The organism is Neorhizobium sp. AL 9.2.2 (assembly GCF_013317225.1).
GTDB lineage: Bacteria > Pseudomonadota > Alphaproteobacteria > Rhizobiales > Rhizobiaceae > Neorhizobium > Neorhizobium soli.
The window spans coordinates 449,948-565,290 of record NZ_JAALXU010000001.1; the positions used below are offsets into that span (position 1 = coordinate 449,948).

The following is a 115,343-nucleotide window of genomic DNA, read 5'->3' on the forward strand; positions in this document are numbered from 1 at the left end:
TGCGGCAAATGCACGTGCCTTACTGATGTGCATTTTTAGTTCAGTGCTGATCATTTCATACCCTTTACGCAATCTGCAAGAAAGCGTTATTGCTTCACGGTAATATCTATGAAGCGCCAAGCTACTCGTCAACGGGCACATAGCGTGAACAATAAACGCTTTTAAATTAATTGCGGGTCGTCTATGCTGATCTTTCAGCCTTAGCGAAAGTGAGTGACAGTGGAAACTAACGGAGAGACTAGAGCGATAGCCGGGCTCGAGATGGAAATCGTGCTGACCAACCTCACACCCGCTCAGCTAGAAAAAGTGAGCGGATTGAGCACCACTTTGCAACGAGTTTGGCGGCGGAGGGGAGAAATACCAGCTCGGACGAGCAGCCAAGCTTCGTTTTCAGCGCGTGACGCAGCGGCGATCTCTGTAGGAGTAGCCTTGAACAGGTATGGGATTAGCCCAGCAGAGGCGATGGATATCGGCAAAAGACATGCCGCCATTGCACTTCGATGCGCTTTAGAGCGCGGTGGGGCATGCGAGGTCACTGGACCCCGAGAAATCGTCAAACAATTCGTCGCACTTTTTAACGGCGACGAGCTGTCATTCCTCGCAGAATTAGCCGGTCAGCAAGACACCGACCTGAGACGGCTTCTATATTCCCTCGACGGTGAAGCTCCACGACTGGAAGACTTTGTCTTCACAGAAATCGAAGAGCTCCCGAGCGTTTCGGGCTACTTTGTGAATCTTCAAGCTATCGGGCTTCGCTTGCTAACTGTAGCAGGTGGACCGCTGTTTAAAATTCGCTTGGTGCCACAGGACGTTAACAAGCTCGATTTCATCAAAAACGTGGTTTGACCGCGTCATGGCTTAGCGAGAGCCGCACCACGACGCGAGAACAGCGAGAAGCTAGTTATATCGCAACAACGGGATCAAGGTCTCGTGCATTGGACGGATGATATTCTTGAGCTCCGTAATTTTGCCTTCAAGAAAATTATTCTCGCTCGGGATGAGGGAAGTATCGAGGCGTGACTGAAGCTGAGCAAGCTCAAATCGCGCAGTTGCAAGCATAGTGCTGTAGACTTCGGCGCAAGCTTTCATCCCCGTAGACGCATTTCTTAGCTTCTCTTCGTCTAGTACCGGAGTAAAACGTAACAACTGTTCAGTAGTCGGATTCATGGTTGCACGGGTATGTGCCATCGAACTATCCTTTTCGATTTTGTGGGGGAGCGCCGACCCCGTCAGCACTCACAAAGAATACAAACAATGGCCGTTCAGGTCAATAAAATCGCTTTAGCGGCTCAAATGGATTAGTCGTGGTACCTCGATCTTCAAGCCGAAATCGCTGCGGGCGCGGATCGACAGGCGGTCAACATGCAGACGTTTGGCGACGTTCCCAAATACGTCGACGGGGTGATCGGGAGAAGCCCGTAGATCGGCTCGTCCTCGAACATCCCACAGTGTTCGTGCATGAACGAAATCATCATTTGCAGAGGCGGTTCTTCCGCTTAAGAGCCTTTATCTTCGCGACGACACCGCCCGGGAGGCCTGTTCGCTTCCCGTTGTCTCCTTACCTATCCGTGCGGGGGGGGGCTGGTGAGCACGATAGATTGAACCGCGGCCCAGCGTGAAATTTCTCACTTTGTGGCCCAGGCAAGATGGATGACATGGCCTCGCACTTAAGGTGAAGAGTTGCTCGTTGGGTTACTTTGAACCACGTTCTTTTGGAAGCATACGTACGTTCTCAGCACAGGAAAAATTCCGGCATTTAATTATGATTGCCTGCGCAATTTTGTTGCATCAGAATTGGGGAAAACTGAAAATTGATTGTCGCCACATCGCGAACTTCCGCAGGATCGCTCGACAAGCTGGGAGCTTCTGATGCAGCCGCAGGACTACGCCAAAATCGAAACTAATCTCTTTCCCAAAATTAGGAAGCGGTTTGAAAGCGAAGGGATGATCGATCCAATCGACCTTTACGCAATTTTGGCTTGGAAGGCGAACCGTGCAAGCGGAAAGCATGTGAAACGGCTGGACGGAGTTAAGTGTTTTCGATTGCTGTCCGTGGAACTTGGCAAGGCGCTATCCGAGGCACGCGACAATGAGAGCCGCTTGTCAGTCGTAATGTCCAAACCTTTCATGTTTCGCCTGCCAACTGCTACGTCCATTTTGATGGTACTCTTCCCAGAGGAATTTACTGTATATGACGTCCGAGTTTGCGACAGCATTGGCGGCTTTCACGAGCTAACAGGACGCCGTTTCACAGAGCGACTGTTTCCGGACTATCAACGGTTCAAAGCAGAAGTCATTGCCAAAGCGCCATTTGGGCTCTCATTGAGAGAGGCTGACCAATACCACTGGGGGCGAAACTGGCTTGAGGGAGCTCGCAAAGTTGTCGGCGCTGACGATGACTGCATTAGTTCTTGTTCGGCGATCTAGTCAAATCAGTCCTGAGAACCGTTTCCGTCGACAGATCGCGTAAATCACGCCATGGCTGCCTTGAGCGCTGGACGACTAGAAAAGAGGTGTCTGCACACCCATTCCCATCGTAAGCGGCAAGCTGACCCCATCTGGCATGGTTAGAGCGTGTGCCTGTATTGCGGATATGTGCGGTCTCCTCGAGCGTTTACATGCTATTCACCCACTGCCGCTAGTTTGTCGCGATCAGCAAACAGCGGCGGTGCGTGGACAGATGTTTCTAATGAATGACGCTGGCGATACACTGAACTCGAAGATCGACATCAACTCGCGGGACATAGTTCTGCATAGTCGCAGCGGTACGACGAGAAACCGCGACTATCGAAGCGCCTTAGAATTAATTCTGACCCGTCTGGATGGGGCCCACATCACGTACGAAATTTATCTGGATAGCGAACCCGTCCAAGCAGCCCCTCTGTTCGAACGAGAACTTTCGTTCGATCGCGCAGCTCAAGTAGAACAGCGTTTTGATGAACTGGTGCGAGCAATGAATGCCGGCACCCAAAGTCATGGTGCGTGGCGCAGGCTTCTAATAACAACAGACCTTCATGACAGTAATAAGTTAGTCGCCATCCTTCGCGCGGTTAACGAGGAAGGAACTATTGCGCGCTTACCCGCGAGCGAGCTTCGTAAGGTAACGACAGAACACATTCATCGGGCGGTTGAGAAGCTTTTAAATGGCGAAGATGCTGCGAACTTTTCAGCCTCACGCGACTACGACGTCTTAACTGACGACGGCGTCCGTCTGGCACCAAAGAAGGTTTTCGGAAAAGCCATGGAGGAGGCACTTGGTATCGAAGCTCTTCCCGTCCATTTCAGTGCAGGCTGGGGGACTATCTGTTTCAATCTTCTTGAGGAAGCAGGTCTCTGGATTGTAACAAAGGTAGTGTCTGCCGACCGTAGACCGAGGTCCAAACCGCGCGAGGTCGTAGAAGGCATCGCCCAGATTATTGCCACAGAGGAAGAGAAGGCTTGGATTGAGGGCAACCCGAAGATCGTTCAGCACCTTGTGCGAGAGCGACAGCATGGATTAGCGAAGCTAAAACGCGAAGAGTTCATTGCCGAACACGGGCGGCTCTTTTGTGAAGACTGTAGGCTTGATCCAGTGGAGCAATATGGGGACGCGGGTACTGCTTGTATCGAGGTCCACCATCATCGCACGCACGTTTCGAAGATGCATCAGGGGCATCGCTCATTCACAGATGACTTGAAATGCCTTTGCGCCAACTGCCACCGCGTTCTACATCGAAAGCTCACGCTTGGACTAGGAAGCTTATAGCTGCGACGAAACGAAGTGAGAGCTAACCAATGGTCCATGGACGAAGCGTGAGACTTTACCTCGTTGATGGTACACCAACGGGCATCATCACGGCCGAGATAATGAACTGGACTGGGCACGTTGTTGTCACTCCTCGCTCACGTCTCGCTGAAGCGCTTCTACGATCCGAAGCTTCACGAACCGGAGTCTATTTTCTTGTAGGAGATGACCCAGACCAGTCGAGCAAATCGCGTGTTTATATCGGTGAAGGCGACAGTGTCATAGACCGTCTAAAATCGCACTCTAAAGACCCTTCGAAGGATTTTTGGACGCGAGCATGCCTTGTAACCTCAAAGGACTTAAACCTTACAAAAGCGCACGTCCGCTACCTCGAAAGTCGCTTCGTGGAAATCACAAAATTGGCAGACCGTGCAAACGTAGCTAATGGTAACGAGCCAGCCCGTAAGAGCCTGCCTGAGAGCGATATTGCTGATATGGAGTTCTTCATAGCTCAGGTACAGGTGGTGCTGCCGGTTGTCGGCTTCGACTTCCTCCGCCCGAAGGTCAATGCGCTGAAGCCTCGCCAGCCCGAAAAAGTGGTGCTTTCCGAGAACTCCGGGCTTCAGCTGATCCTAACGAGCGGAAAGTATGGCTATGAGGCAAAAGCCATTGAGCTGGACGGTGAAGTCACCGTAATCGCCGGTTCCCGAGGAACGACAGAAAGCTTCACCACCAACATCTACAGTTCTTTACGACAGCAACTGATCCAGGACGGACGTCTCGTTCAATCTAATGATCCGAACTATGTCGAGTTCGTTGAAGACGTCACGTTTGCTAGCCCCAGCGCGGCTGCTGCTGTTGTACGAAACAGAAATACTAACGGGCGTACATCTTGGCGCATTGCAACGAGTGGTCAGACTCTCAAAGAGTGGCAGGACCGACAACTGAACATCTTAGAAAGCCGAGATGACATGGAGCGGGCGGAGAAGGGTCCCTTGGGGTCCTAGATCAGTCCTAGTTGACCCGCGACGAATGCAGTACGGCAAGCGCCAATCTTAAGCACCAAAGTGGAGTGAGTTTACCGTTGAGGGTTTGTTTTACGACAGAATATACCATAGTTTCGCTGTAACGTGCGCTATAACTACTACTTTCGGTGCCACTTGACCTGAGACATACATGTTTAGAATCACAGTATCAGACGACGTCCTCGAAAGCATGGCTATGGCTGCTATTGAAGCTTACAGCTTGGGAGACGGCCGGCGTTCAGTCCTGAATGGGCTTGAGACATTTGGCTACCTATGGGGTTCGAAACGGGTTTCTCAGGAAGAGACTGTATTTCATCTGGAAAAACTAAGCGTCAGTATATCAGCCGAACGGACGAGTGAATCGGTAAAGCCGCACGTTAAAGCGGCGCGCTTAAAAAATGATGTCATGAGTAGGTGGGCGCCTCATAGGACAATGCTAGGGAGCTTCCATACGCATCCATACACCTCTCTCGACGAGGTAAAGAAAATCTACGGCTACGAGTTCAGCGAGCCAGACTTCGATCTGTTTCACCATGACGATTTTCTTTGGGAGCAGTCCGGCAACAATCCAGTCAACTTCGCTATGACCATTTGTAAGCTCTCTCGCGTTCGAGAAAGTATTGGGGGAGACTGGTTGCGGCCGAATATTTGGCAATTCGATGTAGGCGAATTTAGACTATGGCTGAATGTTTGCGTGGGCTCTTTAGACGATTATGGGAATCGCTGCCTTACTGGCAACAAAAGGTCTGCCGCTCATCTCGAACTCAATACACGTTTTTTCAATCAGGCTGGCGATCGATTCAGTTTGGCAGATCGCTAGTGCAGTGGCTCATCCCGCCGCACTCTCGTTCAATACCCTGATCACCTCGACCAGCTTTTTCGTCTTCTCGAAGTCGAACACCTGCTGCGGCCCTTCCGGTGCCATGTCGATGAAGGGGCTTTCATAGAGCAGGCCGGGATCCATCACACCCTTCTCGGTCAGGTGCTCGATCACCATGTCGAGGAATTCGATCTGGTCGGCGGTCACGCTGGCATCCGAGAGAAAGCTGCTAAAGGCTTCGGCGACGGCGGCACGGTCGAGTCCGACCAGCGAGCGGATGAACGGGCCGAAGCCATGGGCGAGTTCACTGGCCTTTTCGATATGGGCGGGCTCGCCGATGCCGGCGGCAAGCAGCATCTGCCGCAGTTCCTCGATGTCGGTTTCCGTCAGCGGCTTGCCGTGGCGCAGCTTGGCGATGGCGATGTGGTCCTCGTGCTGGCGCAGGAAATGCCGGGCCTTCTTCTTGAAGCGGGCAAAATCCACGGCGCCCACTTCCGGCAGGTCGTGTTCGATGCCGTGACCCAGCTCGTCGATGAAGTTGGTGTAGACGATCGCCTTGCGGCCCTTTTCGATGTGATGAACAAGACCGCGCAATCGCAGACGCACCAGTTCCAGCAGCGGCACGGTGATGCCCTCCCACCAGGGGTCGGAGAGAATGTCGAGGATCAGCGCGTGCTGCGCGGCGATCGGCGGGATGGCAGTCTGCTCGTCCAGCGCCGCGGCGATCTCGATCAGCTGTTTCTTCAACCGGTCGAAGCTTTTCGACCCCTTCAGCAGCGCCAGCTCCAGGTTGAACATCAGCAGGTCGAAGCGCTTGGCCTCCTCCGGCTCGCTCTTCATCTGGTTGGGCAGCGGCGCCACCTCGTCCAGCAGTTCGTCGCGCATGGTGTCGGACAGGCTGTTCCAGGCCTCCGGCGCCTGGTATTTTTCCACCAGCTTGCGTCTCGTGCGCACGAGGAAGTTGTCGAGGTTCATGGTGCCGACATAGGTCATCAGGAAATCGAGAGCCCCGGCCCTGATTTTTGGCTCGGTCGGTGCCGCGTCCGGTCCGGCATCGTAGGCGACGCCCTCTTCGGCGACACCTGGCGGCCGCTCCCGCGCGTGTTTTTCGTCTAGCCCCCGCACCAGATCGAAGCGGGCGGCAAACAGGCGCTCGCTGAGCGAGCGGGCATTTCTGACCTCGTCGGGCTTGGGGTTCTGCTGGAAGAATTCGAGGTTCTGGCAATAGTCGAAGACGCGGAAGAACTCCTTGTCCTCGCCGGGGCCGAACAGGTCGTGGCAGAGACGCGTGCCGCGGCCGATGATCTGCCAGAATTTCGTCTTGGAGCGGATCAGCTTGAACAGCACGAGATTGACCACCTCGGGCACGTCGATGCCGGTGTCGAGCATGTCGACGGATATGGCGATATGAGGGCCTGCGTCCTTCTTCGAAAAATCATCGATCAGGCTCTGGGCGTATTCGGTCTTGAAGGTGATGACCCGGGCAAAATGCCCGGCCAGATGCGGATAGGCCTTGTTGAAACGCAGCTCGATGAACTCCGCATGGGCCTGGTTCTTGGCGAAGATGATGGTCTTGCCCAGCCGGTCGCCGCCCGCCACCTTCACGCCCTCGGTCATCACATGGGCCAGCACCTTGTCGACGGTGTCAGCGTTGAACAGCCATTTGTTGACCGCCTCGGCATTGACGCTGTCGGGTGGGTCGCCGTCCTCCTCGTCCCATTCCAGCATGTCCCACTGCTCTCTTTCCGTCTCGGAGAGGTCGTCGTAGCGGATGCCCTCGCGGACGAACTTGAGCGGCACGGAGACCGAGAGCGGCGGAACGAGATATTCGTCCTCCACCGCCTTGTCGAGGGAATAGGCGTCGGTCGGCACGCCGTCTTCCAGGTCGAACAGACCATAGGTGTTGTGGTCGATCTCGTCCTTGGGTGTCGCGGTCAGTCCCACCAGCAGGCTGTCGAAATAATCAAAGATTGCGCCATAGCGCTGATAGACCGAGCGGTGCGCCTCGTCGATGATGACGAGGTCAAAATGGCCTGGGCCGAAGCGGGCGGTGCCCGCCAGCTTTCCACCCGTCTGGCAGCCCACCTGGCCGCCTTGGCGCTCGTCAATCAGGTTCATCATGGTCGGATAGGTGGAGAGGAAGACGCGGCCTTCCGCAGTCTTCTCCGTCACCAGGTTGACTGGCGAGGCATCCGGCAGATGCGCCTTGAAGGCGCGCACCGCCTGGTTCACCAGCGCCACGCGGTCGGCCAGGAACAGCACGCGCTTGACCCAGCCGGCCCGCATCAGCTGGTCCACCAGCGCAATCACCGTGCGCGTCTTGCCGGAGCCGGTCGCCATCACCAGCAGTGCCTTGCGGGCCTTCAGCGTCTCGAAATTTTCGGCCACGCGGGCGATGGCGCGTGTCTGGTAGTAGCGGCCGGCGATCTTGGTGTTGATCGGAATGTTGGCGATCGCTCGCCGGCTTTGCCGACGCTGGATCAGCAGCTGCAGCTCGTCCTTCTTGTAGAAGCCGGAGACGTTTCTTGGCGGATAGGCCAGATCGTCCCACAGCCAGTGGTCATAGCCATTGGTGTAAAAAATCACCGGCCGCTGGCCGAATTGCCGCTCCAGCCCGTCGGCATAGAGCTTGGCCTGCTGCTGGCCGGCGGTGGCATCACGCTTGGTGCGCTTGGCCTCGATCACCGCCAGCGGCTTGCCGTCGTCGCCCCACAGCACGTAATCGGCAAAACCCTCGCCCTTCTGGTTGGGCATGCCGGCAATGGGAAATTCCCGGTCTCGGGCCTCGGTCAACGGCCAGCCGGCTTCCCGCAGCAACAGATCGATATAGAGATCGCGGGTCTCGGCCTCCGAATAGTCATGGGCGTCCGGCCGCGCCTCGTTTTGCCGTCGCACGCGGGCAATCTCGTCGCGAAGGGCTTGCAGTTCCGCATCGCGCTCGGCCTTGTCGCGCAAGAGATCCGCAAACGCCTTGTCGCGCGCCTCGGTCTCCGCCTTCATCCGGGTCAGCTCGACAAAGGCCTTCTTCACCATGTCTGTCTTACGGGTGAGAAACGCCGGGTCGAAACTCAGGCCGTCGGCGGGCGGGTTTCGGCCATAGGTGCGCGCCAGCCAGAAACACAGGTGGAACAGCTCGCGCACCGCATCGCTGGCGTCCTTCGCCTGCGTCTGTCGGTTTTCATGCACCGCCTGGTTGCCGATGCGGATGATCAGCTTGGCCTTGGTGAAGACAGCCTGCCCGGCGCGTCTGACAAAACTCGGCTCGTGGATCAGCGCGGAAATTTTGTCGTCATAGGGAAAATGCAGGCTGGCATCGTGCTTGTAAGCCCATTGCACCGCCAGCTCCACTGTGCGCCTTTGCATAGAAAGCAGAGGCCCGCGAATCGCCCGCCGCATAGCTCTCCGCCTGCTTCGCGCTGTCGAAGATCTCGGGAAATTCCGGGCCAAGGAAGGCGAAATTGGACATGAAGCCTCAGAGCTGATCGGAGAAGGCGCGGTGTTGGAGGGAGGCGAAAACTAGTTCGATCTGTTTCTGGGAACGCGATACTTGCCCCCCATACTCTGTAGCTGCAAGTAGTTTCGACTCAAATGCCGACTGTTGATCTCCGCTGGGAACAAGAATCTCTACGGGATATATACGGCTTCCTGATATGAGCGGCTGGGCGGCGCGGCCAGCATATTGGTTTAGATTTGCAATTCGCAGTGCCTCGGCGAGATACGTCACGTTCAAATGGGCGAAGTTTTTTGAAACATACATTGCATTATCTGTGATCCACGCTTTTGGCCTTGTGACGTGAATTGCTCCGCAATAGACGCCAACTCGGCCAATGGCAATTTGCGGCGCTTCAAACATAAATTCCGAGTGGAACCCGTTGATGCCGTTTCCGCCGTAGACTGGATATCCTCCCGTTGGGTCCATCTGTGCTGAAGTTAGTCCGTTTCCACTTGTGACCTTAATAAGCTCGCCCAACGGTCTCTTCGCGACGCACTTCGGATTGCTTGCCGGATCCCCGAACATCTCTAGAAAGATCGACTGGGTGAGGCTGTCGAGCAGGGCAATGGCCTGGCAGCGCTTCTGCCGGAGCTGATCGGCATTATCTAGGATCGCCGCAATCCGCTTCTGCTCATCGAGCGGCGGGAGGGGAATCTTGAGATCAAGGCAGCGAGCGTGATCAAGATTTGAGATGTTTGTGGTTTGCTTACCAAAGCTCCTAGCCAACTGTTGGACTTTTGACGAAGAGAACCAATGATATAGGTAGCGCCTATAAATAGCGGAACGGTCGCCTCTTAGAACGGAAGTAAATCCTCCGAAAGTTGCGTTATAACTGAGCGACGGTATCCAACTGCATTTTCCGACCAAGTTCCAGCTGTTGGCGCTGGAAACGAGAATATCGCCTTCAGCAACGAGTTTGGAGGCTTTAACTTTGCGCCTCGGAATGAATATGAGATCCTCGTCCTCGAGGAGCTCCTGAATATTCTTCGTGCGCAGGCATGGGATTGCCTCTGGGTCATCCGCTGTCGTAACGTCAACTGGCTTATAAGTGACACCGCGAATAAATTCCGCGACTTCGCCAAGCCTCACAATAGGTGCGAGGCTCACAGCATTGCCTCCAATTCCCTCAACCCCGTGGCAATCTCCTCCTCCAGCGCCAGCAGCTCCGCAATAACCTCCTGCGGCGGGCGGTGGTCCGCGGCTTCGTGGGTCACTTCGCGGTAGCGGTTGAGGGACAGGTCGTAATCGGCCGCCGAAATATCCTCGCGGGAAACGCAAAAGCTCTGGCCGGTGCGCGGGTTGTCGCGCTCTGGGCCGGTGCGTTGCTGCCAGCGCGCCAGCACATCGGGCAGGTTGTTTTTAGCATGGTCGCCGGCGCTCAAGGGCGCCTTTGGCACCGGGCCGAATTTATTCTCCGGGAGCAGCATCTGCCGCTTGTCGTCGAGGCTCATGCCGTCGGCCTGCACATCGTAGAACCAGACATGATCTGTGCCGCCAGAATTGGTCTTGGTGAAGAAGACGATGGCGGTCGAGACGCCGGCATAGGGCTTGAACACGCCGGATGGCAGTTTCACGATCGCATCGAGCCTGTGATCGTCCACCAGCATCTTGCGGATCGACTTATGCGCCGTCGACGAGCCGAACAGCACGCCATCAGGCACAATCACCGCCGCCCGGCCGCCGGGTTTCAGCAGCTTGAGGAACAGCGCCATGAACAGGAGCTCGGTCTTCTTGGTCTTGACGATCGACAGCAAGTCTGCGGCCGTTGTCTCGTAGTCCAGCGAGCCGGCAAAGGGCGGATTGGCGAGAACAAGCGAATATTTGTCGGCATCGTCGGCATGGCCGGTGCTCAGCGAGTCGCGGTAGCGAATATCAGCACCTTCGACACCATGCAGCTGCATATTCATCGAGCCGATGCGCAGCATGGTATTGTCGAAATCATAGCCGTGGAACATGGCCTGGTGGAAATGCCGGTTCAGTTCGGCATCGCGGAACAGGCTCTTGTGGTGCTCGCGCAGATATTCGCCGGCCGCTACCAAGAAACCGCAGGTGCCGCTGGCCGGATCGCAGATCACGTCCTTTGGAGCCGGCGCCATCAGTTCGACCATCAGCTTGATGATGTGGCGCGGCGTGCGGAACTGGCCGTTCTGGCCGGCAGAGGCGATCTTGCCCAGCATGTATTCGTAGAGATCGCCCTTGGTATCGCGATCATCGAGCGGAATTTCCGCTAGCATGTCGACCACCTTGGCCAGGAGGCCCGGTGTCGGGATGGTGAAGCGGGCGCCCTTCATATGCTCGGCATGCGAGGAGCCGGCCTCGCCCATCTCGCGCAGGAAGGGAAAGACGTGCTGATCGAGGATGGTATACATCGTCGCCGGGTCTTCATGGCGAAAGCGCGACCAGCGCAGCCTATCATAGGCCATGCCGCGGGCATCGGACCCTTCCGGAAACACCCGCCGCTCGATCGGCTGGCCGAGCATGGTCGCCTTGCTCTCCTCGCGCGTCTGGATGTCATCGAGCCCGCGGATGAACAGGAGGTAGGTGATCTGCTCGATCACCTCCAGCGGATTGGCAATCCCGCCCGCCCAGAAGGCATTCCAGACCTGATCGACTTTCGAGCGGATTTCACCCGTGAGCATGCTGTATTCCATCTAATTTCGAATCACATTCGTAGAATACGCGGAGCCACGACACTGGCAAACCAATAGATGGCCGCGCCGCGGGGATGCGCCCGTAGCGCTTGGGGATTAGTTCTAAGACCTCTGTTCTGCTGCAACGCGCATCATCGCATTCATTATTGCAGTGTATTTGTCATGAGTTCGCAAAGTTTTAGGCAAGCCAAAGACCTCGCAATCGTCGGCAGCTCGTGTCATTGCCTCCGTTGGATCTCTCATTGCTTCAATCGCCGCTTTTGCAAATTCTAAAGCATCAAGCGAGAAGGCGATCTCGTCGTTGATGTAATAGTCTATCTGGGTGCCCTCAACTTTTGAAAAACTTGTCTTGGGTGCCGCTTTGATGATTGCCAGCGCGACTTTTTCGATCATATCCACTATTAGCCCCTTTGGTTATCAAAGACTCTTTACGGCGTGCCTCAAGAGCACGTCTCGGGCACAATGCCGGTGCCTGAGCAAATTGCCAGCCTGAGTTTTCGCCACTATGAGACAGCTGCGCATCAAATGCGCCGACCAGCAAATCTGAAAGCGGAGAGGGGGCTGAGTGGTCGAAAGCACCGCACTCGAAATGCGGCATACGGGCAACCGTATCGTGGGTTCGAATCCCACCCTGCGCACCACGTCTTTACCGTGGCATGAGCCGTCCAGCCCTTAGCACCGCCTGAACGAATTCCGTTGCGGCAAGACATGAATGTACATGTGCGCTTGTGCCCGTCAAGAGTCTCAGGAAAAATGGTGGAAATTGCAAGAGCGACCAAATTATAGTTGTAATGCTGAAGAACTAGAGCGAAGTGATTCGCGGACACTCCACTTGTGAGCTGACTGTTGCGCGTTTGGAATTGGTTGCTTGATCGCCGTTGGATAAGCCCGGTACTCACGGCGATAGTCGTGTTGTCGAGTTTCTTTGCAGCTTATGATTTTGAGGCTGCTCAAAGGCGTTTTCCGGAATGGGCCGGTGGATTAGGTATCCTAGGCTCGTCCCTTATGTGGATCCTGGTAGGAAGCGCGCTGTTCGAACTAGCGCTTTCTATCGGTCGAGCTTCCAGAGAGCGAACCATGAGCGCGTTAGCGGCATCCCTTGATGAGGCAAATAGTCAGATTGATGAGATTGGCAGCGCCATCCGCCAGTTTTTCGATGGGATGCTTTTCTCGTTTTCGAAGCGTTTGAACCTCACGCAGGACGATCAGGTTCGCATCTCGATATATATCCACGATACTGAGAACAAGCGTTTCATCCCCTGCGGACGATATTCGCCCAACCCAAATTTTACCAAACCGGGCCGAACACACTATCGCGATGACGAAGGTTGCATTGGAAAAGGTTGGGATCACGGGTGGCATTTCGACAACGATTTTCCTGCGGACAAGCCTGCTCGTCGTAAATACGAGAAGGAAAGCTACGGCGTGCAGAGGGCGATTGCAGATAACATAAAGATGCAGTCACGATTGTACGCTGTGAAGCGCATTAGCCATGGTGAGGAAGCGCTGGCAGTCGTTGTTGTTGAGGCTCTAGACAGCGTTCGATTTGAGCAGATATTTCTGCAAGCGGCCATGGACGAACATAACGACAACTTTGCGAGTATGGTCCGAAGCCTTCGCAACTATATTCCTAACCCCTCACATGCGGAGGAAAGTGGACTGTGACCGAACTCCGAGACGTCATGGCGTATTTGATCAAGCATTACCCTGATCGGATGAGTGATGAGCTCTCCAATGCGCGCCTAACTAAGATGGTGTATTTGGCGGATTGGCGCCATGTCCTTGAGACAGGAAAACAGATAACCAACATCGATTGGTATTTTGACAATTATGGTCCCTACGTGAACGATATATCGACGACGGCGGCGAGCAATTCGAATATCTTTGCTGTCGAAAATACGCTTAACATGTATGGCCAAAACAAGAAAAAATTTGCTTTGCGACGCGCGGACTACGTGCCTCCAATTAGCGGCTCGGAGCGAGACGCGCTGGACCACATTATTGATGTTACACAGAAGCTATACTGGAACGATTTCATTAAGCTTGTGTATTCAACGCATCCTATAGCAAGCTCTGAGCGCTACTCTCACCTCAATCTCCCAGAAAAAGCGCGCGAATATCAAACTGTGCAGAAAGAAGCTGCGCAACTCTCAGCAGCTTCCCTCTGATTTCAACACGTTATTTCGCGAAATTATGGCCGCGTGAATTCTACTGCGGAGCCCCGTTAAAAACGGGGGATTACCGGGGAGGCCTGTTAAGGTCGGATTCAAGCCGCTCGATGCGCGCGGGAAGAACGTAAAGAAAGGTTACTAAATAGCTCAGGAGTTCAACGATCTGACGAGCAACCCTTTCATCGGGCTCGTGCTCCATATCGAAATGAGCACCTAGATTCCCGCCCGTTCGGATTGCATGGGAAAGGGCTGAAAGTGGAGCTGATAAATCGTTCTTCTCTCTGACAAGGTCAATTAGCCTCGCAAGAGGAAGGTTGCGGTTCTCTTCCGGTACCAGGTACTTGAAAATACCCTCCAAGGTCCGTCGCCCAGAAACTGCTGCGGCCGTGTAGATACCCGCGTTATATGCCTCTATGGCCGAGCTTAACGCCCGACGAAGTGGCTCAGGCAGTGTATGAGCCTGATCCGGCATCGAAGCAAAGTTTGCCGGCGCAGGGTGAACAAAAATCTCCGCTTGGCTGAAGCTTGAGACACCTGCTGGATTGATGCACCAGAAAGCACTCTCTTTTCTGCAAGCAGGGCATTGCGCAGTCGCAGCAATCGAATTAGCCGGTCCGGGTGGGTGAAAGTTCAGGAGGGTAAAGATAACTTTCGCACCGCAGTGGCCACATACCGTACCAATCGCCCGTGGCTTCAGGATCTTACCACTTATCTCTCCACCCAATACCGATGCACCGTCTACTCTCTGCATTCTCCCCACCCCCCCCCCATAGAGTTTTTGTCAGCTGAGCTATCAGTATACGTTTCCGCGGTTATAATTACCTTCTTTACGGTTTACCATTGGCCCGCCCCCAATCGAGTTGGTGCAGTGTCCCACTTGAGGCTGGCAAGATAATCGTCGTCTACGGGTAGCGGAATTCTGCTCGGCGGTGAAAGTGCTGCATGCTAGTAGTGGGACGAACTGATAAAGAATATGAAACGGTATCGATCATGACCGTAAGGTCTACTACCCAAAAGCTCATATGGGGCATCTTTGCAGCTCGATGCGCAATGTGCCGCAGCAAGGTCGTGTGGGAATCAGATGCGGGAGGACGATCACTAACTGGAGAAATTGCGCACATCGTTGGAGCGCAGAGGGCAGCTGCCCGCGGTAAGGTGCCATTCTTTGGAGACCGGGACGGCCCCGACAACTTGATGCTTTTATGTCGGACCGATCACAAGATAATAGACGACAATGAGGATGCGTATCCGGTCGAACGTCTTCACGAATTTCGGGAAGAATATCTTGCATGGCTTGAGAGCCAGCTTACCCCGACAGAGCGCTGGTCAGCCGGGATCATAAGCCAATACACCTACCTGAACGTTCCACGTCTAGGTGAATTTGCCGCGACATTGGGCTTCCATATTCGTCATCAACCGTTATCTGGTGCTACCCACCTGTCCGAGTTGAACTACGAGCTAAACCACTTGATGCAACAGTATCGCCTGGTTCTTGAGAACCTGCCCGTGGAGTCCGTTCCTGTTGATAAGATCGGTTTCGCTCACGAAGGATATGTGGGCCAGATAGTTTCCTTTAAGCGTTTGCGGTTCAGAAATCGGAACGTACCTATACATCGCCCGGAAGGTCATATGACCTCCTTTACCGGGACACTCGAACATGATCCGCACATCTATCACGCATTTCCTGACTGGCGGTTTGTGATAAACATCGACCTTCGGTGGATTACTACCAACACGGCTTATGGACTAGTCCGTTCGGGTGGAGCAGGTAGCCTATTCTCAGGCTTTAGTCGCATCAATGCTGTCGATTTTGAATCGAAGACGATGTTCGGAACAGGCTTGGCGATCGGTATCCCGCCCAGCATTTTCGATTTGAGGCGCAAGAGCAAAATTTCTCTCGCCGAACCGGTCGACATGTCGACTTTAGAAGATGACATCACCAAATCGAGGAATGAACAATGGACTGGCACAGTCGCATCATGCGATGGCTGCGGTAAAATGTTCGTTCATGGCGACTACATGGTTGATGGCCCACTACGTAGAGATGGACCGTGGGGAAACATTTGCGAAAGCTGCTTCCTCAAAGGTGATCGTCTGCTAGGTGTTGGTTTCGGGCAGCTTTATAGGAAAACGTTAGTCGGGTGGCCTTTGGTTGGGGGGTATCCACGGGCACTTAGCGATGACGAGGACTTGTAGGCTCACCGCGCTCGAAGCACTCCTGGTCCACCCAAGATCTCAATGACCAGTTTTCGCTATCAAAAATAAGCCTGCTCATTAAACCAAGTGGCGTCCGAGTCGGTGGCCGGCTGGGGAAACCGCCGCCGAACTTCGCATCAGAGGGCTGAACTGAATAGCCCCGCCCGAAGACCAATCACGCTGCACGTGACCTGAGACCCAAGGCGTCACGAGAACTTCGACGGAATTGTACCAAGGGTTCGACTCGCCGTTCTCCAGCGTCTCCGTGCCGATTTTGATGAGAGGCATATCTGCCTCGCTCTGAAGGTGGTCGGCGGAAGTACGCGCCCTCCACTTTGCCATGGTCACGCCGACGCCAATCAACTCGGTGACTGAAGGCTTTCGTCCGCTATTGGCGACCTACCACCGAAAGCCACTACGACCCGTCTTTCAATAACCTGGGTATGCCGCCACAAATCGTTACAACTAACACGAGACTCGATTGACGAATCTCACAGTAAGGCGTGATTTTAGACCATCTGATTCATGGAGAATTTTATGGCATCTCATCCCTACATCTCGGGTAGCGGAAACATCACGCAGATGATCAGCTATCTGCGCAAGAACTTCCCCGCAACGGTGTCTTCGGAAACGGTGAAAAAGTACCAGCTGGCGTCCAACAACGAGAGTTACGTCATAAATGCCCTTCAATTCCTCGGCATTATCGACGAGGAAGGAAAGCGGACTGAGAAGGGCCATGACGTGCTACTTCTTCAGGCAGGCGAGTTTGAAAAGGCATTCGCAACACTTGTTCGCGATGCTTACACGGACCTGTTCGACTTGAGGGGAGACGATGCATGGACATTGTCGAAGCAAGAGCTGACAGCGTATTTTCGGACAACTGACAAGACCAGCGATGCAATCGGGGCCAGACAGGCTGGCGTATTCCTCGCCTTCAGTGCTCTCGCCGGCTACGAGCAGCAGTCCGCAGCAGCAAAGCCCCGCATCAACGCATCAAATGGAGGCGCGAAGACAACCAACGTAAAGGCCGCAAAAACGAAGCCCCAAGAGAGCGTGACCGAACCTGTCATCACCCCTGGGTCCCATACCGCAGCCGGGAAGAGAGACATGGCCCTGACAGTACGGATTGAGATCAATTTGCCTGCCGACGGGTCTCAGGAAACCTACGACAACATATTCAAAAGCATTAAGGCCAACCTGATCGATGTTTGAGAACTTGATGCGGTTCGAAAAAATCACCAGGGCAGCCCGCAACATTGGAGCCGTTGCAGAAACGACCTATCGGCCATCCCACCCATTTGACGAACGAAACATCCATCCCAGCATAACCCGGGTTTCTTTTGCCCTTTTCGAGGATGGTCATTATTCGCAAGCGACCTTTGAGGCCTTCAAGTTTCTGGACTCGCTCGTGAAGTCGATATCCGGCGTCAACGATAGCGGGCACGGCCTTATGATGAATGCGTTCGGCGACAAGAACACCAAAATCAAGCTGACAGAAATGGTTACGCAAAGCCAACAGGACGAGCAGAGCGGCTTCAAGTTCATCTTTGCCGGAACGATGGCGGCGATCCGAAACCCTCGAGGTCATGAAATAATCCATGACTCCATAGATCAATGCCTAGACCACCTGTCGATTGCCTCAACACTTGTGAGAAGGCTTGAAGGTAGGAAAGCACCGTAGCGCTCACGGTAGTTTAACGAACAACGCAAGGACCCAGTCTGTCCGTGTTGCAGTCAGTCCGATGTGTCTTTGCGTTACTTGGGGATTACTGATGAGTGCGACCGCGCCGCGAAGGTGGGGTTCCATTGTCTTGGTCAAGAAGCCGATATCGCGTGATTTCGCGCTTAGAGACATATCTGTAAGATTGACAGGGACAAACCAAGCCCCGCAGAGACAATCCTTCGAGTCTCTGACACGAAAATTACTGGCAGACTAATTATAATGGATGGAAGGAAAAATGGTGCTGCTAGAGAGATTTGAACTCTCGGCCTCTCCCTTACCAAGGGAGTGCTCTACCCCTGAGCTATAGCAGCAACTGCGGACGTTCGGGTTCGTGTCGTCAGCGAGGGGGCTATTGCCATAGGTTCGGGGCAAGTGCAAGCAGCAAAATCGAACTTCTTGGAGAACCATCCGGGAAAACGCCCGGGGCGCTTTCGTGTGTCGGGCTTTTTCTTTAAGGAGAAGCCATGTCGAAAAAACCAGAAACCTTGGATAGCCAGGCGCCGACCGCACCCATGAGCGAAGCCGAGCGGCGTGAGCTGGATCGCAAGCAGCGTGCCGCTGCGAAATTGCGGGAAAACCTGATGCGGCGGAAAGGTCAGTCGCGCGCGCGGCGCGCCGGCGAGGCGGACGAGACGCAAGGTTTGCCGGCGTCTTCGCCCTCTGCCGCAAAAACGGACGAATCATCATAGTCTTTGCAGTGCATAAACGGGTTGTGGCACGATTTGCTCTCATCCGCAGTTTTCATCACGGATTGAAGCGGGACAAGGTTTGGTCTAGAGACGCAAACCCGGCCGCTTGAGAGAAAGAGTTACCACACCATGGATCGCATCAGAATTTCCGGCGGCAACGAGCTTCACGGCACGATCCCGATCTCGGGCGCCAAGAACGCCGCGCTGCCGCTGATGATTGCGTCGCTTCTGACCAGCGATACGCTGACGCTCGAAAACGTGCCGCATCTGGCCGATGTCGAACAGCTGTTGCGCATCCTCGGCAATCATGGCGTTGATGTCTCCGTCAACGGCCGCCGCGAAAGCCAGGCCGAGAGCTATTCGCGCACGATCAATTTCACCTGCCGCACCATCGTCGATACGACCGCTCCTTACGAGCTGGTCTCCAAGATGCGCGCCTCGTTCTGGGTGATCGGCCCGCTGCTGGCGCGTGAAGGCAAGGCCCGCGTGTCGCTTCCGGGCGGTTGCGCCATCGGCACGCGTCCGGTCGATCTGTTCCTTGACGGCCTGCAGGCGCTCGGCGCCATCCTCGAGGTCGATGCCGGCTATATCAACGCGTCGGCCCCCAAGGGCGGCCTTATCGGCGCACATTACACCTTCCCCAAGGTTTCGGTCGGCGCCACGCATGTCATGCTGATGGCGGCAACCCTTGCCCGCGGCACCACCGTCATCGACAATGCCGCCCGCGAACCTGAAGTCGTCGATCTCGCAAAATGCCTGACGGCCATGGGCGCCAAGATCAGTGGCGCCGGCACGCGCACCATCACCATCGAAGGCGTGGCCTCACTGTCGGGCGCCCGTCACCGCGTCCTGCCGGACCGGATCGAGACCGGCACCTATGCGATGGCGGTTGCCATGACCGGCGGCGATGTGGTGCTCGAAGGCACGCAGGCCTCGCTGCTTGAAAATGCGCTCGATACGCTGCGCCTTGCCGGTGCCGAGATCACCGAAACCGAAAGCGGTCTGCGTGTCGTCAGGAACGGCAACCGGATCCAGCCGGTCGATATCGTCACCGAACCCTTCCCGGGCTTCCCGACGGACCTGCAGGCACAGTTCATGGCGCTGATGACCATGTCGTCGGGCGTTTCACACGTCACCGAAACCATCTTCGAAAACCGCTTCATGCACGTGCAGGAACTCGCCCGTCTCGGTGCGCGCATTTCGCTGTCGGGGCAGATGGCGCGTATCGAAGGCGTTTCGCAGCTGAAGGGTGCGCCAGTGATGGCAACAGACCTTCGCGCATCGGTGTCGCTCGTCATTGCCGGCCTTGCGGCCGAAGGCGAAACGATCGTCAGCCGCGTCTACCATCTCGATCGTGGTTTCGAGCGTCTTGAAGAAAAGCTGACACGCTGCGGCGCCATCGTCGAACGCGTCAGCGACTGAGCAATATGGCCTGAAGAGGCCGCATGCTTCGATGGATGAGGGGCGGCCAGGGGGATACCTTGCCGTCCCTTTTTTCATGCCTATGTCAGGTATTGTCATCCAACACGCCCCGCCTCATTTTCATGATCCGGCTTTTCCATCGGAGATATTTTTATGACTGATGCATCTTCCAATGTCTGGTTCATCACCGGCTGCTCCTCCGGCTTCGGCTTGGAACTCGCCAAGCTGACAATTGCAAAGGGCTTTCCGACCGTCGTCACGGCCCGCGACAAGGCGAGGCTTGCTGATCTCGTTGCAGGCCACGACAATGCGCTCGCCGTTGATCTCGACGTGACCGACGAAGGCCAGATCGCAGCTGCTGTCAGCGCTGCCGAGGAAAAATTCGGGCGCATCGACGTCCTCGTCAACAATGCCGGTTACGGCTACCAGGCCTCGATCGAGGAAGGCGAGGAAGACGAGATCCGCGGCATGTTCGATGCCAATGTCTTCGGCCTTTTCGCCATGACGCGGGCGGTGCTGCCCGGCATGCGCGCCCGTCGCAAGGGCCACATTCTCAACATCACCTCCCAGGCCGGCTTTATCGGCTTCCCGGGCTCCGGTTATTATGCGGCAAGCAAGCACGCCGTTGAAGGCTTTTCTGATGCGCTGTCCGCCGAAGTTGCAGCGCTTGGCATCAAGGTCACTTGCGTCGCACCGGGTCCGTTCCGGACGGATTGGGCCGGCCGTTCGCTGAAACAGACGCCTGTCAAGATCGACGAGTATCAGGATACCGCAGGCGCCCGTCTGTCGCAGACGGCAGGCTATAGCGGCCAGCAGCCGGGCGATCCTGTCCGTGCCGGCGAAGCCATGATCAAGGTCGTCGAGGCGTCCAACCCTCCGCGGCATCTCGTGCTCGGCGAAATTGCCTATACCGGCATCACCGCCAAGCTTTCGGAACGCCGCGACGAGATCGTTGCCTGGAAGGACACGACGCTCTCTGCCGACTTCCCGAAATAGTTGCTTCTTGCCATGCGCCATCCTATCTCCAGACCATCAAACAACGGGGCCCACATCGCGGCCCAGGAACGGAATGGACGCGCATGACCGAGCTCAAGCTTCTGGCTCTCGATACCGACGATCTGGGGATCGTGTCTGCCCATATGCAGGATGCGGTGTTCAAGCTGTCCGACGTGCAGTGGTCGGCGTCGGAAAAGATATTCTCGCTGGCTGCCAACAGGTTTGATTGGGAAAAGGCCGGCGAGAAGAAAAAGGGGTTCGAGCGGCACCGTGCAGCGCTCGTCCTCAAGCGCGTGGAAGCAGTCCGTTCGACCGGTATCGACCGCAACCGCAAGGATGATGTCCTGTCGCTTCTCGCCGTGCGCTTCATGGCCAAGGGCGAGGGGCCTGATGGCACCGTGGAACTGATGCTTTCCGGCGGCGGCACCATTGCTCTCGATGTCGAATGCATCGAAGTTGCTCTTGCAGATATCGGCGGCGCATGGGAAACCGCAACGAGGCCGCGCCATCCTTGACCGGCCTTGTGATCATGGCATGGAACGGGAAGGAATATCCGCTTGGCACTCTGGCTTGAGCAGACAGCACCGGACTTCGAGACACGCTTTTCCGCTTTTCTTTCGACCAAGCGGGAAGTCTCCGAGGATGTGAACGCCGTCGTGCACGCCATCATCGATGACGTGCGCGCCCGCGGCGACGCGGCACTTGTCGACTATTCAAAACGCTTCGACGGCATCGATCTTGCCGCGACCGGCATCCGCGTGACCGATGAGGAGGTCGACAAGGCCTTCGCCGAAACGGACCGCAAGGTGATCGACGCGCTGAAGTTCGCAGCCGAGCGGATCGAAAAGCATCATGCCCGCCAGATGCCGAAGGACGATATCTACGAAGACGCGATCGGCGTCGGCCTCGGCTCCCGCTGGACAGCGATCGAAGCCGTCGGCCTCTACGTGCCGGGCGGCACGGCATCCTATCCAAGCTCCGTGCTGATGAATGCGCTGCCGGCAAAGGTTGCCGGCGTGCCGCGCGTCGTCATGGTCGTGCCGGCCGGTGGCGGCAGCATCAACCCGGCCGTCCTTGCCGCGGCGCGCATTTCGGGCGTTACGGAAATCTACCGCGTCGGCGGTGCGCAGGCCGTAGCAGCGCTTGCCTATGGTACCGATACGATTGCGCCGGTCGCCAAGATCGTCGGTCCCGGCAACGCCTATGTGGCGGCCGCCAAGCGCCAGGTCTTCGGCATCGTCGGCATCGACATGATCGCCGGCCCATCTGAAGTGCTGATCCTGGCCGACAAGGACAACGACCCCGACTGGATCGCCGCCGACCTTCTGGCCCAGGCTGAACACGATGCCGGTGCCCAGTCGATCCTGATCACCGACGATGCCGCATTCGGAAAATCGGTCGAGGCAGCCGTCGAGCGACAATTGAAGACACTGTCGCGCGCAGAAACGGCCGCCGCGAGCTGGCGCGATTTCGGCGCTGTGATCCTGGTCGAGAATTTCGAAGCCGCGTTGCCGCTGGCAAACCGCATTGCCGCCGAACATCTGGAATTGGCCGTTGCCGATCCGGATGCGCTCATGGCCGGCATCCGCAATGCCGGCGCCATCTTCATCGGTCGCCACACGCCTGAAGTCATCGGCGATTATGTCGGCGGCTCCAACCACGTTCTGCCGACGGCACGCTCGGCACGCTTTTCGTCCGGCCTCGGTGTGCTCGATTTCGTCAAGCGCACCTCGATCCTCAGGCTCGGACCCGATCAGCTGCGGCAACTGGCGCCGGCCGCCATCACGCTCGCCCATTCGGAAGGGCTCGATGCACACGCCCGTTCGGTCGCCATCCGCATGAACGCCCATCCTCCGCAAGACGAGGGCTAGGGATGGGACAAGGGCACTTCCGGCTCTCGGATGTCGTCCTCGACGACTCGATCGGGCGCTCGACGCCCGATGTCGAACATGAGCGGGCAGTTGCCATCTTCGACCTTGTCGAGGAAAACGCCTTCGAGCCGGTCGGCCATGCAGGCGGCCCCTACACGTTGAAGCTTTCGCTGGTCGAGGCAAAGCTGATGCTCACCATCACGGGCGAAGCGGGCGAGGGGGTTGCGGTCCACATCCTGTCGCTGACGCCGTTCCGGCGGATCATCAAGGATTACTTCATGATCTGCGAAAGCTATTACGAGGCGATCAAGACCTCCACGCCATCGCGCATCGAGGCGATCGACATGGGCCGCCGCGGCATTCACAACGAGGGCTCGCAAACCCTGATGGATCGTCTCGACGGCAAGATCCGCATCGACTTCGATACCGCAAGACGGCTGTTCACGCTCGTCTGCGTGCTCTACTGGCGCGGCTGAAGACCATGGCGGCCGATGACGAACCGACAAGGAAGCAGACGATCGGCATTCCGACCGCGATTCTCTTCATGTGCGGTTTCAACTCCATCCGTTCGCCGATGGCGGAGGCCATTGCAAAAAGCCTGCTGCAGCCCGATATCTACATCCAGTCGGCGGGTGTCCGTTCCGGCGAGCACGATCCCTTCGTCGATGTCGTTCTGGAAGAGGTGGGCCTTTCGCTCAACCGCAACCGGCAGCACAAGCCGCGAACGATGGATGACCTTGAGGATGATTTCTTCGATTTGATCGTGACGCTGACGCCGGAGGCCCATCACGCGGCCCTGGAACTCACCCGTTCGAACGCCGTCGATGTGGTCTATTGGCCGACCATGGATCCGACGGCTGCGACCGGCACGCGCGAGCAGGTTCTCGACGCTTATCGCGAGGTGCGAGAGCATCTGTGGAAGCTGATTGACCGACGGATGAGGCCCATTCGCAGGCCACCTCCGGCAGGCGATTGACGGTCTTCAAGAATCGCTGTCAAGCGAGGTTCACAAACCGGACGCGATTGTGTAGTTTCCGCGCAAATTTCGAGGCGGCTGATCAGATTTCGGCCTGCCCGACCTTCAACACAGAAAGAAAACCAATACATGGCTAAAGAAGAAGTTCTTGAATTCCCGGGCATTGTCGTCGAACTGTTGCCGAACGCGACCTTTCGCGTGAAGCTCGAGAACGAACACGAAATCATCGCCCACACCGCGGGCCGCATGCGCAAGAACCGTATCCGCGTTCTGGCAGGCGACAAGGTTCTTGTCGAAATGACCCCTTACGACCTGACCAAGGGTCGCATCACCTACCGCTTCAAGTAAGAATTTCTCGCGGCAAAGACGGGTCCCCATGGCGATCGAACAAAAGCTCATCCTGGCCTCAGGCTCGCCGCGTCGTCTCGATCTTCTCAATCAGGTCGGCATCGAACCGGCCCGGCTGATGCCGATGGATATTGACGAGACACCCAAGCGGGTGGAGCATCCGCGTTCGCTTGCGCGTCGTCTTTCGACGGAAAAGGCGGAAGCCGCCTTCGCCGCCGTGAACAACGATCCCGCCTGGCGCCACAGCTATATCCTGTCTGCCGATACGGTCGTGGCGGTCGGACGCCGCATCCTGGAAAAGACGGAGTATACGCAGGACGCCAGTGCCGCCCTGCATCTTCTGTCGGGCCGCGGCCACTGGGTCTATACCGGCATCTGTCTTGTCACGCCGGGCGGCCAGTTCCGCCAGAAGGTGGTTGAGACCAAGGTGCGCTTCAAGCGACTGTCGACCCGCGAGATCGAGAACTATATCGCATCGGGCCAGTGGCGGGGAAAAGCCGGGGCTTACGCGATCCAGGGCATCGCCGGCGCCTTCGTGCAGAAACTCGTCGGTTCCTATTCCAACGTCGTCGGCCTGCCGCTTCATGAAGTGACGGGTCTGCTGGCTGGCGAAGGTTTTGACGTCGCCGGCGCATGGCCGCAAGGCTGAAGACCTAAGAAGGAGGCCTGATATGGCTGAAACTTCAAACAAGGACATCACGACAGGCGGCAAGGTGGAGCCTTTGCGCAAGGCAAGGCCCTGTCCCGAATGCAGCCGCCCTTCCGCGCGCGAACACTATCCCTTCTGCTCGGACCGCTGCCGCAATCTGGATCTCTCCCGCTGGCTGCAGGGCAGCTACGCCATCCCCGTGGCCGACGATGAAAGCAAAGCCGACAACTACGAGGACTAGATCCTCGTCCGGTTCGGCCTTTGATTTCGCTCATGAAATCAGGTTTTTCACAAACCTTTCAAAAAAGTCGTCCGGGGTGCTGGACATGGCCGAACAAGATGTTATAACCCCGCTCGCTTCCCGGGGATACAAACCCCGGCCGGTCAACCAAGGACCGGAACGGCTTGCATAAAGCCCGGATGCCCGGATAGCTCAGTTGGTAGAGCAGCGGATTGAAAATCCGCGTGTCGGTGGTTCAAATCCGCCTCCGGGCACCATTTCTTATCGAGAAAATGCCTCTGTTGATCGAGTCCAGTTGAAGTCGATTTTTCTCGTCTTTGCAGATCCGGGCATCTCTACCACTCACCTGTTGTTCGTCAAAAACGCTACTCCACAAGGGTCGGCCGACTTCTTTGGTAAGCGGCCTCCCGTTCCCCACCACTGGCCACAAGACCAGGCGCCGCAAAAACACGTTTCGTTAACAATTTCAATTAGCTACTTTAGTAACAAACATTTGAAACGGTGGGAGCTGATCGAATGCTCTGATCGAACTGCAGCATGATGCCGCTATAAAAAACTAAAAGGCAGATTGCGGTTTATGCTTGCAAAATTGAGGTCTATTTTTTCCTGCACCCGGGGCAATTTCGGCGTGCTCACCGGCCTTATCATGGTTCCTTTGATCGGTAGTGTCGGATTGGCAATCGATTTCGGACGTGCCCTGGAGGCAAAATCCTATCTCGATGCAGCCGCGGATGCTGCGGTACTTGCTGCTGTCTCCGAAAAATCCGCAGCGGTCGCAAAAGCCATGAAAATGGCCGAGGACGGTACTGTCGCCATCGCGGACACCGAAGCCAAGAAAATCTTCAAATCTCAGTTGTCGGCCAGATATGGGGACAACATGGAAGGTTTGTCGAGCCTGCTGATCGACGTCAAGCTGGAGCTGGTAAAGTCCGACGGCGTCGTCACATCGAGACTGAAATACGCCGCCACTCTACCCACGACCTTTACGCGGATCCTCGGCAATGACGAGATGGCGATTTCGGGGCAAGCGACCGCAGCCTACCTGATACCGAGTTTTCTGGATTTCTACATGCTGCTGGACAACACGCCATCGATGGGGGTCGGCGCGACTGCCGACGACGTGGCGAAACTGGAAGCTGCAACGAAGAATGGATCGGATGGGAAAGGCAAGGACGCCAACTGCGCTTTTGCATGCCACATCGTTTCGACGAGCGGTGTCGCCGACAAAAACAGCTATTACTATCTCGCCAAAGAAGTTGGCGCGACCATCCGCATCGACGTTGTCGCGGAGGCGGTCTCCGCGCTCATGACAACGGCGCAGGAGACTCAGACCGTTTCCGGCCAATTTAAGATCGGTGCCTATACGTTCGGACAAACCTCTGCCGATGCCCAGTTATATACCGTTTCCGAGCCGACGAGCAATTTCACCTCCGTGGCAAAGGCGACGAAGATGATTGAGCTGATGAGCGTTCCGAGCCATTCGTCGCCGAACGGGCAGACCGACTACAATGAAATACTGTCCAAGATCGGCCAAAAGATCAAAACCGTCGGTGACGGGAGCAGTTCGGCGGATAGACAGCCAATCGTTTTCCTTGTCGCGGACGGCGTTGGAGACGCATACCGTTCCGATTGTACAAAGAAGCTTTCATCATCCAACGGCGATCGCTGCATGGAGCCGTTGAATGCCAGTCATTGCAACGCCCTGAAGGCGCGCGGAATAAAGGTCGCAGTCCTGTACACAACCTATTTGCCTCTGCCCAAAGACGGTTTCTACAAGAAGTGGATCGCACCCTTTCAGAAGGAAATTCCGACGCAGATGCAATCTTGCGCCACGGAAGGCTACTATTTCGAGGTCAGTCCGACCGACGGCATAAGCGAGGCAATGGATGTCTTGTTTCGCAAGATCGTGGGCCGTGTACGGCTGACAAGCTGACGGGCCTGATCATTCCGATCTCGGTCCGGTTCACTCCTGGCCTAACCTGCCCTCACTCCACGAACACCCGCACGGTTGCAGCCCGGCCGGCGGAATCGATCACCGTCAGTGTCGAGAAGCCCGCGCCTTCGGGTAACCAGTTGTTGGTGCGGCGGCGGGAAAGATCGGTGAGGGGTTTTCCGTTGGCCAGCCAGCGGAACGGCGGGCGGCCGCCCTGCAGTTTCAGCACCAGCGGCGAGATCTCGCCGGTTTGGGCGCCGAGATCCACCTTGGCACCCTCGGGGGGATAGACGATCTGCGGGGCGGCTTCGCGGGTCGAGGCGCTGATCAGGCCGCTTGCCGTCATCGAGAAGCGCCGCTGGCCGATCGGCAGGTCGGATTGCGCCAGCCGTGCCGTGGCTGATGGTGGCGAGGGATGCGGCGTGATCGCGACGCCGGAGCGGGCAAATGCCTCGAACAGGATAGGCGCCGCTGTCTGGTAGCCGGCGATGCCGGGAACCGCACCATTGTCCGGCCGCCCGACCCAGACACCCAGGACATGGCGTCCGTCATAACCCACCGACCAGGCGTCGCGGTATCCGTAACTCGTGCCGGTCTTGTAGGCGATGCCGAGGCGGCGGCTTCCGGTTGGCGGCAGCACATCCGAGAGGATGTCCGTGACGTTCCAGATCGCCTGTGGCTCCAGCAAGGGCTCGCTGTCCAGACGTGCCGCGACAGTGTCGATGCCGTTGCCGAGCCGAACGGGCTGGCCGCCGTTGGCCAGAGCGGCATAGGCCTGAACCAGATCCTTTAGCGTGATGCCGACCCCGCCAAGCCCGATCGCAAGGCCCGGCGCCTCGTTCGGCGGAAGCACCGGATGCACCGCTGCCCGTCTGAAGCGGATCATCAGGCGCGACGGGCCGACGGCATCGAGCAGACGAATTGCCGGAACATTGAGCGACAGCTGCAGCGCCTGGCGCACCGTGACATCGCCCTGATAGCTCATGTCGAAATTCTTCGGCCGATAGCCGAAGAAATCGGCGGGGCGATCCTCGATCATCGTCTCTTGCGCCACCAGCCCCTGTTCAAATGCAAGTCCGTAGATGAAGGGCTTCAGGGTCGAACCCGGAGACCGCAGCACCCGTGTCATGTCGATCCAGCCGGCGCGGCTTGCATCGAAATAGTCGGCCGAACCGACCTGGGCGACAATTTCGCCCGTCACCGCATCCGCCATCACCATGGCGAGAGATGCCTTCGGTTCGAGCTTCGCCGAAGCTTCCCGCGCGACCTCTTCCAGCTTCTGCTGAATGCCGCGTTTCAGCGTGCTCTGGTATCGCGGCACTCCGGGCTGTTTACGGATCGCGGCTTCCGCCATATGCGCCGCAAGCGCCGGCAATTGCAGTCTGCGCCGGGGGAGGCCGTCTTGGGACGCCCGTTCCGCTTCTCCTTCACCCGTCAGGGACGCGACGGCCGGCCGGGAGAGAACGCCTTGACGGGCCCGCATGGCCGATTGCGGATGCCGGTCCGGCCGACGCGTTTCCGGCGATTGCGGCAGGGCCACGAGCAGAGCTGCTTCCGCCACCGTCAGCCGCGCCGGCTCCTTGCCGAAATAGGCAAGGCTTGCAGCCCTCACCCCTTCGAGATTTCCCCCATAGGGCGCGTAGGTGAGATAGAGCTCAAGGATCTCCTGCTTGTCGAGGCGGCGTTCGATCTGGATGGCGCGGGCGATCTGCAGGAGCTTTGCCGAAAATGACCGGGCTTCCCTGGGCTCGATCAGACGCGCGACCTGCATGGATAGCGTCGAGGCGCCGGAAACGATCCGCCCGTTGACGAGAAGCTGGAACGCCGCGCGGCCCATCGCCTTCAGGTCAATGCCGCCATGCTGGTAAAACCGCTGGTCCTCATAGGCGACAAGCATTTTCAGGAACCGCGGATCGACATCTGCGATCGAGGTTTTGAGACGCCAGCGGCTTTCGGGTGTGGCAAATGCACGGAGCAGAAGCCCGTCGGCATCGAGCACCTCTGCCGATACGGTTTGCGCCTTATCGAGCGGTGGCGGATAGGCACGGTCTGCAGCGTCAAGCCCGATCGCCAGCCCCGCCGCGAGAGCTGTGCAAAGACCAAGGCCCAACGAATACGTCCATCTGCGTCTCATGGCATTCTTCTCGTCGTCCTGCCGCTGACTGCCTCGACTTCGCTTTGCAAGGCGATCGTCATTCGAGGCTTCCTGGTCGCAATCTCATGCTGCAAGCTGCCGCCCGTTGAGGCGGACGGCAGCCACCTGCCTGTCGTCTCTCACGGCGCCGCCACAACCTCCATCTTGCCCATCGCCGTCCTTGCGGAAAGCTGCGGACGGTACATGTCATCCACCTGTGCCGCCGGATGATCGTAGGTGCCGGGTGTCACGGCGCGCACCACATAGGCGAGCGTGATCTTGCGGTTGTCACCCTCGGCGCGGTTGAAGGCTGCCACGAAACGGTCGTTGCGGAACTCCGTATGGGCAGCCTGCACCTCTTCGATCCAGTCGAAATTGGCAAGGCTGGCGCTGTTGACGATGCTCGGATTGTCGATCTCGAAACCCGCCGGCAGGAGATCCGTCACGACGATGCGCGAAGGCCAGTCGTTTGTCTCCGTGACGTTGAGAACGACGACATAACGCGTGTTCTGCTGCGCCGTGCTGACATTCGCCTCCTCGCCATCCATCGTGTAGTAGGTGCGGGTGATCTCGAAACCATCGCCGCCGGCAGCTAACGGCTGCGCCGGGGCGGCAACCGTGGTGATGGCCGCAGACAGCTTATCCTTGCTGTCGTTGCGCACCGTCAGCGGATGATCGAGCAGCACGTCGCCTGGCATCTGCGACATCAGCGTCCCGATGTGGGCCGCGCCGTTGACGCTGAGACGCAGGTCTTCGTCGCCGTTCTGCAAGGCCCGGGCCGCCAGCAGCATCCAGGTCTGTTCCTGCGTGCTGGTATGTTTCTTCGCCACCCATTCCTTGGCAACGACATTGGCAAGTGCAGGCACGATCGGCGGCACCGGCCGACTTTCGGCGGCTAGCGCCAGAACCGCTGCACCATCTCGCAGCGAGGAGCCGTAATCCGAACGGCTGAGGCTGACTTTCTTGATCTGCGCTCCTTCCGACATCTGCAGCGCGTCGTTGAAGATGGTGCGTGAGCGCTGGGCATCGCCGTAGAGCGAAAGTGCTGCAGCGATATGCGCCTTGGCAAGCGGTGTCGGGAAGTCGCCGAGCATCGTATCGGCGTAATAGCGCAGGTCGCTGATCGCAGCCTTGCGGTTGCGCGCAAGCACGTAGAGCGCATAGGCAATCTGATTGCCCTGGTCGGCGACATTGGTCGTGTAGGCCAGCGTGTTCTGCAGATTTTCGAGCGCCTGGACGAGAGGCTTTTCAGGCACGTCGAAACCCTGTTCGCGGGCCCGCGACAGGAAGTCGGTGATATAGGCGTCCAGCCAGAGATCGGTGCCGGCACCATCAGGTCCCCAAAGCCCGAAACTGCCAGCCGATGCCTGGAAGGAGAGCACGCGGAAGATCGCATCCTGGACGCGCTTCTTGACCTCGGCATCATCGGCAAGCCCGTTCTGAACCGCCATCTGGCTCAGATAGAGAAGCGGAAGTGCCCGGCTGGTCGTCTGCTCGGCGCAGCCATAGGGATAGCGGTCGAGGCTCATCAGCAGCGCCGGAATATCGAACGCGTTGGAGCGGCTGACATTGACGCTAACCGAGGCGCCCTGAAGCACGCTGTCGGCAAGAAGGTTGGAATCCACCGTTACGCTTGCGCCGGGCTTCAGATCCACCAGCCGGCGCTCCGTCACCGGCATGGCCGCCGGGCGAACCGGGATGTTGAGAACCTGATCGACCGACAGGCCGGAAGCATTCGAGACCCGGATCGAAACAGTGCCGTCGCCGGGACCGATTCCCACCAGCGGCAGCGTCACACTCGTTTTTCCGCCGGCCGCCAGTTCGACCGGCTTGATCGCGCTCTGGCCGACCGCAACCGGGTCGTTTGTCGTAATGCCGAGATCATAGGTGCCGGCGGGTCCATCGGTGTTGACGATGTCCAGTCTGAGGTTGCTGTCGTCTCCCGGCGCAAGAAAGCGCGGCAGGCTGGCGGTCACGACGATCGGATCGCGGATGATGACGTCTTTGACCCCATGACCGACCCCGGATTTCGACCAGGCGACGGCCATCACGCGCGCCGTGCCATTGAACTGCGGAATGTCGAAGGAGACGTTCGCCTTGCCGTCGGCATCCAGCTTCACCGGCCCCGAGAAGAAAGCGACCAGCTTTTCCTTTGGCGGGCTTGCCTGCAGCGCGATGCTGCCGCCATCACCGCCGGTTCGAAGGCGACCGGTAGCACCAAGCGAGCCATCGATCAGCCGGCCGTAGATGTCACGGATTTCGAGCCCGAGACGGCGCTGGCCGAAATACCAGTCGTCCGGCGCCGGTGGCTCGTAGCGGGTGAGATTGAGGATGCCGACATCGACGGCTGCCACCGTCACATAAGCGTCTTCGTTGGCGCCGGCACCGGTTACGGCGACTGAGATATCCAATGGCTGGCGCGGCAGGGTTTTATCCGGTGCCGTGATCGCGACCGCGAGATCGCGCGCTTCCGGATCGACCTTCAGCCAGGTCACGCCGATCGCCCGCATCGGCATACGGTTTTCACGCGCAGCACCCGGGCGGTAGAGCGTTGCGGTCACATAGGAACCTGCTCCCCATTCGGCCGTGACGGGGATCTCGATCTCTCCGCCGGTCTCCGCAAGGCTTGCCGTCTTGACCGCGGTCAGCTGCTCGGAGCCTGCAATGATCATCAGTTCGCCGGCATAATGCGAGGAAACCTTGAGCTTGGCAGTATCGCCGACCTTGTAGCTCGGCTTGTCGAGGGCGATTTCCAGCGCGTCAGGCGTTTCGGTCGACGTGGCGGTCACGAACCAGCCGGCATCGAACTCGGTGCTTGAGGCCGGGCCGGCGGCATCGACCGTCTCGACTTCTAGGCGGTAACGGCCCCATGCGACCGGAACCGAAATCCGGCCGCCGTCGGCAGTTACGTCAACGCTGCCATTGGATACCTGCTTGGTGCGGGTGATCGGCTCGTAGCGCCAGGAACTGCCCTCACGATACCACTGATAGTCCTGCTCGACCTTGACCAGCTTCCACGGCAGGCCTTTTGCGGCCTGCTTTGCTCCGGTCTCGTCCACGAGAATGACGTTGAAACTGCCAACCGCGCCCTCGGGCAGGTCGCCGGAGAACTCGGGCTTGATGCCGATCCGCGGCCCGTCCGCCTTGACCGGCAGCGACAGGGTCCGCTCGATCGCGCGGCCGCCCGATTCTTTCATGCGCACGACGATATCCGCATTGATCAGCTTGGTGGTCGAGGGAAGCTCCGCGACATCTGCTGGAAACGATGCCTTGCCGTCTTCATCGGTATCGTCGAGTGCCTCGAGCGGAATGCGGACGGTTTCCGCCTGTTCCTCATCTGCAAGGCCGAACTGGTAGCCGGGAAAGGCAGCATTTTCGCGGGTCGGCTTGAGGGCGATCTCGCCTTCCAGGCCAAGTCCCGCTGCCGGTGCGCCATAGAGGAAACGTCCGTCGATCTCGACCGTAGCCGGTTCGCCGACCACGATTTCCTTCGCCGCGCTGGTCATGTCGAACTCGATACGATCAGGCACGAAATCATCGACCAGAAACGTCTTTTCGCCGATCGCCGAGCCCTTGGGATCGGTAAACACCTGCATCGTCCAGGTGCCGCGCATGGACGTGTCCTGCAGGGCGAGATCGAGCGTGTAGCCACCGAGCGCGCCTGACTTCACCATGCGGCGATCCTCGACGCCATCAGGGCGCAGGAAGACGAAGGTGAGCGGCAGGTTGTCGATTGCGGTCGCATCCACATTGCGGGCAAGGGCGCTCGCATGCACCGTCTCGCCTGGCCGGTATATGCCGCGTTCGGTCCAGGGCAGAAGATCGATCGCGCCGGGTGCCGGCCGGCCGGTCACGCCGCGATCGGAGAGATCGAAGCCGGCGCGGCTCATGTCGAGAAAGACGTAGTCCTGGCCGCTGTTTTGCGCTGTCAGCACCGCCGGCACCATGGCCGCCGTCCCGCGCATCAGGCCGGCCGTAAACGTGGCACGGCCATCGTCATCGGTCTTTGCGGTGCCCAGCACCTCGTTATTCTTGGCAAGAAGCTGGAGATCGACGCCGGCGATCGGCTTGGCGGAACCGAGCGATCGGGCAAACACACTGAGGCCGTCCGTGCCGGCGTAGGTGGTCAGCCCGATATCGGAAACGACGAACCACTGCGTCGCCTTGTTATCCCATTCCTGCGAAATGGCGTTGGCGGCCGATGCGGTCAGCACATAGACGCCGGGCTTGCGGTTCGGCAGCGCCTCGTCAACCGGGAAACTGGTCGCGACATCCTTGTTGAGCTCGCGGTTGGAACCCGGGCCGAGATCGATCTTGCCCTGCCAGACGAGTTCGCCGTTTTCCTGCTCGATGCGGTCGGCGGTGTAGCCGCTCATCTGGGTCAGAAACTCCGAGTCCGTCAGAAGCGGCGCAATATTGCGGTCACCGATCCGGTAAAGCTTGAGATCGGCCGTTTCGGTATTAACCGAAACGATCGGAATGCCGCGCCGGGCCGTGGATGGCAGCACGAAACTGTCGCCGGTAAACCGCACTGTCGGAGAGCGATCCTTGACGTAGAGGTCGAGATCGACCTGTGCTGGCAGCGGTTCATCGACGGAGGAGGGAAGGCCACGCCGCAGCGACAGCTTGTAACGCTGGCCGTGGGTCAGACCCTCGACGCAGATCTGGCTGTCCTTCGCCTCCATCGCTTTCGGCGCCTTGCCGTCCAGCGTCACGAAGGGTGCATAGTCGACGCCGGCCTTTACCAGAGGATCGGAAAACTGAACGCAGGCGCGCGGATTGGCGCTGTCTGCATCGACCGTGTTGCCGGTCACGCGAAAACCGTGGCGCTCGCGAAGGTCGTTATAGGATGCCTGCACCGTGCGGGCGCTGACCAGCGCAAGGCTCTGCTTGTAGGCGGAAAGCGCCTGGCGGTAATTCTGCTGCTTGGCAAGCGCTGCGCCAAGAACGGCAAGCGCATCGGCTCTTGCCTGCGTCGTGCGGGTCATAAGATAGCCGTTGATGGCGCCAAGCGTTGCATCGCCGTCTGCAGAGCTGTTGCCGTTGGCAGTGGAGGCGGCGCGGGCAAATTCGATCCAGAGTGCGCCATCATCCGGCGTCAGCGACAGGGCACCCTTGTAGTTGTAGATCGCGTTGTCGAAGCGGCCTGCAAGAAGTTCGGCCTGCGCGTCGGTCTTCAGTCTTTCGACATCCCGGCCCTGCTGGTTGTCACCAAGCGTCAGGCCATCCTTCTGCTCGCGGGCCTGCTGAAGCAGTTCCTCCGTCAGAAAGGAGAGCCGTGGCGCCGCTCCGATATCCGGCTCTGCCGCCACTTCGACGATCTTGCCGGCAACCGCGCCTATAAACGGATTGAGCTGAGCGTGGTCGGACTTGAGGAAGCACCACTTGGCTTTGACATTATAGGTAAAGGCGCGGCACTGGTTGTCGCCGATACAGGCGGTTTCGCACTGACCCTGGCTGACATTCTTCACAGTCCGCAGATCGAAACCCAGATAGTCGCCATCCACCGTGGTCTCTATCCGCCGCTCGGCAGCAGCTAGAGGCAGCGCCAGAACGAGAGACGAAAACAACAATGCGGAAAGTCCGAAGATCGCGCGCCTAGACATCAAAAGTCCCCCCGGTGGCTGTCGTCCAAGTTATGTTGTCGGATCTGAGTAAGCACTTGTCAACGGAAGTAAAGCCAACCAGCAGATGCAGTTTTGACTAATTCTACGCTGATCGATTCGACAACGTTTGATCCGAGGTTGAGGCTATCGAGATGACAGCACACGGTTTTCCTCGTCGCGACAATCTACGCCTCGGTATCCGGCCGCATAGCCCTGAGCGGGGGAGGCATTTCCACCAGATTGACATCCGCTTTCGGAGCCCACTCCCGCACGAGATGCACCCCCAACACAAAAAGACTTGTTCGCCACCGAAAAATCCGTGACATCTACCCTATCGAACAGGAGGCTTTCATGGATCACGCGAGCAAGACAAACGCGCTCAATCTTGACAATTTCTGGATGCCGTTTACGGCAAACCGCCAGTTCAAGGCGACGCCGCGTCTGCTCGCGCAGGCGGATGGCATGTATTACACCGATGTCGACGGCAACAAGGTTCTCGACGGCACGGCGGGGCTGTGGTGCTGCAATGCCGGCCATGGTCGCAAGAAGATCGCACAGGCCGTCGAACGCCAGCTCACCACCATGGATTTTGCCCCGACCTTCCAGATGGGTCATCCCATCGCGTTCGATTTCGCCACGAAACTGGCGGAGCATGCGCCGGGTGGTGCCGCCGCCAAGCTGGATCGTGTCTTCTTTACCGGTTCCGGTTCCGAATCTGTCGATACCGCACTCAAGATCGCCATTGCCTATCAGCGGTCGATCGGGCAGGGGACCCGCACCCGTTTCATCGGTCGCGAGAAGGGCTATCACGGCGTCGGCTTCGGCGGCATTTCGGTCGGCGGTCTCGTCAACAATCGCCGTGTCTTTCCGCAGATCCCGGCAGACCATATGCGTCACACGCTCGATATCGAGCGCAACGCCTTCTCGAAGGGATTGCCGGCGCATGGCATTGAGCTTGCCGACGATCTCGAACGTCTCGTCGGACTGCACGGGGCGGAAACCATCGCAGCCGTGATCGTGGAGCCGATGTCAGGCTCCGCCGGCGTCATCCTGCCGCCCAAGGGCTATCTCGAAAAGCTGCGCGCAACGGCCACGAAACACGGCATTCTTCTGATTTTCGACGAAGTCATCACCGGCTTTGGCCGTCTCGGCATGCCGTTTGGCACGGATTACTTCGGTGTCGTGCCGGATCTCGTCACCACCGCCAAGGGCATTACCAACGGGACGATCCCGATGGGCGCGGTGTTTGCCAGCCGCACGATCTATGACGGACTGATGGCAGGGCCTGAGAACGCGATCGAGCTGTTCCACGGCTATACCTATTCCGGCCACCCGGTCGCTTGCGCCGCCGGTCTAGCGACCATGGAAATCTACGAGGAAGAGGGCTTGTTGACCCGCGCTGCTGGTCTTGCCGGCGAATGGGAAGAGGCGCTGCACTCGCTGAAAGGCCTGCCGCACGTCATCGACATCAGAAACCTTGGCCTCGTCGGCGCCGTCGAGCTGGCATCGCGCGAAGGCGCTGTGGGAGCACGTGCCTATGATGTCTTCGTCGATTGCTTCCAGAAGGGGCTGCTGGTCCGAGTCACGGGCGACACGATCGCGCTGTCGCCGCCGCTGATCATCGAAAAGGAGCAGATCGGCACCATCGTCTCGATGCTCGGTGATGCGCTCAAGCGCGCGGCATGACGGCGACCTTAAAAAGAAAGTGCAGCCGGTAGGCGTTACCGGCTGCACATGAGTTCGTCTGTCTAGCGTCGATAAGCGCGAGACCGTTTCCGGATTAAGGCCTTGCTGCTGGCGCAATGTCGGTTTGCGACGGCTGCAGCGTATCGCTTTTACCGGACACTGGGGCCTGACCGGTCAGCCGCTCTTCTGCAGGGGCGGTTGGTGCGGCGAGTGCCGGTTCCGTGGAGCCGGTCGTCCCGTTGGCCGGAGGACTCACTGCTGCAACGGGTGCCCGATCCGTCTTGTCGGTGGTCGCGGCCTGCTGTGCGGTTGCCGCGGTCTGGTCGGTGCCGATCGGCTGCGGAATGACCGTGCCGTCGGCATTGGCGACCCGCCAGACCGTGTTGCCGGAATCGTCGGCAACCAGAAGCGCCCCCGTTCCATCGATCCCGACACCGACAGGTCTGCCGCGCGCCTGATCGTTCTCGATAAAGCCTGTCACGACGTCCTGTGCCTTGCCAACAGGCTTGCCGTTTTCGAAGGGCACATAGACGACCTTGTAGCCGTTGAAGTGATCCCGGTTCCAGCTGCCATGTTCGCCGATGAAGGCACCGCTTGCGAAGGCGGACGGCATGGCGGAATTGGCCGAAAACGTCAGGCCGAGTGCTGCGACATGGCTGGACAGCGCGTAGTCCGGCGCGATCGCCCTTTCGACCATGTCCGGCCGTGGCGGGTGAACGCGAACGTCGACATGGTTGCCGTAGTAGCTCCACGGCCAGCCGTAGAAGCCATCTTCCTTCACCGACGTCATGTAGTCCGGCACCAGGTTCGGACCGAGTTCATCACGCTCGTTGACGACGGTGTAGAGAACGCCCGTATCCGGGTTGAAGGCAAGACCATTCGGGTTGCGTAGGCCGGATGCGAAGACGCGTGCCGCCCCCGTCTGACGATCGACTTGCCAGATCGCGGCGCGGCCCTTTTCAGCCTCGAGCCCGTTCTCCACGATATTGGAGTTCGAGCCGACCGAGACGTAGAGCATCTTGCCATCGGGGCTGAGCGCCAGATCCTTAGTCCAATGGTGGTTGATTGGCCCGCCAGGAAGCGGGGTCAGCACCTTTGGCGGCGCGGTAATCTCGTTCTGGCCGAGTTCATAAGGGTAGGCGATCACGGCGCTGGCCGAGGCCACGTAGAGCGTATTGTCCACCCAAGCCAGGCCAAACGGGGAATCGAGCTTGGTCAGAAGGTCGTGCCGTTCATCGACCGTGCCATCGCGATTGGTATCGCGCAGCAGAGTGATGATATTGGTTTCCTTCTCAGCGCCAATATCGCCGTGGGCGATCGACATGATCCAGCCGCGGATGAAATCCTTCGGCCTCGAGGTCGGCTCGCCTGCCGGCGCCTTGGATTGCACGACAAGCACATCGCCGTTCGGAAGCGTGTGGACGGTGCGCGGGCTCGAAAGATCCTTGGCGTAAACGGTAACCTTTAGGCCTTCAGGAACCTTCGGCGTTTCGCCATCCTTCCAGCCGATCACTTCCGCGACTTTCAGGTCGGGGATGAGCGGGTGCGATGGTTCCGGCAGGACAGGATCGGGGCCAATCTGCGAGTTGACGTCGAAGTCATTGCTTTGGGAAAAGGCCGGCAAGGCGGTGCCGAGCGACAGCGAAAGCGCGGAGGCAAAGAGAATGCGGGACGGCTTCATGGATCAGATCCTCCAGGCCAGGCGGGAATACTTGCGGGCGGAAATCGCGGCGGCGAAAACCGAGAGAACGAATGTGACGACAGAAATCGCCAGTCCGTAAGGCACAACGGCCGTCCAGCCGTCGCCGGCGTGAACAAGGCTGTTGAGGAAAGCCAGCGCCAGAATGACGATATAGATGACGATGGTGAGAAATGCCGGGCGCAGCGGCCGCGTTCTTGGACGAAGCATATCCAGCAGGCCAGCGACGATTGCAACGCCGCCGAAGACAAGGCCGGCAAACAGAAGCCAGGAGGAAAAGTTCTGCCACATCAGGTGACCATCGCTTAGCCAGAAGGCCAGGTCGGTCCCGAGTGTCAGGGTGAAGCAGACGAAAGGAAAGGGAACGAAGAGGGACTGCAGCGGATAGGCCGCAGAGTCTCTGTTATCGGAAGAAAAAACAGTCATGAAAACGCTCCGGGAGGCAAAGAGCCAGGGAATGGACGCCAACCCGTGACGACGCCCTTTGTTCCCTTGGCGCTATCGAGTGGTTAGGTTGGATCATGAACCGCAGAAATGGTGAGGCACGACATGGCACTGGCAGCCGGATTTTTCACGCGGTCCGCGGTGGATGTGGCGCGCGACCTGATCGGCGCTGAATTCGAGCTTTCGGGCGTCGGCGGCGTCATCGTCGAGACCGAGGCCTACCAGCCGGATGATCCGGCATCCCACAGCTTTCGCGGGCCGACGCCCCGCAACCTTGCCATGTTCGGGCCGGCCGGTCATGCTTATGTTTACCGTTCCTACGGCATCCACTGGTGCGTGAATTTCGTCTGCACGCCGGGCAGCGCGGTGCTGATCCGGGCCTTGCAGCCCGTGAACGGCATTGCCGAGATGGAACACCGGCGGGGCAGGGCGGAGCCCCTGCTGTTATGCTCCGGCCCCGGACGCGTCTGCCAGGCGCTGGGAATTGGTATCGAGCATGACGGCCTGTCGCTCATGGAAGCGCCTTTCCGGCTTGCTCCGCCGGTAACGCCGCCCTTGGTGGTCGCGGGACGGCGGATCGGAATATCGCGTGGTATCGACCAGCCGTGGCGGTTCGGCCTTCAGGGATCGCTGCATGTCAGCCGACGCTTTACCGGCAAGGGAGGGCTGCCGGAGGACCCGACAGCCGCACGGGATTGACCTGCCGTGCCTATTTCCGACCGAGCCGGGTCAGCAGTCCACCGGTTGCCAGCCCCACGAGAATTGCACTCGCGACGAGAAGCACTCCGTAGGACATGATGTTGTCCGACAGCCAGTTCGTTGCGATCAACCGTACATTCGAGAGTGAAAAGTTTGCAGTCGGCGTGAAGTGGAACCAGTTGACCGGAACAATCACCGGATCTGCTTCGGAAACATCGTGCACGGACACGCGTCCGTCGAGTTGGTTCCACGCTTCGCGTGCCGAAAAGGCCTCCATCCCGGCAGAAAGCTCATCGCCCGTCGCGCCGATCACCGCCGTCCAGGTGCCGGTTTGGGTCGGATCGTTTTCCTGTGCGATGATCATTCCGGCGGTTTTCGGCGGCACATAGATCGCGTCACCTGCCGGCGCAAACCGCAGCATCGGTGCGGAGAGGTCAAAGTTCCGCTTGGCCCAATCCGCCACGGAAGAAAGCTGTCGGCCGAAGAAGTTGTTGCCGTTGCGATCCTGCCAGTCCTGGAGCGTCAACGACGCCCGGTCGGCCGGGACGTGATCGCTGTTCTCACCCCAGCTACCGCGGCTTTTCTGCTCGATGCCGAGATCCGTCAGGATATTGGCTGGAAATTCGGAGATCGCGCCGACAAACAGCGCATTGCGCCCGGCGATACGCGCCGTTGAAATCGTCACCGAGACCGGTATTGCTCGATGTGACGCGGTCGCGATCTTGCCAAGGAAAGTCGCCGCGGATCCGAGGGTTTTTTCATCGATTCGGCCGAGGAACAAAGGAACGGACTCGGTGCCGGTCGAATAGGGAAAGCCGGTGCCCGACGTAGCGCCGAGATTGGGGACGCGGGCGATGCGGGCGAAATCCGGCATCTCGAACTGTGAAGTACCGAAGAGAGCAAACCGCGTGCCTTCATTCGCAGTGGCGCCCGGCGCGCAGGCCTTGTCCGACGCCGTCAGCAGCGCAGCTTCGAGCGTGATCGTGTTGACCCCAGGCTTGAAGTGACGCAGCGTCAGCTTGATCGGCAGGTGGCGCAGAATGGCGCCTCCGTCCGAGGTGATCGGAACGGTTGAGGCAATATTCCCATTGACGAAGACGTCGATGTGACTGCCAGGCAGAACCTCCGACACATAGGCGGCATCCAGCAGGATGCGCGCTTCGCCATAGGCGTTCGCGTAGAAATCCGCCGGAACGCCGATTGTGAACTCGGTACGGTAAAGCCGCCCGGAAAACTCCTCGCTGCTGACCCCGAGAGAATTGAAATCAATCGATTTCTCGGCAAACAGGAATGGCGTATCGATGCCGCGCCAGCTCGAGGTCGCCAGTGTATCGCGGCGCTGGATGCTGCCGCCATCGGTGGAGGCAACGAAACTGTCGATAAGGCCCTGAAGCGCCGGCCAGCTGGGTCCCGACAGGACCAGAGCGGAGGATCCGTGCCCAGGGTAATCGGTAAAGCTTGCAACGGCTGCACTGGAAGCGGCTGCCGCCAGGTTCGGAAGGATCGGTCGAAGTTCGTCCGGTGTCCCCACGAAGACCGCAAGTTCGCCGGGCCTCAGATCGGGTGTAATGGTTTTCTGGAATGAAAACGACTGGTTCGGCATGCCGCCCACCAGCGATAGTCCCTGCGCAAGCCGCATCAGAACATCCGTCGCGCCCAGCTGGTCGAGCGCCGGCACAATCAAGCGGAATCGCGTCTTTCCGCTGCCGTCGACGCCGACTGCCCTGACATCGTCCAGTCGGTTGAACCGGTCGCTACGCTCGTCGTCGAACGCCAGGAACGTCCGCTTCGGGTCGATGTCGGTCCAGAGTTCGAACGTGGATTCGACCGTGCAGTCGGTGCGGTGACGCTGATTGGCCGCGAACCGTACCATATTGCCGCCCGCCTTCAGAACGCCCGGCGGTATGTCGAGCACCCGTTCGAACGGCTGGTCGGGCGATGCAATCTTGTCGCCATAGATCTCGACGTCGTTGATCGTCACGGAAAGGCGCGAGGCCTCCGGCGCAACGACGATCGAGTTCTGGTATGTGAGGTGCAGCTTTGCACCCGTCGCCGCCTGCTCCTCGGTCAGGTAGACGGACCAGGAACGCTGCTGGACCTCGCCGTTCAGGCGCAGCGACGGGGCAGGGATGAGGTAGCGCCGCGCCGTTTCGGTCGAAGCCTTGGCTGCCGCCTGAGGAGCAGGGGCCGTTACCGGAGAGGGAGAAGCGGTGGCCGCCGGTGCCGGTGCCGCGGGCGTTTTCGGAGCGGCTGGAATGGGCCGTTGAACCTGTGGCACAGGTGCCGGAGCCGGGGTTTGCGGTGAAGGCGGCGCGGTCGGGGTTACACCTTGGCGGGACCGCTCCGGACCCATGTCGAATGGCGATGATGCGGTGGCCGGCGATTGACCGGGTTGCTGCGCAAGCGACGAGACCGACAGGGCGCCGGTCGATGCCAGCATGGCCGCGACGAATAGAAGGCGGGGGAAGCGTGTATTGATGATCATGTCGCTCAACCTTCCTTCGTCGTCTGGCTCTTGCCCAGATCCTTCAACAGGTAGCCGAGGCCGCGGGTCGTCTGATAGGCGGCAAGACCCAGGAACCAGATCGTGCCGCGCAAGAGGCCTGGGTTGTAACGTCGCGAGGTCTGGAATTGTGTCCACTGGCTCGAATTGGCGAATATGAGATCGGCGATCAAACGGTGATCGGTGGATTTCTGGGGCATGTAGCGGCACCCCGCCGTTGTCACGTCGCCGACCGTATCGAAGTTGCGGATTTCGATCGGCAAATCGCTGATCGGCAGGTCGCTGAACGGCTGGAACCGGAGCACACCCATGGCACCGTTCGCGATGTCCCTGGCGCCTTCCGTATAGATCTGCAGTGCTGCACCATTGACCGAAACATCCTCGATCGTCGCCGTGAACCAGCGGTCGCCGATCCCGAATTCGCAACGCCGGCTGACGCGGATACGGCGGGACGACTGCTTCTCCCCACGTTCGGAAACGACGCCGAGCGCGCAGCCCGCAATGATGATGTTGAGAAGATTCCAGCCGCCCACGACCAGCGTCACGTCCGCCTTGAACGGCTCGGTATAGACCCGGTAGATGCTGATGAAGAAGGCAATGACGAGAACACAGAAGATCACGAAGAACGGCCGGCTGATCTCCGAAAGTCGGCTGACGGACACGGACTCGTCTTTCGCCGTCACCTTGAAGGTCGGCTTGCGCGGATTGAGCATGACCGAAACGACAGCCGGCAGCAGGTGCACGGTCTGGACGTATTCGTAGAGCTCCGAAATCCACGGCCAGCGGAACGACCCATAGAGGTAGTTCTGCATCAGCATGTTCACGATCATGTAGGTCAGCGAGTAGACCAGGAACTCGCCGCCGGACGAGGTGAAGATCTGCAGATCGAAGAACAGATAAAACAGCGGCGCAAACAGGAAGATCGTCCGCGGGAAGGGAAACAGCCAGAATAGCGTCGAAGACATGTAGCAGAGGCGCTGCGGGAAGGAGAGCCCGCGCTTGAGCGGCGGGAAGCGGAACCGAAGGATCTGCATCATCCCTTGCGCCCAGCGCGAGCGCTGGCCGATAAAGCTCGCGAAGGTCGCCGGCTGCAGGCCGGCGATTAGTGGGCGGTCGACATAGATGCTGTGCCAGCCGAGACCGTGCAGATCGAGCGCGGTTTCACAGTCTTCCGTGATGCTGACGCCGCTGAAACCGTTGGAGACTTCGAGCGCCTTGCGGTTGAGAACGGCCGCGGAGCCGCAGAAAAAGGCGGCATTCCACTTGTCGAGACCACGCTGGATGATGCCGTAGAACATCTCGTTCTCGCTCGGCATCTTCTCGAATGTGCGCAGGTTGCGCTCGACGGGATCAGGATTGAGGAAGAAGTGCGGCGTCTGCACGAGGAAGAGTTTCGGCTCCTTCTCGAAATAGTGGACGGTTTCCAAGAGGAAGTCGCGCGTCGGGGCGTGATCGGCGTCGAACACGGCAATCAGATCGCCGCTCGAATGGGCAAGCCCGTTGTTGAGGTTGCCGGCCTTGGCGTGTTCGTTGCGCTCGCGGGTCAGGTATTTGACGCCGAGGTCTTCGCAAAGCTGGTTGAGGGCCTTGTAGCGCGCATCCGCAGCCCTTGCATCCGCCACGTTGTCGGCGCGGCGCTTCTGCAGCGTGCTGCCGTCATCCAGCAGCCAGACGGTCAACTTGTCGGCCGGGTAATCCATGTTGCGGCAGGCTGCAAGCGTGTTGGCAAGCAGCGTCTCGTCCTCGTTGTAGGACGGCACAAAGACGTCGACGCTCGGAAGCGGTCCTTCAGTGCGGCCGTGCGGCTTTCGCGCCGGCAGCGGCATGGCAACGACGAAGAGGCTGAGCGCCAGCATCATCACGCTGTACATCTCGGCCAGGTAGACGAGCATGCCGGGAATGAAATTCTCCAGCTGGTTCACCGGCGGCAGCGTGCTCGTCGTGCGCCAGTAGACGTAGCGCATCACCATCGCGGTGCCGAAGGCGAGAGCCACGAGACGCCATTTGCCGTCGGCGTTGAGCATCTTGATGATGATCATCACCGTGACGATCAGGACGCTCGCGATCAACTGGGTGCGCGTGTTGATCGGCAGGGTGACCAGGGTCACGATCATGATCGTGGCGAGAACCCACACGATGGCAGAAATAAAAGTACGCATCGCCGGATTACCTTTGCGGTTCGATCGACCGGATTACGGTTGGCAGGATCACGACGGGATTGCCGGCCTGACGCTCAGCGACATACGACATTGGCACCCTCCGCCTGTGTCGAGCAGGAAGGCGAAGGAACCGTGACGCGCGGAGCGGCTGCGGGTGTCAGTGACCTCGGGGACGCAGCAGCGTCCGAGGGCGCTGACGGACTGAGGCCTGCGGGAGAAAGTGCGGAAACGCTGGGGATCCTTGGCCCCACCGGCTGCATGACAGGCTCCATCATGCTGCTGGCAACCGGTGCTACGGCTGGCCGGACCGGCGCGGCAGGGGCTGCGCGGCGGATCATCGGTGCAGCTTGTCGTTGCGGCAGGACCGGAACGATAGCTTCCGTCGAGGCAGGACGCGGGTAGGTCGGAGCGCCGGTTCGTCCGATTTCAGGCGAAAGCGGGCTCGCATCGCCATAGGGATTCCAGCCGAGCGAGTCGACGGAGGCGTTGATGGTGAAATTGTACATGAAGGCGAGAAGTGCCTGCTCCGTCGCGCCGGCCTCGCAGATCCGCACGCGGATCTGGATCGAGCCGTAGTTATCGACCGGCGACATCTTCTGCGCCTGCGAGCGGATCTGCTGCCATCCGTAGAGGCAAAGATCGCTGCCCCTGCCGCGCCCGAACGCATAGCCGAACGGGCCATAGCTGTTCTGGACGTAAAATTGCGACCGCACCATCCGTACACCCGGAAACCCGGATGCCATTTCGCGGGCTGTGCCGCTTTGCGAGACCATTTTCGACGTCAGCCGGTTCGAGCTATAGCTGAACGCGCTCTTCGTGCCGAAGAACTGCGCCTTGATGAAGTTCTGGCCGGGCGTGAGTGCGGATGTGAAGAGCGGAATTTCCTGCTCGATGGCGTTGTCGTAGCGCCGCTCGATGACGCCGACGATACCAGGGCCGGATGGCGGCGGCATGACCATGGCTTCTTCCGCCTGGACGGTCTTCACCAGGGCGCCCGGCTGGATCGGAGCTCCGCCGCAACTTGCCAGGACGAGAGGCAGCAATCCTGCGATGGCAATTGCGAAGCTTCGGCAGTCGCTGCGTACGAACCGGCGAACTTCGGCAAATGATCTTTTCGTCATGGGCACTCGCATATAATGGCGCATCTATTGGACAGTCATCGTCCGATCGCTTCCGTCTCGATTTCCGCTTCCACAAAAGTCTACGCAACGAAGCGAATCGCGAGTCTTGCTTACAATTTGCTAAACAAATCTAAATTGTTCGTTAACCATATCAGCTCATTCTTACACATCATGGCGTTCATGCCATTGATACGCCTCGTTGCGGGGCAACAGGTCGGGGTTAGGATCGGGATCGGAAGTCCATGAAGGTTATGATGATCTCATTGACGGTGGTAGGTATAGCCGCTGTTGGATTCTGGAGCCTCGATAGACAATCCTCCAATGTCGACATGACGCAGCTGACCGGCGCCATCAGTCCCGAAGCGCCCGCATGGGCAGACGGTATGCAGCCGCGTCCCAAGACCGAGCGGCTTACGGCTCAACTGCTCTCCTCAGACGAACCTTCCGCGCAGTCTCCGGGTGCAGCGGCGCTTGTGATCACGCAAACGCTGCCGAACGGATCCGCCGCCGAACCGACCGATACGCCTTCCCCGGCGCGTTCGGGCATGCCCTTGATCGCACAGTCCCCGGCCGCATCGTCACCACCACCCTTGCAGCGACCCGAAAACTTGACGGCGCAGCGCGGCAACACGCCGCCTCCGGTGGTCGTGGATGAAAGCGCCTTGCGATATTTTGCCGCCCGTGGCGACACGGCACGGCTTCAGGCCGAGATCTCGCGCCTGCGCGCGCTCTATCCGACCTGGTCGCCGCCCGCTGATCCGCTGGCTGTGCGCGCAAGCAGTGATCCACAGCTCGAAAACATGTGGCAACTCTATGCGCAGTCGCGCTTTGCCGACGTGCGTAAGGCAATCGCTGACCGTCAGACTGCCGAGAGCGGCTGGCAGGCACCGGACGATCTCCTCGACCGGCTAAAGCTTGCCGAGGCACGTGTCAGCCTGACCGGCGCCTCCGACAGCAAGGATTACGACGTCGTCATCCGCATGGCGGCCGAAAACCCGAGCCTTCTCACCTGCAGCGAAATCGACGTCTTGTGGCGGGTGGCGGAAGCCTTTGCCGAGACCGAGCGACAGGGTCGCGCCCGGGATGCCTATCTCTACGTCCTGGACAATTGCGAGGACACCGCCGCGCGTGTCGCCACGGTGCAGAAGGCGAGTGAACTTCTTCCCTCCACCATGCTGGAAGATCTCCTCGCCAAGGAAAAAACTCCCGCCGGTGGTCAGCCGGAATTCGAGGGTCTGAGAAACGATCTCGCGCGCCGCTTTGTCAACGAAGCCGGCGACGATGCGAAACTGGTCGTCGGCCAGCAGTATGTCACGCGTCTCGAACAACTCGCGGAACGCGAGGGGCTCGCCTCGGACGCGCTGCTGCTGGGCTGGTATGCCTATCGCAGAGACAATCTCGGCGGTGCCGAGCGCTGGTTCCGGCGCGCCTATGGCAAGGAAGAGACGGCCTCCGCTGCTGAGGGGCTGGCGCTCACCCTGGTCCGCCAGAAGTCGCCGCTCGAAGCGGAAAACGTTCTCTATCGTTTCCGGGAAAGTTCCGAAGGCACCAAGGCGGCCTATCTTTCCGCCGTCGCCAATCTTCTTGCACTCGATCCTCCGCCCATGCTGCAGGAAGATGTTCTGGCCCGCATGGCGCCTGTCGTGATCGCCGCCCGCGATGCCGACGCGGCACAACAGTTCGGCTGGTATGCAAGAGCAATGCGGCAGCTTCGCACGGCCGCCGAGTGGTTCGGGGCAGCACTCGCCTGGAAGCCGGATGACGAGCCCTCCGCCTATGGTCTGGCGCTGACCCGCAACGACCTGGGCGACCGGGCCGGTGTCGCTTCTCTCCAGCGTGCCTGGGGCGGTCGTTCAGAGCGCATTGCAAATCTCGGCAGACCATCGCTAGCGGGCGTCGATGATCGGACAGGTTACCGTCGCCAACCGCCGCTGCCGAGCGTCAGGCCCGAGGATCGCACTGCGGAAGCCTATTCGCAGCAGGACGGACAACCCTATCAGCAATCAGCGCAACGCAGCGTTCAGCAACCCAACCCGCAGCGTGCCGCCGCAACCCGGCAGCCTGTTGCCGTGCAGCCGTCGGTCCGCCAGGCAACCAGATCCGCTCAGGCAAGCTCCGGGCCGCCGTCGCGCGGCTGTGCTTTGACGGAACTCCGCCAGACCAATCCGGACCAGGCGCTATCGCGCGGCTGGTGCCTGATGGATCTGAACAGGCCGCTCGAAGCCGTCAAGGCTTTCGAGGTCGCGCAAAACAGTGCTTCCGACGTGGTCCGCTCCGATGCGTCCTATGGTCGAAGCCTTGCCTATCTGCGGGCAGGCCTGACGGATCAGGCGTCTGTTGCCGCGGCCGCCGCCAAGCAGACCAACTCCCGCGCCGTGGAGCTTCAGAGCGCCATTCTTGCCAATCGCGCCCAAAGCTCCTTCAACCTCGGTCGCTATCGGGAGGCGCTCATCGCGCTCGATCAGCGCGCCCAGATCACGCCGGAACAGACCGATCTTATGATCCTTCGCGGCTACGCCTACCTCAATGTCGGTCGCAAGCCCGATGCGCGAAGAATTTTTCAGGCCCTTGCATCGACCGGAAGCAAGGACGGCCAACGAGCGCTGGCCGAACTGATCTGGCCGCCGGACAATTGAAACACTGCCACAAGCTGAACTTCCAGATTAGATCCATTTGATTTTACTGAAAGTTTTAAAGCTTTTGGTTGAGCTTTTCTGCGCCTCTGTTTGTTGTCACCTTTGCGGACAGTCCGAGCTATGGCCGGTTTCTGACTTTGCTTGAAAGAGCATTTCACACCGCCCGTGTTAACCTTCGGGCAAGGAATTAACCATACATATTAGATAGACGGCGAATGGGATGTCCCGAGGGCTCCCAACAGGCATGAAGCCGCCAAGCCGTACCGGTCTGAATCCGGTATTTCTCATCGACAGATTACGAAATGCTTCGCGGTATAAGCGTCGCCACCGCAGACAGGTCATGGCCTGTCCCGGCACGCTCCCGCCCGTTTCGGATTTGCCTCGCTGGGCGGCAATACACCAACTCGTCGGGTTGGTCTGACTTTCATGCGGGGACGGTTTTGGTGCAGGACACGCCGACAGAACAGGGGCGACGGAGCCAGGCGGGCAGCCTGAGCGAACGCTTGGCCTTTGCTGGCCTCGACGGGGACCTGCGCGACTTGCTGCGCCGGTGCCGGCCGCAGCTCGAACCTCATCTCAAAGCCGGATTGCGCGACTATTTTCATCGGCTGCAGTCCGTTCCCGAGGCTGCCGGTATCTTCGAAAGCGAACAGCAGATCGAACGCCTGCATGACCTCCAGGCGTCTCACTGGAGCGTGCTCAGCGACGCGCGCTTCGATGCACTGTATGCCGAACGGGTCAAACTCCTCTCCGATACCGAAAGCCGCATGGGTCTTGATCCGCGCTGGCACCTCGCCGGTCATTCGGTGATGCTCGAGCATCTGATCACCGGTGCGGTCGCCGGCATGTCATCCCGCTCCATTCTTCCGGCAAGTCGCAAGCGCGAACAGGAACTCAACGATCTCGTCAGCGCAATCGTGCGTCTCGTCATGGTCGACGCGGAGATCGCGGTGTCGTTGCGCTTTAACGAATTGCGCCTCAAGCACCAGCGTGCCCTGACCGAGCAGCGCCAGGCCGATCAGGCGCAGGCCGTTGAGACGTTCCTCTCCGTGGTTTCAGCGCTGGCCGATCGCGATCTGACCGCCAAGGTTCCGGACGACATGCCGGACGCCTATCGCGAACTCGGCGACATCCTCAACAGCGCCATCGGCGACCTCCGCACGACATTCGAGACCGTCGGAGAGACCGGAATCCAGGCGGACATGCTGACCGACGCTCTTTCCGAGAGCGCACGCACGTTCGCCAGAACTTCCGAGAATCAGTCCGCCCGCTTGCAAAAGTCCGGCGAAACGCTTTCGTCGATCGCTGCCGGTGTCCGCCAGAGTGCCGCCGGCACGGCTGCCGCCGAAAAGGCAACGGCCGCCACACGCCGGTCAGCGGAAGACAGCGGCAAGGTCGTAGGTCAGGCGATCAGCGCGATGGCGGATATCGAAGCGTCAGCCGAAAAGATCGGCCAGATCATCGGCACGATCGACGAGATCGCATTCCAGACCAATCTCCTCGCCCTCAATGCCGGCATCGAAGCCGCCCGCGCCGGCGACAGTGGCCGCGGCTTTGCGGTCGTCGCGCAGGAGGTGAGGGCGCTCGCCCAGCGTTCCGCCGAAGCCGCCCGCGAGATCAAGACGCTCGTCAACGGCACCAAGACGCAGGTCGATGCGGGTGTCGAAATGGTTCACCGCACGCAGGGCGCCATCGATGGCATCGTCCAGCAGGTGTCGGCCATCAACGACACGATTGCGGGCATAGCTCGCGATACCGGGGTCCAGGCGGAAGGCCTCGACGTCGTCACGGCACATGTCAGTGATCTCAGCCAGGAAGTCGCATCCAATGCCGTTCTTGCGCGTCGCTCGGGCGAAGGCGCGGACGAATTGCAGACGGTGATCCTGGAGCTTGGACGCACGGTTCGCGAATTCCGGATTGCGCGACAGGGCCGTTACGATGACGACCGCTCAAGACCGGCTGCACGCCGGCCGGAAATTGCCACCGACATCTCCCCGCGGGCCGCGGCGGAACGCATCGGTTCCTCAGAGACATTTTACTCCAAACGACAAGGAATAAGCTGATGGCGGCCAAGAAAGCCGGTCCGGGAAGTTTGAAACTGTCTTCCGTGCTGGACCTCAACGAGGCGTCCGCGCTGCACGCCAAACTGCTGTCCATGCGCGGTAGCGACATCGTCATCGATGCGTCCGGTGTCGAGCGTCTCGGCGTCCAGTGCGTCCAGGTCCTCGTCGCCGGCGCAAACGCCTGGGATGACGACAAGAAGTCCTTTGCCGTCCAAAAGCCTTCCGATGCCTTCGTCAAGACGATGCAGCTCATCGGCCTCGATACACAGAATTTGGTTGCTAAGGAGATTTAGCGATGAAGAAAAAAGTCCTGACCGTGGACGATTCACGGACGATCCGGAACATGCTTCTGGTCACTCTCAACAACGCCGGTTTCGAAACCATCCAGGCTGAAGACGGCATCGAAGGTCTCGAAGTCCTCGAAGGCTGCAACCCCGATGTGATCGTCACCGACATCAACATGCCGCGCCTCGACGGCTTCGGTTTCATCGAAGGCGTTCGCCGCAACGACAAGTACCGCGCCATCCCGATCCTGGTCCTGACCACGGAAAGCGACGCGGAGAAGAAGAACCGCGCCCGCCAGGCCGGTGCCACGGGTTGGATCGTCAAGCCGTTCGATCCCGCCAAACTGATCGATGCCATCGAGCGTGTAACCGCCTGAGCCAGGAAATCCTCCCATGGATATGAACGAAATCAAAGAGATCTTCTTTCAGGAATGCGAAGAACAGCTCGCTGAACTGGAATCTGGTCTGCTGAAGCTGAACGACGGGGACCGCGACCCCGAAACGGTCAACGCCGTCTTCCGCGCCGTTCATTCCATCAAGGGTGGAGCAGGCGCCTTCGGCCTCGATGACCTCGTGGGCTTTGCCCACGTCTTCGAGACGACGCTCGACTGCGTCCGGTCCAACAAGCTCGAGCCGAACCAGGACGTTCTGAAGGTGATGCTGAAATCGGCCGACGTGCTCGCCGATCTCGTCACTGCGTCCCGTGACGGCGGTGGTGTGGACGAGGCGCGATCACGCGGCCTCGTCAAGGAACTGGAAGCCCTTGCCCACGGCGAAATGCCTTCGGCCCATGCCGAAATCGCAAAGCCTGCAAAGGCCGAGGCACCGAAGCCGAGCGATGATAGCGGTTTCCAGCCGATCCCTTTCACCTTCGATGGTTTCGACGACGACGTCCCGGCAGCAAAAGGGTCGGTCTACGAGATCGGCTTCAAGCCGCGCCACGATCTCTATGCCAAGGGCAACGAAGCAGCCCTCCTGCTGCGCGACCTGTCCAAGCTCGGCGAGATGAGCGTCGGCTGCGACATGGAGCAGCTGCCGACCCTCGACAAGCTGGATCCGGAAGCCTCCTATTTCAGCTGGAAAATCTCCCTGACGACCGAAAAGACCGAAGCCGATATTCGCTCGGTGTTCGAATTCGCCGAGTGGGACTGTGATCTCGACGTCAAGCTGGCCGCAGCAAAGCCAAGCGACGAAGAACTGCCGATGGTTCCGGTACCATTCGATCTCTCGTCGCTCGACGATGAGCTCGGCTCCGACACGAAGGCTGCCGACGAGGCAGCCGCCGTCGTGGCGACTGAAGCTGCCGCCAACGTCAGCAAGATGGCTGCCGCCGCGGCACGCGTCGAAAAGAAGGAAGCCGCAGCACCCGCGCCGGCTCCGGCCCAGGCCGCTGCCACAGCGGCCGCCGGCCAGACGATCCGCGTCGATCTCGATCGCGTCGATCGCCTGATCAACCTGGTCGGCGAGCTTGTCATCAACCAGGCGATGCTCTCGCAGAGCGTCATCGAAAACGATGCCAGCGGCACCTCCGCCGTCAATATGGGTCTCGAAGAGCTGCAGCAGCTGACGCGCGAGATCCAGGACTCGGTCATGGCGATCCGCGCGCAGCCGGTCAAGCCGGTCTTCCAGCGCATGTCGCGTATCGTCCGCGAAGTCGCAGACATGGTCGGCAAGCAGATCCGTCTGGTCACCGAAGGCGAGAACACCGAAGTCGACAAGACGGTTATCGACAAGATCGCCGAGCCGTTGACCCACATGATCCGAAACGCTGTCGACCACGGCATCGAAAGCCCTGAAAAGCGCGAAGCCGCCGGCAAGGATCCGGAAGGCACGATCAAGCTTTCGGCCAAGCATCGTTCGGGCCGCATCCTGATCGAACTGATCGACGACGGTGGCGGCATCAACCGTGAGCGCGTCAAGCAGAAGGCAATCGACAACGACCTGATTTCGCCGGATGCCAATCTGTCGGACGAGGAAATCGACAACCTCATCTTCGCGCCGGGCTTCTCGACGGCAGACACGATCTCCGACATTTCCGGCCGCGGCGTCGGCATGGATGTGGTCAAGCGTTCGATCCAGGCACTTGGCGGCCGTATCTCGATCTCCTCGCGCCCGGGTCTGGGCTCGACCTTCACCATGAGCCTTCCGCTCACGCTCGCCGTCCTTGACGGGATGGTGGTAACGGTTGCCGGCCAGACGCTTGTCGTGCCGTTGACGGCGATCGTGGAGACATTGCAGCCGGAAGCGTCTGCCATCCACTCGTTTGGCGCAACGCAGCGGCTCATCTCGATCCGCAACTCGTTCTGCCCGCTGGTCGATGTCGGCCGCATCCTCAACTTCCGCGCCACACAGGCAAATCCGGTCGAGGGCGTGGCACTGCTGGTCGAATCCGAAGGCGGCGGTCAGCGCGCGCTGATGGTCGATGCCATCCAGGGTCAGCGTCAGGTCGTCATCAAGTCGCTGGAAGCCAACTACACCCATGTTCCGGGCATTGCCGCCGCCACCATTCTCGGTGATGGCCGCGTCGCTCTCATCCTGGATGTGGACGCGGTGGTTGCGGCATCCCGCGGTCAGTCGCTCAGTCCGGAGATGTCGCTCGCTGCGACAGGTTGAACACAATGTCCTACGCTGTGAAAAATCTGACGCAGGCAAGCCGGGAGCTGATCGCTTTCCGGATCGGCGATCAGGAATTCAGCGTCAACATCATGTCTGTCCGCGAAATCCGCGGATGGACGCCGGCAATGCAGCTGCCGCACGCTCCCGCCGATGTGCGCGGCGTGATCAATCTGCGCGGCGCCGTGCTGCCGATCGTCGATCTGTCGGCGCGGCTTGGAATGAAGGATGCCGAACCGACGGCGCGTCACGTCATCATCGTTGCGCAGGTCGGGAAACGGATTGTCGGCCTGCTGGTCGAGGCCGTTTCCGATATCCTTACGATTACAGAAGAGAATATCCAGCCTGTGCCGGAGATTTCCTCCGACCTGGCGAAACAATACGCGAAGGGCATTCTGGCGTTCGATAAGCGGATGATCTGCATGATCGAGCTGGATCATCTCTTCCCCGAGACGTACCTCGAAAAGGAAAGCGAAGCCGCATGATGCCCCTGGGCGCCATAGAAGCCAGACAGTCGCCGGACGAAGTCCTCGCCAGCGGGGAATACCCGTTGACGCGCCGCGACCTGTCGGAGATTGCGGCGATGATCTACGCCGATGCCGGGATCTACCTCAACGATTCCAAGGCGTCGCTCGTCTATTCCCGCTTGTCCAAGCATATCCGCAACCTCGGACTGCGGGGCTTTCGGGAATACTGTACCCTGGTCGCCTCCGTTGAGGGCGCTCCGGCACGCCGGGAGATGCTGTCGCATCTGACGACGAACTTCACCCGTTTCTTTCGAGAGAACCACCACTTCGAGCACCTTCGGGACGAGGTCCTGCCCGGGCTGATCCAGCGTGCCCGCAATGGCGGACGTGTGCGCATATGGTCGGCGGCCTGTTCCGACGGGCAGGAGCCCTATTCGATCGCGCTGACGGTGCTGGGCCTTCTTCCCAACGCTGCCGACTATGATTTCCGCATCCTGGCAACCGATATCGACCCTAAGATCCTGGCTGCCGCGCGGGCAGGAGCCTATGACGAAGGTGCCCTCGAAACCGTCTCCCCGGCCATGCGCAAGCAGTGGTTCCGCGAGGTCGACGTCGGTGGCCGCCGCAAGTTCCAGGTCGATGATCGCGTCAAGAAGCTCATCACCTTCAACGAACTGAATCTGATGGCGCAATGGCCCTTCAAGGGCGGTTTCGACATCATCTTCTGCCGCAACGTCGTGATCTATTTCGACGAACCGACCCAGGTGAAAATCTGGTCGCGCTTCTCCCAGCTTCTGCCGGAAGGCGGCCATCTCTATATCGGCCATTCGGAGCGGGTATCGGGCGAAGCGAAGAACACGTTCGATAATATCGGCATCACGACCTACAAATATATGGGTAAGAATGCCGGGAGGAAGGCATGATCGCACCGGCCAGAGTTCTCGTCGTCGACGATAGCCCGACCATGCGAGGCCTGATCACGGCCGTCCTCAATTCCGATCCCGATGTCAGCGTCGTCGGGCAGGCCAGCGATGCGATGGAAGCGCGTAGCGCCATCAAGCAGCTCAATCCTGATGTCGTGACGCTGGACATCGAGATGCCGAACATGAACGGCCTCGACTTCCTCGAAAAGATCATGCGTCTGCGTCCGATGCCGGTCATCATGGTCTCGACCATGACCCAGCGCGGCGCCGACGCAACGCTTGCCGCGCTCGAAATCGGTGCGTTCGACTGCGTCGGAAAGCCGGTGCCGGGAGACGTTCGCCCGTTCATGGATCTCGCTGAAAAGGTAAAGGCTGCGGCACGCTCTGCACGCCGACAGGTCAGTGCTCCGGTCTCAATGGTCCCGACGCCGGCATCAGATTACCGCAACGGTCGCAAGGTTGTGGCGATCGGATCTTCTACCGGTGGCGTTGAAGCGTTGATCGCAGTGCTGCAAAAGTTTCCGCTGAACTGCCCACCGACTGTAATCACTCAACATATGCCGTCCACGTTTACGAAAAGTTTTGCTGAACGGCTTAATCGTATCTGCGCTCCTGTAGTGCAGGAAGCGACCGATGGTGCGCGTCTCGAGATCGGCAAGATCTATCTCGCGCCTGGTGGCGACCGGCACCTTCAGGTGGTCAATCCGTCGGCGCCATGCTGCCGGCTGGTCGAACGCGATCCGGTGAACGGCCACAGGCCCTCCGTCGATGTCCTGTTTGATTCGGTCGCGGAGTTGGCGGGTCGCAATGCGGTCGGGGCTATCCTGACGGGCATGGGTCGCGACGGGGCTTCGGGACTGTTGAGGATGCGCAGCGCAGGCGCTCGCACGATCGGCCAGAACGAAAAGACATGTGTGGTCTACGGCATGCCGAGGGTCGCCTACGAAATTGGTGCAGTCGAGCAGCAGCTGCCGCTCGGCTCCATCGGAGACGAAATACTGAAACTAACTGCCGCCCGAAAAGAAGGTACCGAATAATGTCCCTCGCTGAAAAAATCAAAGTTCTGATCGTCGACGATCAGGTCACCAGCCGACTGCTGCTCAGCGACGCTCTGACACAGCTCGGTTTCAAGCAGATCACTGCCGCCGGCGATGGTGTGCAGGGCATGAAGATCATGGCCGAGCAGCCGCATCACCTGGTGATCTCGGACTTCAACATGCCGAACATGGACGGTCTGGGCCTGCTGCAGGCAGTGCGCACCAACCCGAATACCAAGAAGGCAGCGTTTATCATTCTGACGGCGCAGGGCGATCGCGCTCTGGTTCAGAAGGCTGCTCAGCTCGGCGCCAACAACGTGCTCGCCAAGCCATTCACAATCGAAAAGATGAAAGCTGCTATCGAGGCGGTGTTCGGAGCCCTTAAATGAACGACCCGGCAGGTGCCAAACGCGTCCATATTATCCAGGGCGAATTCAAGGTCGAAAGCGATCCCAATGTGGTTTTGTCGACGATTCTTGGCTCGTGCGTGGCTGCCTGCCTTCGTGATCCTGTCGCCGGTGTCGGCGGCATGAACCACTTCCTGCTTCCGGGCTCGGGCGGGGCAGCGTCGTCGGGGGGCGACGCGACCCGCTACGGCGTGCACCTGATGGAGTTGTTGATCAACGGTCTCCTGAAAAAGGGTGCCCGTCGTGACCGGCTCGAGGCAAAGATCTTCGGCGGCGCAAAGACGATTGCCAGTTTCTCCAATGTCGGCGAACAGAATGCGGCCTTCGCCGTGGAGTTCCTGCGTGACGAAGGCATTCCGGTGGTGGGGTCCTCGACCGGAGGCGATCACGGCCGCAAGCTGGAATTCTGGCCGGTCAGCGGCCGTGCCCGGCAATATCCTCTCACAGGCGCCGAAACGCAAAAGACGGTTGCGCTGGAGCAGCGTCCTGTCCGTACGCCACCAAAGCCCGTCGAAAGCTCGATCGAATTCTTTTAATTCTTACGCCTGGGTAAAGACGAGGAAATTCATGACTGAAATCACCGCCCCGATACGCGATTCCCTTGAGGAATCTCTGCCCGAGGTACTGATGCGCCTCGTCTCGGAGCTGCACGATGTCGCCTATCTGATCGAGCGTATCGAACCGCAGGTGTTGGAACTGGGCGGCCCGGGCCTGCTTCATTCGCCCGACAGCGTAAAAGTGCTGCAGGGCATCGATCTCGCGGTGCAGAAAACGCGGGGTCTCGCAGAGTTCATCGATACCGTCACCGCGAGCATTCCGAGCGACTGGATGGTGGATCTGTCGACGGCTCTCAGCCTCGTCAAACTTGCCGACATGCAGAAGGCGCTGGCCAACGGGATGCGCCACGGCCACTCCCAGCCGCTCAACAAGGCCGCTGGAGACTTCGATTTCTTCTGACGTCAGAGACTGTCTCTGACCCTGCTGCCAGGCCGCGTTGCAATCATCATGCGGCAACCAGACACGACGTTTCGAAACGCTCGCGCAAGCTTCGCTCCCTAGGGTGATGCTGGGCATAGGCTCGAGATGTTATCTGGCGGCGTGGGACAGAATGAATCTGTTATCTCAATTTCCAACAATATTCAAAAATCTGGCCAGTCTTGGCCAGACACGATTGATCGCGCTGGGCGCCGTCGGCGTCGTTTCGATAGCGATCGTTCTGGCCGCTGCCCTTTATGTGAACAAGCCCTCCTATGAGGGACTGTATGTCGGTCTGGAAACAGCCGATCTCAATCAGATCAGCATCGCCCTTGCGGAAGCCAACATGCCCTTTGAGGTTGGCTCTGATGGCGCAAGCATCCAGGTGCCTGTCGGTATGACCGGCAAGGCGCGTCTGATGCTTGCCGAACGCGGCCTGCCCAACAGCGCCAATGCTGGCTACGAGCTGTTTGACAATGTCGGTTCGCTCGGTCTGACCTCCTTCATGCAGGAAGTCACGCGGGTGAGGGCGCTCGAAGGCGAAATCGGCCGTTCGATCCAGCAGATCTCCGGCGTGTCGGCCGCACGCGTCCACATCGTCATGCCTGATGCCGGCAACTTCCGTCGCGGCGAGCAGAAGCCGACGGCGTCCGTGATGATCCGTGCGAACGCATCCGCCGGTCGCAAAGCCGCTGCGTCTATCCGCCATCTCGTCGCCTCGGCCGTCCCGGGCCTCGAAGTCGACGACGTCACGATCCTCGATTCAACCGGCCAGCTTCTCGCCTCGGGTGACGATGGCAGCAACAGCCAGATCAGCCGTTCGCTCGGTGTGGTCCAGTCGGTCCAGCAGGAAATCGAAAACAACATCGACAAGGCGTTGGCACCCTTTCTCGGAATGGATAACTTCCGCTCCAGCGTGACTGCCGCCCTCAACACCGACAGCCAGCAGATCCAGGAAACCGTTTTCGACCCGAACTCCCGCGTTGAACGGTCGGTGCGCTCCACCAAGGAAGCTTCCAAGTCGCAGCAGGCCCAGAACGACAGCGCGACCACGGTCGAGCAGAACGTTCCCCAGGCCGCTCCTCAGGCCGGCGGCGACGGCGCTCCTAAATCCTCCGACCAGTCGGACAAGAAGGAAGAGCAGACCAACTACGAAATCAATCAGAAGACCACGGCGACAGTTCGCAACGGCTATCAGATTGAAAAGATTTCGATCGCCGTCGTCGTCAACAAGGGCCGTATTGCCAAGATGGTGGGCGAGCCCGCGGATCAGGCAAAGGTCGACGCCTATCTTGCCGAGATGCAGAAGATCGTGTCTTCGGCTGCCGGCATCAGCAGCGACCGCGGCGATGTCGTCACACTCACGGCCATGGATTTCGTCGAAACCCAGCTTCTCGACGAGGCCGCTTCGTCTGGTCCGGGTATGATGGAAGTGCTCAACCGTAATATCGGCGGCATCATCAACTCGCTTGCGTTCGTTCTTGTCGCCTTCCTCGTGGTCTGGCTTGGCCTTCGTCCTCTGGTGCGCACCGTCGGTGGCAACACCAGCGTCCCGGCCGGAGAGCTTACCGCCGATGCGGCCGGCCTCGAACTTCCCGACTTCTCACCGGGTGGCGCAAGCCCGGCGCTCATGGATGGCTTCGGCGCCGACTTCGGTTTCGACAGCTCGGACGATCTTATGGGCGGTGCCGACGACGGCGGCTTCAACCGCCGGGTCAAGGAAGGTCCGGAAAAACGTCTCTCCCGCATGGTCGAGATCTCCGAAGAGCGGGCCGCGAAAATCCTGCGCAAGTGGGCGATCGACAAAGCAGCCTAAACTGCCTTCACAAACATATGATCACAACAGGCCGGGCTCGTCCCGGCCTTGTCGCGTGGGCATTGCCATACAGTTGGCGCATTTTAGCCTCATTGATGAAGCCTTTATGGATGGAAGTGGGCAAAATCGGCGCTCGCGGCATAGCATTTCCAAAAGCGATTCCTACAATGGCCCTGATTCGTACGGCAACGTCTAGGCTTTGCACATGTGAAGTCTGATTCGGAATGGACCGGTCACGCCAGGGTATCGGCACCCGGAACTGCCTTAATTCTGGAAGCGGATGCCATGCGTCGTTTGAACATACCGGTGTCGCCCTTCGGGGAGAGGAGCCGGTGGGGAGCAGATAACGGTGGAGTTGCCTGAAGCAGAGATGACGATCGACCAGCGCGCGTATCACGATGGACCTGGGTCGAAAATTATCTCCCGTGAACAACTGGTAAGACGGCTTTCGATCTTGTCGAGATCGAACAACGTTCAGGCTATCATGCGGCTGCTCGCAGACTACGTTGGCGCTTCGCATTTTCTTCTCGCCCGCTACGACCTCGTCCAGGAACACGGTCTCGATTTCATCGTAACCTCCAACTGGCCATTCGATCTCGTCCGACGGCTCGGGGCGGATCTGGCGAGTGGTTATGCGCGTTCGACGGAACTCGAAAAGTGTCTGTCGCTGCTGACCCCGAGCTTCGCGCTCCTGCCCGATGACATCACGCCGCCGGACGACATCAGCCGCCAATACTGTTCGCTGACATTCTGCGTCGGCAAAACCCGTTTCTCTCTGATGCTGCTTTTCCTGGAAGGCATCATCCTGTCACAGGAAAGACTTCGCGAAGTCGGACTGTTTGCATCCTATGGCGCAAGCTTTGCCGAGGCGCGCGATGCCAAGGCTGAACGCGACTTCGAACTGACGGAACGCGAGCTGGAATGCCTGTTCTGGATCGCCGAGGGCAAGACCAGCGATGAGATAGCGGTGATCCTCGGGATCTCCCGCAATACGATCAACAACTACATCACCAGCGTGATGCGTAAGACGGCAACCAAAACGCGGTCGGAAGCGATCGCTTATGCCGTACGCAACAATCTGGTTTAGGAAGGCTTGGGGCAACGATGGGCTTTTCCCGCGGTGGAACGTCAGATGGACCGGGCAGCATCCAGTATCTGCGTCTTCAGCGTGCCTCCAGTCGTTCTGACATATTTCCCAAACTCGTCGCAATGCAGAGGAACCTCAAGGCGCGGCACTTTGCTGTGTTTCGCGTTACCGGCGCCGGGCTTCCCAACAAGCGCAAGCTGGTCTGCGAGCTGGACAACTGGGGCGCCGGAAGCGGGGAGCATCAGGGCGTACTCGTGAGCTCCTACGGCGATATGTTTCTCGATCATATCGAAATGTCGATCCTGCCGATCGTGTGGACCGGCACGGAAAAAGGGGCCTATAGCGAGGCCGGCGATTTTTCCTCGCTCGTGCGCAAGATCGACGACCGGATCATGCCATCGTCAGGAATTGCATTCCCGGTGCGGTTGGGTGCTCTCGGGAATGGCTACGTCACGTTTTTGTCGGGCTCGCTGGAGCTGGGCAGCAATCTGATCATCGACCAGCACGTTAGAAGTTGTCAGGTCATGATGGACCTTCTAGCACTCGATGAGCGTCGAAGCGTGCCGGCCGAATCCTTGAGCGAACGGGAAGTGGCGTGTCTTCAACTGGCCGGCGACGGTCGTATCAGCGAAGAGATCGCCGAGAAGCTTGGCCTCTCCGTTCACACTGTCAACGCCTATCTCGGCTCCGCGACGATCAAGCTCAATTCCGTGAACCGCATCCAGGCGATCGCCAAGGCGATCCGCCTCGGCTACATCCACTGAAGTCTCTATTTCGATGAAAGCTGGGCGACGGCAAGCAGCGTATCGGAGCTGATGCGTGTCGTGCCGGTGGTTGTGAGCAGCGTCAGCGCCGGCGATGTCGTCGAACTGTTCTCGGAATCGTAGAGCGCCGTGTATTGCTTGATCAACTTGGTCACGTAGTCCGGATCCTGAAGCTTCGAGATGTCGACGTATTTCTCGATCATGCTCGCCTGCTGATCCGTATCCATGTTGGATATGTAGTCGGACATGCTGAACGTCGTCTTGAAGAACTCGAAAAGCGCCGTGTCACCAAGGATCGTATAAGCGCTCGTAACGTCCGCCGCCTTGCGCTCGAAATACAGCGCCAGCCGCACGCCCTCGTTGGATTCCCCCTCCTGCTCTTCAAGCGTCTGTTGCTTGTAGTTATTGACGGTCGCCAGCACGTCGCCGCGCTGCTGGATCGTGCCCACGGGCTGCGCAGAAAGGTTGCCTTCGCTATCGAAGTTGAACGATGCGACGATCTCAGCAAACACGCCGTTGGCAAGACTGTTCACATAGCTTTTGGGATTGTCGAGATCGGACGAGAACATGTTCTTCAGCTCGTCCTTGGTGACCGATTTGGGATCGATCCCCTTCGATTCGAGCACGAAGGACACCAGGCGGTCGTCGGCAATTAGCTCGGCGGCCGTGGTGATCGTCTGCATCTGGGTATTGTAGTAGTCGATTTCCTTGTCGGCAGCTTCCTCAGCCTTCTCGCGAGCGCTGCCCTTGAGAAGTTTGAGCTGTTCCGTCTTGTAGTCTGTCGCGAAATTGCTGATGACGCTGGCTGACTGGACGAGGAGAGGCGTGTCGATATCGCCTTCCGCGTCGAAGTTGAACGCCTTGACCAGATTGACGTACCGGTCGTCTTTCAGCTGGTTGACATAGCTCTTCGGGTCGTTCGGATCACTTGCCAGAATATCCTTGAGCCGGCTCTTGCTGACATCGGCCGGATCGATCCCATAGGCGCGCAGCGCGACGTCCCAGATCTCCGTCACATCGTCATTGGTATCGTCGTCGTCGTCTTTATTCGAACTTAGAAAGTCATCGACGCTTTTCACCTCGGAGATGCGCGTCTGATAGTTGGTGACCGCATTGGTGACCGCATCTTCCTGGTTGGCCTTGAAGGCTGTCTGGTAGGAGGTGCTGGTAGACGCCAGCTGGGTCTGGTTCTGAGCGGTCTCGCCAGTGGCGATCGAACCGTCGCTCTGGAAATTGAACATCGCCTTGACGCCCGTATAGCCGAGCGTCGCTGCAGCCGAATCGCTGGTCAGCAGCGACCGGATCGTGGAGGTGAACTGCACTTTGACGCTGAAGGCCGTGGTCAAATACTCGACCATCCGCGGGTCGTTGACCAACTCGTCGACACTGGTCATCGAGGAAATATTGGTTTCCCAATAGGTCTGGTTGGCGGCCGCGAGCGTATCGGATGGGAACGTCGATTTGTTGTAGACGTAATCGAGCCTCAGCGATTCGATCTGGCCGCTCGTCTGGGCGCTGTCGCCGTCTGTGACCGTGCCGTCAGCCTGGAAGTTGAACGCTTCGGCAAGCGCCACGAACTTGTCGCTGCCGGTCTGGTTGGCAAAGCTGTTCGGGTCTTCGAGATCGCTGGTCAACACCTGCTTCAGATAGCTGGTGGACGTGTACTTGGCATCGAGCCCGAATGAGTCGAGCACATATGTCTTCAGCCGGCTGTTCGACAGGAGGTCGTCGACATCGGTAATATTAGCGATGGCCTTGCTGTAATAGTCGACCTCGGACTGGATATCCTTTTCTTCCTGATCGAAGGAATCCTGATACGCCTTGACGAGATTATCTTCCTGAACCGAAGTCTGCGCCTCGGCGGTCTTTGTGCCGAAGTTGAAAGCCGCCGCCATGGTCGCATAGCGCTTGTCGGTCAGCGAATTGGCAAAGCTTGCGGTATCGCTGAGATCGCTCTCCAGGACCTTCTTCATGAAGGCCTTTCCGTAGGTCATTTCCTCAAGGCCATAGGCCTTCATCGCATAGGAATACAGTCGATAGTCATCGACGAATTCGTCGGCTGTCGTCACCTTGTCGATATTGGCTTCGTAATATTCGGTATCGCGAGCGACCGTGCCCTGGTTGGCGACGCGGTCAAGCGACGACTTCATGTCGCGGTTGACGATCAGATAGCTCGTATAGGTCGACAGCGTCGTCGAAGTCATGGTCTTCACCCTTAAAGATCGGGCTTCATTCCCGGGCATCGCCGCTTGATTCGGCAGTCAAATGCCGAATCAAGCATATGTACCAGAGACCCGGTTAAGCGGAGCTTTACGATCCGCGGTACGACGCCTTTTAGTTCGCCGTGGCGGCCATGCCGGCCAAACCGCGCATGGACGGTACGAAGGCTGCGTCCTGAAGACTGCGCTCGAGAAACCGGGTGTTCTCGTCAGGATTGGCCGAGGGCGAAAGGAAGCTGATGTAGTTGATTTCGACGCTCGCCTTTTCGGCCTGAAGCGTCAGCTGAGCATGGATCGTCACGCCACGCGGCTTGATCTCCAGGTCCAGCGTGACTGATGGGTGCGTATCCCAGTCGAGATGATAGTCGCCACCGACGCCGAAATTCACGGTGCCGGGATGGAAATACAGCTCGGCCGCCGAAGAGACGAGGTCCGAGATATTGGCATGATACTCAAGCCGCAAAAGCGAAATGAGATCGGCCGCATCGATGAGCCGTAATTCGGATGCAAGCGGGCCGATGGCCTTTGCGAGAATTTCTTCACGTACGGCGGAATAGGAGCATTTTTTCATTCTGTCAGCGCATCCGTTTGTTCTGACGACGTCCCGCATAGATCCGATGGATCAATTCAGCGACCGCCTTATAAAAAACCGATGGGATGACGCTATCAACCGAGACTTGCGCAAACATGGAACGGGCGAGGGGTGGGTCTTCAAAAATCGGTATTCCGTGCTCCTGAGCAATTTCGCGGATTCGCATAGCAATCAGGTCCTGGCCCTTGGCAACCACGACCGGAGCTTCCGATTCCTGCGCGACATACCGCAATGCGATCGCATAATGGGTCGGGTTGGTGATGATCAGTGTGGCGCGCGGAACGCTGTTGATCATGCGCCGCCGGGCGCGATCACGGGCAATCGAACGCTGCCGCGCCTTGACGAAAGGGTCGCCCTGCGACTGCTTCATCTCGTCCTTGATTTCCTGCTTGGTCATCCGAAGCTCGGTAAACCAGTGGAACCGCGTCCAGGCGATATCCAGTGCTGCAACCAAAAACGTGCAGGCCAGGACGACGATGATCATCTTCTTGATGATTCGCGCCAGAATCGGAAAAAGCGTCTGCGGGTCGGAAAAGATCGAATCGAGCAGTTTGAAATACTCGTTGCGCAGCGACAGGTACATGATGATGCCGGCGGCGACGATCTTGATCAGCGATTTGCCGAAATGGACCATGCCCTGCATCGAGAAAAGCCGCTTGAACCCGGACATCGGCGAGATCCGGTTCCACTGCGGCCTGATTCGTTCGAGAATGAACGACGGCATGTGCTGACCTGCCGACGCCAGCAACCCGAAGCCCATGAACAGGACGGCTGCCGGAAGCATGAAATAAGCGCTCTGAAGCAGCACATAGGCGCAGAGCGACACCAGGTCCGCGCTCGAATCGATGCGCCACTGTTCGGGGCGTTCGACCAGATCTTTAAGAACCTCAGCCAGATGCGCGGTATTTTGCGGCAGGAAGAAGATCAGGTAGATGTAGAAGGCAAGCGTCGAGGCGAAGATCGCCACCTCGGACGAGATCGCGATGTTGCCCTTGTCCATCGCGTCCTGGATTTTTTTACCAGTCGGGTCTTCGGTTTTGCTGTCTTTATCCTGATCGTCGGACAAGAGCCAACTCCTGCTTCATCGGCAGCAAGCTTAGCAGAAGCACGGCGCGGTGGCATCTGTCCGCCCGTGCCGCGCCGCAAGGTTTACCGGTTTCTCACAGATGCTTTGAACCCAACGGCCGTCGAGCGGTTCACCGCGACGCGGTGAACCTTACTTATGCGACATAGCGGGCAATCACGGCGGAGATCTGGTCCGGGCTCAACGATCCCATCTGCGTATCGATCAACGCCGCAAGCTGGTCGCTCGTCAGATGCGAGATGTCTGCCGTCGATATGCCGGAGATCCCCGAGGCACTGATGAGCGAGATGTCTTCGGCCGAGAATGTCGCAAGGCCCGCATCCGTCAGTGCGGAAATCTGTGCCGACGTCATCGCGTTGACCTGCAGCGGTGTGAGGGCCTCTGCCTGTGCCGTGGTGAGCGACGCGATGACCAGCGTGCTCAAGCTTGAGATCGCACCGGTGCTGAAGGCGGCAATCTCCTCGGTGGTGAAGCCGAGAATGTCGTCGGCGCCGATGCCCGATGCCTGAAGCGCGCCCAGCGCCCCGACCTGATCGACCGACAATGCGGCGAGCTGATCGGTGTTCATGGCGACGATCTGGTTGTAGCCGAGGCCGGCCACCTGGCTGGTCGTCAGCGCGCCGATCTGGATCGTGGAAAGACCTGCGATGATGCTGACCGGCAGTCCCTTGATCGAAGTCGGGTTGAGAACGGCCAGCTCTTCGAGTGTGAACGTGCCGAAATCGTCTGCCGAAATCCCCCCAAGTCCGTTGGCGCTGAGGCCCGCAAGCTGTTCGGTCGAAAGCGCGTCGATCTGCTGCGAACTCATGGCGTCGATCTGCAGGCTTGTCAGGCCGCCGACGCTTCCGGCACTCAGAGAAGCAATCTGATCGTTAGAAAGCGCGGCAATAAAGCCGGTCGAAAGGCCCTTGATTGCGGATGAGCTGATCGCTGCCAGATCCGCCGTCGAGAAGGTTTCGAAATCTTCCGACGAGAGCCCCATCAGCGCGCCGGAACTCAACGCCGCGATCTGGCTTGTCGTGAACGCGTCGATCTGCTCGGTATTGAGAGCCGCGATCTGAACACTGCCGAGACCGGAAATGCCGCCGGCACCGATCGCTGCGATCTGTTCGACCGAAAGTGCTGCGATATAGTCTGTGCCGAGCGAGGCCATCTGCTTGGAGGTCAGGGCGCCGACCTGGTCGGTCGTCAGCGCTTCCAGGTGATCGACGCTGATGGCGTTGATCTGGCTGGTGGAGAGACCCGAGATCGCAGCCGGGCTCAAGGCCGCGATCTGCTCCGTCGTGAAGGCGCCGATCGTTGCCGTCGAAAGTCCGCCGACGCTGGTCGAGCTGATGGCCGCAAGCTGCTGGCTCGAGAGAACGGCGAGATCGCCGGTGTCGAGCGCTGCAATCTGCTTGGACGTGAAAACCGCGATCTGCGTGGTCGTCAAAGCTTCGATCTGCATCGAACTCAGGACGGCGATCTGCGCCGTCGAAAGTCCTGCAATGCCGCCGGTACCGAGCACGGAGATCTGCTCGACCGAAAACGCCGACAGCATTGCTGTGGAAAGGCCAGGCATCGCCTTCGAACTGATCGCGGCAATGTCACTGGTCGAGAACGCTTCGATATCGTCCTGGCCAAGCGCGGCAAGCTGTGTGGATGTGAGCATGCCCACCTGATCGGAGGTGAATGCCTCCACCTGATCGACCGTCAAGGCGGCAATCTGGGTCGCCGACAGGCCTGATATCGCGCCTGTGTTGAGCGCCGCGATATCGTTCGGAGACAGCATCGCCAGATCGTCCGTGCCGAGCACCGCAAGTTGGCGGGACGTCATCACCGAGAACTGTGCAGTCGTCAGGGCTTCAACCTGCAGCACGCTCAGGGCATTGATCTGGGCGGTCGACAGGCCTGCAATGCCGTCGGCGCTGAGAGCCGCGATCCGGTCGGTCGAAAGTGCCGCGATCATCGACGTCGACAGGCCGGGCACGGCTTTGGACGTGATGGCGGCGATGTCTGCAGTCGAGAATGTCTCGATGTCGTCAAGGCCGAAGGCTGCGATCTGGCCTGAGCTCAAGGTCGCGATCTGGCTGGATGTCAGGGCCTCCGACTGGCTCGTGCTGAGCGCTGCGATCTGGACCGTCGAGAAAGCGGCGATCACCGACGGGTTGAGCGCCGAAATGTGATCGGCCGAGATGGCAAGAATGTCGTCGGTGCCGAGCGCTGCCACCTGCCTCGATGTCAGGGCCGAAAGCTGGCCGGTGGTGAGTGCGCCGACTTGATCGGTGCTGAGGACATTGATCTGGGCCGTTGTCAGCCCGGCAATGCCGCCGGTACCGAGTGCAGAGATCTGATCGGCGGAGAAGCTGGCAATCGTCGCTGTCGAGATCCCCTGCATGGCCGACGAACTGATCGCCGAAAGATCGCCGGTGCTGAATGTCGCCAGATCGTCCGTGCCAAGCGATGCGATCTGCGTCGAACTCAGCATGGCAACCTGAACGGACGTCAGAGCTTCGATCTGATCGCTGCTCATGCTGCTCATCTGGGCCGTTGTCAGCCCCGCGATGGCGGCCGTGTTGAGCGCTTCGATCTGATCGTGGGAGAAGGCAGCGATCCCGGATGTGCCGAGCGCCGAAATCTGCCGCGAGGTCAGGTTCTTGATTTGGCTCGTGGTCAGCGCAGACAGCTGATCCGTGCTCATCGCCCCGACCTGAGCCGTCGTCAGGCCGGCGATATTGGCGGTGCCTAGCGCTTCGATCTGGTCTGCCGAAAAGCCCGCGATGGTCGCGGTCGACAGACCCTGCATCGCAGCCGAGCTGATCGCGGCGATATCGGCTTCCGAGAAGGTCGAAAGATCGTCGGCGCCAAGCGCTGCAATCTGCGATGAACTGAAGGCGCCAACCTGGGTCGCCGTAAAGGCCTCGACCTGAGCGGTGCTAAGGACGCTGATCTGCGCGCTCGAAAGCCCCGTAACGCCGCCCGAACTCAGAGCGGCGATCTGGCCGGCCGAAAGGGCCGCGACATCTTCCGTATCCAGCGCTGCGATCTGCTTGGAGTTGAGAACCGCAATCTGGGACGATGAGAGCGATCCGATCTGGTCGCTTGTCAGAGACTGGATCTGCTTCGTCGACAGCCCGGACAGTCCGGCTGCACTCAGCGCTGCGACCTGATCGGTGGTCAGTGCTGCGATCACGGCGGTCGAAAGCCCGACGATGAGGTCGGAGCCGATCGCTGCAATATCCTGCGTCGAGAATTTGCCGATATCGGCAGTGTCGAGCGCCGTCGCCTGCCGGGAATTGAGGGCCGCGACCTGCTTGCTTGTCAGCGCCTCGATCTGCGCCGAGTCCATGGCGTCGATCTGCCTGGTGCTGAGACCGGCTATGCCGGCTGTGCTGAGCGAATCGACCTGGTCGACCGACAGTGCCGCGATCATGTCGGTGGAGAGGCCGGCAATGGCGTCCGAGCCGATCGCGGCGATATCTGCGGTGGAGAATGTGGCGATATCGTCGGTGCCGAGCGCTCCAAGCTGCTTGGAGCTGAGCGCGCCGACCTGCGAGGCCGTCATGGCTTCGACCTGCGCCGTGCTCAACGCACTCAGCTGGCCGGTCGAAAGCCCGGCGACACCCGCCGCGCTAAGCGCCGCGATCTGGGAGGTCGTCAGCACGGTCACGTCGCTGGCGCCGAGAGCACCGACCTGCGCCGAGGTCAGTGTCGCGAGCTGCTTCGTGGTGAGGACCGAAACCTGGTCGGATGTCAGCGCATCCACCTGTTTCGTCGTCAGTCCGGAAATGCCGTTCGTGCTGAGCGCCGCGATGGCTGCGGTCGAAAGAGCAGCGATCACCGATGTTGAAAGCCCGGCAACCGCGCTGGAGCTGATCACGCCGAGGTTCTTGGCGGAAAACGCCTCGATATTGTTGGAGATGATCGCCACGATCTGCGACGAGCTCAGAACCGCAGCCTGGCGGGTGGACAGCGCTGCGATCTGATCCGAGGAGAGCGCGGCAATCTGGCTCGTGGTCAGGCCGACAACACCGGTGGAACTGAGTGCGTTCACCTGGCTCGAGGAAAGAGCGGCAATATCTGTAGTCTCAAGAACAGAGACCTGCAGCGAGGTCAGCGCCGACACCTGCTTCGTGGAAAGGATCGCGATCTGACCAGCGCTCAGGGCATCGACCTGCCGTGTCGTCATGCCGGAGATACCGGCTGTGCTGATCGCCACGATCTTCTCGCTCGACAGGCTGGCGATCGTGGACGTGGACAGACCCGAAATTGCGCCCGAACCGATCGCCGAAATCTCCTTGGTCGAGAATGTCGCGATGTCGTCGGTCCCGAGTGCAGCAAGCTGCGAGGATGTGAGTGCACCGATCTGATTGGAATTCAGCGCTTCGGCCTGATCGACCGACAGAACGGCGAGCTGTCTGGTGCTGAGACCCCCAACGCCGGAGGCGCTTAGGGCTGCGACCTGCATGGAAGATAGCCGTGCGATGTCGGCGGTATCAAGCGCTGCGACCTGCGTCGATGTCAGGGCCGCCATCTGCTTGGAGCCGAGCACCGTGATCTGTGCGGATGTGAGAGCCTCGACCTGATCGACGCCAAGCGCTGCCACTGCGGAGGCGCTCAGTGCGGCGACCTGCGCCGTGGAGAGAACCGCAATGTCGCTCGCGCCGAGCGCTGCGATCTGTGTCGGTTTCAGGGCGGCGATCTGCTGGGTGCTCAACGCTCCGATCTGGGATGTCGCAAAAGCTGCGATCTGGCCTGTACCAAGTGCCGCCAGCGCACCTGTCCCAAGCGCTGCGATCTGGCTTGCGGAGAGCGACGAGATCGCATCCTCCGACAGCCCGCCAACCGCGCTCGATCCGATTGCTGCAATATCGAGCGTTGAGAAGGTGGCGATGTGATCATCGTCGAACGCCGAGAGCTGTTTCGACGACAGGGCGCCGACCTGTGCCGACGTCAGGCTTTCGGCCTGCCGGGTCGACATTGCACCGATCTGGTCCGCGACCAAGCCCTTGATGGCACCTGTTGACAGTGCTGCCACCTGGTTCGTCGACAGTGTCGCGATACCGTCTTCCGTCAGCGCAGAAACCTGCTTGGAAGACAGGACCTTCACCTGAGCCGCCGAAAGCGTAGCCACCTGATCCGTCGACAGTGCCGCAATCTGCTGCGTGCCGAGGTTGGCAATCGCGCTCGTCCCGAGAGCGGCGATCTGCGCTGTCGTGAGTGCCGCAATGATATCGGTGCTGAGGCCGCCGATGCTTTTGTTGGTGAGCGTCGCGATTTCTGCGGCCGTAAACGTCGCGATTGCCTCGGGGGAAAGCGCTGAAAGCTGTTTCGAGGTCAGTGCCGCGATCTGCAGGGTGGATAGGATATCCGCCTGCTCGGCCGAAAGGCTGGCGATCTGGGTTGTCGAAAGCTTGGCGATCGCACCCGTGCCGAGAGCCGCGACCTGGCTGATGGAAAGTCCTGCGATCGCATCCGAACTCAGGCCGCCGATACCCTTGCTGCTGATCGCGGCGATTTCGGCGGTGGTAAAGGTTGCGACTGCCTCCGGCGACAGTGCGGCAAGCTGCTTCGAGCTCAGCGCCTTGATCTGGACCGAAGACAAGGCCTCGGCCTGTTCGACCGAAAGGGCGGCAATCTGGTCCGTGCCGAGGTTGGAAATGGCGGACGTGCTGAGCGAAGCGATCTGTCCGGTTGTCAGCGCGGCAATGTTCTCGACGGTCAGCCCCGCAATGCCACGATTGCTGATGGCAGCGATATCGTCGGTCGAGAAGGTGGCGATTGCCGAATCGCTGAAGGCTGCGATCTGCGACGAGGTCAGGGCCTTTACCTGGACCGAGGAGAGCGCTTCCGCTTGATCTTCGGAAAGTGCTGCAATCTGCACCGTCGAAAGCTTGGCAACGGTCGCGGTTCCGAGTGCTGCAATCTGCTGCGTGGAAAATTCGGCTATGGTCCCCGTGCTGATTGCGGTGATCTGCGTTGCGCTGAGCGCTGCGATCTGCGCTGTTGCCATGGCAGTGAACTGATCGACCGAGAGCGCTGCCACCTGCGTTGCCGAAAGCTTCGCAACCGTCCCCACGGTCAGGGCGGCAATCTGCTGTTCGGACAGGGCTGAGATCACGTCGGTTGTCAGACCGGAGACCGCCTTGCTGCTGATCGATGCGATGTCCGCCGTCGAAAACGTTTCGATCGCCTCTGCGCTCAGAACCGCGAGCTGGATCGAGGTCAGCGCTTTTACCTGGACCGAGGATAGCGCTTCGGCCTGGTCGATGGACAGAGCAGCAATCTGATCGGTGTTGAGACCGACGATCGCCCTTGTGTTGAGCGCCGCAACCTGATCCGTCGACAGCGCCGCGATATCGTTGCTGGTCAATGCGCCCATTTGCGACCCGCCGAGAGCGGCAATCTGGATTGTCTTCAGCGCTGCAAGGTGATCGGCGGAAAAGGCATCGATCTGGCTCGTGGCCAGATTGGAAATCGCCGCTGTGTTGAGCGCTGCAACCTGTTCTTCCGACAGTGCGGCGATCAGCGTCGATGTCAGGCCGCGCACACCTTTCGCGCTGATCGCAGCCATGTCGGCGGTCGAAAATGTTGCGATCTCGTCGGGTGTAAGGGCCGCGATTTGTTCCGAGGTGAGGGCGCCGACCTGGACGGAGGTCAGAGCCTCGGCCTGATCGTCCGAAAGGCTGCTGATCTGTGCGGTCGACAGTGAGGAAACCTGTCTCGTGCTCAGGCTGGCGATTTCGTTCCCGTTGAGAATGGACAACTGGTCCAGCGTCAGGCCGATGATCGCATTTTGCGAAATGGCATTGAGCTGCACCGTGTTCATCACGTCGACGTCTTCGACATCAAGGGCCGCAATCTGCGAGGACGACATCGCAGCGATCTGCTTGGTCGAAAGCGATGCGACATCTTCCGTGGTCCACGCAGCGACGCTTGCCGTTGAGAGGGACCTGACCTGAGAGGCACTCAGGGAGGAAATGGTCGAGGTCATACGCTATGATCCTTGATGCGGCATTTGATTTTAAAAATGGATTTTGAGCCTTTGAGACTGCCGAAAACCCGGACGCTCTCGATCGAGAACAGCCGGGTCAGGACAGTTCAGCCCTTGTTTTGTTTCCAGAAACGGTCGTCGTAGGGAATCGGCGCATATTCGTTCTGATATGCCAGCTTCGATGTGTAGCGCTTCCGGTAGGCATCGGCAGTTTCGAACTCGATCCCCTCGAGAACGAGCTCCGCGCCGACTTCGTAATAGATGTCGAGATTGCGAAGATCAGGCACCGGCGTCTCCCCACGCTCGGCCTCGCCCTGCATCTGCCAGTAGAGTTCTTCCAGCCGACGCGCGAGGCCGGGCATGTCCCGAAGCGCGCTTGTGTCGCGCTTGTCCCAGAGCGACGTTCTGATCGCGCGCAGGCTCTCGCGGTCATGCGCAAAGCCGATGGCGCGCGCGACATACTCCTCCGGTGTGGCGCAGATCATCTCCGGAATGCCGGCGGCGGCAACAATGCTGCCGCAGAACCGCGAGGCAAAGCCGTTGCCCGACACAGTGAGGATCGGAAGACCCATGGTGATGGCGTCCGACGCCGTCGAATGCGCGCCGTAGGGGAATGTATCGAGGAAGAGATCGGCACAGGCGATGCGGGCAAGGTGATTGGCGTTCGGCGCTTTCGGCGCGAAGATCAGCCGTTCTGCCGCGATCCCCTGCTTCTCGGCCAGCTGGCGCAGCCGCACATTGGCATCCTCGTCCCCCGCGAGCAGCCAGAGGACGCTGCCGGGCGTTGCCGACAGGATCTTCATCCAGCGATTGAAGCAGTTCGACGTGATCTTCTGCATGCCATTGAAGCAGGCATAGACGAAGGCGCCGTCCGGCAGTCCGGCATCGATGCGGCTCGGCGTCGGGGCGATTACGCGCTTGCGGTCGATCGGCTGGTTGCAGGCGATCCGCAGCACCTTCTCGGTGTAGAAGATCTCGTTTTCCGGTGGCACGATGTGACCGTCGGCAATCATGTACTGGTGGAACGGGCTGCCGATCGATCCCGGATAGCCGCAGAAATTGACGATGACCGGTGCCGGACGGTAGGCGAAGATTTTCGCACGGGCCATTTTCGTATAGCCGTTGACGTCGATCAGGATATCGATCTCGTCGGCGCGGATCGTCTTCGCCGCTTCCGCATCGCCAAGTGCCGCAATATCGCGCCACTGGTCGGCGACCGCCTTGATGCGGTCCTGCGTCGCGTCATTGGTGCGGGCCTCGCCGCAATAGTAGGCGTAGATCTCGACGCTATCCTTGTCATGCAACTCGAGCACTTCACGCAATGCGAAACCGACGGCATGGTCGCGAAGGTCTGATGAGAGATAACCGATGCGCAGACGCTGCCCGGTTCCGGTCTTTTTCTTGGCCGCCTTGCGGGGGAAGGCGCTGAGGTCGAACGGCCCGCCGATAAGCTGCTTGCTGTAGCGATAGGCCTTGGCCAGCTGGAACATCGGATCGTCCGAATAGCACGACAGCGTCAGCGGCGACATCGCATCGAGAAGCTGGCGCGGCGTCACATGCGGCGATGTCGTAGTCAGAACCGGCCATTTGCACTGGCGCTGGCGAATCGAACTCCAGTGCTGGCCGGCCTCCGTCTTGTTTGGCTGCAGTTCGATCGCCTGCCACAGGATGGATTCCGCATCATCCAGCCGACCTGCGTTTTCGAGCACGCGGCCGGTATGCTGCATGGCCATCAGGCGGTTGTTGATGCGGTCAGGAATGACTTCGTCGGTCAGATCGATATAGGTGCGCCATTTCTGGAGTGCCTGATTGATGAGGCCGGAATCTTCGAGCGTACGTCCCAGATTGATATGGGCCGGGCCGAAAAGCGGATCGAGCCTGTTGGCCGCCTGCAAGGCGAGAATGGCGCCGGCATTGTCGCCCTGCTGTCGCAGCGTCACGGAGTAGTTGAAATAGGCGACATGCAAAAGCGGGTGGGTTTCGTTGAAGGCGGTCCACACCTTGTAGACCTCGACGGCGCGCGCCTGCTGGCCGCTGGAATTGAGCGCTTCTGCAACCTGGAACAGATCGCCGAGCGAGAGTTGCTGGTTCTGCGCCTTCTCCAGAATACTGGCGAAGGGCGAAGCCTGGGCAGTTGCAGGTGCGATATTGGCGTTCATGACCATCCCGTTCCAAGGCAGCGATGCTGACGATTGACGCACTCCACGCGTCTTATCCTTGTAATTATCGGGGTTAGCTTGCGTCGGGCTTGTTGTTGCGGTCGCGAAGCAGGGTGAGGGCAATCCAGACTTGCAGTGGCGCGCGCGACGATGTCGCGTACTACGTGATAAGATTATCCAGGACCTTTGCTCCAGAGGACGGTCGTCTTATGCAGCATGTCCATGTATGTCACATCGCTTAATTCTCCGACGAAATAGCAGAAGAATAAACGTGGTTGGTGCAGTAGCCGTTAGTATTGGAGAAAGCGCCTGAGTTTTTTCGCAGCAGCGCCTGATATCTGTTCTCCAACCTTAAGAGCTGCGATCTCTCGATACATATGGGTAACCGTATTTGTAGTGGATGCATTTTTAATAAAAATAAGCTGTGGCCAAGTGACTTTGGTAATTCATGAATTTCGAATCTATCATGCCTACCAACTGTTCTTGTTCGCAGCAGCGGAAAGCTCCAGGCATCGCTGGATTAACCCAACAATGTGTCGGACGGAGCGCCAACACTTTATGCCTGTGCCCTTGTTAAGCCTCATTTAAGAATTCTCGGCTAAATATTTTAGGGCGCGAAAACAGCGTTCAAGTTTTCGCACAAGTGAGCGTGGGAAATCCGAGCTATGTTCTGGCTCGAATTGCATGATGCCTTTCCGACGCCGAGGTTCACGTGAGCCATGTCCCCTTTTGTTTCGCTGTATTTGCGCAAGGTCGGATTGCCGCCAGGTGTGTGGGTGTCTGACGGCAGATAGGCGTGACCTCTCGTTAACGACATCAAGGACACGTCCATGACCACGATCATCTCTTCCCTATCCAATACGCAGATTTCCAAACTATCGACGACCACGATCGCGGGATTGACCTCGGAAGATGTCGATGCTTTGAGCAGTGCTCAAATCAAATCCCTCACCTCATCGCAGATTGCCGCCCTAACGACCGACGGCCTAGCTCGCTTCGATTCAGCGGATATGAGCGCCATTTCGGTAAAGTCACTTGCGGGCTTGAGCCTCGATCAGATCCAAATTCTCAGCTCTGCACAGCTCGATGGATTCTCCACCGCTCAGGTGGCAGGTCTGTACAGCAGCCAGGTTGCTGAGCTCTCAACTGCGCAAATCGGGTCTCTTGATAGCACGCAGATCGTCGCAATCAGCAAGAGTGCGATCGCTGGCCTGGATGTTGCCAAGCTCAGCACCGACAATGTCGCAGTTCTTAGCTCCACGCAGGTTGCAGCGCTTTCAGCGACGCAATTCGGCGGTTTGTCTTCTGATCAGGTGACGGCGCTGACCAGCACGCAAGTCGCCGGTCTGAGCTCCGCTCAGGTAGGGACCCTGGACTCTGCAGAAATAGCATTGTTCTCCACCGACGAAATTGCGGCCATCAGTATCAAGGCTCTCGGTGGCCTCTCCGCTGACGCAATCGCCGGCCTCACCACCGGCAGCACCGAAGCCCTGACCACGACACAGGTCGCAGGACTTTCTTCGACCCAGCTTGCCGCCCTGTCTTCGGGCCAGCTCGCGACCTTCTCGTCTGACGATATGGCTGCGATCAGCAAAAAGGCTCTTGCCGGGCTGGATGTTACCAAGCTCAGCACGGACAATATCGCAGCTCTCAGCTCGACTCAGATTGCTGCGCTGTCGGCCACGCAATTCGGCAGTCTGTCTTCCGATCAGTTGACGGTGCTGAGCACCACGCAGATCGCTGGTCTGAGCTCCGCCCAGGTAGGGACCTTGGACTCCACAGAAATTGCATTGTTCTCGACCGACGAAATTGCTGCCATCAGTGCCAAAGCTCTCGGTGGCCTCTCCGCTGACGCAATCGCCGGTCTCGGCACAGGCGGTGCGGAAGCCCTGACCACGACACAGGTTGCAGGACTTTCTTCGACCCAGCTTGCCGCCTTGTCCTCGAGCCAGCTCGCGACCTTCTCGTCCGACGATATGGCTGCGATCAGCAAGAAGGCAATCGGTGGCTTGGATCTTACTAAGCTCAGCACGGCAAATGTCGCGGCTCTGAGCTCGACGCAGGTTGCAGCTCTGTCAGCCACGCAGTTCGGCACTATGTCTTCCGATCAGGTGACAGCGCTGACCAGCACGCAGATCGCCGGTCTGAGCTCCGCTCAGGTAGGGACCTTGGACTCTGCAGAAATTGCATTGTTCTCCACCGACGAAATTGCTGCCATCAGCGCGAAGGCTCTTGCTGGCCTCGCCGCTGACGCAGTCGCCGGTCTCGGCACAGGCAGCGCGGAAGCCCTGACCACGACGCAGGTTGCAGGACTTTCTTCGACCCAGCTTGCCGCCCTGTCTTCGGGCCAGCTCGCGACCTTCTCGTCCGACGATATGGCTGCGATCAGCAAAAAGGCGATCGGTGGCTTGGATGTTACCAAGCTCAGCACGGACAATATTGCGGCTCTGAGCTCGACGCAGATTGCAGCACTGACATCCACCCAGTTCGGCGCTATGTCTTCCGATCAGGTGACAGCGCTGACCAGCACGCAGATCGCCGGTCTGAGCTCCGCTCAGATTGGAACTCTGGATTCGACTGAGATTGCACTGTTCTCGACTGACGAAATTGCTGCCATCAGCGCCAAGGCTCTTGCTGGCCTCTCCGCTGACGCAATCGCCGGTCTTGGCACAGGCGGCGCGGAAGCCCTCACCACGACACAGGTCGCAGGACTTTCGTCGACCCAGCTTGCCGCCTTGTCCTCGAGCCAGCTCGCTGCCTTCTCGTCCGACGATATGGCTGCGATCAGCAAGAAGGCGATCGGTGGCTTGGATCTTACCAAGCTCAGCACGGCAAATGTCGCGGCTCTGAGCTCGACGCAGGTTGCAGCTCTGACAGCCACGCAGTTCAGCGCTATGTCTTCCGATCAGGTGACAGCGCTGACCAGCACGCAGATCGCTGGTCTGAGCTCCGCCCAGGTAGGAACTCTGGACTCGACAGAAATTGCGCTGTTCTCCACCGACGAAATTGCGGCCATCAGCGCCAAGGCTCTTGCCGGCCTTTCCTCTGACGCAATCGCCGGTCTCACGACAGCCAATGCGGAAGCTCTGACCTCGACACAGGTTGCGGGACTTTCGTCGACCCAGCTTGCCGCCTTGTCCTCGGGCCAGCTCGCGACCTTCTCGACCACCGATATTGCTGCGATCAGCAAAAAGGCGATCGGTGGCTTGGATGTTACCAAGCTGAGCACGGACAATATTGCGGCTCTGAGCTCGACACAGGTTGCAGCACTGACATCCACCCAGTTCAGCGCTATGTCTTCCGATCAGGTGACAGCGCTGACCAGCACGCAGATCGCTGGTCTGAGCTCCGCCCAGGTAGGTACGCTGGACGCCACAGAGCTCGGATTGTTCTCCACCGACGAGATCTCTGCTATTGGCCTGAAGGCGGTCGCCGGCTTCTCCACGGACGCACTCGCCGGTCTCGACAGCACCCACATGGCTGCATTGTCGTCATCGCAGCTTCAGGCACTGAACACTGCACAGGTTGAGGCCGTTATTGCAGCGTACAAAACCTACTGATTGCGACTAACGGGGAGACCACAGACTCTCTGGTCTTCCCGGCACTCTCTAAACGAAGTTGGGGCGCGGTTTATAACCGCGCCCCAACTGTTAGACACATGGTTGTCTCTGACGATCTCTCTACGGATTAACGAAAAACGCTCCGAGCGCGCCTTTCCCCTGCAGGGCGTTGATATAGGCGTCCCCCGTGTCCAGGGCCTCGCGGATCGTCACGTCCATGTCGAGGTAACGATAGGTGCCGAGCCTGCCGACGAATGTCACGTTCTGCTGCGTCCGGGCCAGCTCGACATAGCGCTCGAGCAAGGCCTTTTCGTCGGCCATGCGGATCGGATAGTAGGGGATGTCGCTTGGTCCGCAGGCGCGTGAATATTCCCGGTAGCAGATGCTCTTCTCATGGGTTTCCCAAGGCGAGAAATGCTTGTGCTCGGTAATCCGGGTATAGGGAATGTCGAGATCGCCGTAGTTCATCACGGCGCAGCCCTGGTAGTCGCCGTTGTAGCTGAAGCGATCGAAATCCAGCGTCCGATAGCCTAGCCGACCCAGTTCGAAGTCGAAGTAACCGTCAAGCGGTCCCGAATAGAAGACATGGTCGAATGAAGCGGCATCTGGCCGGGTGAAACGGGTCCCGAGCCTGACCTCGATGCGCTCGTGATTGAGAATGCGTTCGACCATTTCCGTATAGCCGTTCTCAGGCATGCCCTGAAAACGATGGAAAAAGTAGTTGTCGTCATAGTTGAAACGGACGGGCAGACGCTTCAAAATGCTGGCCGGCAGCTGGCTCGGCTCGCAGCCCCATTGCTTGACCGTGTAGCCCTTCAGGAACGCCTCATAGAGATCACGGCCGACGAATTTCAAAGCCTGCTCTTCGAACGTCTTCGGCTCACCGATGGACGTATCGGCCAGCGACGCGATAAACTGTCTTGCCTCGTCGGGTCGCAGCGTCTTGCCGAAGAACTGGTTGATCGTGTGCAGGTTGATCGGCAGCAGGAACACGCGCCCGCCACTGGTCGTCTTCACGCGGTTGACATAGGGCATGAAGGTCTGGAACTGGTTGACATAATCCCAGACCGGCTCATCGTCCGTATGAAAGATGTGCGGTCCGTAGACATGCACCATCACGCCCGTATCGCTGTCACGCTCGGTAAAACAGTTGCCGGCGATGTGGGCGCGCTCGTCGAGAACGACAGCGGAATGACCGGCCTCCGCAAGTTTCCTGGCGATGACGGCGCCCGACAATCCGGCTCCGACCAGCAATATGCGCTTATTCGACATCGATCTCTCCCAGTGGCATTCAGCATGTCGGCCCACGAAAGCGCGACATCTCCCCATACTCGTCCAGCTCGGCGAGCGCGAAAGCCTTAACCGATTCGCGGCGCTGCGAGCATAGTTTCCATCGTGTCTCGGCTATGCTTGACCGCATCCGAGATGGCGAAGGATAACAAAATGCCCGCACGAGGCGGGCATTTCGGTGTTGGATGCGTCCGGCAGCGGAGGCAATCAGGCCGCTTCGCTTGCCGGTGCTTCTTTTTCCTTGAGTTCGATCTGGCCGGAATTGGCAAGCCGGATCGCTTCCTGCGAGATCGCGCGGCGGGCAAGCGCCACTTCGCGCGGGTTGATCGTACCGCCGGCGGCAAGATCCGATTCGACCATGCGGCGCTGGCGTGGGCTGAGGCAGACGAGCACGGATTCGCGCATCGGTGCCGACGAACCTTTCAGCGCCATCGTCAGGATGTCGCCCGCGATATCGTTGAGCAGGATGACACGGCTGCGCTGCGGCATGACCATGAGATCTTCGAACAGGAAGATCTTCGGGCGAACCTTCTGGGCTGCTTCCTGACTGACCTGTTCCAGTGATTCGAGCAGGGAATCGACCTGCGGCTTTTCGAGCTGATTCATCAGGTCCGCGACCTTGACCGGGCCGGTCGAGTTCCGCTCGGCATCGATTTCGTTGACGAGATCGGCGATCCGCTTTTCGATGATCTGCACCGCCTGCGGATTGACGTTCTTCAGGTTCACCGCACGCTTCATGATGTCGGCACGCAGGCTTTCCGGCAGTTCGACCAGGATTTTCGCACCAAAGGCGGAAGGCAGCATCGAAAGGATGTAGGCGATCGTCTGCGGATGTTCGCGGCCGAGATACTTGCAGATGAAAACCGGATCGGCGTCCTGAAGACGGTCCCAGAGACTGTCCTCGTAGGTCTGGAACGCGGTGCGTCTTCCCAGCAGTCCGTCGACCTCTTCCGGCGTTAGGCCTTCGTCGAGAATCTTTTCCATCGCCATGGCGTTGTCCATCAAACCTGTTCCCTCGGTGAACAGGTCTTCGAACTCGTTGACGAGAGTGGTCAGTTCGTCTGGCGGAATGGCGCGCAGGCTCTGCGCGGAGGCAATGATTGTCTGCAGTTCGGCTTGGGTAAAATACTTCAGCAGCTTACCTGCAACGCCCGTTCCCATTGCGAGCAGAACCGCAGCCGCTTTCTCTGCCTGAGAAAGCGGCTGGCCGGGCAGATTGTCACTAAAGGTATCGAAGTCCATCATGGGCTTGTCCTAAAACGCTAAATTCATTTTAGCTCTTGGGAGCTCCTGACAATTCAGTGAGCTTTACGCCGAAGCGTGTATCGTCGTCTTCGAGAAGCGTGATTTCGCCGCGGGCGATCAGGCGACCGTTCACGGTGATATCGACCGGCTCGCCGATTTTCTTGTCGAGCGTGATCGTCGTGCCTTCCTTGAGGCTCATCAGACCCTTGACCGGCATGCGGCTTGAACCGAGCACGATCTGGACATCGATCGGAATGTCCAAGATGAGGTCATGATTGGCCTCGAGGCTTTCACCATGCGTGTCGGATCCGAAGCTCGGCATCGCACTTGCGCCACCACCAAAGCTGCTGGCTCCGAAGTCGGACTTGCCAAGGTCGCCACCACCAAAGTCGCTGCCGCCGAAATCGGTCGAGCCAAAGTCGCTCGTTCCGAAATCCGTCGAACCGAAGCTGTCGCTGCCGAAATCGGAGGCCGGTGACGCGAACGGATCGGCCGACAGCAGCGTGCCGTCCTCGTCCGCCTTCAATGCGCCACGCAGGTCGTCGATCGCGTGTTCCAGATCCAGGCTGCTCGAGGCGATCGGATCTTCAGTCAGTTCGTTTTTGACGGTCGTTTTTCTAGCCATGATCTATTATCCACATCGAAACTTGTCTGAAGCTGCCGGGCGCGGAAGCGCCGCGTCAATTATCGAGAATTTTTTTGAGTATATTGCCGTCTGGAGAGACGTTGGATTTTATCTTTACGGAATAGCTGTCGCCGGACCGGCCGAACTCGCAGCGGTAGATCAGTTTCCCGTTCGCATCCATATCGACCCCAATGTCGCCGATGTCTTCGAACGGTATGGTATCACCAGGCTTCAATCTGGCAATTGAGCCAAGCTTGAGCGGCGTGAGCTTGATGCGCGCGCAAAGATCGATCTGCGAGCGCAGCACGTGATCGGCAACGGCCTCGGCCGGCGCCGGAAGACTGTTTGCCAGTTGTCCGGAAGGACGGGTGATCGTCGTCTTCAGCAACACGCTTTGCGGAATGACGATCACGACCTCACCCGTCAGCGATCCAAGCTTGACCTGAAGCCGGACCGCGGCTGCGAAACAGTCGGGGATCTCCAGCGACTGCCGGGCGTAGTCGGTGATCGGATAGCATGGCGACAGCACCGGCTCGAACTCCCCCTTGGGGCCGAGGCCGAGGCGAAGCACGCCCGCGATCCGCGAAACGAGCAGCGATGCGATATCGCCCTCGATAGACGTCAACGTGCGCGTGTCATCAGAAGGCTGGTCGGTATCGCCGAGCAGCTGCGCGATCATGGCGATCGGCAGGCTGTTCCGGGTGGCGATCACGAAATGGGTACACCAGTTGCGCTGACTGGCGCTCACAAGCGTGTAACCCGCGCCAAGCCCCGCGATGACCTGAGAGCGCAGACCGGAGACGTGGCCGGCATATTCGACGCCGATGTCGAGCTGCATTTCCTCCTGGACGACATCGCCGAGAAGCTGGCATTGCAGGGCTGCAACATCGCTGCAGCAATGGGCAATCGTCTTCACGTCACCCAGGCTGCCTGTCAGCCGCGCAAGGACGATCGGGTCGATCGGCTTAGTGACTTCGCTCGACGGATTGTTCATCGTTAGGCCGCCTTGCTCTCACCACCGGGGTTCATCATCTCCTGCTCGACGGCGTCGATCGAAGGACGATCGCCGTTGCCGATGGTCTTGCGACCGTATTCGAGAGCGACCTGCGGTACGGAGCCGTTCATGTAGGCGATGAGCGTCTGCTTGACGATCGTGTAGAGGCGATGCTGCTTTGTGCGGACGACCTTGATCTGCGAGGTCAGCGGATTGCAAACGCAGTAGGAGAGAATGATACCGAGCATGGTGCCGACCAGTGCGGCGCCGATCAGTCCGCCCAGGACCTCAGGCGACTCGTTGATCTTGCCCATGGCCTTGATGACACCGAGAACGGCGGCGACGATACCGATGGCCGGGAACGAGTCACCCATTGCGGTAATCGCATGATAGGGCTTGAGCTTGTCGGACAGCATCGTCTCCAGCTCTTCGTCCATCAGCGCTTCGATCTCGTGGCTGCGGGCGTTGCCGATGATGATCAGGCGAACATAGTCGCAGATGAACACGGTCAGCTGCTTGTTTTTCAGAACCGTCGGAGCCGTCTGGAAGATCGACGATTCCTGCGGATTGTCGATATGCGCTTCGATCTCGTTGCGCGGCTTGGTTCTGAGGTCGCGCATCAGTGCGTAGAGAACGCCGAGGATGTCGAGATATTCGCGCTCCTTGGGAACCGCGAACTTGAAGGCTTCACCCAGTGCCTTGCCGCTGTCTTTCACGACCTTGATCGGGTTGGCCATGATAAAGCCGCCCAGGCCTGCGCCGCCGATGATCACCAGCTCGAAAGGCTGGAACAGAACATTGAGATGGCCGCCCATGGCCATGAAGCCACCAAGCACGCAGCCAATAGTGATTATGAAACCCACAATGATCATCATTTTGATGTGTATCCGCCGTCATTAATGCAGCGGAACATCTAGGCGGGTAGCCTTGCGTGAAGCTGGCTATCGCGGCCTCGCCGCCGTTTCGCATTTTCGATCAGCTTCACACAAGCAACCCCTGTTTGAATGCGCACGAAGGCCGGTTCAGGCCGCTCGGCGATTCCTCGATGGTAGGAGCCGCTTCATCTCAGGAGATCCATCGATGCAATCTGGTATTTATGTTGGCCTGTCGGCCCAAATGGCGCTTGAGCGGCGGTTGACGACCGTCGCGGACAACATGGCCAACATGAACACCGTCGGCTTCCGGGCGACCGAAGTAAAGTTCGACCAGATGCTCGCCAAGATCGATAACAACATCTCCGCGTCGGTTTCCTTCGTGTCGCAGGGCAACGACTACCTCTCCACGAGATCGGGAGAACTGCAGCAGACCGGCAACCCTCTCGACTTTGCGGTCAAGGGTGACGCATGGATGGCGATCGATACGCCGGCGGGCCAGGTCCTGACCCGTGACGGACGCTTCACCATGGCAGACACGGGCGAACTCCAGTCAATCCGGGGCTATCCGGTTCTCGATGCCGGCGGTGGCGCCATCCAGCTCGACCGCAACGGCGGCCCGCCCTCGGTCGGCACCGATGGTCGCATCATGCAGGACGGCAGGATTGTCGCTTCGCTCGGCCTCTTCCAGGCCGATCTTTCCAAGGGCTATCTGCGCTATGAAAACAGCGGCGTCCTGCCGTCGTCACCGGCACAGCCGGTCGTCGACAACAGCGACGTCGGCGTCATGCAGGGCTTTATCGAGCAGTCGAACGTCAACGGCATCGGCCAGATGACCGAGCTGATTTCGATCAGCCGCAATTTTGAAAGCATTTCCTCGCTTCTCAGCTCCACAGACAGCAGCTTCACCGAGGCCATCAAGACCTTGGGCGGTAGCCAGTAAGCCGGAAAACGATCCCTCATGACCGCAAGTCAGACAGTTCACGGCCCGGCAAACAAGCTCGATCTCTTGGCAGCCCTCGTTGGGCGCCACACCGGGCCGGCCTTTGCGTTTGCACCGGGCGGCGTGGTCACCGCAATTTCCGCGACCTATTACACCGTCAGCGGCCTTTCGAAACATGTCAGGCTGGGCGACTTCGTCGAGCATTGCAGCAGTGTTGGTACGCATCTCGGCCAGGTGATCAAGGTCGAGTCCGACCAGGTTCATATCTGCCCGATCGAACCGGGCGAGCCGATCGGCATCCGTGACAGTGTTCTGCGCATCGGTGAGTTCAAGGTATCCCCGCATGACAGCTGGTGTGGGCGCGCCATTGATGCGCTGTGCCGGCCGATCGACGACCGCGGCCCGCTCGTGCAGGGCGACGTGGCGCGGTCGATCATGAGTACCGCGCCGCCATCCATGTCCCGCCGCCGTGTCGAGGAAGGTTTCCGTACCGGCGTCAAGGCGATCGATATCTTCACGCCGCTCTGCTTCGGCCAGCGTCTCGGCATTTTCGCAGGCTCCGGCGTCGGCAAGTCGACGCTCCTGTCGATGATGGCCGGCGCCGATGCGTTCGACCGCGTCGTGATTGCCCTCGTCGGGGAACGCGGCCGCGAGGTGCGCGAATTCATCGAAGACACGATGGGCGAGAACATGAAGAAATCCATCGCCGTGGTGGCCACGAGCGATGAAAGCCCGATGCTGCGCAAAATGGCGCCGCTGATCGCCATGACTATTGCCGAACACTTTCGCGACAAGGGCGAAAACGTGCTGTTCATCGCAGACAGCGTGACGCGCTTTGCGCATGCGGTGCGTGAAGTCGCGATCGCCGGCGGCGAGTTGCCGATTTCGCGCGGCTATCCGGCTTCGGTGTTTACCGAACTGCCCAAACTGCTGGAACGGGCAGGGCCGGGCCTCGAAGACAGCGGCACGATCACCGCCATCATTTCCGTCCTCGTCGACGGCGATAACCACAACGATCCGGTCTCCGACTCCGCCCGCGGCATTCTCGACGGGCACATTGTGCTGGAGCGCGGTCTCGCCGACGAAGGTCGCTACCCGCCGATCAATCCCCTGTCGTCGATCTCGCGTCTCGCCCGAAAGGCCTGGACGCCCGACCAGGAGAAACTGGTCATGCGGTTGAAAACACTGATGCATCGCTTCGAGGAAACCCGCGATCTGCGCTTGATCGGCGGCTACCGGCAAGGGACCGATGCCGATCTCGACATGGCGGTGAGGCAGGTGCCCGCGATCTATGAAGTGCTGAAGCAGACGCCCGGCGACAAGCGCGTTGCCGACGCCTACGCGGAGCTGGCCATCGCGCTGCGCAATGTCGCGGCCCAGGGCCAGATGCCGGCTCTCAAGAGGGGTTGATGAGGATTGGGGATGAAATTCACGCAACGGCAGAAACTGGCAAAACGCTTCAAGAAGAAGTCGGACGAAAAGACCACGGCGGCAGACATCACGCTGAAGGGCGGCACGTTGTTGCTCGCCGTCGCCGCCGCCATGTTCCCGTGGTACGTCTTCCTCAACGAAGATAAGTTCGGCGTCAACGTTTCGGGTTGGGAGCAACTGCGCGACCTGCGCAGCTTCCGTCAGCGCGACGTGGTCGAAGTGCCGCCGATGTCGGTGGCCCGCAAACCGCCCGAGGACCCGACCGACCTGCTTGTAACGGCAACAGTTCCCAAGGCGGGCGCGGCCGATGCGAAAGGCGAGGACACGGGCACTCAGCAGCCGTTCCCTGGACGCTCCAGCTTCCGTCTTCTTCACGTCGCCAACGGACGCGCGATGATCGAGGACGATCGGGGAATGTACATTGTTCAGACGGGTTCGGTCCTGCCGGACAACAGCCGCCTGGCCGCGCTTACCCAGAAGAACGGCAAATGGGTGATCGTCACCTCCACCGGAGAAATGTACGAAAGCGCCCAGTAAGAAACTGGCAGCACAACAAAAAGCTTCGGCACGTCCGTACGCTGCCCATCAAAGCTGTATCCAGCTTTGATGGGGTCAGTTCACCGGCGTCCTAGGCTTTTTATTGCGATAATTTCAGAGCCGTGGCGCTGAAGAGGGCCGCCCTACCTAAAGAGGGTCGCGAGGCTCTGCAGATGGGTATTGGCCATGCCGAGGATTTGGGACGAAAGCTCCTGCTGGGCCTGATAGGCGCTGACCTTGGTCGACTCCGCCTCCATGTCCGCATCGATGAGGTGCGAGATGCTCTTGTCAAACACGTCCGCCAGGCTCGAAACGAAGCTCGACTGGGTATCGATCCGGTTCGACATCGTCCCAAGCGTTGAACCGAGCGTCGTCAGCTTCTGCTGAATGTAGTTCATGACGTTGATCATGTCGTCGATGTCTTCGGACGTCGTCTCGTCGGTCAGTTCGATCGGGGAACCATCCGTGGCGATCTCCGACCCTGCGTCCAGCAGATAATACTGTTTGCCCGAGCCGGTTCCGTTCGAGGCAAGAGTACTCGGATCGATCGAGCTCGTAAGAAGCCCGCGGTTTGCATCGCCGGTATCGATCAGCGTGGAATTTGTTGCATCGAATGTCGCGTAGGACAGCGATACTGAACCCGACACACTGCGCTGGAAATAGGCCGGAACGGTCTTCGCGCCAGCGTCGGCCTCCGACGAGTTGTAAAGCCAGTTGTCACTCCCGAACGATGCGGATTTGATCAGTGACGAGAGGCTGGCCTTGAGATCGCTGATTGTGGCGTTGACGGCGCTCTGGTCGACACCGTCTTCCTTGGCGGTGGTCAGGTTGGCCACGATCTGGTCGGCAATATCGATCGACGATTCGACAGCGGAATAGGCGGCATCGACCTTTGCGGCGCCAAGACCCAGCGCATCGTTCACGCTGCTCAGAATTTTCGTGTCCGACGTCATCGAATTTGCGACCGACCAGTAGCTCGCATTATCCGCCGGGGAATTGATCTTGTAGCCGCTGGAGGTACGCTTCTGTGCCTCTTCCAGCGAATCACTGGTGAACAGCAGAGTCTGCAACGCACTCTGGATATAGCTGACGGAGATAGCGTCGGACATCAGGCATGATCCTTGAAAACTAAGGGATTTTGCCAAAACATCTGGCTGCGATCGAATGGCTTCATGCCCGCCTGGTCGAAGACGCAGGCCCATCGCTTTTGCAGCAATTTGTAAGCTTATGTTTAACAGAAAGTTAATTAGGCCTCAACGGTCGACCCGCAAAACCTCGTGCAACGGGTCCGCACCCACGCAGGATTCATCTTGGATGCCGGGTTCGCCGCGGGTCTGCGGGCATCAGCACAAGTCCCACGCAAGTTTCTAATCTTACTCCTTTGTCGAGAAGACGGAGAAGACGTGATGCAACAGATCCAATTGTTTGAGCTTGCCTCCAGGCAGGCGGAGTGGCTGTCGATCCGGCAACAAGTCGTCAGCACCAACATCGCCAACGCGAATACACCACAATACCGGGCACAGGACGTGACGCCGTTCCAATCGGTACTCGACGCCTCGAACATCCCGATGGCGCGCACCAATTCGGCCCATTTCGCCAGCGTCGGCCTTGGCTCGGACAATGTCGACGTCAGGGACGAAGATCTCAACAACGAGATCGGCAACCAGGAGTCGGGCAACACGGTTGCTGTTGCCAGCGAACTCTCCAAGAGCGGGGAGATCAAGCGCCAGTACGAGCTGAATACGCAGCTGGTGAAGGCGTTCCACAACATGATGTTGACCGCAGTCGGCAAGTGAGCCCAATGGATCCTTTATCAGCAGCCCTCAAGATTTCTGGCAGCGGCATGGAAGCGGAAGCGACCAGACTCCGCATCGTGTCGGAAAACATCGCCAACGCCCGCACCACCGGCGATACGCCGGGTGCCGATCCCTATCGCCGCAAGACGGTGACGTTCGGCGCCGAACTCGACCGGGCAACAGGGGTCAGGACCGTCGGCGTCCAGAAGATCGGTGTCGACAAGGGTGACTTCGTTGAAGAACTCGACCCCAGCAATCCGGCAGCGGACGCAAACGGCGTCGTCAAGATGCCGAACGTCAACATGCTGATCGAAATGGCAGACCTGCGTGAAGCAAACCGCAGCTACGAGGCAAATCTCCAGAGCATTCGCCAGTCCCGTGATCTGATCTCGGCGACCATCGATCTCTTGAAAGGTTAAAGATGATCAATCCTATTGAGGGCCTCGGCCTGTTCACAAAGCAGACCGACGGCGTCTCCGGCGACAATACGGCAGCAAATGTTCTCGGCACCGCGGTCAACGCGGCAACGACGGCCGTTGCAGGACCGGGCTTCGGTGATGTCCTGGGCAGCATGGCAACAGACGCGATCAACGCCGTCAAGGGCGGTGAAACTGCATCGTTTGCCGGCATCCAGGGCAAGGCGAACACGCGTGAAGTGGTCGATGCCGTTCTCCAGGCCGAACAGGCGCTGAAGACTGCGACGGCGTTCCGCGACAAGATCGTGTCCGCCTACCTCGACATCACCAAGATGCAGATCTAGAGACTGGAGCAGAGACCATGAGAGCACTAGCAATTGCCGCCACCGGCATGGATGCGCAGCAGACCAATCTCGAAGTCATCGCAAACAACATCGCCAACATCAACACGACCGGCTTCAAGCGGTCGCGTGCCGAGTTTACCGACCTTCTCTATCAGACCGAGCGCGCTTCGGGCGTCGCCAACCGCGCCGATCAGTCCGCTGTGCCGGAAGGTGCCAATATCGGTCTCGGTGTTCAGACGCAGTCCGTCCGCAAGCTCCACATCCAGGGCGAAATCACCCAGACGAGCAACGATCTTGACATGGCGATCGTCGGGCGTGGTTGGTTCATGGTCGAAGGCACCAACGGTGAGACCCTCTACACCCGCGCCGGGTCCTTCAACAAGGATGCCAACGGAAGACTGGTGACTGCCGACGGTTACGGTGTCATCCCGCAAATCACCATTCCGACTGACGCGACGTCGGTCAGCGTCAGCGAAGACGGGATCGTCAATGCGACGATCGGGACATCGACGACCCCGACGGAACTCGGCCAGATCACTCTGACCAACTTCGTCAACGATGCTGGTCTGAAGCCTTTGGGCGACAACCTGTTTTCTGAAACGGCGGCATCCGGGCAGCCGGTCGTCGCCAACCCGCAGGAGACTGGCTTCGGCTACCTCAAGCAGGGCTATCTCGAGAACTCCAACGTCGATTCAGTCAAGGAGATCACCGATCTGATCTCCGCTCAGCGTGCGTATGAAATGAACTCGAAGGTGATCACCACCGCCGACGAGATGGCGCAGATCGTCAGCCAGAACCTCAAGTAGCGGAAGATAGAAGGCGGACCGAGCATGATGCTTTGGCAAGAGAACGTCCGGAAAACCGGTCGGGCAAGCAGCTGGAAAACCGGAATGAAGACCTGGCTGGCCGGGGCGCTTTTGAGCGCGCTCATCCTGCCGGGGGCGGCATTCGCGGAGCCGCGCAATGCCGTCGTGCCCAGCACCACGATCTATCCGGGCGATACGATCGGCGAAGCGTTCGTCAGCGAGGTAGCCGTCACCAATCCGAATATCGCGCCGGGCTATGCCAGTTCGCTGGATCAGGTGGTCGGCAAGGTCACGCGCAAGACGCTGCTTGCCGGCCGCACCATTCCTTTGAACGTTCTCCGCGATCCTTTCACGGTCAAGCGCGGCACAAGTGTTAGGCTTACCTTCTCGTCGCAGCGCATGGTCATCGCTGCCCGCGGCGCGCCCATGGACGATGCGATGACAGGCGAGGTCATCAAGGTCAGGAACCTCGATACGGGCGTCATGGTCAACGGCACGGTGATGGCGGACGGCAGCGTCGAGGTGGTTCAGAAATGAGTATGGTCCGGAAACTGATGATTGCGGCGATCGCGGTCATCACGATGCTGCCCGTCACCGATGCCACGGCCACGTCGTCCCGCATCAAGGATATCGCTTCGCTGCAGTCCGGTCGCGAGAACCAGTTGATCGGCTATGGCCTGGTCGTGGGTCTGCAGGGAACCGGCGACAGCCTGCGTTCGTCTCCGTTCACCGATCAGTCGCTGCGCGCCATGCTGCAGAACCTCGGCATCTCGACGCAGGGCGGTCAGTCCAGCGCCAAGAACATCGCCGCAGTCATGGTCACCGCCAACCTTCCCTCGTTTGCAAGCCCCGGCAGCCGCATCGACGTCAATGTCAGCTCGCTCGGCGACGCCACCTCGTTGCGCGGCGGCACGCTGATCATGACATCGCTCACCGGCGCCGACGGACAGATCTATGCCGTCGCGCAAGGGTCGGTGATCGTCTCCGGCTTCAATGCACAGGGTGCTGCTGCGACACTGACCGAAGGCGTCACCACAGCCGGTCGTGTGCCGTCGGGAGCGATCATCGAGCGCGAGCTTCCGTCCAAGTTCAAGGATTCGGTCAATCTGGTGCTGCAGCTTCGCAACCCGGATTTCTCGACATCGGTTCGTATCGCCGATGTCGTCAACGCCTATGCCCGCCGCACCTTTGGCGATCCGATCGCCGAAGCGCGCGACAGCCAGGAAGTGGTTGTCCAGAAACCGCGCTCAGCCGACCTGACCCGCCTGATGGGCGACATCGAAAATCTCGTGGTCCAGACCGACGCCCCCGCACGCGTGGTGATCAACGAGCGCACCGGTACGATCGTCATCGGCGCCGATGTCCGGGTCGCCCGGGTTGCGGTCAGCTACGGCACGTTGACTGTTCAGGTCACGGAGACGCCGCAGGTCATCCAGCCCGAACCGTTCTCAAGGGGCGAAACGGCGGTGCAGCCGCAGACCGATATCATGGCCGAAAAGACCGGCGGACCGATTGCCGTCATCGACGGACCTGATCTGAAGACGTTGGTCGCCGGCCTGAACAATATCGGCGTCAAGCCGGACGGCATCATCTCGATCCTCCAGGCGATAAAGTCTGCCGGAGCCCTGCAAGCGGAGCTCGTTCTGCAATGACCAACACAGTTTCAGGCAGGTTCCCGGTTCTCGCCACTCGCAGCTCGGTCTATCTGATCGCCGCCGCTCTCTCGCTCTGCCTCCTACCGGGCGCCCGCGCGCAGCAGCAGCCGCAACTTCTTGGCGCCGCGCAGGAAGCCGGAGGCAGCCAGCAGGAAGTCCAGCAGTTCTGCGGCAACATCGTCGATTCGGCCCGCGACCAGCGTTATCTCCTGCAGAAGCAGGAACTGGAAAAGCTGCAGGGCGACATCAACACGCGCATCACCGAGCTCGAAAATCGGCGCGCCGAATATCAGGACTGGCTGAAGAAACGCAACGCGTTCCTGGCCAGCGCCAAGGCCAGTCTGGTCGAAATCTACAAGACGGCAAAGGCTGACGAAGTCGCGCCGCAGTTCGACCAGATGAACATCAACATTGCAGCCGCCATCATCATGCAGCTGCCACCGCGGCAATCGGGACTGATCCTTGCCGAAATGGACGCCCAGAAGGCTGCCATGGTCGCAATGATCATGGCGAGCGCCGCAGACCCCAATACCTCCAAGGACCCGTCATGAAAAAGCAACTCACGGCTCTTCTTGCGATGACATCGCTGATCGCCGGATGTCAGAACGGGCAGATGACGACCATCAAGGAAATCGGCAATGCGCCGGCCATGAGCCCGATCGGCAGCGGCCTGCAATATGGCCAGACGCAGCAGATGTCGATGTATCCGAAGCAGCCGCGCCACATGGCGAGCGGCTTCTCGCTGTGGAGCGACAGCCAGGGCGCCCTGTTCAAGGATGCCCGCGCGCTGAACGTGGGCGACATCCTGACGGTCAATATCTCGATGAACGACAAGGCGAGCTTTGACAACGAGACGGATCGCAGCCGCAAGAATTCCAAGACCACCAACTGGCAGGCCGCCGCGGAAATTCTTGGCTGGAAGCCGGAGGCAGATTCGACGGCGGGCTTTGATTCCGATAGCCAGTCGAACGGCAAGGGCTCCATCAGCCGCGCCGAGAAGCTCACACTTCTCGTGGCCGCGGTCGTCACCGGCGTTCTCGAAAACGGAAATCTCATCATCAGCGGCTCGCAGGAAGTGCGCGTCAACCATGAGATCCGCATCCTCAACGTTGCCGGCATCGTGCGCCCTCAGGACGTGAATGCCGAGAACACGATATCCTATGAGAAGATTGCCGAAGCACGCATCTCCTACGGCGGCCGCGGTCGCCTGATGGAAGTCCAGCAGCCGCCGGTCGGCCAGCAGATCAGCGACATCTTCTCGCCGATCTGACCGGGCGCGATTCGATGTCCCTCACTACTAGCGGAGTTTAGCCACCATGACCGACGCCAGCCTCACGGCGGATCAACCAGCGAAGAAAAAGTCTTCCCTGGTGATGACTGCGGCGGCCGTACTGGGACTGACGGTCGTCGGCGTGGGCGGAGGCTGGGTTGTCGGCAAGATGATCGTCCCGTCGCCGGTCGTGGAGGAGGCACCTGCCGCCGGTCATGGCGCAGCCGCGGCCCCTGCCGGGGGAGGGGAACACGGCGCCGCTGCCGGTGCGAGCCACGTCCGGCCGCTGGAACCTATCATTGCCAACCTCGCCTATCCTTCGGACAGCATGGTCCGCCTCGAGGTTTCGTTAATATTCGGTGAAAACATCGATGAAGCGGTGGCGGCTTCCATTCAGGAAGATATACTCGCCTATATGCGGACCTTGTCGCTGCAGCAAATTCAGGGGCCACGCGGCTTCGGTTATCTCCGAGATGACCTGAAGGAACGCGCCAAGCTGAGGTCTCAGGGCAAGGTTGCTGATCTGGTGTTCAGGACTTTCATCATCGAATGATTCGTTTTTTAGCCGTTCTTGCTCTCTTCGCTGCGTTACCCGACGCGGCGAATGCGCAACAGTCTGCCCTGGACATGCTGAACCTGCCGGTCGACGGCTCGGTTTCCGCCTGGATCATCCGCACCTTCGGCCTGCTGACGGTTCTATCCATCGCGCCCGGCATCCTGATCATGGTGACGAGCTTCCCGCGCTTCATTATCGCGTTCTCGATCCTGCGGTCCGGCATGGGCCTTTCGACCACACCGTCCAACATGATCCTCACCAGCATGGCGTTGTTCATGACCTTCTACGTCATGGCGCCGACAATGGACCGTGCATGGCAGGATGGCGCACAGCCGCTTTTGCAGAACCAGATCAACGAGGCCGAAGCGATACAGCGCATCGCGCAGCCGTTCCGCGAATTCATGATTGCCAACGTCCGCGACAAGGATGTGGCGCTGTTCGTCGACATCGCCCGGGAACGCGGCCAGACGGTCACGCTCGGCGCGCAGACGGACTACCGCGTGCTGATCCCGGCATTCATGCTGTCGGAAATCCGCCGCGGCTTCGAAATCGGCTTTCTCATCGTCCTGCCGTTCCTTGTCATCGACATGATCGTTGCCAGCATCACGATGGCGATGGGCATGATGATGCTGCCGCCAACCTCGATCTCGCTGCCGTTCAAGATCCTTTTCTTCGTCCTTATCGACGGCTGGAACCTTCTCGTCGGCTCGCTGGTCAGATCGTTCTCGTAAGGCACGGCGCCTTCTTCAAGGCGAAGTTTTATTCCCGGACAACGTGACGAAAAAAGGCCGCGCATTGAGCGCGGCCTTTCTTTCGTATGTTGGACCAAACGCGTCTTACTGGAAGAGCGTGAGGATGTTTTCCGAGCTGGAATTCGCGATCGACAGCGACTGGACAGCGAGCTGCTGCTGCGTCTGCAGGGCAGACAGCTTGGCAGACTCTTCTTCCATGTCAGCGTCTACGAGACGGCTGATGCCCTCATCGATGGCGTCCGAAAGCTGGTTGGAATAGTCCGTCTGGAGATCGATACGGGTAGTCAGAGCACCGAGAGCGGCGCCGCCGATGGTCATGCTCGCAAGAGCAGTTTCCACAGTGTCGAGCATCGCTGCGATGTCGGTTTCGTCAGTGATCGTGGCGAGATCGATGTCCATGGTGTCGTTGAGGACGCCGCCGGTGCCGACGCCGCCTGACACGTCATCGAACAGAGCATAGGTCGGGATGTCGTAGGAGGCGGACGTGACCTTGACTGTACCGTCATCGCTGCGGATGAAGCCGTCTACGACCGTACCGCCGTCTGTCTGGTCGCCAGTGACCATCCAGTTCTCGCCGCTGAAGGAAGCGCCCTGCGCGATCGACGACAGCTGTTCCTGCAGCTTGTCGATTTCGAGCTGGATCTGTTCCTTGTCGGTCGAGGTTTCCGTTGCCGTAACCAGCTTGGCCTTGATCTCGTTGACGACGTCGATGGCGCTTTCCATCGCGGCATAGGCCGTGTCGACCTTCGCAGCGCCAACGCCAAGCGCGTCGGTAGCGGAGTTGAGGGCCTTCTGGTCGGAATTCATTGTGGTGGAGATCGACCAGTAAGCAACGTTGTCCGATGCTTTGCTGACCTTGTAGCCGGAAGAAACGCGGTCCTGAGTGTCTTCCAGGCCCTTGTTGATGTTGCTGAGCGTCTGAAGTGCAGAATTCGCTGCAGTGTTGGTAAGGATACTCGTCATGTTACTAAACCCCTAGGCAAAACAAAAAGGAGGGGACATTCCGGAAGCACCGGAAAGCGGCCTGAGTGCATCATGCCAGTCGGAAAATACTCACTCATTCCGGCCCGCCGCTTAGATGAGCTTAGATAACAGCATTAACGTTAATGAAGTCCGAAGGCTGACGATCTTTGACGAGAAAAAATATCTTTCTTTACCATGATCCGATCGAAGGTACGGAAAAAGCCCCGGGGATGACCCGGGGCTTTTCTTGAACAAACCAGAAGGTAAAGGTTGGTCTTCTTACTGGAACAGCGAGAGCACGTTCTGCGAAGAGGAGTTGGCAATCGACAGCGACTGGATGGCGAGCTGCTGCTGGGTCTGCAGGGCAGACAGCTTGGCAGATTCTTCTTCCATGTCGGCGTCGACCAAGCGGCTTACGCCTTCTTCGATCGCGTCAGACAGCTGGCCGGAATAGTCCGACTGCAGGTCGATACGGGTGGTCAGAGCACCAAGTGCGCCGCCAGCGATCGTCATGCTGGAAAGAGCCGTTTCAACAGTTGAGAGGTAGGTTGCGATGTCCGTGTCGCTCGTCGAGTCCGTGAGATCGGCAGTCGCCATCAGATCGCCGAGGATACCGCCGCTGCCGACGCCGGCTGTGACCGAGTCAAACAGTGCGTTGGTTTCGATGTCGTAGGTTGCCGTCGTGACCTTGACAGCGCCGTCTGCGTCGCGAACGAAGCCGTCGACAACGCTGGCAGAGTCCTGGTCGCCCTTGACGATCCAGTTTTCACCGCTGAACGAAGCGCCTTCGGCGATCGAGGACAGCTGTTCTTTCAGCTTGCCGACTTCGAGCTGGATCTGAGCCTTGTCGGTCGAGCTTTCCGAAGCGGTAACAAGCTTCGCCTTGATTTCGTTGACGACGTCGATGGCGCTTTCCATGGCGGCATAGGCGGTATCAACCTTGGCAGCGCCAACGCCCAGAGCGTCGGAAGCAGCGTTGAGGGCGCCCTTGTCGGAATTCATCGTGGTCGAGATCGACCAGTAGGCAACGTTGTCCGAAGCCTTGCTCACCTTGTAGCCGGTCGAAACGCTGTTCTGCGTCTGCTCCAGGCTCTTGTTGATGGTGCTCAGTGTCTGAAGAGCGGACGAAGCAGAAGAATTGAAGTTGATGCTAGTCATGGATTGTCCCCTTGGACTCTATACAAAAAAGGAGGACATACCGGGTTCGGTAGTGTCACCGGCAAATGACGGTCCGGCTTCATGCCTCTTGTTCCTTACCGGATCCAAGCCCGTCATCTAGGCTGCAATTTCGCAGCCATTCCTTGCCAAGGTCTTAAATCTGGCGGCATTGCTAAAACAGCTTCCAGCGTGGTTAATGACTTCAAAACAACAGCAAAATCACGCCGTTGCAGGTATGTTCGCCAGGCTGTCCGAAGGTGGAACGCGCAGCGGCGTTGGAGCCGCGATTCAGCTCCGGTGAAACGATGGGATCCTTTCCAACTCTATCCTGCGAACAGACCGTGGAGGCATTCGTTCACGCTCCCGCAAAACCTACCGCCCATTAATCTTCGTTCGCGAAAGCTGAAAATGTTCCAGCACGCGTTAACTTTTGTTCCCGCTTTAACCCTCCATTAACCATAAGATGATTTTCTGTATCCATCGCAACGGCGAGCCGAATGCAAGGGCGCGGCAGGCATGAAGCTGATCGTCGTTACCGGAACACCCGGGATGCCCTCCCATCCAATGCCATAAGGGGCAGTTTTAATGACCAGCATCTTGACCAACAACGCCGCAAACTCTGCACTTCAGACGTTGAGGGGTATCAACGATAGCCTGGAGCAGGCGCAGAGCCGTGTATCCTCGGGCTATCGCGTATCCGAGGCCTCCGACAACGTTGCCTACTGGTCGATCTCGACCACGATGGGTTCCGACAAGGACGCTTTGGTGGCTGCGACCGACGCTCTGGGAGTTGGTGCTGCAAAGGTCGATACGGCCTACGCCGCCATGGAAAGCGCTATCGACGTCGTCAACGAAATCAAGTCGAAGATCGTCACCGCGAACGAAAACTCGACCGACAAGGCACAGATCCAGCTTGAAATCACCAAGCTGCAGGAACAGCTGTCCTCGATCGCCCAGGGCGCTTCGTTCAGCGGTGAAAACTGGATGGTCGCCGCTACCGGCGCCGACCCGGAATCGGTCGTCGACGGCTTCATCCGCAACGACGACGGTACAGTCGAAGTCACGACGGCATCCTATGACGTTGCAACCAACGCCATGTTCGGCTCCATCGATGCCGACGGCGTCGGTTCGGGCGGTCTTCTTGGCGATGTCATGGACATCACCCTGACGGCCGCCACCACGGACACAGAACTCGCAGAATATCTCGACAATGTCGAACTGGCTCTCTCCAGCCTTACGGATGCAGGTGCTGCCCTCGGCGCGCTGACCACCCGTATCGACCTTCAGACCAGCTATGCCGGAACTCTGACGGATGCGATCGAGGAAGGCATCAGCCGCCTCGTCGACGCCGACATGGAAGAAGAGTCTGCCAGACTGTCTGCTCTGCAGACGCAGCAGCAGCTGGCCGTCCAGTCGCTGTCGATTGCAAACTCCAGCTCCGAGAACATTCTTACGCTCTTCCAGCAGTAAGATTGAACATACCAGCGAAACTATGCCGGCCGCGCTTTCGAGCGCGGCCGATTGCATTTGCGGTACGGCTCTTGCGGCGTAGGTGTCAGGTATCTGGTGTCGTCGCACCTTGTCGTTCAGGTTCACGAGGACTGCATCATCCTCGCACAAGTTTAACTTCCTAATTTCTGATCTATTCCCATGGCGAACTCCGCCGCCCCGGCGATCGGGCGCGGGCCGGAGGCCGGTGTGGAGCATCACAGAACGGGCGATGCGTGAGACGTTGCGGCCTTATTCCGCAAACGACGTTGATGGAGTGCGTTGATGAATTCCCCACTTGCGCGGTATCTCAGAGATTTCGGCGCCGAGGCTGCGCTGCTTGCGGCCCCGATAGAAACGCCCTCTCACTTTGCGTCGCCCGCCGAGATGCCGGCGCTGGAAAGCTTTGCGCAGACGGTAGAAGTCGATCTCGAGGCCGAGCGTCGCGAAGCCTATGATGAAGGTCATCTTGCGGCGACCCAATCCTTGACGGCGAAGCATGCCGAAGAGCTCGAGGCGCTGAAGGAACAGCATGCGCAGGAGATCGAACAGCAGCGCCTCCAGTTCGAGGACGGGTTGGCCGATTATCTCTCGAAGGCTCTTCCGGATCTCGCGTCGCGGCTCTCTGCCGAACTGTCCGAGGCGACGGCCCGCGTTCTGTCTCCCTTGCTCAAAGAACAGGTGATGCGCGGCGCTATCAACGAGCTTGTCGAGGAGCTGAAACCGACGCTCGCCAAGGAAATTCTGGAGCAGATTACGGTCTTCGGACCGGAGCACCTCTGCGATCTTCTCAAAGCTCAGCTTGAGGAGAAAGGCGATGCGGTGTCGTTCGTCCACACAGATGACACCGACATCCGCGTCGAGATCGGTGATTCGCTTCTCGTGACGCGCCTTTCTGCCTTTGCCGCCGACCTTGAGAGGGTGCTGGCATGAGCGAAGCTGAGAACCATCATCACGGCAAAAACGAAATCATCATCATCAAGCGTCACCGCGGCGATCACGACAGCCATCACGGCGGTGCGTGGAAGATTGCGTTCGCCGACTTCATGACCGCCATGATGGCCTTCTTTCTCGTCATGTGGCTGGTCAACGCCGCCAATGAGGAAACGAAGGCATCGCTCGCGAGCTATTTCAATCCCGTGCCGCTGTCTGACGACACGCCCGCATCCAAGGGCATCAAGAAGCCGTCGGATCAGGCCAAGGGCGAAGATTCCGACAAGAAGTCCACCGTGGAGAACGACAAGACGGGCGGCGGCAAGGCAGGCATGGATGGCGAGTCCATTTCCGCCTCTGGCGACGACATGACCTTTTCCGAAGCAGCTTTGTTCCAGAATCCCTATTCCGTGCTTGCCAGCATCGCTCAGGAAGTAGGCCAACAGGCCAATGTCAGCACGAAGGGCGAGGGCGGCGCGAGCGATTCCGGTCCGTCCACCGGTGCGGATGGCGGAGAAGCCTATCGCGATCCTTTCGATCCGGATTTCTGGAGCAAGCAGCTCGACACACCGGCGCAAGCCAAGCTTGCTTCGGACACGGGTCTGCCGGGCGAGCAGGAGAGCGCCTTTTCCCAGCCGCCCGCGGTGGAAACTGTCCCAGTATCGGTAAAGCCGGATGCCGTCTCAGCGCCCGATGCTTCTGATGCATCGGTCAAGAAGGCAAAGGCTGAACTCGACGCCGCCGGGCAGGACAAGGCCGAAGAGCTTCAGAAGGAAATTCAGGCGCAGGTCGCCGGAATTGCCGGCAAGCTGGCCGAGGGCATCGTGGTGCAGCCGGCCGAAGGCGGCACGCTGATCACGATCTCGGACGAAGCAAATACCGCGATGTTCAATGTCGGATCCGCATTGCCAGGCAAGGAGCTCGTGCTCGCCATGGAAAAGATCGGCAAACTCCTGGCCGCGCGTCCAGGGTCGGTGATCATTCGTGGCCACACGGACGGACGGCCCTTCAAGGGACGCACCGGAGACAATTGGAGCCTGTCAATGTCCCGCGCGCATGCGGCCTATTACATGCTCGTGCGGGGCGGCTTGAACGAGGAAAGGGTAAAGCAGGTCTCTGGATTTGCCGACCGGCGACTTCAAAACGTCGATGATCCGATGAGCGGCGCCAACCGCCGTATCGAAATCCTGCTGGGCAACGGATAAATCGAGATGATGCGTTCGCGCGATCGCCATAACTTGCTGCGCTCACTGGTCGCCGGGGTTTTTCTCGCCGCTGCGGGCAACGCCGTGGCCAGTGAGGATCTTGAGCCATACAAGATGATCCGGTCCCTGCAATATCTGCAGGACGCGATCGTCGCGGGCGATCATTCCGCCAACGAAATGCAGCGCTTCCTTCTCAAGACACTCGATCAGCGGCTACGCACGGCATCACCTGATGTGTTCAAGGATCCCCGCAACGTCGATGCGGTTTTCGTATTCGCCATGAGTGGCGGCAATCCGCAGACGCTGGATTTTCTTGCGGCACGCGATGTCGACGGTGAATTCGATGGCCGGTTGGCGCGCGTTCTCCGTCGCTATTTCCAGGGGCAGGGCCTGACGGCGGTCGCTGCATTCGAGGGGTTGGTCAAGGAGTATGGCACAAGCCCGGTTGGCCCCTATCTGGCGCTCGTCGCCGGCAACATCACGGCGAATGCCGACCCCGCCAAGGCGATCGGCTATTTCGATCAGGTTCGGCTGCTCGCACCCGGGACCAATCTGGAAGAGGCAGCGCTCAGACGGTCGCTTGCCGTGATCCTACCGACGGAGCCGGGCAGGGGCTTCGATCTGGCGGCGAAATACGTCCGTCGTTTTCTCTATTCTCCCTATGCCAGCCAGTTTATCGACATGTTCGTGCAACTTGCCACTGACGATGATGGGAAGGGTGACCGGAGCCGCTGGACCGACGTCGTCTCAATGATGGACGATCCGCGCGCGCACGAATTCTACCTCCGGGTATCCAGGCGCGCCTTGCTCGCGGGCAACAAGGATCTGGCTCGCTTTGCGGCATTGAACGCGGAACGTCTCTCCCCCAGTCCCGGTTCGGAGAACAATGCGATCGGGCAGCTGTATGGCGATCTTGCCAGCATTTCGTCCAGTAACGTTGTGGAAGCGGCAAAGAGTCTGTCGCAGATCCCCGATGGCGCGCTTTCCGAACGCGACAGGAACCTGCGTGCAGCGGCGCAAAAGGTCGTCGAACAGATCCTGATGGCACCCGAAACCTCGAGCGTATCGGCAGAGCCGGTGGTGATGCCCGCGGGCGAAGCGGGTCAGGCTGCGACGGCGTCCGCCACCATTCCTTCGGCGCCGGCACCGACCACCTCTGTGGCCAAGCCCGCAGCAAAGACCGAGAACCCGGAAATGGAGGCAAGCCTCCAGACCTATGTAGAGCAGAACAGAATGAAGCTGAAGCAGATCGACGACCTGCTCAGCGATGAGGCATATGAATGACGAACGTAGCAGGCGCTTCGGTTAAGGCAGTATCAGACGGGCAGGTCGGGACTCTTTTCGGAAAGGCATCGCCGCAGAACGGCGAAGCCGGCGAATTTGCCCAGGTGCTGACAGACGCGGACGCCGATGCCGGGAAATCGACAGAGAACGGCACGGCGGTTGCCGAAGACGGATCCGGAACGGGAAAGATTTCGCTCGGCAGTTCCCGCTTCAAGACGCTTACCGACCTGACGTCGCTTGCCGCAAACTTCAAGCCGGCGGAACCTGCGGATACCGCTGCTCCATCCGTTGCAACGCTGGTCCAGGCTGCAGCCGAGCTTCCAGTCGCAGCCCCGCAGGTGGACGTGCCGCACCCGGTCGGACAGCCGGTTCCGGCGCTGTCTGTAGACGAAGCGGTCAAAGAAGAGCTCGTCGGACAAGCCTTGCCGGAAGAGATTCCGGGTCAGGACCAGAGTGACAGCCTCAACCAAACAGGCAACATCAAACAGACCCGTAGCCCGGACAAGGCCGGCGGCCAGATCGACGTTACCCAGTTGGTTGCTACTGCAACCAAACGCGTCACGACTGTTGCTGCCGACGATGGAAAGGCGAAGATCGCCGGTGTGCTTTCGAAAGACGTGCCGGACGATGAAAGCCAAGGAGCGGCCCTCGCGACCGCTGTGCCAGATTCAACGGCTGCACTCTCAACAGCGGCACTGCTCAATCTGACGGCCAGCGTCGAGACCGGTAACCCGGCCCAGTCCGCGGATATAGCCGCACTGTCGGCCATGATCTCCGTGACCGAGACGGGGATGTCGAACGATAAGACGGACGCCAGCATGCCGTCCGACGACACGGATGCTGCCACGTCGTTCGATTTCCTCGATACGGGCGAGGCAGAACCCCAGACAGACGTTAAATCCTACCGCTTCCAGAAAGCCGGAGATGCGATTGCGGCTGTCAGCCTGTCGATCGTCACAGGCGCGGACGGCGGATCCGACCTGCAGGACAGCCTTCCAGGCACAGCCAACACCGAAACCGTCACGGTTCTCGACTCGCGGCGCTATCTCGGCTTTGGCGTCGGCGAAAATGCCAGCAATCTTTTGAGTGCCGCCTCCAGCAACAGGGAATGGACCGCGGCCATGCAGCCGTCTTCCGCGCTGACCGATCCGACCCGCACATCCGGCACCGGCAGCGTGGTCAATACGCTCAAGCTCCAGCTGACGCCCGACAATCTCGGTACCGTGACCGCGCATATGCGGCTGGTGGGAGATCAGCTGAGCATCCATCTTACCGTCCACAGCAGCATGGCCTATCGCGAGCTCAGCGACGACAGCAAGCCGATGCTCGATGCCTTGCGGGCCCAGGGCTTCAACGTCGACCAGGTGACCGTCAGCATGGCGCCGTCGACCGACAGCTCGAACTCGTCTGCAGACCAGCAGCAGGGCGGCAGCGGCGCCCAGACACAGCAGCAGCTCGCCCGTGACGGCGAGGCAGCCCGCCAGCAGGGACAGGCTCAGGGTGGCCGCTCCAACGACAGCAATCGCAACGACATGGAGAAGCGCAATGAGACTGTCGTTGAAACTGACATCGGCAGCACTGGCACTGGCGACATTTACCTGTAGCGCGCTCGAAGCCCGCGCCTGGCAGCTCTACGCCACCCAGCAGCCTCCTCAGCAGGCAGACGTGCCCAACGCCGCGCAGCCGGGGACGCAGAAGCGCGCCGGCGCGCCGCAGCGGCGCGATCAGGCCCGAACCGCCCAGCCAGGGACTGGCCAGGCTGGAAACGGCAAGATCACCTCGGAACAGGTCAGCATCTGCGAGGCCCAGATCCAGGCCGCAGCGCGCAAATACGGCGTCCCTGAAGGCATCCTCTACTCGGTGGGGCTGACAGAAACCGGACGCAAGGGATCGCTCAGTCCCTATGCGCTGAATATCGAAGGCAAGGCCTATTTCGCGTCGTCTGTGCAGGAGGCAATGCAGCTCTTTACCCAGGCGAAGAGCACGGGCGCCAAGCTGATCGATCTCGGCTGCATGCAGATCAATCACCACTTCCATGGCGAGGAGTTTGCCTCGGTTCCGGACATGCTCGACCCGAGAAAGAACGTCGAATATGCGGCGCTATTTCTGAAACGGCTGCACGACAAGCACGAGACATGGACGATGGCAGTCGCCAGATATCATGCCGGTCCCAACAACAATCCGGCGCAGCAGCGCTATGTGTGCCGGGTGATCGCCAATCTTGTTGCCACCGACTTCGGAAAATGGACGCGGAACGCGACGAATTTTTGTGGTCCGAGCGCAACCTGAAATAGCAATTAGTGAAATCTAATGTCTGTTTACGGCTGCCGGTGAGAGAATGCGTTCAAACTGCGTTTTCAAGTGAGCATTTTCTCAAAAATTAATTTTCCACCGCGCATTATGCGGAGGCCACCCTTTTTCCACTAGATCTAGTACCAAATCGGCGCAACATGGTTAATCAATTATTAGCAAGCCCCTGTTACTTCCTCTAGTTGCCCAGATTCCTGACGATTCGTATCACTCTCTCACTGAGATGCGATATTGATTCGGAGGCGGACGAATGATCGTAGTGGTTGATGAACGAGAAATAGTGAAAGACGGTTACACGTCTTTGTTTGGGCGCGAAGGCGTTCCTTCTACCGGGTTTGATCCGGAAGAATTTACAGATTGGGTGAATTCGGCAGCGGAAGCCGATATTGCTGCAATCGAGGCGTTTTTGATTGGTCAGGGCGACCTGATCCATGATTTGCCACGGGCAATCCGTGGACGCAGCAGTGCACCGGTAATCGCTGTCAGCGATCAGCCGTCCCTGGAATCCACGCTTGCGCTTTTCGACTGCGGTGTCGACGATGTTGTGCGCAAGCCGGTTCATCCAAGGGAAATTCTGGCACGGGCAGCGGCTATCCGCCGCCGCCTGAACGCGGTTGCCAATCACACCGACATCGGCGCGATCCGGGTTTTCTCCGATGGCCGCGATCCCGAAGTCGAAGGCGAGGCGTTTGCACTTCCACGGCGCGAACGCCGCATCCTGGAATACTTGATTGCCAATCGCGGCCGTCGGGTTTCCAAGTCGCAGATCTTCAACGCCATCTACGGCGTGTTCGACGAGGACGTCGAAGAGAATGTGGTCGAAAGCCACATCAGCAAGCTTCGCAAGAAGCTTCGCAAGAAACTGGGCTTCGATCCCATCGATTCGAAGCGGTTCCTAGGATACTGCATCGACTGGAAATAACACTGAAAATGGCACCCAAATATGTGGTGCCATTTTTTTTGCGTGCTCGATTTGTCATTTTTGTCAGACAGATAGGGCCCTCGACTTCGACGCAGATCAGCGCTCGATGCCAGCACGCAGACAGCTTCACGCAAGGCCCATCCCCTAAAGTCATAAGCCTAAGTGCAACGAGGATTGCTATGAGCCTTTTCGGAACTATGAAAACCGCCGTATCGGGCATGAATGCGCAGGCAAACCGCTTGGGCACCGTTGGCGATAACATTGCTAACTCGTCAACGACTGCCTACAAAAAGTCGTCCACGCAGTTTTCGTCGCTTGTGCTGCCATCGACGGCCGGCTCATACAATTCCGGTGGTGTCGAAACCAGCGTGAAGTATTCGATTTCTGAGCAGGGTGCTCTCGAGTACACCACGTCAGGATCCGATCTTGCCATCCAGGGCGACGGATTTTTCGTCGTACAGAATTCAGCAGGCGAGACCTTTCTGACCCGTTCCGGCGATTTTACGCCGAACGAGCAGGGCAACCTGGTCAACTCAGCCGGCTATACGCTCCTCGGTTACTCCTACGATTCCGGAACCCCGACGACCGTCGTCAACAGCTATGACGGCCTGGTCCCGATCAATGTCGGCGGCTCGGAACTGAGTGCGGTCGCGTCGACCTCCGGGTCGCTCTCCGGCAACCTCAACAGCGCATCCGATGTCGTCGCCGCCGACCTGCCGTCCGACAACACCGAAGATGTCGACGTCGACATGGACAGCACGTTGAAGACGTCGCTGACCAGCTACGACAGCCTCGGCAACCCGATCGTCTACGACTTCTATTTCTCGAAGACCGCTGCAGGCGAATGGCAGCTCAGCGTCTATAACGCAGCTGACGCAAGCACGACCGGCACCGGCAGCTTCCCATATGGCGGTGATGGCGAACTCGCCAACCTGTCGCTCGCGTTCAATTCGTCCGGCAAGCTTGAAACAGTTGACGGTGCCGAGGAGCTTTCTGTCACGGTCAACGGGATCAAGTTCGATCTCGCCGGCATGACGCAGCTGTCGGCCAAGTCGAACATCTCGAGCGGCAGCGTCAACGGCAGCGCGCCGAGCTCCATCTCCAGCGTCAAGATCGAATCTGACGGCACGATCAACGCGGTCTATGCGGACGGTTCGTCGAAGTCGCTGTACCAGATCGCCATGGCGACGGTCGAAAGCCCCGACAACCTCGAAGTCTCCTCCGGCAACGTCTACCGCACGACGAGTAGCTCCGGCGTGGTCACCCTCGGCTTTGCCGGCTCCAGTGGATTTGGCGAGATCGTTTCGGGCGCGCTCGAAACCTCCAACGTCGATCTGGCCAACGAACTGACCGAGATGATCGAAGCGCAGCGCAGCTATAGCGCCAATTCCAAAGTGTTCCAGACCGGTTCCGATCTGATGGACGTACTGATTAATCTGGTCCGGTAGTTTCAGGAGTTAAGCGATGTCACTCGCATCGGCACTGAGTACGACAAAGAATATCTTGAACAACACCGCCACGCAGACGGGGGTGTTGTCGACAAACGTTCAAAACGTCGGGAACAGCGATTACAACCGCCGTTCCGCCGCGACTGTCACGAACGCCTATACCGGTGCCACGACCGTTCAGACAGCGCGGACGGAAGACGCCGCGCTGCTGAAGCAGACACTCTCGTCTACGGCCGACGATGCGGGACAGCAGACATTGCTGGCCGGACTGGAATCCGTCTACACAATCATGGGCGGGGACGGGTATTCGCTTGCTCCGTCCACGGCACTGTCCGAACTGCGGGACGCGCTGCAGACCTACGCGGCGACCCCCGGAGACGTGACGCTCGCTTCGGCTGCGGTCAACTCGGCGGTCGATGTTGCGACGGCTCTCAATACCAGCACCACCGAAGTGCAGCAGCTTCGGGCTGGCACCGACGCCCAGATTTCCGGCCAAGTTGACAAGCTCAATAAGCTGCTTGCGCAGTTCGAGCAGGCCAACAAGGCGGTTGTGACGGCGGCTGCGGCCGGCACCGACGGCAACAACGCTCTCGATACCCGCGAAAGCCTGCTCAAGCAGATTTCCGGCATCGTCGGCATCAGCACCGCGACGCGCGACAACAACGACATGTCGATCTATACGAATGGCGGCATCACGCTGTTCGAAAGCACGGCACGGCCTGTAACGTTCGATTCGACTGCGGGTTACGATGCAACGACGGTCGGCGGCGCAGTCTATATCGACGGCGTGGAGCTGAAGGCCGGCCAGAGCAGCGACACGACGGCGCAAGGGTCGCTTCAGGCACTCGTCCAGCTGCGTGACGAGGTCTATCCAACGTACCAGGACCAGCTCGACGAAATCGCCCGCGGCCTGATTTCCCTGTTTTCCGAAACAGATGGCGCAAGCCAGATCGCCGGTCTTTTCACGACGACCACAGGCGACGAAGTCGATTTTGAAACGGCTGAGATCATCACCGGCCTGGCTGGGATCATCACGGTCAATGCCGAGGCGGTCGCCGACCCCACCAAGCTCAGGGACGGCTCGATTACGGGTGCCAGTGTCAACACCGAGAGCGCGAGCGGCTTTTCCACGTTGCTCAGCGAATATGTCTCGGGCTTCGAGACTTCCATGGAATTTGATCCTGCCGCCAAGATCGGCGACAAGGCCACATTGCTGGATTACTCAACGGATTCAGTCGGCTGGGTCGAGGAATACCGGAGCGGAGCCACGAATGCTGCGGAAACCACGACGGCCATGCTGTCGCGTTCAACCGAGGCCTATTCCAACGCAACGGGCGTCAATCTCGATGAGGAACTGATCCTCCTCCTCGATGTCGAACAATCCTACAAGGCGGCCTCAAAGCTCTTGTCGACCATTGACGAGATGCTGGCGGCGCTGATGGAGGCTGCGAACTAAGTCATGAAGACGACATCCATCTCAACCCTGTCCGTCAGCCAGACAATGCAGCTGACCGTACAGAACTCGCAGACCGAGATCGCCAAACTGCAGAAGGAATCGGTCAACGGTACCTATGCGGATACGGGTCTGGAACTCGGTACGCGGACGTCTGCAAGCCTCGATTACGGCCGCGAGTCATCACGGCTGCAGGCAATCATCGATTCCAATTCGCTGACCAATCAGCGAATGGATTCCTCGCAGCTTGCGATGGAGCAGATGTCCGACTCCGGCCAGACGCTGCTGGATTCACTGGTCGCGCTCTCCGGCAGCAGCGACAAGACGAGCTTGCAGGTTTCTGCCGATACGGCGACGTCCGTGCTCGAGAATTTCGTCAGCTACGCAAACGTCTCGGTCAATGGCGAGTATCTGTTTTCTGGCATCAACACCGATGCCGCGCCTCTGGACGACAGCTTCATCACCGACCTGACGGACGACTTCAACACGCAGTTTTCGAGCTTCATGTCGGCCAACGGTATCTCCAGCGCATCGGATATATCGTCCAGCCAGATGGCGACCTTCCTCGACGACTATACGTCGTCCTTCGACTGGTCCGGCTGGACAAACGCGTCCGACACCAAAATGACCGGTCGTGTCAGCACGTCTGAGACCGTCACCACTTCGACGAGCCTGAATGCCGATGGCTTCAAGAACCTCGTTCTCGGCAGCCTGATCACGTCCCAGTTGGCAACGGCGGGCCTGTCCGCCGATGCACTGAACAAGGTCAACGCGACCGTTACCAATCTTGCCGGCCTATCGGTGTCCGGCATCGATGCTGAGCGCTCTTCCATGGGGCTTTCCCAGGAGCGCGTCGAAAAGGCCAATACCGCCATGTCGGCGCAAATGGATATCATCAACACCCAACTGACAGATCTCGTCGGCGTGGATACTTATGATGCTTCGGTGCGTCTCAACACGTTGTTGACGCAAGTAGAGACCTCATACACCATCACCTCCAAGATCCAGGGACTGAGCCTCGTCAACTATCTATAATGGGTAGTTGCCCCGCGGCATTTGGTTTGCAACATGAAGGAAGCAAGCATGTTCCAGTTTGCGTATGCCGAGGTAATCAAGGATGACCTCGCAAGCGCTAGAGAGAGAGAACGCCAGGTTCTGGCCCGCTCCATTGAGCTCCTCTCTGCAGTCCCGAACAAATCGCATTATGGACGCGAGGCCGTCGAGGCCATCCATTATACGCGCAGGGTCTGGACCCGGTTTATCGAAGACCTCAACCAGCCCGACAACGAGCTCGGCATCGAGCTGCGCGCAAAGCTGATCTCCATCGCCCTTTGGATACTGAAGGAATGCGAACGCATTCGTAAGAAGCAGTCCGACAATTACCAGGGCATTATCGACGTGACTACCATCATCAGGGATGGCCTAAGATGAAAAGCACACTGCGTATCTCGCTGAAGTCCGGCGAAAAGATCTTCATCAACGGCGCAGTCCTGCGTGTTGATCGCAAGGTTTCTCTTGAATTCCTCAACAACGTTACGTTTCTGCTGGAAAACCATGTTCTCCAGCCCGAGGATACGACGACCCCGCTTCGTCAGCTGTACTTCATCGCACAGATGATGCTGATCAATCCGGAAGGCAAGGACCAGGCCGTGACCATGTTCCGCCGGTCGGTCATGATGCTGCTCGCATGCTTCCGCAATCCGGAAATCATCGACGAGCTCAAGCAGATCGATGCGCTTGTTGCCTCCGATCGCGCTTTTGAAGCACTGAAGGCAATCCGCGCGCTCTATCCTGTCGAAGAGCGCATCCTGAACAGCAAGGAAGTCGCGCCGGCTGCTATCGCCGGTCTGCGCAAGGAGATGGGGCTATGGCAGTAGATACGGTATCGTCCGCAACCTCGACGAATGCAACGAGTTCGTCGAAGGCTTCATCCGCTGCGGCAAGCGCTTCGCTCGATTACGACGCTTTCCTGCAGCTTCTGATCGCCCAGATGCAGAACCAGGATCCGACCGATCCGCTGGATGCTAGCGAACAGATCTCGCAGCTGGCAACCTTCTCGCAGGTCGAACAGTCGATCCAGACGAACACCAACCTGGAAAGCCTGATCGCACAGTCGTCGCTGTCCAACGCCTCGTCCTATATCGGCAAGACGATCACCAGCAGTGATGGCAAGACCAGCGGTGTGGTCGAATCGATCGAAGTCACGTCTGACGGTCTGGTTGCAACGACCGATGCTGGCAAGGAGATCACGATCGGCGACGGCATCACGATATCTGCGACGAAGTCCTCGGAGTCCTGATCCGACTGAATTCCTGAAATTGCAGGCGAGCCTGCGGTTTTGCCGGGGGCAGTACCGGTCGCTCAATTGCATTGGCGGTCGGTGGCTGTCATCATCCGCATGCGATTCGCGCCAGATGATGATGGCCACGACACCAATGCCCCGGATGATCCTGCAATGAATGAAGCCGATGCTCTCGACATGATGCACTCGGCGATATGGACGATTCTCATCGCCTCAAGCCCGGCAGTGCTGACCGCGATGATTGTCGGCATGGTCGTGGCGCTCATTCAGGCGCTGACGCAGATCCAGGAAATGACACTGACATTCGTGCCCAAGATCGTCGCCGTCATGCTGGCGCTCGGGATTGCTGCTCCCTTCATCGGCGGCCAGATCTCGCTTTTCACCGATCTCGTCTTTTCGCGCGTCCAGTCCGGTTTCTAGCGCACGGCTGCCAAGGCTGCGAGGCTTGCTCGCACGCTTCGCCTGCGATGATGGCGGACACCCTCACACAAGCTTCGCTGCCTAGAAGGGATCTGTCGCAACAGGTCCGAGCATTATCATGTCTTGCTTTTTGCGCGATCCATGGGCGCAGCATGCGCCTTTCTAATCTCATGAAGAGATACCGCATATGGCAATGACGAAGACGTCCATTACCCCCGTGAAGGCCGCGCCGAATGGCCGCGATATCGGCTTTGCCGTCGGTATCATGGCCATCCTGTGCATCCTGTTCCTGCCGGTGCCGGTCTTCATGATCGATATCGGGTTGGCGTTTTCGATCGCCTTTTCCGTCCTGATCCTGATGGTGGCGCTGTGGATCCAGCGGCCGCTGGACTTCTCGTCCTTCCCGACGATCCTGCTGATCGCGACGATGATCCGGCTGGCGCTCAATATTGCCACCACCCGCGTCATTCTTTCGCACGGCCACGAGGGCCATACCGCCGCCGGCGGCGTGATCGCCGGTTTTGCGAACCTCGTCATGTCCGGCGATTTCGTGATCGGTCTGATCGTCTTTCTGATCCTGATCGTCGTCAACTTCATCGTCATCACCAAGGGTGCGACGCGTATCGCCGAAGTCGGTGCACGCTTTACCCTCGACGCCATTCCCGGCAAGCAGATGTCGATCGATGCCGATCTGTCCGCCGGCATCATTGACGAGAAGGAGGCGCAGCTGCGCCGCCGCGAGCTGGAAGAGGAAAGCTCGTTCTTCGGCGCCATGGACGGTGCCTCCAAATTCGTACGCGGTGACGCGGTCGCCGGCCTGCTGATCACCACGATCAACGTGTTCGGCGGCATCATCATCGGTTACTTCCGTCACGGCATGGAAATCGGCGAAGCCGCCGACGTCTTCGTCAAGCTGTCGGTCGGCGATGGTATCGTTTCCCAGGTTCCGGCGCTGATCGTTTCGCTCGCAGCCGGCCTGATCGTCACCCGCGGCGGTACCCAGGGTTCCACCGACGTAGCTGTTATCGGCCAGCTGAGCGGCTATCCTCGCGCTCTGTGGGTCGCAGCCGGCATGATGGCAACTCTGGCACTGGTCCCCGGCCTGCCGTTCATGCCGTTCATGACGCTCGCATTCCTTCTCGCCGGTGCCGGCTGGGTCATTCCGCGGCAGATCGAAGCCGAGAACCAGAGGGTGCGCGAAAGCGAGGAAAAGAAGGTCGTCGAGAACCGCGAATCGGAAAAGGATTCGGTCAAGAACGTCCTTAAAACGGCAGAAATCGAGCTGGCGCTCGGCAAGCAGGTCTCGCCGCGTCTTCTCGGCGCCCACCAGGAACTCGGGTTCCGCGTCGGCAAGATGCGCAAGCGGTTTGCCACGCAATACGGGTTCGTCGTGCCGGAAATCAAGGTCGTCGACGATATCCAGATCCCGGAAAAGTCCTACCAGATCCGCATCCACGGAACGACGGTCGCCAGCAGCACGCTGCGACTGGGCGAAGTCCTCGTCATCGTCGGAAAGGATCGCAAGCCGTCGGTTCCCGGCGACGAGGTTCGCGAACCCACGTTCGGAATGCCGGCCGTCTCGGTGCTGGAGCATTTCGTCGAGGATCTGAAGCGCGAGGGTTTCCACCCGATCGACAACGTTTCGGTGCTTCTGACCCATGTCAGCGAAGTCATCCGCAACAACCTGCCGCAGCTTCTGTCCTACAAGGACGTCAAGATCCTCATCGAGCGTCTCGATCCGGAATACAAGAAGCTTGCCGACGAGATGTGCTCGTCGCACATGTCCTATTCCGGCCTTCAGGCGGTTCTCAAGCTTCTGCTTGCCGAACGCGTCTCAATCCGGAACCTGCACCTCATTCTCGAAGCGCTGGCCGAACTCGCGCCGCATGTCCGCAAGACCGAGCAGCTCGTCGAGCACGTGCGGGTCCGCATGGCCCAGCAGATCTGCGGCGATCTCGCCGACAACGGCATCCTTCGCGTCCTGCGTCTCGGCTCCAAATGGGACCTTCTGTTCCACCAGGCAATCAAGCGCGATCCGAAGGGCGACATTATCGATTTTGACATCGATCCGCGCTCGCTCGAGGAATTCAGTGAACAGGCGGGCAAAGTCATCCGTGAATACATGGACAAGGGCATGCCCTTCGTACTTGTCACGTCGCCGGAGACACGCTCTTATGTGCGCATGATCATCGAGCGGCTGTTCGCAACCCTTCCCGTCCTGTCGCATGTCGAGCTGGCAAAGGGCACCGAGATCAAGGTACTTGGATCGATCTCATGATAACGGACCCGCAGGGCACGGTCATCGCTCTCTTTCTTGCATTCTGTCGAATCGGCGGCTGCATCATGATCATGCCCGGGTTCTCGTCTGCCAGATTGCCCATGGAAGTCCGGCTGTTTCTATCGGTGGCGCTGTCCATGGCGGTGCTGCCGATGGTCTGGGATACGATCTACCCCAGGGTGTCCGGTGACGCTGCGGGTCTCGGCCTGCTGATTGCGTCTGAAACTCTCGTCGGGGCCGTGTTCGGCCTGATCGCTCGCCTTTATGCCTCGGGCCTGCAGTTTGCAGGCGCCGCCATCGCCATGTCGATCTCGTTCAGTGGTCCGCCCGGATCCGACGTGCTGGAAGATTCGTCGGAAAGCCAGCTGACCAGCCTTCTGACCCTATCGGGCCTGCTCGTCCTGTTCATGCTGAACTTCCATCACATCGTCATCAGATCGCTGGTCGATTCCTACACGACCATTCCGCTCGCCGAAGGTCTCAATCCACGCCGCATCCTGATCACCCTGACGGATACGTTGTCGGCCACGTTCATGATCGTCTTGAGGCTGATGAGCCCTTTCCTCGTCTACGGCATCATGTTCAACGTCGCTGTCGGAATGATCAACAAGATGGCGCCGCAGATCCCGGTCTACTTCATCTCTACGCCGTATGCGCTGATGGGCGGTATCTTCCTGCTTTATCTCGGCATCGCCTCCATGATCGAGGAATTCGTGCGCGGGTTTCCGCTTGTATTCACCGGGCTGTAGGCAAGGCTTCCAAGGAGGACGCGCGTGGCAGGCAACAAGAAATCCGACAAGCTGCGGCGTCTGGTCGATGTCCAGCGCCAGCTTGAAAAGCTCGCCGAGTTCGAGCTCAGCACCACGGTGCAGCGCAAGGCGGAAATCGATCAATCCATCGACACGACTGTTGATGCGCTGTCATCGACCGATCCCGTACACCAGCAGTTCTCCAAGAATTACGCCGACCGGCTGACGCGCCTGTTTTCGCGAAGCCAGCAGATCGTTGCCCAGCAGAAAGCGCAGGAACAGCGGGTCCTGCGCGAAAAGACCAAGGGCGACCGGCTGGAGGAGCGCATGGGCGACGCAAAGGAGCTGGAAGGCCGGCTTGCCGAGGACGAGCGCATGTACGATCTCGTCGATCTCGGCCTGATGGTCTCCACACCAGCTTCCAGCAAGCTTGATAAGGGATGATCCAGTTCGCTAAATAATGAGGAACTGGAATTGGCTATTTCCCCCCCGAGCGATCTTGTCCTGGATGTTGTCCAGGCCGCAGATCCGGGCCTGCTTCAGGCCGCACGTGAAAAGCTGAAGGCAAACGAAGCAACGGCGCAATCGGTCATGCTGGCCTCCAACGGTGTGGGTTTCGCCCAGGCCGTAAGCCAGACTGCCAAGTCCGCAGAGTCCGCCGGGTCCGACGCCACGGTCGAAAACGTCCGTGTTTCGCGCCACAAGGACATTCCGGAGACCTACCGGAAGTTCGAGGCAAGCGTCGCCTCCACGTTTATCCAGAACATGCTTCCATCCGAGAGCGAAGAAGTCTTCGGCAAAGGTTCCGCCGGCGATTTCTGGAAGGGCATGATGGCGGAACAGATTGCTGATGCCGTCTCCAAGCAGGGCGGTTTCGGTATTGCCGAAAAACTATTCTCGCAGTCGGTTCAGCATGCACGTGGCACGGCACCGAATGCCAAGACCGATGAAGGCGATCGCCAGATGGCGGTGGGCATGATCACTGATTTCCAGCGGCAGATCCTGTCTCCGTCGGAAAACGCCGGCGCAGCCAAGAAATCAAATTAATTAACATTAGAAGGTTGATATGGACGTCGTTTCCACTGACTACCGCATCAAGACCGTGCTCTCCCGTCTTGAGATGATCATCGATAACGAGAATGATCGGATCGGCCGCGACTCCGGCTTCGACCTCAAAGTGTCGAACGCCCACAAGAGCCGCTGCCTCTATGAACTGACGACCCTGTTCCGCGGGCCGGACGTCAAGGAAACGTCGGCACCTTATCTTGGTCAGTTGCAGGGCCTGAAGAAGAAGCTGAAGCTCAACGCCCAGCGCGTCGAAGCGCATCTCGAAGCCGTCCGCGCCGTTGCCGACATCCTCAAGAACGCCGTCAAGGACATGGACGCCGACGGCACCTATTCGGAACATCAGTTCCGGTTCGGCACGTCCTGATGATCAAGGTTCTGCTGATCGGGCTCTGGGTCTGCATCGCCACGATCGGTGGCGTGTATGTCTCTGCGCAGATGTCGAAGGCGCCCGTGGCGACCGAGGCGGAAGCCGCGGTCGTGACCACGATCGTGCGAGGCAACCCGGTCAGCCTGCCGGTCATCAACAATGGCGCGGTGCAGGGTTATTTCCTTGGCCGCATCTCGCTTTCGGTCGACAGCATGAAGTCCAAGCACGTTCAGCTTCCGATGGAAGTCGTTCTGACGGACCAACTGTTCTCGCTTCTGATGGGCGAAAAGATGATCGACCTGAAAAGCGTCGGCACTTTCGATCCGGAGGCCTTTCGCACGAAGATCAAGGACGGCATCAACGCCAAGCTCGGCGATACGGTCGTCGCCAACGTGTTGATCGAACAGCTCGACTACATGTCGAAGGAGACGATCGACACGAACACGGCAAGACGCGGCAGCAACCCCATTCCGGCCCAAAAAATCGTCGAGGGCGTCAAGGTCGAGGCACCGGCGGCAGCTCCGTCGCACTAGGCAGCCGTCGCTTCGGATCAGGCATGCCGCTTCAACGGCCATGTCTTTTCGACACATCGCTCGCATTTTAACGGTTGGCTTCAAGGCCGGTTCAGCGCTTTCCGCTAGGCTCCAGGACGACTGGATTTTCGAGCGGAGAGCACACGTGAACGCCTCAGTACACATCAACGCCTTCAAGGCAGTCCCGCACGGTCTGGGCAACGGCATCGAAGAGCTGAGCTGGACTGCCGCATTCGAGCGTGCGGAGGCTATGCTCAACGATCCACATCCATCGTCGACCATAACGTTTTCACGCGGTCTCGTCGAATATCGGACCCTTTCAGAAACGGGTGAGAACGTTGCGCGCGCGCGGCTTCCGGTTCGTGGCAGCGTACGTCTGGCCGGCATATCGGCACGCCTGTTCGGCCCCGGCCTGCGTGACCGCTTCACCGCCTCGGCCTTCGTCCCGGCGTTCCTGACATTTTCCGAGAAGAACCGCCGCATCGGCCTGGTTGGCAACGACGTGGCGATTCTCAAGCCACTGCGCACCGCGTTCTCCCGCCATGCGCCCTGGCACCGTTTCGAGACTGTCGATCCGTCGTCGGTTCTCGAAGGCGGCTTTGATCTCGTGATCGCCGATCTTCGCCGTCCACAGGATCTCGATCGCCTCGTCCATCTGCCGGCCATTGCCTCCGCAGCTCTGACGATTGCCGCAAACGATGATCTCTTCCGGCTGCCGGGTCAGATTTCGCGTCGTTAACGCTTTCTTTGCCATGGAAATTTAGACTGTCTTAAGAAAATCGGAGCGCTTCGGTGCTGCCCGCGAAACAAGACGGTCTTTCCATGGATAATTCTGAGATCGAAAAGCCCGACAGCCTGCTCGAGGATAGCGCCCGGGACAACCTCCCGGCGCGGCGTGCACTCCCGTCCGCGCTGCTCGGGATCGGTCTGATGACGGCTCTCGGAGGCGTGGCGCCGCTCGTCCTCCTCGGCAGCAGCGATGCGACGTTTACCGCCCAGACGCAGCTGAAGGTCGGGGCAGTCAGTGAGCAGACCGTATCTGCTGCGACGGGGCAGCTTCTCGCCAGAACCACGATCGACAATCTCATCCATGCCCTGAACCTTGGCAAGGACAGCAGTTTTGCGACCGAACCCCAGAGCGTGACCGGCCTTCTCTACGAAATCCTGTCCGGCACCGGGACGACGACCCTGCAGGACGAAGCGGGTCTGCGCGACCGCCTGACCCGCGCAATCACCATTTCATACGACCAAAGCAGCACGGATCTGCGCATTGCGGCGACGGCCGGAAAGCCTGAAGAGGCTCGCCAGATCGTCGGCATGCTGGGCAATGCCGTGCCGACAGCGTTGTCTGTCGGCGCCTTCGATGGCCGCGACCCGGCCGTCGAAGCCCTTCGCGACACGCTTGGCCGCGCAGAAGCGGCGCTTTCAGGGTTTGTCAGCCGAACCGGCAAAGACAAGGTTGCCGAACTGAAAAGCCGGGCCTCCGAAATGCGCGACCTGAGCCGCGATGTCGAGCAGGCCGAGAGCGATCTCGTTGCTCTGAAAGACAGGCTGAGCCAGGCCTCCGCCATGAAGGTCGCCGACGTTCTGAACAAGCCTTTGCCGGACAGTCTGGACTATACCGGCCTCGAATATCAGCGCCAGCGGCATGTGGAAGCACAGCTTGCCGTCGATCAGCTTTCCAGCGATCTCGGCCCGCTTCATCCGCGTTTCCAGGCTGCCGAAGCAGTGCTTGCACAGGCGCGCCTCTCGATCCAGGACGCGTTGAAGCAACTGGTGAAGTCGCTGAACAGCCAGCAGGTGCATGCCGCCGCGCAGCTTGCGGAACTCCGCGTCAAGCTGGAACAGCTTTCCGCAGACAAGACGGTGTCTGACGAGATCGCAGCGCTCTCGGGGCTGGAAACGGCCGTTGCGGAAGCGCGCGACAATTACTCACGCGGCCGGTTCAACAGCCCCGAGTCTACCAAGCTGGTCGCCGCCCCGAGGGTACAGATCTCAAAGCCTCTGACCGTCACCCCCAACGAAGCACCAGCGACCGTCTGGCTCGGCTTGCCCTGGTACGCGCTGAGCGGTCTTGGCGCAACGGCTGGCCTGCTTCTCGGCGCTTTCGGCGCAATGCTGATGGGACGCCGTTCGTCGCCGGAGCCCGCGATCGACCATCTCGAGGCAGAGCCCGCGCCGATTGAAATGGACGTTGTCGAGAACATCGCCGCGCTGCCGATGGATGCGCGTTGGGCCGCCGATCTGGATCTTACCGATGAGTCCGAAGAGATCGCAGCAGCCTACGAATAT

At 59.2% G+C, this 115,343-nt stretch carries 100 protein-coding genes and 2 tRNA genes (2 of these 102 running past the window's edge); 74 read left to right on the forward strand and 28 right to left on the reverse strand.

Features of this window, described 5'->3' with window-relative positions:
• On the reverse strand, positions 1 to 54 hold the beginning of the coding sequence (locus G6K99_RS02230) for a hypothetical protein (protein WP_174195589.1). 384 nt of this gene lie to the left of the window's left edge; the window shows 54 of its 438 coding nt (coding positions 1–54); it begins with the start codon at positions 52 to 54; its stop codon lies off the left edge, out of view.
• Positions 55 to 261: 207 nt separating this feature from the next.
• On the opposite strand from G6K99_RS02230, the gene G6K99_RS02235 reads away from it, so the two are divergent.
• Entirely contained in the window at positions 262 to 846 is a 585-nt protein-coding gene (locus G6K99_RS02235; protein WP_174195590.1) for a hypothetical protein, read from the forward strand.
• Positions 847 to 897: 51 nt separating this feature from the next.
• Here G6K99_RS02235 and G6K99_RS02240 read toward each other — a convergent pair whose 3' ends face one another.
• A complete protein-coding gene (locus G6K99_RS02240; RefSeq protein ID WP_174195591.1) occupies positions 898 to 1,188 on the reverse strand; it encodes a hypothetical protein in 291 nt (96 codons plus the stop codon).
• 681 nt (positions 1,189 to 1,869) lie between these two features.
• On the opposite strand from G6K99_RS02240, the gene G6K99_RS02245 reads away from it, so the two are divergent.
• From G6K99_RS02245 to G6K99_RS02260, 4 genes are all read left to right on the forward strand, one after another.
• Entirely contained in the window at positions 1,870 to 2,427 is a 558-nt protein-coding gene (locus G6K99_RS02245) for a hypothetical protein (protein WP_174195592.1), read from the forward strand.
• A gap of 262 nt (positions 2,428 to 2,689) precedes the next feature.
• Entirely contained in the window at positions 2,690 to 3,745 is a 1,056-nt protein-coding gene (locus G6K99_RS02250; RefSeq protein ID WP_174195593.1) for a hypothetical protein, read from the forward strand.
• 47 nt (positions 3,746 to 3,792) lie between these two features.
• On the forward strand, positions 3,793 to 4,731 hold the full coding sequence (locus G6K99_RS02255) for a GIY-YIG nuclease family protein (RefSeq protein WP_371816113.1): 939 nt from the start codon (positions 3,793 to 3,795) through the stop codon (positions 4,729 to 4,731).
• Between the two features lie 169 nt (positions 4,732 to 4,900).
• On the forward strand, positions 4,901 to 5,569 hold the full coding sequence (locus tag G6K99_RS02260) for a hypothetical protein (RefSeq protein WP_174195595.1): 669 nt from the start codon (positions 4,901 to 4,903) through the stop codon (positions 5,567 to 5,569).
• Positions 5,570 to 5,578: 9 nt separating this feature from the next.
• Here the strand turns inward: G6K99_RS02260 and G6K99_RS02265 are convergent, their stop codons facing one another.
• The 4 genes from G6K99_RS02265 to G6K99_RS02280 form a co-directional block, all read right to left on the reverse strand.
• Positions 5,579 to 8,905: a DEAD/DEAH box helicase family protein gene (locus G6K99_RS02265; protein WP_371816114.1), complete on the reverse strand. Its 3,327-nt coding sequence runs from the start codon at positions 8,903 to 8,905 to the stop codon at positions 5,579 to 5,581.
• A 136-nt stretch (positions 8,906 to 9,041) separates the two neighbouring features.
• Positions 9,042 to 10,169 carry a restriction endonuclease subunit S gene (locus G6K99_RS02270; RefSeq protein ID WP_174195596.1) on the reverse strand — a complete coding sequence of 376 codons (1,128 nt, stop codon included), beginning with the start codon at positions 10,167 to 10,169 and terminating at the stop codon, positions 9,042 to 9,044.
• Entirely contained in the window at positions 10,166 to 11,701 is a 1,536-nt protein-coding gene (locus G6K99_RS02275; protein ID WP_174195597.1) for a class I SAM-dependent DNA methyltransferase, read from the reverse strand. Before G6K99_RS02275 ends, G6K99_RS02270 begins: the two co-directional genes overlap by 4 nt.
• Positions 11,702 to 11,815: 114 nt before the next feature.
• Positions 11,816 to 12,112, reverse strand: a complete 297-nt coding sequence (locus tag G6K99_RS02280; protein WP_174195598.1) for a hypothetical protein — start codon at positions 12,110 to 12,112, stop codon at positions 11,816 to 11,818.
• Between the two features lie 447 nt (positions 12,113 to 12,559).
• Here G6K99_RS02280 and G6K99_RS02285 point away from each other — a divergent pair, with 447 nt between their 5' ends.
• Both G6K99_RS02285 and G6K99_RS02290 read left to right on the forward strand, forming a co-directional pair.
• Entirely contained in the window at positions 12,560 to 13,378 is an 819-nt protein-coding gene (locus G6K99_RS02285) for a hypothetical protein (protein WP_174195599.1), read from the forward strand.
• Positions 13,379 to 13,395: 17 nt separating this feature from the next.
• Positions 13,396 to 13,881 (forward strand): Panacea domain-containing protein, encoded by a 486-nt coding sequence (locus tag G6K99_RS02290; RefSeq protein ID WP_180215445.1) that lies wholly within the window; start codon positions 13,396 to 13,398, stop codon positions 13,879 to 13,881.
• A gap of 70 nt (positions 13,882 to 13,951) precedes the next feature.
• Here G6K99_RS02290 and G6K99_RS02295 read toward each other — a convergent pair whose 3' ends face one another.
• On the reverse strand, positions 13,952 to 14,635 hold the full coding sequence (locus G6K99_RS02295) for a DUF4145 domain-containing protein (RefSeq protein ID WP_174195601.1): 684 nt from the start codon (positions 14,633 to 14,635) through the stop codon (positions 13,952 to 13,954).
• Positions 14,636 to 14,934: 299 nt separating this feature from the next.
• Here G6K99_RS02295 and G6K99_RS02300 point away from each other — a divergent pair, with 299 nt between their 5' ends.
• From G6K99_RS02300 to G6K99_RS02310, 3 genes are all read left to right on the forward strand, one after another.
• Positions 14,935 to 16,080, forward strand: coding sequence for a hypothetical protein (locus G6K99_RS02300; RefSeq protein WP_210261658.1), 1,146 nt, complete (start codon positions 14,935 to 14,937; stop codon positions 16,078 to 16,080).
• A 537-nt stretch (positions 16,081 to 16,617) separates the two neighbouring features.
• Positions 16,618 to 17,292: a DUF5343 domain-containing protein gene (locus G6K99_RS02305; protein ID WP_174195603.1), complete on the forward strand. Its 675-nt coding sequence runs from the start codon at positions 16,618 to 16,620 to the stop codon at positions 17,290 to 17,292.
• A gap of 7 nt (positions 17,293 to 17,299) precedes the next feature.
• Complete coding sequence (locus G6K99_RS02310) at positions 17,300 to 17,761, forward strand: TIGR02391 family protein (RefSeq protein WP_244631341.1); 462 nt, start codon at positions 17,300 to 17,302, stop codon at positions 17,759 to 17,761.
• Between the two features lie 278 nt (positions 17,762 to 18,039).
• On the opposite strand, the gene G6K99_RS02315 is transcribed toward G6K99_RS02310, so the two are convergent.
• A tRNA-Thr gene (locus G6K99_RS02315) sits at positions 18,040 to 18,114 on the reverse strand.
• A gap of 153 nt (positions 18,115 to 18,267) precedes the next feature.
• Between G6K99_RS02315 and G6K99_RS02320 the strand changes: the two genes are divergently transcribed.
• The 12 genes from G6K99_RS02320 to G6K99_RS02375 all read left to right on the forward strand — a co-directional run bounded on the left by G6K99_RS02320 (position 18,268) and on the right by G6K99_RS02375 (position 26,928).
• A complete protein-coding gene (locus G6K99_RS02320) occupies positions 18,268 to 18,492 on the forward strand; it encodes a hypothetical protein (protein ID WP_174195359.1) in 225 nt (74 codons plus the stop codon).
• A gap of 129 nt (positions 18,493 to 18,621) precedes the next feature.
• Positions 18,622 to 19,914, forward strand: a complete 1,293-nt coding sequence (gene murA / locus G6K99_RS02325) for a UDP-N-acetylglucosamine 1-carboxyvinyltransferase (protein WP_113109469.1) — start codon at positions 18,622 to 18,624, stop codon at positions 19,912 to 19,914.
• Positions 19,915 to 20,067: 153 nt separating this feature from the next.
• The gene (locus G6K99_RS02330; protein WP_174195605.1) at positions 20,068 to 20,910 is read left to right on the forward strand and encodes an oxidoreductase; all 843 of its coding nucleotides are present in this window, start codon (positions 20,068 to 20,070) and stop codon (positions 20,908 to 20,910) included.
• 83 nt (positions 20,911 to 20,993) lie between these two features.
• Complete coding sequence (locus G6K99_RS02335; protein WP_174195606.1) at positions 20,994 to 21,425, forward strand: DUF2948 family protein; 432 nt, start codon at positions 20,994 to 20,996, stop codon at positions 21,423 to 21,425.
• A gap of 42 nt (positions 21,426 to 21,467) precedes the next feature.
• Positions 21,468 to 22,781 carry a histidinol dehydrogenase gene (hisD, locus tag G6K99_RS02340; protein ID WP_174195607.1) on the forward strand — a complete coding sequence of 438 codons (1,314 nt, stop codon included), beginning with the start codon at positions 21,468 to 21,470 and terminating at the stop codon, positions 22,779 to 22,781.
• A gap of 2 nt (positions 22,782 to 22,783) precedes the next feature.
• Entirely contained in the window at positions 22,784 to 23,257 is a 474-nt protein-coding gene (locus G6K99_RS02345; RefSeq protein ID WP_062453857.1) for a UPF0262 family protein, read from the forward strand.
• Between the two features lie 68 nt (positions 23,258 to 23,325).
• The gene (locus tag G6K99_RS02350; protein ID WP_062454876.1) at positions 23,326 to 23,757 is read left to right on the forward strand and encodes a low molecular weight phosphatase family protein; all 432 of its coding nucleotides are present in this window, start codon (positions 23,326 to 23,328) and stop codon (positions 23,755 to 23,757) included.
• 129 nt (positions 23,758 to 23,886) lie between these two features.
• On the forward strand, positions 23,887 to 24,105 hold the full coding sequence (infA, locus tag G6K99_RS02355; RefSeq protein ID WP_062453856.1) for a translation initiation factor IF-1: 219 nt from the start codon (positions 23,887 to 23,889) through the stop codon (positions 24,103 to 24,105).
• Positions 24,106 to 24,133: 28 nt separating this feature from the next.
• On the forward strand, positions 24,134 to 24,754 hold the full coding sequence (locus tag G6K99_RS02360; protein WP_062453855.1) for a Maf-like protein: 621 nt from the start codon (positions 24,134 to 24,136) through the stop codon (positions 24,752 to 24,754).
• Between the two features lie 22 nt (positions 24,755 to 24,776).
• Complete coding sequence (yacG, locus tag G6K99_RS02365; RefSeq protein ID WP_062579059.1) at positions 24,777 to 24,995, forward strand: DNA gyrase inhibitor YacG; 219 nt, start codon at positions 24,777 to 24,779, stop codon at positions 24,993 to 24,995.
• 181 nt (positions 24,996 to 25,176) lie between these two features.
• A tRNA-Phe gene (locus tag G6K99_RS02370) sits at positions 25,177 to 25,252 on the forward strand.
• A gap of 320 nt (positions 25,253 to 25,572) precedes the next feature.
• A complete protein-coding gene (locus G6K99_RS02375) occupies positions 25,573 to 26,928 on the forward strand; it encodes a pilus assembly protein TadG-related protein (protein ID WP_062453853.1) in 1,356 nt (451 codons plus the stop codon).
• Between the two features lie 52 nt (positions 26,929 to 26,980).
• On the opposite strand, the gene pbpC is transcribed toward G6K99_RS02375, so the two are convergent.
• Positions 26,981 to 29,062 (reverse strand): penicillin-binding protein 1C, encoded by a 2,082-nt coding sequence (pbpC, locus tag G6K99_RS02380; RefSeq protein WP_174195608.1) that lies wholly within the window; start codon positions 29,060 to 29,062, stop codon positions 26,981 to 26,983.
• 140 nt (positions 29,063 to 29,202) lie between these two features.
• Positions 29,203 to 34,668, reverse strand: a complete 5,466-nt coding sequence (locus tag G6K99_RS02385) for an alpha-2-macroglobulin family protein (RefSeq protein WP_174195609.1) — start codon at positions 34,666 to 34,668, stop codon at positions 29,203 to 29,205.
• A 351-nt stretch (positions 34,669 to 35,019) separates the two neighbouring features.
• On the opposite strand from G6K99_RS02385, the gene G6K99_RS02390 reads away from it, so the two are divergent.
• Positions 35,020 to 36,354: an aspartate aminotransferase family protein gene (locus tag G6K99_RS02390; protein ID WP_174195610.1), complete on the forward strand. Its 1,335-nt coding sequence runs from the start codon at positions 35,020 to 35,022 to the stop codon at positions 36,352 to 36,354.
• A gap of 94 nt (positions 36,355 to 36,448) precedes the next feature.
• On the opposite strand, the gene G6K99_RS02395 is transcribed toward G6K99_RS02390, so the two are convergent.
• Entirely contained in the window at positions 36,449 to 38,035 is a 1,587-nt protein-coding gene (locus G6K99_RS02395; RefSeq protein WP_062453849.1) for a sorbosone dehydrogenase family protein, read from the reverse strand.
• Positions 38,036 to 38,038: 3 nt separating this feature from the next.
• The gene (locus tag G6K99_RS02400) at positions 38,039 to 38,479 is read right to left on the reverse strand and encodes a DUF2231 domain-containing protein (RefSeq protein ID WP_062453848.1); all 441 of its coding nucleotides are present in this window, start codon (positions 38,477 to 38,479) and stop codon (positions 38,039 to 38,041) included.
• Between the two features lie 123 nt (positions 38,480 to 38,602).
• Between G6K99_RS02400 and G6K99_RS02405 the strand changes: the two genes are divergently transcribed.
• Positions 38,603 to 39,196 carry a DNA-3-methyladenine glycosylase gene (locus G6K99_RS02405; protein WP_082471830.1) on the forward strand — a complete coding sequence of 198 codons (594 nt, stop codon included), beginning with the start codon at positions 38,603 to 38,605 and terminating at the stop codon, positions 39,194 to 39,196.
• Between the two features lie 10 nt (positions 39,197 to 39,206).
• Here the strand turns inward: G6K99_RS02405 and G6K99_RS02410 are convergent, their stop codons facing one another.
• The 3 genes from G6K99_RS02410 to bcsN all read right to left on the reverse strand — a co-directional run bounded on the left by G6K99_RS02410 (position 39,207) and on the right by bcsN (position 44,979).
• Positions 39,207 to 41,681: a cellulose biosynthesis cyclic di-GMP-binding regulatory protein BcsB gene (locus G6K99_RS02410; protein ID WP_174195611.1), complete on the reverse strand. Its 2,475-nt coding sequence runs from the start codon at positions 41,679 to 41,681 to the stop codon at positions 39,207 to 39,209.
• A gap of 5 nt (positions 41,682 to 41,686) precedes the next feature.
• Positions 41,687 to 43,858, reverse strand: coding sequence for a UDP-forming cellulose synthase catalytic subunit (gene bcsA / locus G6K99_RS02415; protein WP_062453845.1), 2,172 nt, complete (start codon positions 43,856 to 43,858; stop codon positions 41,687 to 41,689).
• 74 nt (positions 43,859 to 43,932) lie between these two features.
• On the reverse strand, positions 43,933 to 44,979 hold the full coding sequence (bcsN, locus tag G6K99_RS02420) for a cellulose biosynthesis protein BcsN (protein ID WP_174195612.1): 1,047 nt from the start codon (positions 44,977 to 44,979) through the stop codon (positions 43,933 to 43,935).
• 251 nt (positions 44,980 to 45,230) lie between these two features.
• On the opposite strand from bcsN, the gene G6K99_RS02425 reads away from it, so the two are divergent.
• The 14 genes from G6K99_RS02425 to visR all read left to right on the forward strand — a co-directional run bounded on the left by G6K99_RS02425 (position 45,231) and on the right by visR (position 60,051).
• A complete protein-coding gene (locus G6K99_RS02425) occupies positions 45,231 to 47,615 on the forward strand; it encodes a tetratricopeptide repeat protein (RefSeq protein WP_210261659.1) in 2,385 nt (794 codons plus the stop codon).
• Between the two features lie 440 nt (positions 47,616 to 48,055).
• Positions 48,056 to 49,678, forward strand: a complete 1,623-nt coding sequence (locus G6K99_RS02430; RefSeq protein WP_174195614.1) for a globin-coupled sensor protein — start codon at positions 48,056 to 48,058, stop codon at positions 49,676 to 49,678.
• Positions 49,678 to 49,971, forward strand: coding sequence for an STAS domain-containing protein (locus G6K99_RS02435; protein ID WP_062453840.1), 294 nt, complete (start codon positions 49,678 to 49,680; stop codon positions 49,969 to 49,971). The genes G6K99_RS02430 and G6K99_RS02435 overlap by 1 nt, the downstream gene beginning before the upstream one ends.
• Before the next feature lie 2 nt (positions 49,972 to 49,973).
• A complete protein-coding gene (gene cheY1 / locus G6K99_RS02440) occupies positions 49,974 to 50,339 on the forward strand; it encodes a chemotaxis response regulator CheY1 (RefSeq protein WP_062453839.1) in 366 nt (121 codons plus the stop codon).
• A 16-nt stretch (positions 50,340 to 50,355) separates the two neighbouring features.
• The gene (locus tag G6K99_RS02445) at positions 50,356 to 52,575 is read left to right on the forward strand and encodes a chemotaxis protein CheA (protein WP_174195615.1); all 2,220 of its coding nucleotides are present in this window, start codon (positions 50,356 to 50,358) and stop codon (positions 52,573 to 52,575) included.
• A gap of 5 nt (positions 52,576 to 52,580) precedes the next feature.
• Entirely contained in the window at positions 52,581 to 53,060 is a 480-nt protein-coding gene (locus G6K99_RS02450; RefSeq protein ID WP_062453837.1) for a chemotaxis protein CheW, read from the forward strand.
• A complete protein-coding gene (gene cheR / locus G6K99_RS02455; RefSeq protein ID WP_062453836.1) occupies positions 53,057 to 53,965 on the forward strand; it encodes a protein-glutamate O-methyltransferase CheR in 909 nt (302 codons plus the stop codon). The genes G6K99_RS02450 and cheR overlap by 4 nt, the downstream gene beginning before the upstream one ends.
• Complete coding sequence (gene cheB / locus G6K99_RS02460) at positions 53,962 to 55,002, forward strand: protein-glutamate O-methylesterase CheB (protein WP_062453835.1); 1,041 nt, start codon at positions 53,962 to 53,964, stop codon at positions 55,000 to 55,002. Before cheR ends, cheB begins: the two co-directional genes overlap by 4 nt.
• Positions 55,002 to 55,391, forward strand: coding sequence for a response regulator (locus G6K99_RS02465; protein WP_062453834.1), 390 nt, complete (start codon positions 55,002 to 55,004; stop codon positions 55,389 to 55,391). Before cheB ends, G6K99_RS02465 begins: the two co-directional genes overlap by 1 nt.
• Positions 55,388 to 55,945 (forward strand): chemoreceptor glutamine deamidase CheD, encoded by a 558-nt coding sequence (gene cheD, locus G6K99_RS02470; RefSeq protein ID WP_062453833.1) that lies wholly within the window; start codon positions 55,388 to 55,390, stop codon positions 55,943 to 55,945. Before G6K99_RS02465 ends, cheD begins: the two co-directional genes overlap by 4 nt.
• Positions 55,946 to 55,976: 31 nt before the next feature.
• Positions 55,977 to 56,366, forward strand: coding sequence for a hypothetical protein (locus G6K99_RS02475; RefSeq protein ID WP_062453832.1), 390 nt, complete (start codon positions 55,977 to 55,979; stop codon positions 56,364 to 56,366).
• Positions 56,367 to 56,517: 151 nt separating this feature from the next.
• Positions 56,518 to 58,200: a flagellar basal-body MS-ring/collar protein FliF gene (fliF, locus tag G6K99_RS02480; protein WP_062579079.1), complete on the forward strand. Its 1,683-nt coding sequence runs from the start codon at positions 56,518 to 56,520 to the stop codon at positions 58,198 to 58,200.
• A 370-nt stretch (positions 58,201 to 58,570) separates the two neighbouring features.
• Positions 58,571 to 59,287: a transcriptional regulator VisN gene (visN, locus tag G6K99_RS02485; RefSeq protein ID WP_082471832.1), complete on the forward strand. Its 717-nt coding sequence runs from the start codon at positions 58,571 to 58,573 to the stop codon at positions 59,285 to 59,287.
• Between the two features lie 17 nt (positions 59,288 to 59,304).
• Positions 59,305 to 60,051, forward strand: coding sequence for a transcriptional regulator VisR (gene visR, locus G6K99_RS02490; RefSeq protein ID WP_062453829.1), 747 nt, complete (start codon positions 59,305 to 59,307; stop codon positions 60,049 to 60,051).
• Between the two features lie 5 nt (positions 60,052 to 60,056).
• Here visR and G6K99_RS02495 read toward each other — a convergent pair whose 3' ends face one another.
• From G6K99_RS02495 to G6K99_RS02515, 5 genes are all read right to left on the reverse strand, one after another.
• The gene (locus G6K99_RS02495; RefSeq protein ID WP_174195616.1) at positions 60,057 to 62,255 is read right to left on the reverse strand and encodes a DUF1217 domain-containing protein; all 2,199 of its coding nucleotides are present in this window, start codon (positions 62,253 to 62,255) and stop codon (positions 60,057 to 60,059) included.
• A gap of 130 nt (positions 62,256 to 62,385) precedes the next feature.
• The gene (locus tag G6K99_RS02500) at positions 62,386 to 62,841 is read right to left on the reverse strand and encodes a hypothetical protein (RefSeq protein WP_062453827.1); all 456 of its coding nucleotides are present in this window, start codon (positions 62,839 to 62,841) and stop codon (positions 62,386 to 62,388) included.
• A 4-nt stretch (positions 62,842 to 62,845) separates the two neighbouring features.
• The gene (gene flhB, locus G6K99_RS02505) at positions 62,846 to 63,928 is read right to left on the reverse strand and encodes a flagellar biosynthesis protein FlhB (protein ID WP_062453826.1); all 1,083 of its coding nucleotides are present in this window, start codon (positions 63,926 to 63,928) and stop codon (positions 62,846 to 62,848) included.
• A gap of 154 nt (positions 63,929 to 64,082) precedes the next feature.
• On the reverse strand, positions 64,083 to 70,919 hold the full coding sequence (locus G6K99_RS02510; RefSeq protein WP_174195617.1) for an S-layer family protein: 6,837 nt from the start codon (positions 70,917 to 70,919) through the stop codon (positions 64,083 to 64,085).
• A gap of 107 nt (positions 70,920 to 71,026) precedes the next feature.
• Entirely contained in the window at positions 71,027 to 73,078 is a 2,052-nt protein-coding gene (locus tag G6K99_RS02515) for a glycosyl transferase (protein WP_174195618.1), read from the reverse strand.
• A gap of 830 nt (positions 73,079 to 73,908) precedes the next feature.
• Between G6K99_RS02515 and G6K99_RS02520 the strand changes: the two genes are divergently transcribed.
• On the forward strand, positions 73,909 to 76,638 hold the full coding sequence (locus tag G6K99_RS02520) for an ice nucleation-like protein (protein WP_174195619.1): 2,730 nt from the start codon (positions 73,909 to 73,911) through the stop codon (positions 76,636 to 76,638).
• A gap of 120 nt (positions 76,639 to 76,758) precedes the next feature.
• On the opposite strand, the gene glf is transcribed toward G6K99_RS02520, so the two are convergent.
• From glf to motA, 5 genes are all read right to left on the reverse strand, one after another.
• Positions 76,759 to 77,910, reverse strand: coding sequence for a UDP-galactopyranose mutase (gene glf, locus G6K99_RS02525; RefSeq protein WP_174195620.1), 1,152 nt, complete (start codon positions 77,908 to 77,910; stop codon positions 76,759 to 76,761).
• A gap of 225 nt (positions 77,911 to 78,135) precedes the next feature.
• Positions 78,136 to 79,173 (reverse strand): flagellar motor switch protein FliG, encoded by a 1,038-nt coding sequence (gene fliG / locus G6K99_RS02530; RefSeq protein ID WP_062453820.1) that lies wholly within the window; start codon positions 79,171 to 79,173, stop codon positions 78,136 to 78,138.
• 28 nt (positions 79,174 to 79,201) lie between these two features.
• Positions 79,202 to 79,798 (reverse strand): flagellar motor switch protein FliN, encoded by a 597-nt coding sequence (gene fliN / locus G6K99_RS02535; RefSeq protein WP_062453819.1) that lies wholly within the window; start codon positions 79,796 to 79,798, stop codon positions 79,202 to 79,204.
• Positions 79,799 to 79,853: 55 nt separating this feature from the next.
• A complete protein-coding gene (locus tag G6K99_RS02540; protein WP_113166203.1) occupies positions 79,854 to 80,792 on the reverse strand; it encodes a FliM/FliN family flagellar motor switch protein in 939 nt (312 codons plus the stop codon).
• Between the two features lie 2 nt (positions 80,793 to 80,794).
• Entirely contained in the window at positions 80,795 to 81,667 is an 873-nt protein-coding gene (motA, locus tag G6K99_RS02545; protein WP_062453817.1) for a flagellar motor stator protein MotA, read from the reverse strand.
• Positions 81,668 to 81,872: 205 nt separating this feature from the next.
• Between motA and flgF the strand changes: the two genes are divergently transcribed.
• Genes flgF through G6K99_RS02560 form a run of 3 tightly spaced genes read left to right on the forward strand, consistent with a single transcriptional unit; the run spans position 81,873 to position 84,575 of the window.
• Positions 81,873 to 82,607 (forward strand): flagellar basal-body rod protein FlgF, encoded by a 735-nt coding sequence (flgF, locus tag G6K99_RS02550; RefSeq protein ID WP_062453816.1) that lies wholly within the window; start codon positions 81,873 to 81,875, stop codon positions 82,605 to 82,607.
• 18 nt (positions 82,608 to 82,625) lie between these two features.
• Positions 82,626 to 84,017, forward strand: coding sequence for a flagellar protein export ATPase FliI (fliI, locus tag G6K99_RS02555; protein WP_062453815.1), 1,392 nt, complete (start codon positions 82,626 to 82,628; stop codon positions 84,015 to 84,017).
• Between the two features lie 12 nt (positions 84,018 to 84,029).
• Positions 84,030 to 84,575, forward strand: a complete 546-nt coding sequence (locus G6K99_RS02560; protein WP_174195621.1) for a flagellar protein — start codon at positions 84,030 to 84,032, stop codon at positions 84,573 to 84,575.
• 143 nt (positions 84,576 to 84,718) lie between these two features.
• On the opposite strand, the gene G6K99_RS02565 is transcribed toward G6K99_RS02560, so the two are convergent.
• Positions 84,719 to 85,684: a flagellin gene (locus G6K99_RS02565; RefSeq protein WP_062579095.1), complete on the reverse strand. Its 966-nt coding sequence runs from the start codon at positions 85,682 to 85,684 to the stop codon at positions 84,719 to 84,721.
• 297 nt (positions 85,685 to 85,981) lie between these two features.
• Between G6K99_RS02565 and flgB the strand changes: the two genes are divergently transcribed.
• The 10 genes from flgB (at position 85,982) to fliP (ending at position 92,149) form a co-directional block, all read left to right on the forward strand.
• The gene (flgB, locus tag G6K99_RS02570) at positions 85,982 to 86,371 is read left to right on the forward strand and encodes a flagellar basal body rod protein FlgB (protein WP_062453812.1); all 390 of its coding nucleotides are present in this window, start codon (positions 85,982 to 85,984) and stop codon (positions 86,369 to 86,371) included.
• Between the two features lie 5 nt (positions 86,372 to 86,376).
• Positions 86,377 to 86,790, forward strand: coding sequence for a flagellar basal body rod protein FlgC (flgC, locus tag G6K99_RS02575; RefSeq protein WP_062453811.1), 414 nt, complete (start codon positions 86,377 to 86,379; stop codon positions 86,788 to 86,790).
• Between the two features lie 2 nt (positions 86,791 to 86,792).
• The gene (locus G6K99_RS23370) at positions 86,793 to 87,131 is read left to right on the forward strand and encodes a flagellar hook-basal body complex protein FliE (RefSeq protein WP_062453810.1); all 339 of its coding nucleotides are present in this window, start codon (positions 86,793 to 86,795) and stop codon (positions 87,129 to 87,131) included.
• Positions 87,132 to 87,148: 17 nt separating this feature from the next.
• The gene (gene flgG, locus G6K99_RS02585; protein WP_062453809.1) at positions 87,149 to 87,937 is read left to right on the forward strand and encodes a flagellar basal-body rod protein FlgG; all 789 of its coding nucleotides are present in this window, start codon (positions 87,149 to 87,151) and stop codon (positions 87,935 to 87,937) included.
• 84 nt (positions 87,938 to 88,021) lie between these two features.
• The gene (gene flgA / locus G6K99_RS02590; RefSeq protein ID WP_244473995.1) at positions 88,022 to 88,474 is read left to right on the forward strand and encodes a flagellar basal body P-ring formation chaperone FlgA; all 453 of its coding nucleotides are present in this window, start codon (positions 88,022 to 88,024) and stop codon (positions 88,472 to 88,474) included.
• A 17-nt stretch (positions 88,475 to 88,491) separates the two neighbouring features.
• Positions 88,492 to 89,589, forward strand: a complete 1,098-nt coding sequence (locus tag G6K99_RS02595; protein ID WP_371816134.1) for a flagellar basal body P-ring protein FlgI — start codon at positions 88,492 to 88,494, stop codon at positions 89,587 to 89,589.
• Positions 89,586 to 90,143, forward strand: coding sequence for a MotE family protein (locus tag G6K99_RS02600; RefSeq protein WP_062579097.1), 558 nt, complete (start codon positions 89,586 to 89,588; stop codon positions 90,141 to 90,143). The genes G6K99_RS02595 and G6K99_RS02600 overlap by 4 nt, the downstream gene beginning before the upstream one ends.
• A complete protein-coding gene (flgH, locus tag G6K99_RS02605) occupies positions 90,140 to 90,862 on the forward strand; it encodes a flagellar basal body L-ring protein FlgH (RefSeq protein WP_062453806.1) in 723 nt (240 codons plus the stop codon). The genes G6K99_RS02600 and flgH overlap by 4 nt, the downstream gene beginning before the upstream one ends.
• Before the next feature lie 46 nt (positions 90,863 to 90,908).
• Complete coding sequence (locus G6K99_RS02610; RefSeq protein ID WP_092661182.1) at positions 90,909 to 91,415, forward strand: flagellar basal body-associated FliL family protein; 507 nt, start codon at positions 90,909 to 90,911, stop codon at positions 91,413 to 91,415.
• Positions 91,412 to 92,149: a flagellar type III secretion system pore protein FliP gene (gene fliP, locus G6K99_RS02615; protein ID WP_062453804.1), complete on the forward strand. Its 738-nt coding sequence runs from the start codon at positions 91,412 to 91,414 to the stop codon at positions 92,147 to 92,149. Before G6K99_RS02610 ends, fliP begins: the two co-directional genes overlap by 4 nt.
• A gap of 105 nt (positions 92,150 to 92,254) precedes the next feature.
• Here fliP and G6K99_RS02620 read toward each other — a convergent pair whose 3' ends face one another.
• Both G6K99_RS02620 and G6K99_RS02625 read right to left on the reverse strand, forming a co-directional pair.
• Positions 92,255 to 93,133, reverse strand: a complete 879-nt coding sequence (locus G6K99_RS02620) for a flagellin (protein ID WP_092661184.1) — start codon at positions 93,131 to 93,133, stop codon at positions 92,255 to 92,257.
• Positions 93,134 to 93,412: 279 nt separating this feature from the next.
• Positions 93,413 to 94,291: a flagellin gene (locus G6K99_RS02625; protein WP_113109495.1), complete on the reverse strand. Its 879-nt coding sequence runs from the start codon at positions 94,289 to 94,291 to the stop codon at positions 93,413 to 93,415.
• Positions 94,292 to 94,876: 585 nt separating this feature from the next.
• Here G6K99_RS02625 and G6K99_RS02630 point away from each other — a divergent pair.
• The 22 genes from G6K99_RS02630 to G6K99_RS02735 form a co-directional block, all read left to right on the forward strand.
• Entirely contained in the window at positions 94,877 to 95,761 is an 885-nt protein-coding gene (locus G6K99_RS02630; RefSeq protein WP_092661188.1) for a flagellin, read from the forward strand.
• Positions 95,762 to 96,064: 303 nt separating this feature from the next.
• Entirely contained in the window at positions 96,065 to 96,712 is a 648-nt protein-coding gene (locus G6K99_RS02635; RefSeq protein ID WP_174195622.1) for a hypothetical protein, read from the forward strand.
• Complete coding sequence (locus tag G6K99_RS02640) at positions 96,709 to 97,917, forward strand: MotB family protein (protein ID WP_174195623.1); 1,209 nt, start codon at positions 96,709 to 96,711, stop codon at positions 97,915 to 97,917. Before G6K99_RS02635 ends, G6K99_RS02640 begins: the two co-directional genes overlap by 4 nt.
• Before the next feature lie 6 nt (positions 97,918 to 97,923).
• Positions 97,924 to 99,201 (forward strand): chemotaxis protein, encoded by a 1,278-nt coding sequence (locus G6K99_RS02645; protein WP_174195624.1) that lies wholly within the window; start codon positions 97,924 to 97,926, stop codon positions 99,199 to 99,201.
• The gene (locus tag G6K99_RS02650; RefSeq protein ID WP_174195625.1) at positions 99,198 to 100,805 is read left to right on the forward strand and encodes a flagellar hook-length control protein FliK; all 1,608 of its coding nucleotides are present in this window, start codon (positions 99,198 to 99,200) and stop codon (positions 100,803 to 100,805) included. The genes G6K99_RS02645 and G6K99_RS02650 overlap by 4 nt, the downstream gene beginning before the upstream one ends.
• Positions 100,806 to 100,974: 169 nt before the next feature.
• Complete coding sequence (locus G6K99_RS02655; protein WP_062454870.1) at positions 100,975 to 101,490, forward strand: transglycosylase SLT domain-containing protein; 516 nt, start codon at positions 100,975 to 100,977, stop codon at positions 101,488 to 101,490.
• A 271-nt stretch (positions 101,491 to 101,761) separates the two neighbouring features.
• Positions 101,762 to 102,433: a response regulator transcription factor gene (locus tag G6K99_RS02660; RefSeq protein WP_062453796.1), complete on the forward strand. Its 672-nt coding sequence runs from the start codon at positions 101,762 to 101,764 to the stop codon at positions 102,431 to 102,433.
• 179 nt (positions 102,434 to 102,612) lie between these two features.
• A complete protein-coding gene (locus tag G6K99_RS02665; protein WP_113109501.1) occupies positions 102,613 to 103,881 on the forward strand; it encodes a flagellar hook protein FlgE in 1,269 nt (422 codons plus the stop codon).
• A gap of 16 nt (positions 103,882 to 103,897) precedes the next feature.
• Positions 103,898 to 105,337: a flagellar hook-associated protein FlgK gene (gene flgK / locus G6K99_RS02670; RefSeq protein ID WP_174195627.1), complete on the forward strand. Its 1,440-nt coding sequence runs from the start codon at positions 103,898 to 103,900 to the stop codon at positions 105,335 to 105,337.
• A 3-nt stretch (positions 105,338 to 105,340) separates the two neighbouring features.
• Positions 105,341 to 106,369, forward strand: a complete 1,029-nt coding sequence (locus tag G6K99_RS02675; RefSeq protein ID WP_092661200.1) for a flagellar hook-associated family protein — start codon at positions 105,341 to 105,343, stop codon at positions 106,367 to 106,369.
• Positions 106,370 to 106,417: 48 nt separating this feature from the next.
• Positions 106,418 to 106,765: a flagellar biosynthesis regulator FlaF gene (flaF, locus tag G6K99_RS02680; RefSeq protein ID WP_062453792.1), complete on the forward strand. Its 348-nt coding sequence runs from the start codon at positions 106,418 to 106,420 to the stop codon at positions 106,763 to 106,765.
• The gene (gene flbT / locus G6K99_RS02685; RefSeq protein ID WP_062453791.1) at positions 106,762 to 107,211 is read left to right on the forward strand and encodes a flagellar biosynthesis repressor FlbT; all 450 of its coding nucleotides are present in this window, start codon (positions 106,762 to 106,764) and stop codon (positions 107,209 to 107,211) included. Before flaF ends, flbT begins: the two co-directional genes overlap by 4 nt.
• Positions 107,202 to 107,633 carry a flagellar hook assembly protein FlgD gene (gene flgD, locus G6K99_RS02690; protein WP_174195628.1) on the forward strand — a complete coding sequence of 144 codons (432 nt, stop codon included), beginning with the start codon at positions 107,202 to 107,204 and terminating at the stop codon, positions 107,631 to 107,633. Before flbT ends, flgD begins: the two co-directional genes overlap by 10 nt.
• A 156-nt stretch (positions 107,634 to 107,789) precedes the next feature.
• Positions 107,790 to 108,056 carry a flagellar biosynthesis protein FliQ gene (fliQ, locus tag G6K99_RS02695; protein ID WP_062454868.1) on the forward strand — a complete coding sequence of 89 codons (267 nt, stop codon included), beginning with the start codon at positions 107,790 to 107,792 and terminating at the stop codon, positions 108,054 to 108,056.
• A 193-nt stretch (positions 108,057 to 108,249) separates the two neighbouring features.
• Positions 108,250 to 110,334: a flagellar biosynthesis protein FlhA gene (gene flhA, locus G6K99_RS02700; protein WP_062454866.1), complete on the forward strand. Its 2,085-nt coding sequence runs from the start codon at positions 108,250 to 108,252 to the stop codon at positions 110,332 to 110,334.
• Complete coding sequence (fliR, locus tag G6K99_RS02705) at positions 110,331 to 111,083, forward strand: flagellar biosynthetic protein FliR (protein WP_062453789.1); 753 nt, start codon at positions 110,331 to 110,333, stop codon at positions 111,081 to 111,083. Before flhA ends, fliR begins: the two co-directional genes overlap by 4 nt.
• Positions 111,084 to 111,107: 24 nt before the next feature.
• Complete coding sequence (locus G6K99_RS02710) at positions 111,108 to 111,527, forward strand: hypothetical protein (RefSeq protein ID WP_062453788.1); 420 nt, start codon at positions 111,108 to 111,110, stop codon at positions 111,525 to 111,527.
• A 30-nt stretch (positions 111,528 to 111,557) separates the two neighbouring features.
• Complete coding sequence (locus tag G6K99_RS02715; RefSeq protein ID WP_062579116.1) at positions 111,558 to 112,130, forward strand: rod-binding protein; 573 nt, start codon at positions 111,558 to 111,560, stop codon at positions 112,128 to 112,130.
• 19 nt (positions 112,131 to 112,149) lie between these two features.
• The gene (locus G6K99_RS02720; RefSeq protein WP_062453786.1) at positions 112,150 to 112,515 is read left to right on the forward strand and encodes a hypothetical protein; all 366 of its coding nucleotides are present in this window, start codon (positions 112,150 to 112,152) and stop codon (positions 112,513 to 112,515) included.
• Positions 112,515 to 113,051, forward strand: a complete 537-nt coding sequence (locus tag G6K99_RS02725) for a hypothetical protein (protein ID WP_174195629.1) — start codon at positions 112,515 to 112,517, stop codon at positions 113,049 to 113,051. Before G6K99_RS02720 ends, G6K99_RS02725 begins: the two co-directional genes overlap by 1 nt.
• 145 nt (positions 113,052 to 113,196) lie before the next feature.
• On the forward strand, positions 113,197 to 113,790 hold the full coding sequence (locus G6K99_RS02730; RefSeq protein ID WP_174195630.1) for a hypothetical protein: 594 nt from the start codon (positions 113,197 to 113,199) through the stop codon (positions 113,788 to 113,790).
• Positions 113,791 to 113,873: 83 nt separating this feature from the next.
• A protein-coding gene (locus tag G6K99_RS02735; protein ID WP_174195631.1) for a hypothetical protein crosses the window boundary here: on the forward strand, positions 113,874 to 115,343 show its 5' portion. It continues 363 nt past the right edge of the window; 1,470 of the gene's 1,833 nt are visible here — the first part of the coding sequence; its start codon is at positions 113,874 to 113,876; its stop codon lies beyond the right edge, outside the window.

What these genes read in the sequence shown, in the direction of transcription:
- G6K99_RS02235 (WP_174195590.1), top strand. Translation starts at nt 262, where the DNA reads ATGGAAATCGTGCTGACCAACCTCACACCCGCTCAGCTAGAAAAAGTG.
- G6K99_RS02240 (WP_174195591.1), bottom strand. Translation starts at nt 1,188, where the DNA reads ATGGCACATACCCGTGCAACCATGAATCCGACTACTGAACAGTTGTTA.
- G6K99_RS02245 (WP_174195592.1), top strand. Translation starts at nt 1,870, where the DNA reads ATGCAGCCGCAGGACTACGCCAAAATCGAAACTAATCTCTTTCCCAAA.
- G6K99_RS02250 (WP_174195593.1), top strand. Translation starts at nt 2,690, where the DNA reads ATGAATGACGCTGGCGATACACTGAACTCGAAGATCGACATCAACTCG.
- G6K99_RS02260 (WP_174195595.1), top strand. Translation starts at nt 4,901, where the DNA reads ATGTTTAGAATCACAGTATCAGACGACGTCCTCGAAAGCATGGCTATG.
- G6K99_RS02275 (WP_174195597.1), bottom strand. Translation starts at nt 11,701, where the DNA reads ATGCTCACGGGTGAAATCCGCTCGAAAGTCGATCAGGTCTGGAATGCC.
- G6K99_RS02290 (WP_180215445.1), top strand. Translation starts at nt 13,396, where the DNA reads ATGGCGTATTTGATCAAGCATTACCCTGATCGGATGAGTGATGAGCTC.
- G6K99_RS02295 (WP_174195601.1), bottom strand. Translation starts at nt 14,635, where the DNA reads ATGCAGAGAGTAGACGGTGCATCGGTATTGGGTGGAGAGATAAGTGGT.
- G6K99_RS02300 (WP_210261658.1), top strand. Translation starts at nt 14,935, where the DNA reads ATGTGCCGCAGCAAGGTCGTGTGGGAATCAGATGCGGGAGGACGATCA.
- G6K99_RS02305 (WP_174195603.1), top strand. Translation starts at nt 16,618, where the DNA reads ATGGCATCTCATCCCTACATCTCGGGTAGCGGAAACATCACGCAGATG.
- G6K99_RS02310 (WP_244631341.1), top strand. Translation starts at nt 17,300, where the DNA reads ATGCGGTTCGAAAAAATCACCAGGGCAGCCCGCAACATTGGAGCCGTT.
- G6K99_RS02320 (WP_174195359.1), top strand. Translation starts at nt 18,268, where the DNA reads ATGTCGAAAAAACCAGAAACCTTGGATAGCCAGGCGCCGACCGCACCC.
- murA (WP_113109469.1), top strand. Translation starts at nt 18,622, where the DNA reads ATGGATCGCATCAGAATTTCCGGCGGCAACGAGCTTCACGGCACGATC.
- G6K99_RS02330 (WP_174195605.1), top strand. Translation starts at nt 20,068, where the DNA reads ATGACTGATGCATCTTCCAATGTCTGGTTCATCACCGGCTGCTCCTCC.
- G6K99_RS02335 (WP_174195606.1), top strand. Translation starts at nt 20,994, where the DNA reads ATGACCGAGCTCAAGCTTCTGGCTCTCGATACCGACGATCTGGGGATC.
- G6K99_RS02345 (WP_062453857.1), top strand. Translation starts at nt 22,784, where the DNA reads ATGGGACAAGGGCACTTCCGGCTCTCGGATGTCGTCCTCGACGACTCG.
- G6K99_RS02350 (WP_062454876.1), top strand. Translation starts at nt 23,326, where the DNA reads ATGTGCGGTTTCAACTCCATCCGTTCGCCGATGGCGGAGGCCATTGCA.
- infA (WP_062453856.1), top strand. Translation starts at nt 23,887, where the DNA reads ATGGCTAAAGAAGAAGTTCTTGAATTCCCGGGCATTGTCGTCGAACTG.
- G6K99_RS02360 (WP_062453855.1), top strand. Translation starts at nt 24,134, where the DNA reads ATGGCGATCGAACAAAAGCTCATCCTGGCCTCAGGCTCGCCGCGTCGT.
- yacG (WP_062579059.1), top strand. Translation starts at nt 24,777, where the DNA reads ATGGCTGAAACTTCAAACAAGGACATCACGACAGGCGGCAAGGTGGAG.
- G6K99_RS02375 (WP_062453853.1), top strand. Translation starts at nt 25,573, where the DNA reads ATGCTTGCAAAATTGAGGTCTATTTTTTCCTGCACCCGGGGCAATTTC.
- pbpC (WP_174195608.1), bottom strand. Translation starts at nt 29,062, where the DNA reads ATGAGACGCAGATGGACGTATTCGTTGGGCCTTGGTCTTTGCACAGCT.
- G6K99_RS02385 (WP_174195609.1), bottom strand. Translation starts at nt 34,668, where the DNA reads ATGTCTAGGCGCGCGATCTTCGGACTTTCCGCATTGTTGTTTTCGTCT.
- G6K99_RS02390 (WP_174195610.1), top strand. Translation starts at nt 35,020, where the DNA reads ATGGATCACGCGAGCAAGACAAACGCGCTCAATCTTGACAATTTCTGG.
- G6K99_RS02395 (WP_062453849.1), bottom strand. Translation starts at nt 38,035, where the DNA reads ATGAAGCCGTCCCGCATTCTCTTTGCCTCCGCGCTTTCGCTGTCGCTC.
- G6K99_RS02400 (WP_062453848.1), bottom strand. Translation starts at nt 38,479, where the DNA reads ATGACTGTTTTTTCTTCCGATAACAGAGACTCTGCGGCCTATCCGCTG.
- G6K99_RS02405 (WP_082471830.1), top strand. Translation starts at nt 38,603, where the DNA reads ATGGCACTGGCAGCCGGATTTTTCACGCGGTCCGCGGTGGATGTGGCG.
- G6K99_RS02410 (WP_174195611.1), bottom strand. Translation starts at nt 41,681, where the DNA reads ATGATCATCAATACACGCTTCCCCCGCCTTCTATTCGTCGCGGCCATG.
- bcsA (WP_062453845.1), bottom strand. Translation starts at nt 43,858, where the DNA reads ATGCGTACTTTTATTTCTGCCATCGTGTGGGTTCTCGCCACGATCATG.
- bcsN (WP_174195612.1), bottom strand. Translation starts at nt 44,979, where the DNA reads ATGACGAAAAGATCATTTGCCGAAGTTCGCCGGTTCGTACGCAGCGAC.
- G6K99_RS02425 (WP_210261659.1), top strand. Translation starts at nt 45,231, where the DNA reads ATGATGATCTCATTGACGGTGGTAGGTATAGCCGCTGTTGGATTCTGG.
- G6K99_RS02435 (WP_062453840.1), top strand. Translation starts at nt 49,678, where the DNA reads ATGGCGGCCAAGAAAGCCGGTCCGGGAAGTTTGAAACTGTCTTCCGTG.
- cheY1 (WP_062453839.1), top strand. Translation starts at nt 49,974, where the DNA reads ATGAAGAAAAAAGTCCTGACCGTGGACGATTCACGGACGATCCGGAAC.
- G6K99_RS02445 (WP_174195615.1), top strand. Translation starts at nt 50,356, where the DNA reads ATGGATATGAACGAAATCAAAGAGATCTTCTTTCAGGAATGCGAAGAA.
- G6K99_RS02450 (WP_062453837.1), top strand. Translation starts at nt 52,581, where the DNA reads ATGTCCTACGCTGTGAAAAATCTGACGCAGGCAAGCCGGGAGCTGATC.
- cheR (WP_062453836.1), top strand. Translation starts at nt 53,057, where the DNA reads ATGATGCCCCTGGGCGCCATAGAAGCCAGACAGTCGCCGGACGAAGTC.
- cheB (WP_062453835.1), top strand. Translation starts at nt 53,962, where the DNA reads ATGATCGCACCGGCCAGAGTTCTCGTCGTCGACGATAGCCCGACCATG.
- G6K99_RS02465 (WP_062453834.1), top strand. Translation starts at nt 55,002, where the DNA reads ATGTCCCTCGCTGAAAAAATCAAAGTTCTGATCGTCGACGATCAGGTC.
- cheD (WP_062453833.1), top strand. Translation starts at nt 55,388, where the DNA reads ATGAACGACCCGGCAGGTGCCAAACGCGTCCATATTATCCAGGGCGAA.
- G6K99_RS02475 (WP_062453832.1), top strand. Translation starts at nt 55,977, where the DNA reads ATGACTGAAATCACCGCCCCGATACGCGATTCCCTTGAGGAATCTCTG.
- fliF (WP_062579079.1), top strand. Translation starts at nt 56,518, where the DNA reads ATGAATCTGTTATCTCAATTTCCAACAATATTCAAAAATCTGGCCAGT.
- visN (WP_082471832.1), top strand. Translation starts at nt 58,571, where the DNA reads ATGACGATCGACCAGCGCGCGTATCACGATGGACCTGGGTCGAAAATT.
- visR (WP_062453829.1), top strand. Translation starts at nt 59,305, where the DNA reads ATGGGCTTTTCCCGCGGTGGAACGTCAGATGGACCGGGCAGCATCCAG.
- G6K99_RS02495 (WP_174195616.1), bottom strand. Translation starts at nt 62,255, where the DNA reads ATGACTTCGACGACGCTGTCGACCTATACGAGCTATCTGATCGTCAAC.
- G6K99_RS02500 (WP_062453827.1), bottom strand. Translation starts at nt 62,841, where the DNA reads ATGAAAAAATGCTCCTATTCCGCCGTACGTGAAGAAATTCTCGCAAAG.
- G6K99_RS02510 (WP_174195617.1), bottom strand. Translation starts at nt 70,919, where the DNA reads ATGACCTCGACCATTTCCTCCCTGAGTGCCTCTCAGGTCAGGTCCCTC.
- G6K99_RS02515 (WP_174195618.1), bottom strand. Translation starts at nt 73,078, where the DNA reads ATGAACGCCAATATCGCACCTGCAACTGCCCAGGCTTCGCCCTTCGCC.
- G6K99_RS02520 (WP_174195619.1), top strand. Translation starts at nt 73,909, where the DNA reads ATGACCACGATCATCTCTTCCCTATCCAATACGCAGATTTCCAAACTA.
- glf (WP_174195620.1), bottom strand. Translation starts at nt 77,910, where the DNA reads ATGTCGAATAAGCGCATATTGCTGGTCGGAGCCGGATTGTCGGGCGCC.
- fliG (WP_062453820.1), bottom strand. Translation starts at nt 79,173, where the DNA reads ATGATGGACTTCGATACCTTTAGTGACAATCTGCCCGGCCAGCCGCTT.
- fliN (WP_062453819.1), bottom strand. Translation starts at nt 79,798, where the DNA reads ATGGCTAGAAAAACGACCGTCAAAAACGAACTGACTGAAGATCCGATC.
- G6K99_RS02540 (WP_113166203.1), bottom strand. Translation starts at nt 80,792, where the DNA reads ATGAACAATCCGTCGAGCGAAGTCACTAAGCCGATCGACCCGATCGTC.
- motA (WP_062453817.1), bottom strand. Translation starts at nt 81,667, where the DNA reads ATGATGATCATTGTGGGTTTCATAATCACTATTGGCTGCGTGCTTGGT.
- flgF (WP_062453816.1), top strand. Translation starts at nt 81,873, where the DNA reads ATGCAATCTGGTATTTATGTTGGCCTGTCGGCCCAAATGGCGCTTGAG.
- fliI (WP_062453815.1), top strand. Translation starts at nt 82,626, where the DNA reads ATGACCGCAAGTCAGACAGTTCACGGCCCGGCAAACAAGCTCGATCTC.
- G6K99_RS02560 (WP_174195621.1), top strand. Translation starts at nt 84,030, where the DNA reads ATGAAATTCACGCAACGGCAGAAACTGGCAAAACGCTTCAAGAAGAAG.
- G6K99_RS02565 (WP_062579095.1), bottom strand. Translation starts at nt 85,684, where the DNA reads ATGTCCGACGCTATCTCCGTCAGCTATATCCAGAGTGCGTTGCAGACT.
- flgB (WP_062453812.1), top strand. Translation starts at nt 85,982, where the DNA reads ATGCAACAGATCCAATTGTTTGAGCTTGCCTCCAGGCAGGCGGAGTGG.
- flgC (WP_062453811.1), top strand. Translation starts at nt 86,377, where the DNA reads ATGGATCCTTTATCAGCAGCCCTCAAGATTTCTGGCAGCGGCATGGAA.
- G6K99_RS23370 (WP_062453810.1), top strand. Translation starts at nt 86,793, where the DNA reads ATGATCAATCCTATTGAGGGCCTCGGCCTGTTCACAAAGCAGACCGAC.
- flgG (WP_062453809.1), top strand. Translation starts at nt 87,149, where the DNA reads ATGAGAGCACTAGCAATTGCCGCCACCGGCATGGATGCGCAGCAGACC.
- flgA (WP_244473995.1), top strand. Translation starts at nt 88,022, where the DNA reads ATGAAGACCTGGCTGGCCGGGGCGCTTTTGAGCGCGCTCATCCTGCCG.
- G6K99_RS02595 (WP_371816134.1), top strand. Translation starts at nt 88,492, where the DNA reads ATGATTGCGGCGATCGCGGTCATCACGATGCTGCCCGTCACCGATGCC.
- G6K99_RS02600 (WP_062579097.1), top strand. Translation starts at nt 89,586, where the DNA reads ATGACCAACACAGTTTCAGGCAGGTTCCCGGTTCTCGCCACTCGCAGC.
- flgH (WP_062453806.1), top strand. Translation starts at nt 90,140, where the DNA reads ATGAAAAAGCAACTCACGGCTCTTCTTGCGATGACATCGCTGATCGCC.
- G6K99_RS02610 (WP_092661182.1), top strand. Translation starts at nt 90,909, where the DNA reads ATGACCGACGCCAGCCTCACGGCGGATCAACCAGCGAAGAAAAAGTCT.
- fliP (WP_062453804.1), top strand. Translation starts at nt 91,412, where the DNA reads ATGATTCGTTTTTTAGCCGTTCTTGCTCTCTTCGCTGCGTTACCCGAC.
- G6K99_RS02620 (WP_092661184.1), bottom strand. Translation starts at nt 93,133, where the DNA reads ATGACGAGTATCCTTACCAACACTGCAGCGAATTCTGCACTTCAGACG.
- G6K99_RS02625 (WP_113109495.1), bottom strand. Translation starts at nt 94,291, where the DNA reads ATGACTAGCATCAACTTCAATTCTTCTGCTTCGTCCGCTCTTCAGACA.
- G6K99_RS02630 (WP_092661188.1), top strand. Translation starts at nt 94,877, where the DNA reads ATGACCAGCATCTTGACCAACAACGCCGCAAACTCTGCACTTCAGACG.
- G6K99_RS02635 (WP_174195622.1), top strand. Translation starts at nt 96,065, where the DNA reads ATGAATTCCCCACTTGCGCGGTATCTCAGAGATTTCGGCGCCGAGGCT.
- G6K99_RS02640 (WP_174195623.1), top strand. Translation starts at nt 96,709, where the DNA reads ATGAGCGAAGCTGAGAACCATCATCACGGCAAAAACGAAATCATCATC.
- G6K99_RS02645 (WP_174195624.1), top strand. Translation starts at nt 97,924, where the DNA reads ATGATGCGTTCGCGCGATCGCCATAACTTGCTGCGCTCACTGGTCGCC.
- G6K99_RS02650 (WP_174195625.1), top strand. Translation starts at nt 99,198, where the DNA reads ATGACGAACGTAGCAGGCGCTTCGGTTAAGGCAGTATCAGACGGGCAG.
- G6K99_RS02660 (WP_062453796.1), top strand. Translation starts at nt 101,762, where the DNA reads ATGATCGTAGTGGTTGATGAACGAGAAATAGTGAAAGACGGTTACACG.
- G6K99_RS02665 (WP_113109501.1), top strand. Translation starts at nt 102,613, where the DNA reads ATGAGCCTTTTCGGAACTATGAAAACCGCCGTATCGGGCATGAATGCG.
- flgK (WP_174195627.1), top strand. Translation starts at nt 103,898, where the DNA reads ATGTCACTCGCATCGGCACTGAGTACGACAAAGAATATCTTGAACAAC.
- G6K99_RS02675 (WP_092661200.1), top strand. Translation starts at nt 105,341, where the DNA reads ATGAAGACGACATCCATCTCAACCCTGTCCGTCAGCCAGACAATGCAG.
- flaF (WP_062453792.1), top strand. Translation starts at nt 106,418, where the DNA reads ATGTTCCAGTTTGCGTATGCCGAGGTAATCAAGGATGACCTCGCAAGC.
- flbT (WP_062453791.1), top strand. Translation starts at nt 106,762, where the DNA reads ATGAAAAGCACACTGCGTATCTCGCTGAAGTCCGGCGAAAAGATCTTC.
- flgD (WP_174195628.1), top strand. Translation starts at nt 107,202, where the DNA reads ATGGCAGTAGATACGGTATCGTCCGCAACCTCGACGAATGCAACGAGT.
- fliQ (WP_062454868.1), top strand. Translation starts at nt 107,790, where the DNA reads ATGAATGAAGCCGATGCTCTCGACATGATGCACTCGGCGATATGGACG.
- flhA (WP_062454866.1), top strand. Translation starts at nt 108,250, where the DNA reads ATGACGAAGACGTCCATTACCCCCGTGAAGGCCGCGCCGAATGGCCGC.
- fliR (WP_062453789.1), top strand. Translation starts at nt 110,331, where the DNA reads ATGATAACGGACCCGCAGGGCACGGTCATCGCTCTCTTTCTTGCATTC.
- G6K99_RS02720 (WP_062453786.1), top strand. Translation starts at nt 112,150, where the DNA reads ATGGACGTCGTTTCCACTGACTACCGCATCAAGACCGTGCTCTCCCGT.
- G6K99_RS02725 (WP_174195629.1), top strand. Translation starts at nt 112,515, where the DNA reads ATGATCAAGGTTCTGCTGATCGGGCTCTGGGTCTGCATCGCCACGATC.